At 70.0% G+C, this 115,343-nt stretch carries 77 protein-coding genes and 2 pseudogenes (2 of these 79 running past the window's edge); 39 read left to right on the forward strand and 40 right to left on the reverse strand.

The genetic code is table 11. The features are described 5' to 3' along the window. A protein-coding gene (locus L3Q67_RS31295; protein ID WP_499185026.1) for a hydroxysqualene dehydroxylase crosses the window boundary here: on the forward strand, nt 1–1,001 show its 3' portion. 523 nt of this gene lie to the left of the window's left edge; only the last 1,001 of its 1,524 coding nucleotides appear in the window; its start codon lies off the left edge, out of view; its stop codon occupies nt 999–1,001. 121 nt (nt 1,002–1,122) lie between these two features. On the opposite strand, the gene L3Q67_RS31300 is transcribed toward L3Q67_RS31295, so the two are convergent. Next, nucleotides 1,123–1,800: a YihY/virulence factor BrkB family protein gene (locus L3Q67_RS31300; protein ID WP_499185027.1), complete on the reverse strand. Its 678-nt coding sequence runs from the start codon at nt 1,798–1,800 to the stop codon at nt 1,123–1,125. A gap of 38 nt (nt 1,801–1,838) precedes the next feature. On the opposite strand from L3Q67_RS31300, the gene L3Q67_RS31305 reads away from it, so the two are divergent. Further along, a complete protein-coding gene (locus tag L3Q67_RS31305) occupies nt 1,839–2,540 on the forward strand; it encodes a CDP-alcohol phosphatidyltransferase family protein (RefSeq protein ID WP_499185028.1) in 702 nt (233 codons plus the stop codon). Here the strand turns inward: L3Q67_RS31305 and L3Q67_RS31310 are convergent. The 4 genes from L3Q67_RS31310 to L3Q67_RS31325 are packed head-to-tail and all read right to left on the reverse strand — an operon-like array spanning nt 2,502 to nt 6,077. Next, nucleotides 2,502–3,971: a phytoene desaturase family protein gene (locus L3Q67_RS31310; RefSeq protein ID WP_499185029.1), complete on the reverse strand. Its 1,470-nt coding sequence runs from the start codon at nt 3,969–3,971 to the stop codon at nt 2,502–2,504. The genes L3Q67_RS31305 and L3Q67_RS31310 overlap by 39 nt on opposite strands. Continuing rightward, entirely contained in the window at nt 3,971–5,086 is a 1,116-nt protein-coding gene (locus L3Q67_RS31315) for a glycosyltransferase family 2 protein (RefSeq protein ID WP_499185030.1), read from the reverse strand. The genes L3Q67_RS31310 and L3Q67_RS31315 overlap by 1 nt, the downstream gene beginning before the upstream one ends. Beyond that, on the reverse strand, nt 5,083–5,886 hold the full coding sequence (locus L3Q67_RS31320; protein WP_499185031.1) for a carotenoid biosynthesis protein: 804 nt from the start codon (nt 5,884–5,886) through the stop codon (nt 5,083–5,085). The genes L3Q67_RS31315 and L3Q67_RS31320 overlap by 4 nt, the downstream gene beginning before the upstream one ends. 11 nt (nt 5,887–5,897) lie before the next feature. Further along, nucleotides 5,898–6,077 carry a hypothetical protein gene (locus L3Q67_RS31325; RefSeq protein ID WP_499185032.1) on the reverse strand — a complete coding sequence of 60 codons (180 nt, stop codon included), beginning with the start codon at nt 6,075–6,077 and terminating at the stop codon, nt 5,898–5,900. 200 nt (nt 6,078–6,277) lie between these two features. Here L3Q67_RS31325 and L3Q67_RS31330 point away from each other — a divergent pair, with 200 nt between their 5' ends. Next, on the forward strand, nt 6,278–7,168 hold the full coding sequence (locus L3Q67_RS31330) for a MerR family transcriptional regulator (protein ID WP_499185033.1): 891 nt from the start codon (nt 6,278–6,280) through the stop codon (nt 7,166–7,168). 60 nt (nt 7,169–7,228) lie between these two features. Here the strand turns inward: L3Q67_RS31330 and L3Q67_RS31335 are convergent, their stop codons facing one another. The 4 genes from L3Q67_RS31335 to L3Q67_RS31350 form a co-directional block, all read right to left on the reverse strand. Further along, the gene (locus L3Q67_RS31335; protein WP_499185034.1) at nt 7,229–7,840 is read right to left on the reverse strand and encodes a DUF3618 domain-containing protein; all 612 of its coding nucleotides are present in this window, start codon (nt 7,838–7,840) and stop codon (nt 7,229–7,231) included. Beyond that, nucleotides 7,837–8,256, reverse strand: a complete 420-nt coding sequence (locus L3Q67_RS31340; RefSeq protein ID WP_499185035.1) for a phage holin family protein — start codon at nt 8,254–8,256, stop codon at nt 7,837–7,839. The genes L3Q67_RS31335 and L3Q67_RS31340 overlap by 4 nt, the downstream gene beginning before the upstream one ends. Then, nucleotides 8,256–9,029, reverse strand: coding sequence for a hypothetical protein (locus tag L3Q67_RS31345; RefSeq protein WP_499185036.1), 774 nt, complete (start codon nt 9,027–9,029; stop codon nt 8,256–8,258). The genes L3Q67_RS31340 and L3Q67_RS31345 overlap by 1 nt, the downstream gene beginning before the upstream one ends. A 123-nt stretch (nt 9,030–9,152) precedes the next feature. Next, on the reverse strand, nt 9,153–9,944 hold the full coding sequence (locus L3Q67_RS31350) for an inositol monophosphatase family protein (protein ID WP_499185037.1): 792 nt from the start codon (nt 9,942–9,944) through the stop codon (nt 9,153–9,155). Nucleotides 9,945–9,983: 39 nt separating this feature from the next. On the opposite strand from L3Q67_RS31350, the gene L3Q67_RS31355 reads away from it, so the two are divergent. Beyond that, the gene (locus L3Q67_RS31355) at nt 9,984–10,883 is read left to right on the forward strand and encodes a LysR family transcriptional regulator (RefSeq protein ID WP_499185038.1); all 900 of its coding nucleotides are present in this window, start codon (nt 9,984–9,986) and stop codon (nt 10,881–10,883) included. Here L3Q67_RS31355 and L3Q67_RS31360 read toward each other — a convergent pair. The 5 genes from L3Q67_RS31360 to L3Q67_RS31380 form a co-directional block, all read right to left on the reverse strand. After that, a complete protein-coding gene (locus L3Q67_RS31360) occupies nt 10,880–11,488 on the reverse strand; it encodes an NAD(P)-dependent oxidoreductase (protein WP_499185039.1) in 609 nt (202 codons plus the stop codon). The genes L3Q67_RS31355 and L3Q67_RS31360 overlap by 4 nt on opposite strands. A gap of 73 nt (nt 11,489–11,561) precedes the next feature. Continuing rightward, the gene (locus L3Q67_RS31365) at nt 11,562–12,776 is read right to left on the reverse strand and encodes an NAD(P)/FAD-dependent oxidoreductase (RefSeq protein ID WP_499185040.1); all 1,215 of its coding nucleotides are present in this window, start codon (nt 12,774–12,776) and stop codon (nt 11,562–11,564) included. A gap of 428 nt (nt 12,777–13,204) precedes the next feature. After that, entirely contained in the window at nt 13,205–14,554 is a 1,350-nt protein-coding gene (locus L3Q67_RS31370) for a DUF2867 domain-containing protein (RefSeq protein ID WP_499185041.1), read from the reverse strand. Next, nucleotides 14,551–15,189 carry a CPBP family intramembrane glutamic endopeptidase gene (locus tag L3Q67_RS31375; protein ID WP_499185042.1) on the reverse strand — a complete coding sequence of 213 codons (639 nt, stop codon included), beginning with the start codon at nt 15,187–15,189 and terminating at the stop codon, nt 14,551–14,553. The genes L3Q67_RS31370 and L3Q67_RS31375 overlap by 4 nt, the downstream gene beginning before the upstream one ends. 36 nt (nt 15,190–15,225) lie before the next feature. Further along, nucleotides 15,226–15,723, reverse strand: a complete 498-nt coding sequence (locus L3Q67_RS31380) for a MarR family winged helix-turn-helix transcriptional regulator (RefSeq protein ID WP_499185043.1) — start codon at nt 15,721–15,723, stop codon at nt 15,226–15,228. A gap of 55 nt (nt 15,724–15,778) precedes the next feature. On the opposite strand from L3Q67_RS31380, the gene L3Q67_RS31385 reads away from it, so the two are divergent. Further along, nucleotides 15,779–16,588, forward strand: coding sequence for a TspO-related membrane protein (locus tag L3Q67_RS31385; RefSeq protein ID WP_499185044.1), 810 nt, complete (start codon nt 15,779–15,781; stop codon nt 16,586–16,588). Here L3Q67_RS31385 and L3Q67_RS31390 read toward each other — a convergent pair whose 3' ends face one another. After that, complete coding sequence (locus L3Q67_RS31390) at nt 16,589–17,422, reverse strand: class I SAM-dependent methyltransferase (RefSeq protein ID WP_499185045.1); 834 nt, start codon at nt 17,420–17,422, stop codon at nt 16,589–16,591. 124 nt (nt 17,423–17,546) lie between these two features. Between L3Q67_RS31390 and L3Q67_RS31395 the strand changes: the two genes are divergently transcribed. The 7 genes from L3Q67_RS31395 to L3Q67_RS31425 all read left to right on the forward strand — a co-directional run bounded on the left by L3Q67_RS31395 (nt 17,547) and on the right by L3Q67_RS31425 (nt 27,444). After that, complete coding sequence (locus tag L3Q67_RS31395) at nt 17,547–18,470, forward strand: LysR family transcriptional regulator (RefSeq protein ID WP_499185046.1); 924 nt, start codon at nt 17,547–17,549, stop codon at nt 18,468–18,470. A 105-nt stretch (nt 18,471–18,575) separates the two neighbouring features. Then, on the forward strand, nt 18,576–19,727 hold the full coding sequence (locus L3Q67_RS31400; protein WP_499185047.1) for an NAD-dependent formate dehydrogenase: 1,152 nt from the start codon (nt 18,576–18,578) through the stop codon (nt 19,725–19,727). A gap of 415 nt (nt 19,728–20,142) precedes the next feature. Then, on the forward strand, nt 20,143–21,324 hold the full coding sequence (locus tag L3Q67_RS31405; protein WP_499185048.1) for an arginine deiminase: 1,182 nt from the start codon (nt 20,143–20,145) through the stop codon (nt 21,322–21,324). Between the two features lie 42 nt (nt 21,325–21,366). Continuing rightward, complete coding sequence (locus L3Q67_RS31410) at nt 21,367–22,191, forward strand: class I SAM-dependent methyltransferase (RefSeq protein ID WP_499185049.1); 825 nt, start codon at nt 21,367–21,369, stop codon at nt 22,189–22,191. 25 nt (nt 22,192–22,216) lie between these two features. Then, a complete protein-coding gene (locus tag L3Q67_RS31415) occupies nt 22,217–25,822 on the forward strand; it encodes an amino acid adenylation domain-containing protein (protein ID WP_499185050.1) in 3,606 nt (1,201 codons plus the stop codon). Beyond that, entirely contained in the window at nt 25,819–26,505 is a 687-nt protein-coding gene (locus L3Q67_RS31420) for a thioesterase II family protein (protein WP_499185051.1), read from the forward strand. Before L3Q67_RS31415 ends, L3Q67_RS31420 begins: the two co-directional genes overlap by 4 nt. Beyond that, nucleotides 26,506–27,444: a DMT family transporter gene (locus L3Q67_RS31425; RefSeq protein ID WP_499185052.1), complete on the forward strand. Its 939-nt coding sequence runs from the start codon at nt 26,506–26,508 to the stop codon at nt 27,442–27,444. A gap of 9 nt (nt 27,445–27,453) precedes the next feature. Here the strand turns inward: L3Q67_RS31425 and L3Q67_RS31430 are convergent, their stop codons facing one another. After that, nucleotides 27,454–27,783, reverse strand: a complete 330-nt coding sequence (locus tag L3Q67_RS31430; protein ID WP_499185053.1) for a DivIVA domain-containing protein — start codon at nt 27,781–27,783, stop codon at nt 27,454–27,456. Nucleotides 27,784–27,901: 118 nt separating this feature from the next. Here L3Q67_RS31430 and L3Q67_RS31435 point away from each other — a divergent pair, with 118 nt between their 5' ends. Together L3Q67_RS31435 and L3Q67_RS31440 are read left to right on the forward strand one after the other, a co-directional pair. Further along, complete coding sequence (locus tag L3Q67_RS31435) at nt 27,902–28,708, forward strand: SDR family oxidoreductase (RefSeq protein ID WP_499185054.1); 807 nt, start codon at nt 27,902–27,904, stop codon at nt 28,706–28,708. Further along, a pseudogene (locus L3Q67_RS31440) lies at nt 28,591–29,088 on the forward strand (MFS transporter); the annotation flags it as partial. The gene L3Q67_RS31435 and the pseudogene L3Q67_RS31440, both read left to right, overlap by 118 nt. A gap of 82 nt (nt 29,089–29,170) precedes the next feature. Here L3Q67_RS31440 and L3Q67_RS31445 read toward each other — a convergent pair. Both L3Q67_RS31445 and L3Q67_RS31450 read right to left on the reverse strand, forming a co-directional pair. Next, nucleotides 29,171–30,883: an IlvD/Edd family dehydratase gene (locus L3Q67_RS31445; RefSeq protein WP_499185055.1), complete on the reverse strand. Its 1,713-nt coding sequence runs from the start codon at nt 30,881–30,883 to the stop codon at nt 29,171–29,173. A gap of 131 nt (nt 30,884–31,014) precedes the next feature. Further along, entirely contained in the window at nt 31,015–32,391 is a 1,377-nt protein-coding gene (locus L3Q67_RS31450) for a pectate lyase family protein (protein ID WP_499185056.1), read from the reverse strand. Nucleotides 32,392–32,805: 414 nt separating this feature from the next. Between L3Q67_RS31450 and L3Q67_RS31455 the strand changes: the two genes are divergently transcribed. After that, the gene (locus L3Q67_RS31455) at nt 32,806–34,377 is read left to right on the forward strand and encodes a carbohydrate-binding protein (protein WP_499185057.1); all 1,572 of its coding nucleotides are present in this window, start codon (nt 32,806–32,808) and stop codon (nt 34,375–34,377) included. Between the two features lie 89 nt (nt 34,378–34,466). On the opposite strand, the gene L3Q67_RS31460 is transcribed toward L3Q67_RS31455, so the two are convergent. Further along, complete coding sequence (locus L3Q67_RS31460) at nt 34,467–34,802, reverse strand: DUF2079 domain-containing protein (RefSeq protein ID WP_499185058.1); 336 nt, start codon at nt 34,800–34,802, stop codon at nt 34,467–34,469. Between L3Q67_RS31460 and L3Q67_RS31465 the strand changes: the two genes are divergently transcribed. Then, nucleotides 34,797–35,000, forward strand: a complete 204-nt coding sequence (locus L3Q67_RS31465) for a hypothetical protein (RefSeq protein WP_499185059.1) — start codon at nt 34,797–34,799, stop codon at nt 34,998–35,000. The genes L3Q67_RS31460 and L3Q67_RS31465 overlap by 6 nt on opposite strands. A 20-nt stretch (nt 35,001–35,020) precedes the next feature. Here L3Q67_RS31465 and L3Q67_RS31470 read toward each other — a convergent pair whose 3' ends face one another. From L3Q67_RS31470 to L3Q67_RS31490, 5 genes are all read right to left on the reverse strand, one after another. After that, the gene (locus tag L3Q67_RS31470; protein ID WP_499185060.1) at nt 35,021–36,274 is read right to left on the reverse strand and encodes a serine hydrolase domain-containing protein; all 1,254 of its coding nucleotides are present in this window, start codon (nt 36,272–36,274) and stop codon (nt 35,021–35,023) included. Nucleotides 36,275–36,404: 130 nt separating this feature from the next. After that, nucleotides 36,405–36,713, reverse strand: coding sequence for a DUF6355 family natural product biosynthesis protein (locus L3Q67_RS31475; RefSeq protein WP_499185061.1), 309 nt, complete (start codon nt 36,711–36,713; stop codon nt 36,405–36,407). After that, nucleotides 36,707–37,012 (reverse strand): DUF6355 family natural product biosynthesis protein, encoded by a 306-nt coding sequence (locus tag L3Q67_RS31480; protein WP_499185062.1) that lies wholly within the window; start codon nt 37,010–37,012, stop codon nt 36,707–36,709. Before L3Q67_RS31480 ends, L3Q67_RS31475 begins: the two co-directional genes overlap by 7 nt. Before the next feature lie 35 nt (nt 37,013–37,047). Next, on the reverse strand, nt 37,048–37,389 hold the full coding sequence (locus L3Q67_RS31485) for a hypothetical protein (RefSeq protein WP_499185063.1): 342 nt from the start codon (nt 37,387–37,389) through the stop codon (nt 37,048–37,050). Between the two features lie 50 nt (nt 37,390–37,439). Beyond that, nucleotides 37,440–37,748, reverse strand: coding sequence for a DUF6355 family natural product biosynthesis protein (locus L3Q67_RS31490; RefSeq protein ID WP_499185064.1), 309 nt, complete (start codon nt 37,746–37,748; stop codon nt 37,440–37,442). 289 nt (nt 37,749–38,037) lie between these two features. On the opposite strand from L3Q67_RS31490, the gene L3Q67_RS31495 reads away from it, so the two are divergent. Together L3Q67_RS31495 and L3Q67_RS31500 are read left to right on the forward strand one after the other, a co-directional pair. Next, nucleotides 38,038–39,639 (forward strand): helix-turn-helix domain-containing protein, encoded by a 1,602-nt coding sequence (locus L3Q67_RS31495; RefSeq protein ID WP_499185065.1) that lies wholly within the window; start codon nt 38,038–38,040, stop codon nt 39,637–39,639. Nucleotides 39,640–39,814: 175 nt separating this feature from the next. Next, the gene (locus L3Q67_RS31500) at nt 39,815–41,929 is read left to right on the forward strand and encodes a N,N-dimethylformamidase beta subunit family domain-containing protein (protein WP_499185066.1); all 2,115 of its coding nucleotides are present in this window, start codon (nt 39,815–39,817) and stop codon (nt 41,927–41,929) included. A gap of 16 nt (nt 41,930–41,945) precedes the next feature. On the opposite strand, the gene L3Q67_RS31505 is transcribed toward L3Q67_RS31500, so the two are convergent. The 5 genes from L3Q67_RS31505 to L3Q67_RS31525 all read right to left on the reverse strand — a co-directional run bounded on the left by L3Q67_RS31505 (nt 41,946) and on the right by L3Q67_RS31525 (nt 46,282). After that, nucleotides 41,946–42,242, reverse strand: a complete 297-nt coding sequence (locus L3Q67_RS31505) for a hypothetical protein (protein ID WP_499185067.1) — start codon at nt 42,240–42,242, stop codon at nt 41,946–41,948. Nucleotides 42,243–42,249: 7 nt separating this feature from the next. Next, nucleotides 42,250–43,488, reverse strand: coding sequence for a cytochrome P450 family protein (locus L3Q67_RS31510; RefSeq protein WP_499185068.1), 1,239 nt, complete (start codon nt 43,486–43,488; stop codon nt 42,250–42,252). A 48-nt stretch (nt 43,489–43,536) separates the two neighbouring features. Beyond that, complete coding sequence (locus tag L3Q67_RS31515) at nt 43,537–43,935, reverse strand: DUF3040 domain-containing protein (protein WP_499185069.1); 399 nt, start codon at nt 43,933–43,935, stop codon at nt 43,537–43,539. Between the two features lie 38 nt (nt 43,936–43,973). Further along, a complete protein-coding gene (ctaD, locus tag L3Q67_RS31520) occupies nt 43,974–45,755 on the reverse strand; it encodes a cytochrome c oxidase subunit I (protein ID WP_499185070.1) in 1,782 nt (593 codons plus the stop codon). Between the two features lie 131 nt (nt 45,756–45,886). Further along, nucleotides 45,887–46,282, reverse strand: coding sequence for an ATP-binding protein (locus L3Q67_RS31525; protein WP_499185071.1), 396 nt, complete (start codon nt 46,280–46,282; stop codon nt 45,887–45,889). Between the two features lie 204 nt (nt 46,283–46,486). Between L3Q67_RS31525 and L3Q67_RS31530 the strand changes: the two genes are divergently transcribed. Together L3Q67_RS31530 and L3Q67_RS31535 are read left to right on the forward strand one after the other, a co-directional pair. Then, a complete protein-coding gene (locus L3Q67_RS31530) occupies nt 46,487–47,332 on the forward strand; it encodes an MEDS domain-containing protein (protein ID WP_499185072.1) in 846 nt (281 codons plus the stop codon). Between the two features lie 8 nt (nt 47,333–47,340). Then, nucleotides 47,341–48,261: a sensor histidine kinase family protein gene (locus L3Q67_RS31535; RefSeq protein WP_499191685.1), complete on the forward strand. Its 921-nt coding sequence runs from the start codon at nt 47,341–47,343 to the stop codon at nt 48,259–48,261. Between the two features lie 16 nt (nt 48,262–48,277). Here the strand turns inward: L3Q67_RS31535 and L3Q67_RS31540 are convergent, their stop codons facing one another. Both L3Q67_RS31540 and cmtR read right to left on the reverse strand, forming a co-directional pair. Then, entirely contained in the window at nt 48,278–48,952 is a 675-nt protein-coding gene (locus L3Q67_RS31540; protein ID WP_499185073.1) for a cation diffusion facilitator family transporter, read from the reverse strand. Continuing rightward, a complete protein-coding gene (gene cmtR / locus L3Q67_RS31545) occupies nt 48,949–49,284 on the reverse strand; it encodes an ArsR/SmtB family transcription factor (protein ID WP_499185074.1) in 336 nt (111 codons plus the stop codon). Before cmtR ends, L3Q67_RS31540 begins: the two co-directional genes overlap by 4 nt. Nucleotides 49,285–49,395: 111 nt before the next feature. On the opposite strand from cmtR, the gene L3Q67_RS31550 reads away from it, so the two are divergent. Next, nucleotides 49,396–49,617: a hypothetical protein gene (locus L3Q67_RS31550; RefSeq protein ID WP_499185075.1), complete on the forward strand. Its 222-nt coding sequence runs from the start codon at nt 49,396–49,398 to the stop codon at nt 49,615–49,617. Between the two features lie 3 nt (nt 49,618–49,620). Here the strand turns inward: L3Q67_RS31550 and L3Q67_RS31555 are convergent, their stop codons facing one another. Next, nucleotides 49,621–50,268, reverse strand: coding sequence for a hypothetical protein (locus tag L3Q67_RS31555; RefSeq protein WP_499185076.1), 648 nt, complete (start codon nt 50,266–50,268; stop codon nt 49,621–49,623). Nucleotides 50,269–50,572: 304 nt separating this feature from the next. Here L3Q67_RS31555 and L3Q67_RS31560 point away from each other — a divergent pair, with 304 nt between their 5' ends. Further along, on the forward strand, nt 50,573–51,265 hold the full coding sequence (locus L3Q67_RS31560; RefSeq protein ID WP_499185077.1) for a glycoside hydrolase family 12 protein: 693 nt from the start codon (nt 50,573–50,575) through the stop codon (nt 51,263–51,265). A 167-nt stretch (nt 51,266–51,432) separates the two neighbouring features. Then, on the forward strand, nt 51,433–51,912 hold the full coding sequence (locus L3Q67_RS31565) for a DinB family protein (protein WP_499185078.1): 480 nt from the start codon (nt 51,433–51,435) through the stop codon (nt 51,910–51,912). 61 nt (nt 51,913–51,973) lie between these two features. On the opposite strand, the gene L3Q67_RS31570 is transcribed toward L3Q67_RS31565, so the two are convergent. After that, entirely contained in the window at nt 51,974–52,564 is a 591-nt protein-coding gene (locus L3Q67_RS31570) for a DUF6596 domain-containing protein (protein ID WP_499185079.1), read from the reverse strand. Between the two features lie 244 nt (nt 52,565–52,808). Continuing rightward, nucleotides 52,809–53,474: a DUF4097 family beta strand repeat-containing protein gene (locus tag L3Q67_RS31575; protein WP_499185080.1), complete on the reverse strand. Its 666-nt coding sequence runs from the start codon at nt 53,472–53,474 to the stop codon at nt 52,809–52,811. 204 nt (nt 53,475–53,678) lie between these two features. Between L3Q67_RS31575 and L3Q67_RS31580 the strand changes: the two genes are divergently transcribed. The 9 genes from L3Q67_RS31580 to L3Q67_RS31620 all read left to right on the forward strand — a co-directional run bounded on the left by L3Q67_RS31580 (nt 53,679) and on the right by L3Q67_RS31620 (nt 62,133). Beyond that, nucleotides 53,679–54,041 carry a DUF2089 domain-containing protein gene (locus L3Q67_RS31580; protein ID WP_499185081.1) on the forward strand — a complete coding sequence of 121 codons (363 nt, stop codon included), beginning with the start codon at nt 53,679–53,681 and terminating at the stop codon, nt 54,039–54,041. Continuing rightward, a complete protein-coding gene (locus L3Q67_RS31585; RefSeq protein WP_499185082.1) occupies nt 54,038–54,298 on the forward strand; it encodes a hypothetical protein in 261 nt (86 codons plus the stop codon). The genes L3Q67_RS31580 and L3Q67_RS31585 overlap by 4 nt, the downstream gene beginning before the upstream one ends. A gap of 19 nt (nt 54,299–54,317) precedes the next feature. Further along, nucleotides 54,318–54,731 (forward strand): SHOCT-like domain-containing protein, encoded by a 414-nt coding sequence (locus tag L3Q67_RS31590; RefSeq protein WP_499185083.1) that lies wholly within the window; start codon nt 54,318–54,320, stop codon nt 54,729–54,731. A gap of 110 nt (nt 54,732–54,841) precedes the next feature. Continuing rightward, nucleotides 54,842–57,022, forward strand: coding sequence for an AfsR/SARP family transcriptional regulator (locus L3Q67_RS31595; RefSeq protein WP_499185084.1), 2,181 nt, complete (start codon nt 54,842–54,844; stop codon nt 57,020–57,022). 448 nt (nt 57,023–57,470) lie between these two features. Then, nucleotides 57,471–58,421 (forward strand): ParB/RepB/Spo0J family partition protein, encoded by a 951-nt coding sequence (locus tag L3Q67_RS31600; protein ID WP_499185085.1) that lies wholly within the window; start codon nt 57,471–57,473, stop codon nt 58,419–58,421. Between the two features lie 326 nt (nt 58,422–58,747). After that, the gene (locus L3Q67_RS31605) at nt 58,748–59,623 is read left to right on the forward strand and encodes a 3-hydroxyacyl-CoA dehydrogenase family protein (protein ID WP_499185086.1); all 876 of its coding nucleotides are present in this window, start codon (nt 58,748–58,750) and stop codon (nt 59,621–59,623) included. After that, entirely contained in the window at nt 59,620–59,913 is a 294-nt protein-coding gene (locus tag L3Q67_RS31610) for an acyl carrier protein (RefSeq protein ID WP_158888011.1), read from the forward strand. Before L3Q67_RS31605 ends, L3Q67_RS31610 begins: the two co-directional genes overlap by 4 nt. Then, entirely contained in the window at nt 59,906–61,030 is a 1,125-nt protein-coding gene (locus L3Q67_RS31615) for an acyl-CoA dehydrogenase family protein (protein ID WP_499185087.1), read from the forward strand. The genes L3Q67_RS31610 and L3Q67_RS31615 overlap by 8 nt, the downstream gene beginning before the upstream one ends. A 29-nt stretch (nt 61,031–61,059) precedes the next feature. After that, nucleotides 61,060–62,133: an HAD-IIIC family phosphatase gene (locus tag L3Q67_RS31620; protein ID WP_499191686.1), complete on the forward strand. Its 1,074-nt coding sequence runs from the start codon at nt 61,060–61,062 to the stop codon at nt 62,131–62,133. Between the two features lie 77 nt (nt 62,134–62,210). Here L3Q67_RS31620 and L3Q67_RS31625 read toward each other — a convergent pair whose 3' ends face one another. The 3 genes from L3Q67_RS31625 to L3Q67_RS31635 all read right to left on the reverse strand — a co-directional run bounded on the left by L3Q67_RS31625 (nt 62,211) and on the right by L3Q67_RS31635 (nt 67,193). Further along, entirely contained in the window at nt 62,211–62,879 is a 669-nt protein-coding gene (locus tag L3Q67_RS31625; RefSeq protein WP_499185088.1) for an O-methyltransferase, read from the reverse strand. A 299-nt stretch (nt 62,880–63,178) separates the two neighbouring features. Beyond that, complete coding sequence (locus L3Q67_RS31630; RefSeq protein WP_499185089.1) at nt 63,179–66,259, reverse strand: AfsR/SARP family transcriptional regulator; 3,081 nt, start codon at nt 66,257–66,259, stop codon at nt 63,179–63,181. Between the two features lie 181 nt (nt 66,260–66,440). Next, complete coding sequence (locus L3Q67_RS31635; protein WP_499185090.1) at nt 66,441–67,193, reverse strand: thioesterase II family protein; 753 nt, start codon at nt 67,191–67,193, stop codon at nt 66,441–66,443. Nucleotides 67,194–67,752: 559 nt separating this feature from the next. On the opposite strand from L3Q67_RS31635, the gene L3Q67_RS31640 reads away from it, so the two are divergent. Then, entirely contained in the window at nt 67,753–68,985 is a 1,233-nt protein-coding gene (locus L3Q67_RS31640) for a class I SAM-dependent methyltransferase (protein ID WP_499185091.1), read from the forward strand. An 18-nt stretch (nt 68,986–69,003) separates the two neighbouring features. On the opposite strand, the gene L3Q67_RS31645 is transcribed toward L3Q67_RS31640, so the two are convergent. Further along, nucleotides 69,004–70,011, reverse strand: a complete 1,008-nt coding sequence (locus L3Q67_RS31645; RefSeq protein ID WP_499185092.1) for an aldo-keto reductase family protein — start codon at nt 70,009–70,011, stop codon at nt 69,004–69,006. A 290-nt stretch (nt 70,012–70,301) separates the two neighbouring features. Between L3Q67_RS31645 and L3Q67_RS31650 the strand changes: the two genes are divergently transcribed. Beyond that, a complete protein-coding gene (locus tag L3Q67_RS31650) occupies nt 70,302–70,532 on the forward strand; it encodes a TylF/MycF/NovP-related O-methyltransferase (RefSeq protein WP_499185093.1) in 231 nt (76 codons plus the stop codon). 164 nt (nt 70,533–70,696) lie between these two features. Beyond that, nucleotides 70,697–71,935, forward strand: coding sequence for a glycosyltransferase family protein (locus L3Q67_RS31655; protein WP_499185094.1), 1,239 nt, complete (start codon nt 70,697–70,699; stop codon nt 71,933–71,935). 35 nt (nt 71,936–71,970) lie between these two features. On the opposite strand, the gene L3Q67_RS31660 is transcribed toward L3Q67_RS31655, so the two are convergent. Both L3Q67_RS31660 and L3Q67_RS31665 read right to left on the reverse strand, forming a co-directional pair. After that, the gene (locus L3Q67_RS31660; protein WP_499185095.1) at nt 71,971–72,741 is read right to left on the reverse strand and encodes an NAD-dependent epimerase/dehydratase family protein; all 771 of its coding nucleotides are present in this window, start codon (nt 72,739–72,741) and stop codon (nt 71,971–71,973) included. Nucleotides 72,742–72,927: 186 nt separating this feature from the next. Beyond that, the gene (locus tag L3Q67_RS31665) at nt 72,928–74,361 is read right to left on the reverse strand and encodes an NDP-hexose 2,3-dehydratase family protein (protein WP_499185096.1); all 1,434 of its coding nucleotides are present in this window, start codon (nt 74,359–74,361) and stop codon (nt 72,928–72,930) included. Nucleotides 74,362–75,350: 989 nt separating this feature from the next. Between L3Q67_RS31665 and L3Q67_RS31670 the strand changes: the two genes are divergently transcribed. From L3Q67_RS31670 to L3Q67_RS31685, 4 genes and pseudogenes are all read left to right on the forward strand, one after another. Further along, nucleotides 75,351–95,441: a type I polyketide synthase gene (locus tag L3Q67_RS31670; RefSeq protein ID WP_499185097.1), complete on the forward strand. Its 20,091-nt coding sequence runs from the start codon at nt 75,351–75,353 to the stop codon at nt 95,439–95,441. Nucleotides 95,442–95,518: 77 nt separating this feature from the next. Further along, a pseudogene (locus tag L3Q67_RS31675) lies at nt 95,519–100,849 on the forward strand (type I polyketide synthase); the annotation flags it as partial. 35 nt (nt 100,850–100,884) lie between these two features. Next, nucleotides 100,885–105,774: a type I polyketide synthase gene (locus L3Q67_RS31680; protein WP_499191687.1), complete on the forward strand. Its 4,890-nt coding sequence runs from the start codon at nt 100,885–100,887 to the stop codon at nt 105,772–105,774. Between the two features lie 48 nt (nt 105,775–105,822). After that, nucleotides 105,823–115,343, forward strand: the 5' portion of a protein-coding gene (locus L3Q67_RS31685) for a type I polyketide synthase (protein WP_499185098.1). 5,758 nt of this gene lie beyond the right edge of the window; the window shows 9,521 of its 15,279 coding nt (coding positions 1–9,521); it begins with the start codon at nt 105,823–105,825; the stop codon falls past the right edge of the window.

Genomic DNA, 115,343 nt, shown 5'->3' on the forward strand with positions numbered 1-115,343 from the left:
ACGACATCGACGCGGCGACCTTCCTCGACCAGCTCAACTTCCCGGCCAGCGCCCGGCACCTGGCGTTCGAGGTGTTCTCCCGCAGCTTCTTCGCCTCGCCCGCCGAGCTTTCCGCGGCCGAGCTGGTGACGATGTTCCACATGTACTTCCTCGGCTCCTCGGAGGGCTTGATCTTCGACGTTCCGGAGGACACCTACCCGGCGAGCCTGTGGAACCCGCTGGCCGGGCACCTCGAGGGCCTGGGCGTGCGAATCCACCTCGGTGCTCCGGTGGACGCGGTGCGTGCTGAAGGCCGTGGCGGCTTCCGGGTCGGTGATTCGCTGGTGGACGGCGTCGTCCTGGCCTTGGACGTGCCCGGGTTGCGCGAGGTGATCGGTGCGTCCCCGGACCTGGGAACGTCCGTATGGCGTGAGCGCGTCGACGGGCTGCGGACCGCGCCCGCGTTCTACGTCCGCCGCCTGTGGCTCGATCGTCCACTTCGGACTGATCGCCCGCCGTTCCTCGGCACCGGCAGCCTGCCGCCACTGGACAACATCAGCCTGCTCGACCGGTTCGAGGCGCAGGCCGCGGGCTGGGCCGGTGACACCGGGGGCTCGGTGGTGGAATTGCACGCCTACGCCGTCCACGAGCGGACGGACGACCTCCCGGAGCGGTTGCTGGCCCGGCTGCACGAGATCTACCCGGAGAGCCGGGATGCGCGGATCGTGGGGGAGTTGGAACAGTGGCGCGAGGACTGCCCGCTGTTCGGCCTCGGTGACTTCGCCCGCCGTCCCACGGTCGAGACGCCGGTGCCGGGGTTGGTGCTGGCCGGGGACGGGATCCGCGTGGACCTCCCGGTGGCCTTGATGGAGCGTGCCGCCACCACCGGCTGGCAGGCGGCGAACCGGCTCCTCGCCGGGTGGGGGCTGCGCGGCGAGCCGATCTGGTCGGTGCCCAACCAGGGCCGCCTCGGGCTCCTTCGGGCGGTGGAGGCCCGGCGGGCTACCGCGGACCGCCGGTGACGACCCGGTGCACGCTGAGCAGCACGCGGTAGCCGACGATCAGGATCAGGTGGAGCAGGTAGAGCCACAACGCCAGCGCCACGGTGGTGCCGACGGCCGCCAGCCCGGCGAACGGCAGGCTTCAGTCGATCGGGATGGCCAGGAACAGCAGGAACCCGTGCAGGAAACCGCTGAGCACGGTGCCGATGGCCAGCCCGCCGGCGACCGCCCACCGGTGGGGGACCACGGTGGACGCGGTCGAGCTGTACACCAGCGCCACCGCGACGGAGACCGCGATCCACAGCACGTGGAAGGAGATCGCGATCCCGGCGACCGTGTTCCAGCCGCCCTCGGCGTACCGGCGCGCGATGAGCGGGGCGAGCGCCAGCGCCGCGGCGATGAGCACCGGGCCCGCCACGATCACCGGCAGGAACCCGAGCCTGCCCTTCCAGCCGAGGAACCGGCCGGGCCGCCGGTCGGCCGCCTGGGTCAGGCTGCGCCGCAGTCCTTCGCCGTAGAAGCTCGCCGGGAACAGCATGGCGAGCAGCACGGGCCACGACGCGCCGAGCGCCGCGTCCGTGAGCGTGGTGACCGCCGCGCCCGCGTTGTGCTCGGGAGGCAGAGCCGCCGCCAGCGCCTCGGTTCCTTCGAGGATCACGCCGGAGCCGACCAGCTCGGCGGCTCCCCGCAGGGCGAGCAGGAGCGCGGGAACCAGGCCCAGCACGGCGAAGAAGGTGAGCCCGGCGGCCCACAGCGCTACGTCGCGCCCCCGCAGCGCGGAGATCGCGTGGCGCAGGGAGGCGCGGGCGAGGACGATCACGCGCACCGGGTACCCGCCGGGTGGGAGGGGGGTGTCACGTGAGCGCCGACGAGGATTCGGTGCGGGGCTGGGCTCGGCTGCATGGTGAGGACGTCTCCGGGAATCGGGTCGCGGTGGGCTGGATCCGGCTGATGCACCTGCTGGCGCGGCCGGTGGCGCGCGTGCCGCCGGACGTGTTGTCCGCGGCGGGGGTGCTGAGCACCGCGGGTGCGGTCGTGGCCGCCTCGCGGTGGCCGTGGGTGGCGCTGGTGCTGGTCGTGCTCGGGGGAGTGCTCGACGGGGTCGACGGCGCGGTCGCGTTGCGTGGCGGGCGGGCGCGGCCGCTGGGCGCGGTGGTCGACGCGGTGGCCGACCGGCTTTCCGACGTCGGCCTGGCCGCGGTGCTCGTCGCGCTCGGCGGGGATTTCCGCTGGGCGGCGGCGATCGTCGTCGCGATGTTCCTGCACGAGTACGCGAGGGCCCGGGCGCAGGGCGTGGGCATGTCCTCGGCGGGGGCGATCACCGTGGCGGAACGGCCGACCCGGGTGGTCATCGTCGCCGTGGCCTGTCTCGGCGCGGCCGTGTTCCCTTCGGGCACCCCGTGGACGCAGTGGCCGTGGGCGTCGGTGTGCCTGGTGCTCTGGTCGCTCTGCGCGCTCGCCGGCGGGGTGCAACTGGTGGCCGGGATCCGGCGGGCGCTGGCGGGGCGGGCCTGGCCGGGCTCAGGCATGGCCGACGAGCCCGGCGACGATCTTCGCTGACAGGGCCACCAGCGGCAGCCCGCCGCCGGGGTGGGCCGAGCCGCCGACCAGGTACAGCCCGGGCAGCGGGCTCCGGTTCGCCGGGCGCAGGAACGCCGCCCTGGTCCCGTTGGACGAAGTGCCGTACAGCGAACCGCCCGCGGCGCCGGTGTCGTGCTGCCAGTCGGCGGGCGTGCGCACCGCGCGGTGGACGATCCGGGCGCGCACGTCGTGGCCGCGGCGGGCCAGGACGGCCAGCACGTGATCGGCGTAGTCGTCGGCGACACCGGGCCGGGTCCAGTCCACCGGTCCCTGCCGCGGCGCGTTGACCAGGACGAACCACGACTCGTGCCCGTCGGGCGCGGTGGCCGGGTCGGCGGGGGAGCAGACGTAGACGGCCGGATCGGCGACCGGGCGCGGCCGGTCGCCGAAGATGTCGTCGAATTCGGCGTCGTAGTCGGCGGGGAACAACACGCGGTGGTGCCGGGGCGCCGGGGTGCGGCCTCGAAGGCCCAGCAGCAGCACGAAACCGGACAGCGACGGCGTGGCGGCGGCCAGCGCCCGGCGCGGACCGCGGGCGCGGCGATCGAGAAGCAGGTCCTCGTAGAGGTGGGTGGCGTCGGCGTTGGAGACCACGACGTCCGCGTCCAGCAGGCCGCCACCGGAGACGGCCACGCCACGCACACCGCCGCCCGTGGTCCGCACCGCGCTGACGGGCGTGTCGAAGCGGAAGTCGACCCCGAGTTCGGTGCACCGCGTGTGGAGGGCGTCCGCCAGGCGGCGCAGACCGCCGCGCACGTACCAGCCGCCGAAGCGCTGTTCGATGTAGGGCACCACGGACATCACCGCGGGCAGCCGCCGTGGGTCGGAGCCGCTGTAGGTCGCGTAGCGGTCCAGCAGCATCCGCAGCCGGGGGTCGGTCAGCCACTTGCGGCCCAGCGTCCGCAGCGTGCGCCAGGGCGCGATCCGGTGGAGGTGCCGGGGATGCGCGCTGTGGCGCAGCAGTTCGGGAAGGCGCAGGGGGCGCCGCAGCACGGGGTCTTCCACGAGCGCCCACGTCCGTGCCGCGTCGGTCATCAGGTTCGTCCACTGCGCCGCGGCGGCGGGCCCGAACACCCGGCTCATGGCCGGGCCCACCTCGGCCATGGCGTGCGGCATGTCGAAGGTGGTGCCGTCGGCGAACCGGTAGTGGCAGGCCGGTTCCGCGGGGACGATCTCGAGCAGCTCGTCGAGCGGCGCGCCGGTGTCGGCGAACAGGTCGCGGTACACCTGCGGCAGGGTCAGCAGCGACGGCCCGGTGTCGAAGGTGAACGGCCCCAGCCGCGTGGTCCCGAGCTTGCCGCCGTAGGTCGACGCCGCTTCCGCGACGGTCACCCGGTGTCCGGCGGCGGCCAGTCGCGCGGCCGCGGCCAGCCCGCCCATGCCCGCGCCGATCACGACCACGCGTGCCACTACCGCACCCCCCGCAGCCGCCGGCCCTTCCACACCAACTGCCCGCGGCGGCGCGCGAGCCAGGACCGTCCTAACAGGAGGATCAGCGTGGACACCGAAACCGGGTGCGCCAGCGCGTCCGGCCACGCCCGGCCACGGGTGCGGGCCGCGGTGAGCACCCGGCCCGCCACCGCCGCGGCGTACCCGGCGAGACCGGCTCGCGAGCCGGTGCAGGCGGCGATCGCCGGGACGACGTACAGCCACACCAGCGCGGCCGCCAGGGCCCCGGCTTTGGCCGGGCTCGCGGTGGCCGACCACAGCGACTTCTCGTAACCGCGGCGGAGTTCGTCCCAGCCCTCGTACATCCGGCAGGTGGCCAGCGCGCTGCCGTCGGCCACGACGCCCCGGCCCCCGGCCGCCTTGACCGCGCGCATCAGCGCGATGTCGTCGAGCACCGCGGTGGCCACGCCCTCGAAGCCACCGCACCGGCGCAGCATCGCCGCGGTGAGCACGAAGAACTGGCCGTTGGCCGCGGTCAGCGACGGCCGGGGCGACCGCTCGGCCCAGCGCAACGGCAGGAACGTCAGCCAGGACCACTGCAGCAGCGGCTGCAGCAACCGGGTCGCCGGGTCGTCGGCGGCCTGCCGGGGGAACGGGCACACCGCGTCCAGCCCCTGCCGCGACAGCAGTTCGACCGCCGACGCGACGGCGTGTGGAGCCAGTTCCACGTCCGCGTCGACGAAGACCAGGATCCGGCCGCGGGCGGCCTCGGCGAGCTGGGCGCAGGCATGCGGCTTGCCCAGCCAGCCCTCCGGCAGTGGCGCGCCGGTCAGCACGCGGACCCGCCGGTCGCCGCCCGCCGCGGCACGGGCCACGTCGGCGGTGCCGTCGGTGGATCCGTCGTCGAGCACCAGGATTTCCAGGTCGGGCACGCCGCGCTGGGCCAGCAACGAACGCACTGCGCCCGCGACCCGGCCCGCCTCGTCGCGCACGGGCAGCAGCACCGAAACCGGCTCATTGCACGGTTCGGGGTGCTCGCCGGGCACCCGCACCAGCCGCGTGTTGACGACCGTGTGGGCCGTGGCGAGGACGGCTGTGGCCGCGGCCGTACGCACCACCAGCGTGGACGGCCTCATCGGCGGCCACGCCAGAGCGCCCGGGCGAACGGCAGCGCCACGGCACCCATCACCAACCCGCCGACCAGGGACACCCAGGGACGGCCGAAGAACGCGGCGTGCGCCCACACCGAGGAGAAGTAGGTCCACAGGTACAGCACCGGCGCCGCGCCACCGCGGAGTCTCGGGATCGAGACCCGGTCGTCCGGCAGGAGGCGGTGCAGCAGGAGCACGAGCACGGTCGCCACCAGCAGCCAGCCCGCGAAGTTGGACAGCGGGATGCCGTCGACACCGGGCAGGGTCGCCGTGACGTCCAGCCACCGCCAATGCCCCTCGTCGACCATCTGCGGATCGAGGAACACGTCCCACGACGCCAGCGCCCAGCCGCCGACCGGCACCGCCCACCAGCCTGCCCCCAGTGCCCGGCCGACCAGGAACGCCGGCCACGCCATCATGATCCACGCCAGCGGCACCAGAACCGGTACCGCGAACAGCTCCACGCCCAGGGTGCCGGTGTAGGCGTAGTCACCGAACGGGAAGCCGGTGTGCACGCCGAGTGCCTCGGCGGTCAGCCCGCCACCTCCGGCGACCGCCACCAAGACCACGGCGGCCCGCGTCCCGAACCGGCTCACCGCGTCGAAGACCGACGACGCCGCGAAAGCCACGACGGAGATCGCCGTGGTCGCGAACCGCTGGCCGGGCTCGGACATCGAGTAGAGGATCTGCGCCAGCACCACCAGCGCACCGGCCGACCACGAGAGCCAGGCGGACGCGGTCACCCCGGCGACGTCCTCGCGGACCGCTCGCGCCCGTACCGCCACGGCCGAGGGGATCACCGCCGGCGATGCCCCGAGGCGATCGCCCGCAGCAGGTCCTCGCCCAGCATCCGCCGCCCGCGCCGGTGCTGGATCGCTTCCCGCCGGTCCGGCGCGGCGTGCCCGGCCTCGACCGGCTCGGCCTCTCGTACTCGTCCGGTCGCCGGTTCGGTGACTGGTCGTCCGCCGGTAAGCATGCCGCACCTCCTGTCACCCTGCCCACTTTGTCTCTTTCGCCGAATCCGAGCGGGAGGTACCCGTTGAGCGGCGGGCCAACCCGGGATTCCACGCGCAACCGGTCAAACGCTGCACAACCGATGCATGCCAGGAGCCTACGACATCACCCGGAAGCCCGCATTTCCTGCGCGCGGGCCGAGTTGTGCGATGATTGCCGGTCATGGGACCCCAGCCCGCGCCGAACCAGGTCGACGACCTGGCCCGCAGTGTGTGGACCTCCGGCCGGGTCGCGGAGTTGCTGGGGGTGTCCCCGGTGACCCTGCGGAGCTGGGACGCCCGCTACGGCATCGGGCCGTCCGTGCGCGAGTCCGGCCGCCAGCGCCGCTATTCGGCCGCGGACGTGGCCAGACTGCGGCGCATGCAGAGCCTGATGGAGCGCGGGGTCAAGACCAAGGAAGCCGCGGATCTCGTGCTGTCCGAGCGGACGGGCCGGCACGTGGCCCAGCACACCGACGGCACCATCGAGGCCCTGCACGCGGCCGCGAGCGGGCTGCGCTACGCGACCATGGCCGCCCTGCTCGACGACGCGCTCGCCGCCGCCGGCCCGGTCGAGACCTGGCTGAAGATCCTGGTACCGCTTCTGCATCGCCTCGAACGCGACTGGACCGCCGGTGAACCGTGCTTCGCCGCGGAATGGGCTCTGGCGGGGGAGATCTCCGCGGCGCTGGAACGCCACACCCGCCCCTTCGGCAACGAACCCGGCGGACCGCCGCTGCTGCTCGCCTGCTGTCCCACCGAACGGCACACCCTGCCGCTGGAAGTACTCCGCGCGGCACTGACCGAACGCAAGGTGCCCGCGGTGTTCCTGGGGCCGATGGTGCCGCCGGACACGATCGTGGACCTGACCAAGCAGCTCGCCCCGGAGCTCGTCGTGCTGTGGTCGATGACGCCGAGCACCGCCGATCTCGGCCTCCTGCGGCGTGTCCGGCGCGCGGGCGGGCGCCTGTGCCTGGCCGGGCCCGGGTGGGACCAGTTCCGGGGGCAGCGCGTGCTCCGGGTCAACGACCTCCCCGGCGCACTCACCAGCCTCACCCGGAGCGTCCGGAACTGAACTGAACTGACCGGAACCGGCCGGGCACGAGTTTTCCGTGCCCGGCCGGTGCCGGTTCGGTCAGCTCTGCGGCTGCACCTTTTCCTTTGCTTCCTGGGCGCGACCGGTGACGTCTTCGGCGGCCGAACGAGCCTCGCCGGAGACGTTCGACGCGGCCTCGCTCGCCGCGGATTTGACCGATTCGGCGGCCTGCTTCGCGGGTTCGCTCAGCTGGTCCTTGGCCTGCTCGGCCACCTGCTGCGCGACCGGCTGCACGTGCTCACGGGCGAAGTCCACCGCCTGCCCGGCGGCTTCGATCTCCCGTTTCGACGCGGGCAACAGGGAAGCGGCCAGCCACCCGGCGCCGAACGCGATCAATCCGGCGGCGAGCGGATTGCCCTGGGTTTCGCGCCGCACGGCCTCCGGTGCCTGGCTCACCGCCGACACCGCGGACGAGGCCACCGCCCCGGTCTTGTCCCCGGCGTTTTCCAGTTTGTCGCCCATGGCCCTGGTCCCGCTCTCTGCTGTGCCCATCACCTTGTCCTTCGTCGCGGTGACCGCGTCACGCAGCCGCCCGACCCGCCGCTCGACGATCCGGCCGGGCGTCACCTTTTCGGTGAGCGCGTCCACGTCCCTGCTCAGGTTCTGCTGCGTGTTCTCGATGTCGTGGCGGATTCGATCCGGCTCGGTCATGCTCGCTCACCCTTCAACGCGCCGGGGACCTGCTGGAGGGTTTCCACGGTCTGCTCCGGCTTCGGCTTGACTCGGCGGAGTTCCCGGCGGCCGGTGGCCAGCAGCACCCCGCCGGCCACGGTCCAGAGGCCCGCCACGATCAGGGCCGCCCAGCCCTGGTCCATCACGTTGGCCAGCCCCCACCACAGGGCCAGCGACAGGAAGAGCAGGACCATGTAGCCCGCGAACCCGGCGCCGCTGAGCAGGCCGGCGCCCTTGCCTGCCTTGGCCGCCTCGGTCTTGAGCTCCGCCTTCGCCAGCGTCACTTCCTGGCGCACCAGCGTGGAGAGATCACGCATGACGTTGGACATCAGCTCGCCGACGGACACGTCGGACACATCGGGCTTCGGCGGTGGGGTTCCGGTCGCCCCCGTCATCACGGCACCTGCCCCGGTGCGGGGAACCGCGGGTCCGCCGGCTCAGCGGGTTGCGGGGTGGTGAAGCCACCGGGTGCCGTGGGTGCGGCAGGAGAAACGGGCGGCGGCGGGGCGACGGGCGGTGTCGTAGCGGGTGGCGGGGGTGCGGTGGGCGGCACGGTCCCCGCGGTCGTCGGCGCCACGGGCGGGGGAGTCGCGGCCGCCGGCGGAGCGGAAGGCTGCGGTGGCGCGGAAGGTGCTTGCGCACCACCGGAACCGGCGGCCTGCTCCTCCTGCTTGCCCGCCACCACTCCGCGGGTCAGCCTGCCGACCAGCGCACCGGCGACCACCGCGCCGGCGAGGAAGACGCCGGGCTTGCGCCGGGCGAAGTCGCGGACCTCGCCGAGCAGATCACCCGGTTCACGGGATTCCAGCCAGCCCGCCACCGAGTGGGCCCGCTCGGCGACCTGGCGGGTGACGTCGGAGGCGGTGCCAGCCACCTCCGCCTTCTCCGACATCCGGCCGAGCTGGTCGGCCAGGTCGTGCAGTCCGCGTGCCGCTTTCTGCTGGCCCTCCCTGGCCTGCGCCACCAGGTGTTCCCGGCTTTCCCGCAGCAGGTCCTGGCCTTCGCGCTTGGCGTGCGCGGCGACGTGCTTGGCTTCCTCCGCGGCCGTCTGGGCGACCTCGCCGCCACGTTCGGCGGCGGCCGACCCGAGTTCGGCGGCTTCTTCCTTCGCGACCGCGGGCTTGCTCTGGTGCTGCGGTGGGGACTGGCCACCGACTCCCTGTGTCATGGGGACCTCCTCAGTCACGGTTGCTGTCCCCGCGCGGCTACCCCCGCGATCGGGGGGCAAACAGCGGTCGCGGAATCGGCGCAATCCCGGGTCCGGTGAAAGGGATCACGCGATCCCGATGTTTTACTGATCCACTGTGGACACCGCGCGCAGGACTTCGAGCGCGGCGGCGTGGACACCCGGCGCGGCCGCGAGGTAGTCCGCGCTGGCTGGCTCCCACGGCTTGCCATCGAGGTCGGTGACGACGCCCCCGGCCTCCCGCACCAGCAGCACACCGGCCACGTGCGAGCGCACGTTGTCGAACTGCCAGTGCAGGTCCATCCGGCCCGCGGCGACCAGGGCGAGCTGGTGGCTCACCGGCACGGAGACGCGCACGTAGAGGGCCGACTTCAGCATCGCGGTGAACGAGGCACCCAGGCGCCCGGCGAGTCCGCGGCCGGGTTGCGCCTGGCCGGTGCCCGCCAAGGCACCCTCCAGTGAATCCTTCGCGGAGACCCGCAGCCGCACACCATTGAGGAAAGCGCCGCCGCCGTCGATGGCCGTGTACATCTCGTCGGACAACGGGAAGTAGATCACCGCGAGCACCGGGCGGCCGTCACGGACGAGGCTCACGCCGATGTTCCAGTCGGTCATCCCGTGCACCGCGTTGACGTTGCCGCCGACCGGGTCGACGAGCCACCACTCGCCCGTGGCCAGCGGGCCCGACCCGTGCTCGTCGTCGAGCCACTCCCCGTTCGGGTGAAGTTCGGCCAGCGCCGGGCGCAGGACATCGACGACGGCCGCGTCGTTGTCCCGGAGGGCCGCGAGGAGTTCGGGAAGTCCGGGCCGGCGTGCTTCGGGGGAATAGCGCTCAAGCAGGCGGGCGCCTGCTTGGCGGACGGCGGTCGCGGTGGCGGTGAGCAGTTCCTGACTCATTGACTCTCCTGCATTTGTGGTCGAATAGGATTTACTGTCATGCAAGTGGACCTGAACCTGCTCACGGTGCTCGACGCGCTGCTCGAAGAAGGCAGCGTGATGGGCGCGGCCGAGCGGCTGCACCTGTCGTCACCCGCGGTCAGCCGCACGCTCGGCCGCCTCCGCGCCGTGACCGGCGACGACATCCTGGTGCGCACCGGGCACACGATGGTCCCCACGCCGTACGCGGTGGCGATCCGCGAGGACGTGCACCGGCTGCTCAGGCAGGCCCACGAAGTGCTTTCGCCGATCCGCGAACTGGACCTCGCCGCACTGGAACGCACCTTCACGATCCAGTGCCACGACGCGCTCGCCGCGTCCGTGGTGCCCGTGCTGGTCGGCCGGATCCAGGAGCAGGCCCCCGGCGTGCGGTTGCGGGTGCTGGCCGAGCACTCCGCCGACACCGACGACCTGCGCCAGGGTCGCGTCGATCTGGAACTCGGCGGTGGCAGGCCCACCCTGCCCGAATTCCGGTCCGAGGTGCTCGGGCACGATCCGCTCGTCGTGGCGATGCGCCCGGATCACCCGTGTGCCGAGGACCTCGATCCGCGGTCGTACGCGGCACACCCGCACGTGGTGATCTCCCGGCGTGGCCGCCTCACCGCGCCGATCGACGATGTCCTGGCCGCCGAGGGGCTGCACCGCCGGGTGGTCGCGGCGGTGGCGACCGTGCCCGTCGCCCTGCAGACAGCCCGCCGCGGCGACGTGCTGGTGACCTGCACGGCGATCCTCGGCCGCCCCCTCATCGAGGCGTTCGGGTTGATCACCCGGCCACTGCCGATCGAGTCCCCGGCCGCGGCGATCGTCTGCAACTGGCACCAGCGCTTCGACTCCGACCCCGCGCACGCCTGGCTCCGTGAGCAGGTACGGGCTTCGCTGGCGGAGATCACCGAGGCTTAGGCAGGCAGCGGCAGGGCGACCGTGCCGGGGAAGCGGGGTTCTTCGGCTTCGTCGAGCATGGCCGCGGCGACGGTTTCCCGGCTGACCGTCGCGGTGAGGTCGAACGGGGGCGCGGCTTCCAGGCCGACCGTGCGCCGCCGGGGGCTCACCGGCCCGTCGGCGAGCGCCCCGGCGTGGAAAACCGTGCCTCCGGCGGCGAGGACGGTGTTGTCGGCGTCGACCTTGTCCGCGAACCGGTCGCCCAGCGCCTTCACGAGAATGCCCGCGGCTTCTCCGGCCGCGCCGGCGGACTTGCCGGTGCCGTAGGCGCCGAGCCAGATGAGGCGTTCCGGTCCGGCGGCGACGACCGCCTTGGCTCCGGCCAGCAGCACGCCCGCCCGGTCCGTGCCGAGCGCCGAAAGCACGACGGAGTCCGCGTCGATGATCGCGGCGATGCTCGCCGGGTCGTCCACGTCGCCCGCCGCCTTGCGCAGGCCGGGGGAATCGGGGAGGGCGATGCGCCCGGGATCGCGGGCGATCGCGGTGACGGTGTGACCGCGCCGCAGCGCCTGGCGGGTGATCGCGAGCCCGGTCCGGCCGGACGCCGCGAGGACGGTGAGGTTCATGCCAGGAACGCTAGGGCGCCCGATAGTTAACATCAAATGCAAGTTCGTGAAGAGATGAGTTACTCAGACGCAATCAGCCGCGGAGGTCCGCCAGCACCGCTTTGGCGGCACGCCGCCCGGAGACGAGGGCACCCTGCAGGGAACTGGTGTCGCGGTGGTCGCCGCAGACGTAGAGCCCGGCGTCGAGCCGCACCGCCCGGGTCAGCGGGTGACCGGCCGCCATCACCGGCAGCGCGCGTCCGATCCGGTAGGTGGCGAGCGACGACCAGTCCCTTGTGGACGTTCCGTACAGCTTGGCGAGCTGCTCGCGCACTTCCTCCTCGGTGGTGTCGAGGCGTTCCGGCACGGAAGCCGCGACCAGTGCCCGGCCGGCGGGGGCGTAGGCGGGGGACACCTCGCTCATCACGGCGGTGTTCAGCAGCAGTCCGGAGGTGCCGTCGAGTACCAGGGTGGGTGCGCGCAGGGGTGGTTCGCCGGTGGTGAAGTAGAAGGTGCTCACCGCGTGCCAGCCGGGTGCGGTGACCCCGGGCAGCAACTGTGCCGCGGTGGTGCCGTCGGTGGCGACGACCACCGCCCGTGCCCGGATCTGCTCACCGTCGGCGAGCCGCACCAGGTTCGGTCCGGCGTGCGTCACCGCGCGTCCGAAGTGGACGGTCCCGGCGGGCAGCCCGGCCGCGAGTTGCCGGGGCAGCTCGCGCATCCCCAGTTCGGGCACCGCGCCGCCGCCGAGCAGGAAGCAGCGCCAGATCAGGTGGAACACCCTGGCATCGGTGCGCAGGTCGCGATCGAGGAACACCCCGGCGAGGAACGGCCGGAGCACCTGCTCGACGAGTGCGCCCGACACGCGGGCACGGCTCAGTTCGGCGGCGATCGTCCGGTTCAGCGGCCGCCGCAGCCGGCTGCTCGGCAGCAGCAGATCGCGGGCCGACAGGGCCAGCGTGCCGACGCCGCTCACCGGCGCCTTGGCCGCGAAGCGCGCGAGTCCGGCGAGTGCCTTCGGGTGCCACGGCGGAGCCAGCAATTCGCCCTCGGCCGTCAGCGCACCGCGGGTGAAGGAGCGGAGCCGCAGCGCGTCGAGGTCCACTGTGGACCGGAACGCCGGGTAGGCGGGCAGCAGCACCTGGAAACCGCGGTCGAGCCGGAACCCGTCGACCAGATCGGTGCGCACCCGGCCGCCCACCTCGTCGGAGGCCTCGAGCACGGTCGTGCTCACCCCGCGCCGGATCAGTTCGCCTGCCGCCGCGAGCCCGGCCAGCCCGGCACCGATCACCACCACATCCTGAGCCACGAGCGCCCCTCTGCCGATCGATCACTGCCGTACCAGCAGCGTAGGCGCCCCGGTCCGGCGCCGCAGCGCCGTGAATGTGGCTTTCACGGCGTATTCGGCCGTGAAAGCCACATTCACGGCACGTGTTTCCACCTTGGCGCGGGTCTCGCGCCTGGGCGTGCCCCCTCGGGCGGGAGCCCCTACCGGGGACACGAATGTGGCTTTCGGGGCGGATTCGGCCCCCAAAGCCACATTCGTGTCCCCGGTGGCTTCGGGGGCGGTTGCGGCGAGTGTGGGGGTCGGCTGCGCGAGTGGGGGACTCGGCTGCCTGAACGTGGGACTCGGCTGCCTGAACGTGGGACTCAGCTGCCTGAACGTGGGACTTGGGTGTCTGAACGTGGGACTCGGGTGCGCGAGTGTGGGGTTCGGGTGTCTGAACGAAAACCGGCTCAGCCGCGTTCGGCGGCGTGCACCAGATTGCGGGCCATCAGGCCGAAAACGAGGTCGTGCGCGGGTTTCTGCAGACGCCAGTAGGCGTGCCCGGCCGGTCCGCGGGGAACGAAGCTGATCTTCTGGCGGTAGGAGCCCACCGTCTCCGCGCTCATCTCCAGCAGGGTGCTGCCCGGCATCTTCATGTCGGCACGCAGCACCAGCCGCCGGCGGGCGTCGTCGCGGTGTTCGACGGTCCAGAAGTCGACCACGTCGCCGGAGGCGAGTTCGGCCTGCCGCCCGCGGTACAGGCCCGCGCCGCCCGCCAGGTGGTCGAGCAGGCCGCGCACCTCCCACAGGAGCGGAATGGTGAACCAGCCGCGACTGCCGCCGACAGAGGTGATGGTGCGCCACAACTGCGCGGCACCCGCCCTGGTCGCGCACACCCGCTCGTCGAGGTAGGGCTCGGCCGCCGACGCCGAGGCGGCGGGGGCGATGGCCGCGCGCAACGCGTTGTCCACGCTCGTCGGGCCGCCAGGGGGCGCGGGCAGCCGGTCCGGTGCCGTGTCGATGAGGTCGTGATCGAGCGATTCGAACAACTGCGCGGCGGCCTCGGCCGGCACCGTGGTGGTGAGTGCGGCGGCGCGGGCGGCCAGCCGGTGCGACCACAGCGGCGCCGGGACCGGGACGCGCACGGGCAACCCGGCCACGCGGGCGCAGCGCTGCACCAGGTCGAAGTAGCTCAGCCGCTCCGGACCGGAAAGGGCGAACCGGCCGCTCACCGGGGTCGGCGGGGTGGCCGCGGTGCTCAGGTGGTGCAGCACGTCGTCGATGCCCACCGGACGGCTGGTCCGGCTCATCCACGCCGGGCGCGGCAGCACGGGAGAGGCGTGGGCGAACTGGCGCAGCAGCTCGAAACCGGCCGAACCGCGGCCGATGATCAGGGCGGCTTGCAGGAGCAGCGCGGGGGTCCGTGCGGTGGCCAGCACGTCACCGACCTCGGCACGCGAGGCGAGGTGCTCGGACAACTCGCCCTCCGGCCGCGGGCCGCCGAGGTAGACGATCTGCCGCACGCCCGCGCGGTCGGCCTCGGTGGCGACGATCCGCGCGGCTTCACGGTCCACCTCGGCGAAATCGGGGCGTCCGAGCGAATGCACGAGGTGGTAGACGACGTCGACGCCGTCCAGGGCGGCACGTACCCGGCCGGCGTCGGTGACGTCACCGAAACGGATGTCCGCCAGCCGGGGGACCCGTGCCGCCGACCCCGTCGTGCGGACGAGCGCGCGCACATCGTGTCCCGCTTCGGCCAGCACGGGCACCAGCCGCGAGCCGACACAACCCGAGGCACCCAGGATCAGGCAGCGGCTCATCGGCCCGGCTCCGGAACGCGGCGGGCGCCGTGGACGTGCGGCAGCACCTGGACCATCAGCATCGACCAGAACAGGTGGGTGAGCAGCGGTTCGAGCACCCCGCCGGTGCGGTGGCGCCGCACCCCGAACAGCGTCCCCATCACCACGGCCGCGAGCACCAGCGCCGGATTGCCGGTGGCGGCGGTGGTGGCCACGTAGAGCACCGTCGTGCCGGTCACCGCCTGACCGGGGTGAAACCGCTCGAACCAGGTGCCGCGGAAGAAGACCTCCTCGGCGGCGCCGTTGGCCAAGGCGACCACGAGTACCGCCGGGCTCGACGCGGTGGTGGCGAAGGTGAGTACGCCACCCACCGCGCGGTCGAGTGCGGGGACGCGCCGGATGACCAGCGCGCCGGTGGCGAAGAGGGCGAAGGCACCGGACGCGATCACCGCTGACCTGACCACCCCGCGACCGCTGTAACCCAGGCGGGGGCGGGCGCCGAGCAGGCTGCCGCCGAGCCAGACCGCGGCGACGGCGGTGGTGCGGTGGTAGAACGCGGGGGAGGCGGGCGGGCTGGACAGCGCTCGCCGCAGCAGGGCGCCACCGACCGCGGTGACGCCGGCCAGCAAGGCGTTCTTCGCCTTTCCGGACAGCACCGGCACACCACCTCGCCTCGTTCGTCGAGGCTGACGCTAATCGCGCGGTGGCCGGGCCGCAGGCTGAGGCTGAGGCGGGGTGGCGAGGTGTTCGCCGGTCAGTTCGATGACGGCTTCGAGGAAACGCCGTACGGTGGTGAGGTCGTCATCGCTGAAGTCGGTGGCCACGTCGTGGAGGCGGCCGGCGAGGCCGCCGAAGTACTGGCGGCCGGCGTTGCGGCCGTCGGCGGTGAGGACCAGGCGCACGGCTCGCCGGTCGCGGGCGTCACGGACGCGCTGGACGTGCCCAGCCCGTTCCAGCCGGTCGAGCACCAGGGTGGTGCCGCCGGCGGAAAGGCCGAGCTGGTGACGCAGGCCGCTGACCGTCTGCGGGGTGCCCGCGCGGTCGGCTTGCCCGATCAGGGTCAGCGCCCGCAGATCGACGTGTTCCATGCCGAGCCGCTCGGCGAAGGCTTCGCCCATTCTCAGGCCGAGCAGGCCGTAGTCCCGGAGGAGTTCGCCTATCCGGGCGGTGGTCGAGTTGCGGGCAGCCATGCGCCGATCTTACCCTCAGCGGATGAATAGCTCACCGAATGAACTATCGGGGACGGTGACCGCGGGAGACCGGATCCGGCAGGGCGTGGTGCTGCTCGCGGCGCTGGCGCAGGTCGCCTCGTCGGCGTTGCTCGGCCGGTCGGTGGGTGGTGTGGCCAGGGAGAACGCCTCGGCGATCCTCCCGGCGGGGTACGCCTTCGCGATCTGGGGGCCGATCTTCGCCCTGTCACTGGCCGTGGCGATCGCCGGGTTCGCGCCGTCGTTCACCACGCACCCCGCGGTACGCAGATCGGGGTGGTCCATCGCGATCGCGTTCACCGCCGACGCGGTGTGGGCGGCGGTGTTCCCGAAGGGGCAGTTCGTCCTCGCCCAGTTCGTGATCATCATCGGGGCGGTGGCCGCGATCCGCGCCACGGTCCGGTTCCAGCGCGCCGCCGACGGCAACCGCGTGGTCGCGGTGCTCTTCGGCGGGACGTTCGGGTTGCTGGCGGGCTGGCTCACCGCGGCGATGTTCGTGGGCCTGGCGAACACGCTGGTCTCGGCCGGGATGTCGGGGACCAGCGGCTGGCCCGGCGTGGTCGGGGTGGTGCTTTTGCTGGTGGCCACCGGGGTGGCGGTGGCCGTGGTCCGGGCGTGCGCGACCGGCCCGCTTCCGGGCTCGCTCGCCTACGCCGCCGCGGTCGCCTGGGGCCTGCTCGCGATCACCGTCGAACAGTGGAGCGTGGTGCCCATGACCGCGTACACCGCGCTCGGCCTGGCGGTGGTCCTGCTCGCCTACCTCGCGGTGATCCATCACCTGCGGCACCGGCCCGTCCCCATCCGACGACGGCGGCGGCGACCCCAGCGCGTACCCGAACCCGGCTGATCAGGGCTTGCGGCCGACCGTCGCCACGATGCAGTTGCCGGCGTCGGGGCGGGGGGTGGTGCGCGGGCCGGTGGGGTACCACTCGTCGTTGACGACCAGGCCGGGCGGCAGCAGTTCCAGGCCGGTGAGCATGCCCTCGATCTCCGCCCGCGTGCGGAAGTAACCGCGGCTGATGCTGGCGTTGAGGATTTCCTGGACCCGGTGGGCGCTGGGGCTGTACTCGTTCTCCGGGTCGAAGAAGTGCGAGAAGACCACGTACGAACCCGAAGGCAGCGCGTCGATGTACTGCCGCATGATCTCGGCCGGGGGGAGGCCCTCGTCCGGGTTGTGGTGGTGCAGCGTCGCGACCTGCAGCAGCGCGAGCGGCCGGGTGAAGTCCAGATGCCGGTGCACCGTGTCGTTCTTCAGCACCGCGGGCGGGTCGAAGATGTTCGCGCCGACGAGGAACGTCTTGTCGTTGTCTTCGAGCAGGGCGCGCCCGTGTGCCAGGACGACGGGGTCGTTGTCCACGTAGACCACGCGGGAGTCGCGATTTTCGCGCTGCGCGATCTGGTGGGTGTTTTCCGCGGTGGGCAGGCCGGACCCGCAGTCGAGGAACTGGTCGATGCCCGCCTTGCGCGCCAGGAACTCCACCGCCCGGATGAGGAACTTGCGGTTGGTGACGGCGATCTCGTTGACCTCGGGCACGGCCGCGTTGAGCTGGGCCAGCAGTTGCCGGTCGACCTCGTAGTTGTCCTTGCCGCCCAGCGCCGCGTCGTACGCCCTGGCCACGCTCGGCGTGGTGGTGTCGATCCCGGCCGAGGGCAGTTCGGGCTCGGCGCGTTCGTCGGCCATGGAGAACCTCGCAATGAATTAGATCGTGGGCCAGCCGCCGTGTGGCGCGGTTCACGTACCCTACCGGGCACGGGAAACGCGGGAACGCCCCGTGTCGCCGCGGAGGGTGCGTCGATACTGCGTCGTGTTGTTGCGTCAGCTGGAGTACCTGGTCGCGTTGGCCCGCGAGCGGCATTTCGCCCGTGCGGCCGCCGCTTGTCACGTGTCGCAGCCGTCGTTGTCCGCCGGGATCCGGAAGCTGGAGCGCGACCTCGGCGTCCCGATCGTCTCACGGGGGAGGCGGTTCGAAGGGCTGACGCCGGAGGGTGAGCGGGTGCTGCGGTGGGCGCACCGGATCCTCGCCGAACGCGACGCGCTGCGGCAGGACCTGTCGATCATGCACGAGAGCCTTTCGGGGGTGCTGCGGATCGGCGCGATCCCGACGGCGCTGACGGCGGCGTCGCTGCTGACGGCCCCGTTCTGCGAGCGCTACCCGCGGGTCCGGATTTCGCTGGAGTCGTTGTCGTCACGGGAGATCACCCGGCGGCTGGCGGAGTTCGAACTGGACGTCGCGATGACCTATGTGGACGATGAAGAACTCGGGAACGTGCGGGTGCGGCCACTCTACGAAGAGCGTTATCTGTTGCTGACACCCGAAGACGGCGAGCTGGCGGGACGGGATTCGGTGGGGTGGGCCGAAGTCGCGTCGCTGCCGCTGTGCCTGCTCACCCCGCGGATGCGCAACCGCCGCATCCTCGACGGGCTGTTCGCGGCGGCGGGCGCGGTCGCGGTGCCCACCATCGAAACCGACACCGTCTCGGCGCTCTACGCGCACGTCGCGACCCACCGGTGGTCGACCGTGATCGCGCACGCGTGGCTGCACATGTTCGGCACCCCGGCGGGCATGCGGGTCGTCGGACTGGAAACCCGCGGGCCGGCGCCGCAGATCGGGCTGGTCACCGCCGACCACGATCCCGAGCCGATCCTGGCCGGCGCGCTGCTGGACCTGGCGGCCGAACTCGACGTGCGCGGCGAGCTGGACCGGATCCTGCGGGAGCACGCGGGATAGCGGCGGGCTATGCCGGGATAGGAACTTTCGCTTTGACCGGGCGGTGCCGGGCGGACGATGGTCGGGGCATCCCATCCGAGGTACACGAATCCCCAGGAGTCAGCCATGGCGAAGGTGCTGTGCGTGCTCTACGACGACCCGTCCGGCGGCCGCCCGGAAACCTACGCACGAGATGATCTCCCGCGGCTCGACGGCTATCCCGGCGGGCAGACGCTGCCGTCACCGAGTGGCATCGACTTCACCCCCGGCGAACTGCTCGGCAGCGTGTCCGGTGAGCTGGGGCTGCGCCCGTTCCTCGAGGCCGCCGGGCACACCCTGGTGGTGATCTCGGACAAGGGCTCGGAGTTCGACCGCGAGCTGGCCGACGCCGACGTGGTGATCTCCCAGCCGTTCTGGCCCGCCTACCTCACCGCGGATCGGATGGCCAAGGCACGCAACCTCAAGCTGGCGATCACCGCGGGCATCGGCTCCGACCACGTCGACCTGGACGCGGCGATCGAACACGGCGTCACGGTCGCCGAGGTGACCTACTGCAACAGCATCAGCGTCGCCGAGCACGTGGTGATGTCGATCCTCGCGCTGGTGCGCAACTACCTGCCGTCGCACCAGGTGGTGCTCGACGGCGGCTGGGGCATCGCCGACTGCGTCGCCCGGTCCTACGACGTCGAGGGCATGCACATCGGCACCGTGGCGGCCGGTCGCATCGGCACGGCGGTGCTGCGGCGGCTCGCGCCGTTCGGCGTGCACCTGCACTACACCGACCGGCACCGCCTGCCCGCCGAGGTGGAGCGCGAACTCGGCCTGACCTACCACCCGAGCGCCGCGGACATGGTGCCCTCCTGTGACGTGGTCACGATCAACGCGCCCCTGCACCCGGAAACCGAAGGCCTCTTCGGCGACGAGCTGATCGCGACCATGAAACGCGGGGCGTACCTGATCAACACCGCGCGGGCGCGCATCGCCGACCGCGACGCCGTCGTGCGGGCGCTGGAAAGCGGGCAGCTGGCCGGATACGCCGGTGACGTGTGGTTCCCGCAGCCCGCCCCGGCCGACCACCCGTGGCGGACGATGCCGCACCACGGCATGACCCCGCACATCTCGGGCAGTTCGCTCTCGGCGCAGGCCCGCTATGCCGCCGGTACCCGGGAAATCCTGGAATCGTGGCTCACCGGCACCCCCATCCGCGACGAATACCTCATCGTCGACGGCGGTGCCCTGGCCGGAACCGGCGCCCATTCCTACTCGGTCACCCGCTGAGGCTCCGAAGACTCAGGGGGCCGGTGGGAAGCGGTCGAGTTCGACACCCGTGTGCCGCACTGGTTTGGCACGCGGGTGTCGAAGGCCGTCGAGTTCCTCAGCGTGCTCAGCACCTCCCCATTCCGCCGGACGTTGCCGGTTGCCCACGCCATTCGGCCTACGTCTCGGGTGCCCGGTGCCCGGGATCGCCATTTTGATCATTTCACCCCCGATCCAACCAGCGGTTTCGCGGAGCGGCCCGGAACTGGCCTTGGCCAATCACGGATAGTGTTTTACTTACAACAAACGGGTAATTCACGGTATTTCTTCGACGGCCGTGTTTGCCCGGCCGGTTGGGGGTCTATCCGCGCCACGAGGCCCAGACACCGGGGAGGAAGTCGGCGTGAGATCGAGGCCGTTGCTGAATGCGCGAAGCGTGGAATCCGAAACGGGGGCATTGCGTGCGGTGCTGGTGCACAGTCCGGACGGTGAGCTCAATACCCTGACCCCGGACGATCACGCCGAGTTCCTGTTCGACGAATTGGTCTGGCCGCAACGGGCCAGGGAGGAACACGAGGCTTTCACCACGGTATTGCGGTCTCGCGGAGTCGCGGTCCTGGATTTGCGCGAGGGGCTCGCCGAAGTGTGCCGGGACAAAGAAGTCGGCAGGCAACTGGCCGCGCAAGCCATGGCCGGTGCGCGGGTCCCACCACGGGCACGTGACGAGGTGATTTCCTGGCTGGCGGAATTGCCCGCGGAAATGCTGGTGCGGAGTTTGCTGGGCGGGATTTCCAGCGACGAGGTCCCGCGATCGGTGCCGGGGACCGGCTCGCTGTGGCGCCATCGGCCGTGGCGGTTGCTGGATCCCCTGCCCAACCAGATGTTCACCAGGGACAGCTCCGCCTGGTTCCGCGACGGCTACTTGCTGGGGCGGATGCGCACCGGGGCCCGGGCGCGTGAGGTCGACCTGGTCGCGGCCCTGTACCGGCACCACCCCTGGTTCGCCGGTCGCGCCGAGCGGTGCTGGAACCAGGCGCTGCCACCGTCGATGCCCATCGAGGGTGGCGACCTGCTCGTGTTGTCCGGTCGCGCGCTGGCCGTCGGCGTCGGCGACCGGACCTGCGCCGCGGCGGTGGAGGCACTGGCGGAGGAACTGTTCGCCCGTGAACTCTGCGATCGGCTCGTGGTGGTGGACCTGCCCCGGACCAGGGCGACCATCCACCTCGACACCCTGGTGTCCTTTGTGGACGAGGACGCGGTGGTGATGTCCCCCGAGCTCGGCGGGCGGCCGGTGTGCACGCTGCGGCCCGGCCGCGGTGGCCCGGTGCTGCGCCACCAGCCGGACTTCGCCACCGCGGCCGGGGAAGCGCTCGGCGTAGCACTGCGGGTGCTCGATCCCGGGCGGGACGGCGGGAACCACCGCCGTGAACAGTGGGACGACGGCTGCAACGTGCTGGCCGTCGCGCCGGGCGAGGTGATCGCCTACGAAAGCAACGAACTGACCAACGACTACCTGGAACGGCACGGGATCGGGGTGCACCGGATACCCGGTTCCGAACTGCGCCGGGCGCGCGGCGGCCCCCGCTGCCTGTCGTGCCCACTGCACCGGGACTCCTAGCCATTCCGGCTGGGCGGGAACAACCGAGGAGAAAGGAACAACGTGAAGGCGAACACGGGTCAGCAGAAGGAATTGATCGCCGGGATCTACGATCGGATCGCCGGTGAATACGACGAACGGATCCCGGGATTCACCGCACTCGATGCCACTTTTTCCGACACCGAGATCTCGTTCGTGCTGGATCGGGTCACCGCCGACGACGAAGTGCTCGACATCGGCTGCGGCACCGGAAGGATCACCATTCCCGTGGCCCACCGGGCCAAAGCGGTCACCGGCTTCGACCTGACCGAAGCGATGCTCGAGCAGGCCGCGCGCAAGGCCGCCGAGGCGAACCTCGAGGTGCGCTTCGAGCAGGGCGACATGGCCGCGCTCCCGTTCCCGGACAATTCGTTCGACGCGGTGGTGTCGATGCTGGCGCTGATGCACGTGCCGCCTGCCGACCACCCGAGGGTCTTCAGCGAAGTCCGGCGGGTGCTGCGGCCGGGCGGACGGCTGATCCTCGGGGTGAAGAACTCCGTGTTCGAGCGGTTCAGCTCGGCCGACCGGTTCGCCACCGTGGACATCACCGACGTGGAGAACAAGGAACTGGTGTTCACCGAAACCCGCGAGGGTGACGAACTGCGGGCGCCGTGGCACAGCTTCTCGCCCGACGACCTCAAGCGGCTGACCGCCGTGGCCGGCCTGGTCCCGGTCTCCCTGCGCGGCAACATCCCGCTCTCGGCCTGGCTGGCCGACTCCGTGCTGGAGACCGCCGAGGTGGCCGGTGCGGTCCGGACGCTGGAGACCCTGCTCGGCGATCTGCCGCCGCTGAACCACCTGGGGTACCACCTGCTGATGGAAGCGGTGAAGCCGGCGGTGCACAGCTGAGTTCCGGGCACGGGGAGGTGGATCGATGATGGTGGGCTCGACGGCGGGACTGCGGGAAGAGGTCCGGGAGATCCTGCGGCTACCCGAGCACCGGGCGGAGGCCGAGGACTGTGCCGGGCAGGGTCTGCCCTGGGCGCCTCGCACCTACCGCGCACTGGGACGAGCGCGGCTGCTGGCGCCGGACTGGCCGCGCGAGTACGGCGGGCGCGGTGGTGGCATCGCCGACGCGGCCGCGGTGGCGGAGGAACTCGCGCTGGCCGGTGTCCCCGACACCGCACGGGTGAACACCATCGAAAACGCGGGAACGACCCTGCTGGCCGCCGGAACCGACCGGCAGAAGGCGCGGCACCTGCCGCCGATGGCCGCGGGCGAGGTCTTCTTCTCCGTGCTCTACAGCGAACCCTCGGCCGGTTCCGACCTGAGTTCCCTGCGGACGACGGCGGTACCGGCCGGGGACGGCTGGGTGCTCGACGGCACCAAGATCTGGAACGTGCGCACCGATCTCGCGGGCCACGGCATCTGCGCGGCCCGCACCGGCCCCGCCGAGCCGGGTGGCGCCGGGCGCTTCACCTCGATCACGTTGTTCCTGGTGCCGATGGACGCGCCGGGCGTGACTGTCGAGCGGGTCGGCTCGCTCAACCCGGAAGCTTTCACGAAGGTCACCTTCGACCGGGTCGCCCTGGCCGCCGATGCGGTGATCGGCGAGCCCGGCGGTGGCTGGCCGCTGATCGGCGGGGCGCTCGGCGCGGAACGGACCGGGATCTGCTTCTACGGCCGGGCGCGGCGCTGGCTGGACTCACTGGCCGCGCGGCTGCGCCACGACACCGCGCACCGGCACCGGCTCCTCGAACTGGACACCGATCTGGAAGCCGCCCGTGCGTTGTCGGACCGCGCGGTCGCGTTGCTGGCTGCCCAGCACTGCACCGACGCGGATCTCGCGGCGGCCAAATGGCGCGCCAGTGAACTCGCGCAGGAGGTGGCGCTGCTGCACTGGCAACTCGCCGAGCCCGATCCCGCCCTCACCGCCGCGGTGCACGAGGCCCCGGGGCTGACCCTGGCCGCGGGCACCTCGGAAATCCTGCTCGGCACGGTCGCCACCGCGGTGCTCGATCCGGTCACCGGTGGCGGAGGAAGCGGCCCTGCCGTGGATTGGCGGCGGGAGCTCCGCCGCCGTTTCGCCGACGCGGCCACCGAAGCGGCGCACTCGGCGCACCCCGCGGACGCACTGCGTGCGCGCGGCACCGAGGAGGGCTGGTTGCCGCCGACCCGACCGGCAAGAGACGGCGGAATCGGGGCAGGAGAAGCGGAAACGGTGGCACTGGCCGAAGAACTCGGCCGAGCGGGACTGCCACCGGAAACCCTCGCCGCCGATCCGGCACTGGGCACCTCGCTGAGCCACACCGGTTACCTGCTGGGTTTGGCGCGCCGGTCCACCGGACTGGCCGCGGCCAGGGCGGGGGAGCGGGTGCAGTTCGGCGAGCGCATCGCCGACTACCAAGGGGTGAGCCTGCCGCTCGCCGCGGACGTGGTGCGCCTCGACGCCCTTTCCGCCCGGCTGGCCGAATTGTGCGAGACCGCCGACAACGAGGTCGGCGCGGACGCGACGATGCTGCTCGCCGCCGCGGCCCGCGACAGCGTGCGTGCTTGCCTCCGGGCCATCCAGGTGCACGGTGCGTTCGGGCTGACCGAGGAGTCCGGGACGGCGGATTGCTACCGCCACGCCGTGGCGATATCGGGCTTGCTCGGCCCGCCCGGCCGGTTGGCTGGGCCGGAGGTCACGGTTCCCGCCGGACCACGGCGTGCGACCGCGGCCGGTCCGTCCCCGAGGGAGCTGGCCGCGCGCCGGACACGACGGGAGTGGAACGACACCGCGGCCGACTTCCCCGACAACCGGTGCGTGCACGAACTCTTCGAAGAAGCCGTGCGTGCTCACCCGGATGCCCCCGCGCTGGCGGCCTCCGGTGAGACCGTGAGTTATCGAGAGCTGAACCACCGGGCCAACCGGCTCGCGAAACTGCTCCGGGAGCACGGCGCCGGCCCCGGCGACCTCGTCGGTGTCTGCCTGGAGCGCTCGGTCGAGATGATCGTGTCGGTGCTGGGGGTGCTCAAGAGCGGCGCCGCCTACCTGCCGCTGGACCCGGACTACCCGGCCGAGCGGCTGGCCTACATGATCGAGGACAGCGGCACCCGGATCGTGTGCACGCAGGACTGGATGCGGGAATGGCTGCCGGGCCGGGACCGGCTGCTGCTCGCGCTGGACGAACTCGACCTCGGCGGCGAACCCGAGGCCGATCCGCCGAGCCGGGCCACCGCGCGGGACCTCGCCTACGTCATCTACACCTCCGGTTCCACCGGGCGGCCCAAGGGCGTCGAAGTCGAACACGCCGGGGTGGTCAACCGGGTGTGCTGGGACCAGCGCACCTTCGGCCTCGGCCCGGCCGACACGGTGCTGCAGCAGACCTCGCTGAGCTTCGACATCTCGGTCTGGGAGATCTTCGCCCCGCTGCTGGCCGGCAGCAGGCTGCTGCTGGCCAAACCCGGCGGGCACCGCGACCCGGCCTATCTGATGCAGGTGCTCGCCGAGGAACACGTCACCGCGCTCGGCCTGGTGCCGAGCCTGCTCGACGTGCTGCTCGACTTCGAGCCGGGTTTCGCGGACTGCCCTCAGCTGCGTTACGTGTTCTCCGGCGGCGAGGAACTCACTTCCGCGCTGTGCGTCCGGTTCTTCGAGCGGACCAAGGCGGAACTGCACAATTTTTACGGGCCCAGCGAAGCCACCGTCGATGTGACCTCCTGGCACGTCACCACCGAGGACGTCGCGCGCGGCATCCCCATCGGCCGCCCGCTGAGCAACGTCCGCGTGCACGTGCTCGACGGCGAGGGACTGCCGGTGCCCGCCGGGATGCCCGGCGAACTGCACGTGGCCGGGGCCGGCGTGGCCCGCGGTTACCTCGGCAGGCCCGAGTTGACGGCCGAACGGTTCGTCCCGGACCCGTTCGACCCCGGCGGCGGCCGGATGTACCGCACCGGCGATCTGGTCCGGCAGCGCGCGGACGGCGCGCTGGAGTTCCTCGGCCGCCTCGACGAGCAGGTCAAGATCCGCGGTTTCCGCGTCGAACCGGGCGAGGTCGAAGACGCCCTGCGCGACCACCGGGATGTGCGGCAGGCGGTCGTCTGCGCGGTCGGCACCCCGGCCAGGCTGGAAGCCTTCGTCGTGGCCGAGAACGGCGCCGATCTGGACGGCGGCCACCTGCGTGCCTGGCTGGGCGAACGGCTGCCGGCGCACCTGGTGCCCGCCGGTGTGCACCCGCGCCCGTCGCTGCCGCAGGCGCCCAGCGGGAAGGTCGATCGAGCCGCACTGCTGGCCGAGCACGCCACCGCCACCCCGGCCGCGGGCGGGGAGCTTCCGCCCGAGCAGCGGTCCCTGGGTGAGCTGGTGGCCAGGGTGCTCGGCGTGCCCGGCGTCGGCCCGGACGAGGACTTCTTCGACCTCGGCGGCACCTCACTGCAGGCGGGCCGCCTGATCAACCGCATCGGCCAGGAACTGGGCTCGACCGTGCCGCTGGGCACCTTCCTGCGGCGGCCCACCGTGCGCGGCCTCGCGGCCGCGCTGGAGGGGGAGGCCTCATGACGCCGGTGACGTTGTACTGCCTGCCGCACGCCGGTGGCGGGATTTCGGCGTACGCGGGGTGGCGCGAGGACGCGCCGGCGAATCTCGACGTGCGACCGGTGCGGCTACCCGGCCGCGACGGCAACGACGCCGAGCCCCGCCACCGGATGGCCGAGCTCGTCGACACCCTGGCGGGTGAACCGGCCGCGTTGCCGTACGCCCTGTTCGGTCATAGCGTCGGAGCGGTGGTCGCCTTCGAACTGGCCCGAACCAGGTCCGCCGCCGGGAACGCGCCCACGAGGCTGTTCGTCTCCGGCAGCGTGCCCCCGTCGCGCGCGGCGAAGCAGCACGACGAGCAGCGGCACCTCTCCGACGACGAATTCGTCGCCAGGGTCGAGCAACTGGGCGGTGTCCCGCCGGACCTGCTCGCCGACCCGGGCAGCCGCGAGGTCCTGCTGCCCCGGTTGCGTGCCGACTACGCGCTCGCGGAAACCTACGACTACCAGCCGGGACCGCCGCTCGACTGCCCCATTTCGGCGTTCGCCGGGCGCGACGACCACACCGTCGCGGCGGCCGACCTCGACGACTGGGCCGGGCACACCACCGCCGGGTTCCGGCGGCGCCTGCTGCCCGGTGACCACTTCTACCTGAGCACCGCCCGCCCCCTGCTGCTGCGCGCGATCGCCCGCGACCTGGAGGTGTGAGTGACCGGCCACGCCCGCCCTTCCGGTCCCGGCTGGCTGATCGGGGCCAACCTGCTGGTGCTCTACGTGGTGTGGGGTTCGACCTACCTGGCCATCCGGGTGATGGTGGAGACGATCCCGCCGCTCTCGGGCGCAGGGATCCGGTTCCTGGTCGCCGGGGTGCTGCTCCACGGGTGGTGCGTGGCGCGCACCCGCCGCTGGTTCCCGGTGAGCCGCCAGGAGTTGCGCGGTGCCGCGGTGATCGGAGTGCTGATCATCGGCGGCGGGCTCGGCCTGCTCACGCTGGGGGAGCGCACCGTGCCCTCCGGCGTGGCCGCGCTCGTGATCGCCTCGATGCCGTTGTGGGTGGCGGTGTTCCGGCTGCTCGCCGGGGAACGCCCTCGGCCGGTCGTGCTTGGGGGCCTGCTCGCCGGGTTCAGCGGCGTGGCGATCCTGCTCGCGCCGTCCGGGTGGGGCGGGCCGGTGGCGTTCACCGGCCTGGTGATCGTGCTGGCGGCCGCGATCGCCGAAGCGATCGGCTCCTTCTACACGCCGCGTGTGCGACTGCCCGAGAACGCGCTGCTGTCCGCCGGGGTGCAGATGCTGGTGGCCGGCCCCCTGCTGATCGTCGTCGGCCTGCTCGCCGGTGAGGACCCGAACCCGGCGAGCTGGTCCGGTGCCTCCTGGTGGGCGCTGCTCTACCTGATCGGCCCCGGCTCGATCCTCGCGTTCGGCTCGCTGATCTGGCTGCTGACCCACGCCACGGTCTCGGTGGCCACGACCTACGCCTACGTCAACCCGGCCATCGCACTGGTGCTCGGCTGGCTGATCCTCGACGAGCACCTCACACCCGGCATCCTGGGCGGTGGCGCACTCATCATCGTCGCCGTCATCCTCGTCCTGTGGGGCGAACGCCGCCCCGCCGACTCGGACACCAGAGCGAGCGCGCGCCAGTCCTGACGAGCGCTTTCAGCCTCGACGCCACCAGCGGCCGCGTGACCCTTCGAGCGGAGGGGCGAACTGGGGCGATGCGGCGCGGTGGGCGGATCCTTCGCGTCGGCGGAGTTCGGCTTCGGCTGCGTCGAGGAAGGCGTCCACGTCGTCTTCGCGGTAGCCGCGTTGTCCGGCAGGCGCCCTGCCGAACGAGAATTCACGCACCTCGGCGGCGGTCAGGCGGTCGGTTCCGCGCAGGGTCTGCTCGATGCGCGTCACCAGCGCGTCGACCGCACCCGAGTCGTAGCCGCGTTTCCCGAAGGAGGGTTTCGAGAACCTGGCATCGCGTGCGTCGTCAGGCGTCATGCCACTCACCTTGTCATGGCCCGGGCCCACGCCGGGCGAACTCGCAGACCTTGCCGATGCCGAGGGCGTCGGGGAATCCGGTTGAGGCCAGGCGCGCTCGGTGTTTACCGTGCAGGGCGTGGTGAGCGGTGGTGGGGCCGGTGGGTCTCTGGAGGGCCGGGTCGCGGTGGTGACCGGCGTCAGCCGGCGGGCCGGGATCGGTTTCGCGGTGGCGGAGGAACTGCTGGCGGCCGGGGCGTCGGTGCTGGTGCACTCGTGGTCTCCCCATGATGCCGCCCAGCCATGGGGCGCCGACCCCGTCGGAGACGCCGGGATCGTGGAGGCGCTGGGTGGCGAGAGCCGGCGGTTGCGGCACGTCGCCGCCGATTTCGCGGAACCCCAGGCGCCCGGCCAGGTGATCGCCCGTGCCTTGGAGGCGTTCGGCGCGGTCGATGTGGTGGTCGCCAACCACGCGCGCAGTTCGACCCAGAGCCTCGCGGAGGTCACGGCAGCCGAGCTGGACCTGACCTGGGCGGTGAACGCCCGGGCGAGTGTGTTGCTGGCTCAGGCGTTCGCCGCCGCGCACGACGACGAGCGCCCCGCCGGGCGGCTCATCTTGTTCACCTCGGGCCAGCACCTGGCACCGATGAGCCAGGAGGTGCCGTACGCGGTCAGCAAGGGCGCGATCCAGCAGATGACGCTCACCCTGTCCGACGCGCTGATCGATCGGGGGATCACCGTCAACACGGTCAATCCCGGCCCGGTCGACACCGGCTGGGCCACCCCGGAACTCACCGAGCGGGTCGGCCGCGCCCTGCCAGCCGGCCGATGGGGCCGCCCGGGCGATGTCGCCGGCCTGATCCGCTGGCTCGCCTCCGACGACAGCCAGTGGATCACCGGCCAGACCCTCAACGCCGAAGGCGGCTTCCGCCGCTGGGTCATGTGACCACGCTGCTGTTCTGGGTCGCCTCGTTCGCCGGTCTGCTGCTCGTCCACGGCGTGAACACCTGGCTGCCGACCATGATGCGCGCCAGCGGGTACAACCTGGGCTCGGCGATCAGCTTCCTGCTCGTCATCAACCTCGGCGGCATCGCGGGCATGCTGGTCGCCGGGCGCCTCGCCGACCGGTTCGGCTGGTTCACCCTCACCGGCCTGGGAGTCGGCCTGCTGGCGATCCCGATGCCGCTGCCGGTGACCTACGTGGTCGTCTTCCTCACCGGCAGCTGGCTGTTCAGCGCCAAACCCCTGGTCTACGCCGCCGTCGGCGGCCACTACCCGGCGAAGAGCCGTGCCACCGCGCTGGGCTGGGTCGCCGGAATCGGCCGCTTCGCTGGGCGCCGCGATGATCGCCTTGATCAGGCGCCGCGCGGCCGGCTGACGCCTCCATCGAAGGGGAACTCAGGCGGGCTCAGTGGGATTCGCGGCTCACCGCCGATCCGCTGGAGCCGATGAGGAAGTCGAGGTCGGCGCCGGTGTCGGCCTGCTGTACGTGGTCGACGTAGAGCCGTTCCCAGCCGCGCCGGGGCGCCGCGAAGCCGGCGAGGGTGGCGGCGTTCGGGGTGCGGCCGGCGAGTTCGCCGGCCGGGACGTCGATGTCTATGCGCCGCGCCGGGACGTCGAGCACGATCGGGTCGCCGGTCCGCACCAGGGCGAGCGGGCCGCCGGCCGCGGCCTCCGGCGTGACGTGCAGGACGACGGTGCCGTAGGCGGTGCCGCTCATCCGGCCGTCGCAGATCCGGACCATGTCCCGGACGCCCTGTTCGAGCAGCTTCGTCGGCAATGGCATGTTCGACACCTCGGGCATGCCGGGATAGCCTTTCGGGCCGCAGCCGCGCAACACCAGCACGGAGCCGGCGTCGACGTCGAGGTCCGGGTCGTCGATGCGCGCGTGGAAGTCCTCGATCGAGTCGAAGACCACGGCGCGGCCGCGGTGGCGCAACAGTTCGGGTGACGCGGCGGCGGGTTTGATGAGCGCGCCTCCGGGCGCGAGGTTCCCGCGAAGGACAGCGATTCCGCCTTCGGCCACCATCGGCGCGGTCCGCGGCCGGATGACCTCGGCGTCCCAGATCGGGGCGTCTTCGAGCGCGTCGACCAGTGGTGCGCCGGTCACCGTCAAGGCCGACGGGTCGAGCAGGTCCCGCACCTCGCGCAGCACGGCGAGCAGGCCACCGGCCCGGTGGAAGTCCTCCATCAGGAACCGGCCCGCGGGCTGCAGGTCCACGAGCACCGGCACCCGGGACCCGATCCGGTCGAAGTCGTCGATGGTGAGGTCGACGCCGAGGCGCCCGGCGATGGCGAGCAGGTGGACCACGGCGTTGGTGGATCCGCCGACGGCGGCCAGCGCCACGATCGCGTTGTGGAAGGAGGCTTTGGTGAGGAAGGTGCTCGGGCGGCGGTCCGCGGCGATCATCTCCACGGCGAGGCGCCCGGTGCCGTGAGCGGCCTCCAGCAGCCGGCTGTCCGGCGCGGGGGTGCCTGCCACGCCGGGGACGACGGTGCCCAGCGCTTCGGCGACCAGTGCCATCGTCGAGGCGGTGCCCATCGTGTTGCAGTGCCCGCGGCTGCGGATCATCGCCGACTCGGAGCGGAGGAACTGCTCCTGCGAGAGCGTGCCGGCGCGGACCTCCTCCGAGAGCCGCCAGACGTCGGTGCCGCAGCCCAGCGGTGTGCCGCGGAAGGTGCCGGTCAGCATGGGGCCGCCGGGCACGACCACGGCGGGCAGGTCGACCGAGGCGGCGCCCATCAGCAGGGACGGGATCGTCTTGTCGCAGCCGCCCAGCAGGACGACGGCGTCGATCGGGTTCGCCCGCAGCAACTCTTCGATGGCCATCGCGGCCATGTTGCGCCAGAGCATCGCGGTCGGCCGCACGTTCGTCTCACCGAGGGACACCACCGGCAGTTCGAGCGGGATGCCACCGGCTTCGAGGACACCGTCCCGGACGGACCTGGCCACCTCGGTGAGGTGGGCGTTGCACGGGGTGAGGTCGGAGGCGGTGTTCGCGATGGCGATCTGCGGCCGGCCGGTGAACGCGTCCGCCGGGGTGCCGCGGCGCATCCAGGCGCGGTGGAGGTAGGCGTTGCGGTCTTCTCCCGCGTACCACTGGTCACTGCGAAGCTGCACGCTCAACCTCCGGTTCCGGCACCGACGTGATCGGCATGACCCGACACTACGTGCCAGATCGTCCGCGTCAACGGCGCAGCCTTCGTGAGTGGCGATCCGGGTTGACCCCGGATCGCCACTCACAGCACGGATCAGAGCTTGCCCGCGCCCGCACCCGTGGTGACGGACGACTTGACCGTCGTCGCGTTGTCGGCGGTGTAGCCGTACGGAATCGGGGCCACGGTGCCGCCGGTTTCGCACGGGCCGGAGTCGGTGAGCAGGTTGTCGCGCGCCACCAGCCGTCCGGGGTCGGACTCCGCGTACCCGCTCGCTGACCAGCACGCCTGCTGCACGTTCTCGAAGACGTTGCCTTCCACGAGCAGTCCGGCGTCCATCAGCGACGCGATGGCGTAGGAGTCGGCGTTGTTGTCCACATTGGAGTAGTAGTTGTTGAACACGTGGACCGTCTCGCCGAAGCGCACCCGCGGACTGCGCTCGAAGGTCCGGTCGAACCAGTTGTGGTGGTAGGTCACCCGCAGGTGGCCGCGGTCCTCACTGGCGTTGCCGTCGGAGTGGCCGACCAGCGAGGTCTTCCAGTGATCGCGGACGACGTTCCAGGACACGGTGATGTAGTCGGCGGCGTGGGTGATGTCCAGCATGCCGTCGTAGAAGTCGGGGTCGTTCTCGATGGTGCTGGACATGGTGTTGTGATCGATCCAGATGTGCGTGGCGTTCTCGATCTGGATCGCGTCGTTGCCGGGGACGCCGCGGATGTTCATGTTCTGGATGATCACGTTGGCGGGCCGCATGTCCTCGATGTTGAGCGTGGTCCCGGAGACACCGGAGCCGGCCCCGACGCCCCGGATCGTCTTGTCGGCGCTGATCTCGACGGTGCCCGAGCCGCTGAGCATGCCGTTGACCAGGATGGTCCTGGCGCCGGCGGCCTGCGCCTGGGTCCGGAAATCGGCGAAGCTGCTCACGGTGACCGTGGCACCGCCCGCGCCCCCGGTGGTGCCACCGGCCTGTGTGGCCCAGCCGACGATCCCGCCCGGCGGCTGAGGCGTGTCGCCCGTTTCGACGTCGAGGTAGTCGATGTTGGGCAGGCCGCCGACGGTGCTCGGGTTCAGCCGGATGGTGTTGCTGCCCGCGTTCACCGGCACGCTCAGCGTTTTGGTCGTCCAGGTCGCCCACGCTCCGGTGCCCTCGAACGACGGCGTCTGCACGGTGGACCCGTTCACGACCAGGTTGGCGGGCCGGGCCGTGGTGGTCCCGTTGGCGAACCGCACCCCCAGCGTCGCCGTGCCCGAAGCCGCCGCGTTCACGGTGAACTGGAGGTAGCCGCTGGTGGAGTTGGTGCCGTTGCAGAAGCCACTGCTGGAGTAACCCGACCAATTGGAATCGATGGAGCCGGAACAGACCGTCGGCGTGTTTTCCGCCTCGTACCGCGTTGGCGCGGCCTGTGCGGCGGAGGAGGCCACCGCCACCAGTGCGCCGGCGAACAGGCTGACGCACGCAATCATGGGTCTCATGCGCATGATACGTCTCCGTTGGGTCGATTTCGCTGATTCGACAGGGGGCACGGAAAGCGCTTTCTGGAAAAGGTGATCCTAGGACGGCCGACGCTGCCGGGTCAAGCGTCCGGCGGTGCCGGTGATCGTGATTCCGCAGGTGAGAGGCGGGTGGCGGGCTGTACCGCCGGGTGATCACTGCAGAAAAGTCCACGCGTAGTACCTGATTGTCCACACGGGGTTCGCTAGTCTGCGTGGCGCGCTCGCTCCTTTGTTCATGACGGTGAATGGTCACGGATGGTGGTCGGCATTGCGTGCCGAAAGGGGGCTGGGTTAATGTTCTGGAATTGTCGGGGAAAGCTCAGTTGTTTTTGGGACGTTTCCTTGACCGGTACCCGCCGCCGCCGGTCCCTTGATCAACGCAGGAGGTCCACGATGAGGTTGACACTGCTCGCGGCGGGCGCCGCCATGGCGGTGGGTGCCGCACTGGTGCTGCCACTCGCCACGGCGAGCGCCGCGACCACGCACCACGAGGCCGAGTCCGCGCCCACCGTCTGCACCGGAACGGTCGACACCGACTGGCCCGGCTACTCCGGTTCCGGGTTCTGCAACGCCACCAACGCGACCGGCGCCTACGTCCAGTTCGCCGCTTCGGCGCCGAGTGCGGGCACCGCGACGGTCGCCGTCCGGTTCGCCAACGGCACCACGGCCGGTCGTGCCGCCGACCTCCTGGTCAACGGCACGAGGGTGCAGTCGGTGTCGTTCGAGCCGACCGGCGCGTGGTCGACCTGGGTGACCAAGACCCTGACGGTCGCGCTCCCGGCGGGCGCCAGCACCATCCGGCTCGACCCGACCACCTCGGGCGGCCTGCCCAACATCGACTACGCCGACGTCACCACCAGCGGCACCGATCCGCAGCCCGCCGACGCGTTGTACGTCTCGCCGACCGGCCAGGACGGCGCGACCGGGACGATCGGGGACCCGACGACGCTCACTTCGGCCCTCACCCGGGTCACCGCGGGCGGAACGATCCACCTGCGCGGCGGGACCTACAACTTCTCGCAGACGGTCACCATCCCGCCGGGCAACAGCGGTAGCTCGGGCGCGCCCAAGAAGCTGGCCGCCTACCAGGCCGAGAAGCCGGTGCTGAACTTCTCCGCGCAGAGCGAGGACCCCGCCAACCGCGGTCTGGCCGTGAACGGCTCGTACTGGCACGTCTACGGCGTCACCGTGGAACGCGCCGGTGACAACGGCATCTTCGTCGGTGGCAGCAACAACACCTTCGAGCGCACGGTGACGCGGTTCAACCGGGACACCGGGCTCCAGCTCTCGCGGATGACCTCGGACACCCCGAAGGCCCAGTGGCCGGCCAACAACCTCGTGCTGAGCGCGGAATCGCACGACAACGCCGATTCCGACGGCGAGGACGCCGACGGTTTCGCCGCGAAGCTCACCTCCGGCCCGGGCAACGTCTTCCGCTACGCCGTGGCGCACAACAACATCGACGACGGCTGGGACCTCTACACCAAGTCCGACACCGGTGCCATCGGCGCGGTGACCATCGAGGACTCCCTCGCCTACAAGAACGGCACGCTCAGCAACGGCGGCCAGGCCGGGAACGGCGACCGCAACGGGTTCAAGCTCGGTGGCGAGGACATCGCGGTCAGCCACACGGTCCGGCGCAGCATCGCCTTCGACAACGGCAAGCACGGGTTCACCTACAACCGCAACCCGGGGCCGATGACGGTGTCGAACAACCTCAGCGTCGACAACGACGAGCGCAACTTCACCTTCGAAACCGGTTCGACCGTGTTCCGGGACAACACCTCGTGCCGCAGCGGCAGCGGGACGAACGACAAGGTGGTGGGCAGCACCGACAGTTCGAACCAGTTCTGGACGGGGTCGAACGGGTCCCGGTGTGCTTCCTACAGCGGTGCGCTGGGCTGGTCCTTCGGCGCGGACGGCCGCCTCGCGGTGACCCTCGGCGGCAAGCCCGTCGTCCTGTAGCCGGACCCTGCGAGCCCTGGGCCGGTACGTCGTCGTACTGGCCCCGGCTTTCCGCTCCTGGTCCGCCTCGTGCTCCGGCTACGACAGCTTCAGATCCGGTGAAGCAGGAGGATTCCGCCGGTGCGCACCACGGTGGTGTAGGTCGTGGCGGACAGTTCCGTGAGGCGGTCCAGTTGGACAGCCGGATCGGCGGGCCAGGAAGCGGGCGGCAGTTCCGCCACGATCCATTCCGGCCGCACGACCTCGTCGGGCTGGCTGGGGAACAACAGCACCCGGCAGCGCGAGGTGAGGTGCGGGGCCAGCCCGTTGGTCGCGGAAACCGTGGCCCCGTCGGGAATCCGCGCCAGTACCGGTGAACTCCTGCCGCTGCTCGGGGTTCCGGCCCCGCTCCGCTCACCTGCGGCGGCAGCAGGATCAGCGTGCACACCCCGGCGACCGTGGCGCAGAGCGGGGCCAGGCGCCGCAGGTGGTCTCCGCGCACCCGGCGCAGGCCGTCCACCGCGGCCAGCACCAACGACGCGCTGGGCACCGGGAACACGCTCCACACCCCGGCCGGAGCGATCCTCGGTGACTGGGACGAGGTGCGCGAGAACCCGGTGCTCTCGATATGGACCGCGCACTGACTCCGGCTTGCCGGGACTTGTCAGTCCGCGGTCCGCTCGTCGCAGAACACCACGTCGACGAGCTTTTGCAGTCCTGTCCGGAAGGGGCCCGCCATGGACTGCGCGGCGTCGTCGACGTAGTTCAGCGAACCGGTCAGGGTCTTGCTGCCGTCGGGCGTGCTGTACATCAGCGTCGCGTACCCCTGCACGCTGCCGTTGTGGGTGAGCACGGTGACGCCGCAGCTCGGCGGGGGGAAGGGGGACGGTGTGGTGCCGTCCTGCACGAACACACCCAGGCCGTAGCCGACCGTGGGGTCCGGCTCGCGCATCTCGGCCAGCAGCGGGGCCGGTAGCAGCCTGCCGCCCTGCAGCGCGGCGAAGAAGGTGTGCAGATCCCGGGTAGTGGAGATCATGTCACCGCCGGCCGACACCCAGGAGGGGTTCTGGCGGGTGACGTCGACCGTCTTCGGCTGACCGGCGTCCTCGTAACGGTAGTAGGCGTGGGCGTGCGGCCCGGGGATCTCCGGAGAGGTGCCCGGCATCGTGGTGCTCCGCATCCCCAGTGGCTGCAGGATCCGCCGCTGCGTCTCCTCGACGTAGGAGCGACCGGTCACCTTCTCGATCAGGAACCTGGCCAGCACGTAGTTGGTGTTCGAGTAGTCCCAGGCCGTTCCCGGCTCGAACGGTGCCGGCTTGGACAGCGCCAGCCGCACCAGGTCTTCCGGCCGGTGGGTGCGGAACCGGTCGTCCACCCACTGCTTGCCCGACCAGGTGACCCCGGGCAGGTAGGTCCCGTCCGGGTAGTACTGGCCGGTGTGGTTGAACACCCCGCTGGTGTGCTGCAGCAGCATCCGCACCGTGATGCGCCGGTCCAGCCCGAACTCGGGCAGGTAGTCGGCGGCGGGCGAGTCCAGCCCGACCTTGCCTTCGGCCACCAGTTGCAGCACCAGGGTCGCGGTGAAGGTCTTGGTGACGCTACCCACCCGGAATCGCCCGTCCGTCGACGGCTTCGCGGCCTTGCCCAGCTCGCGCCGCCCGGAGCTGCCGGCCCACTCGCCCCGTTCGTCGTGCACTCGCAGCTGCACCCCGGTGACACCGAGATCGATGAACGCCTGCATGGCGTCGCGCAGTTCCGGGCGATCCGGTCCGGCGGCGGCCCGCGGCGGGGGAGTGCTGTCCGCCGTGGCCGGTGTGGGCGCGGCCAGCAGGGTGGCCGCCAGCACCGTGACCACCGTTCGCCGGAAACCCTTCGGTATCCGGGCGCTCTTGCTCGTGGTGCTCGCTGTCGTGTTCACGGTTTCCATCCCTGGTGTCGGGCTCAGGCGTAAGAGCTGGACTGATCGTTGCGGCAACGATCGCCAACCGCCCTGACACCCAGCGGCCACCGCACTGACACCACCCCTGACACCGGCCGGGTGTCAGCCGCTACGAGGACACGACTGAGGGGCATGCCCGGCCGGTGTACCAGGCGAACTTGATCTGTGAGGCGAAGCCCAGGTAATTGCGGTTCGGGTAGGCGCAGTCGTAGTACCCGGGCAGGCCGTTTTCCCGCTCGACGCGTATCTGGATGTGCGAGCCGTCTGAGGTGCAATGGGTGTAGAACGCGGACGGCCCACCCTCCCAGAAGCCGCATTGCTCGGCCTGGGCCTCTGCCGGTCCGGCCACGCCGATCGCGAGAACGGCGAAGACCGCGGCGGCCGTCCCGATGAGTGAGCGCTTCCCGGGCGTCAGCACAGCGCCCCCTTGTACCAGGCGAACGCCACCCATGCGGTGTAGCCGAGCCGGTTGTCGCCGGGGTGAGCGCAAACGTCCTTGCCCTTGATCCCGTGGTGCATTTCGACACGGATCCAGACACTGGAGCCGTCATTGGTGCAGTGGTTGTAGAAACTCTCCTCGACCGTCTCGTGATAACCGCAGGTCAGCACCGAGGCGCTCGCGGGCAGCGGTCCGGCGCTCACGGGCGCTGCCACGCTGATCGTCAAGGCGACCGCCCCGGCGAAGGCGGCGCCTGTTCTTGTCCTGGCCGATCTCATCCTTGTCCTCCTCTGTCGATCACCGTCTGACCCTTTCAGTGACAGTCGCGCCCCCAGAGCTTGCTCGGTGGCGTCCAGATCTCGCCGCAGGTCGCGCCGTCGATCCTGAACTTGTAGGGGAAATTGAAGAAGTGATTCGGCTTGAGCTCGGCAACCCCGGGACTGCGCTTGTCGAAGCTGCCGTTGAAGACGTGGCTGTCGACGTTGAACAATGAATAACTGCAGGTGTTCGCGACCGTGACCCGCTGTACCCACCCGCCTGGTTCGTAGGTGACCTTGGTGGTCACGCAACCGTCCGTGGCCGACGCGGTTGTCGCGCCGAGCGGCACGAGCCCGGCGGTCAGCAGCAGCGCGGCCGTCAACTTGAAGACCTTCATGACCTTGTCCCCCCTTGAAAGCGTCCCCCCTTGAAAGCGAAGCGATGCGCTCACGGTCGCCGCCCCGCCGAAGCGCAGTCGGTTCCCAGATAGGCGACACGCACGACGTCATCCCTGTTCCCCAGCTCGACCACCGCACCCGGTTGCACACAAAGCCTGCTGTCCGGAGAAGGCGGGGTCCGGTCGACCGAGAGCACGACGGTGGTGGTGCCGCAGTGGTGGAAGTACAGTTGCGCCCCCGACTCGAAGAGACCACACGGAACGTTTCGAGGTGTGGCTGCCGCTGAAGCCCCGGACGTGGCCGTGACGGCCGCGAGGAACGCCGCGGCCAGCCCGAGTTTGGCGGCGTGTTCGACCATGGAACTCCTCTTTCCGGTAGCCCGGCGTCGACCGGACCGATTGTTGTTGTGTCATCTGAATTCCTGGCAGGACGCTGCCTCCCCAGCGGACCGAACCGCTCACCTGGCCGGGTGCTGGACGTGGTCATCAGCGCCTTGGACAATGGCCGCCGGAGTGATGGGGGAGACGGGGCAACCATGCGGTGTGAAGAGCGGGCCCGGCAAGCGGCTGCCGTCCCGGCATGCTCGAACTGTGGTTGAGCAGGCATTTCTTCTCCGTCGTGGGACGCCCCGGGAACGGGGGACGGCGATGTCCGGGCCGGGTGAAGCGGGGGAACTGGCGGATCTGCTGTCGGCTCTCAAGACCCGCAGCGGGATGAGTTACGCGGAACTGGGCAGGCGGACGCACACGAGCGGCTCCACGCTCCACCGGTACTGCACCGGCAAAACCACGCCCGCTGACTACCGGACGGCCATCCGGATCGCGACGGCCTGCCACGCCACGGACGAGGACCTCACCGAGCTGCTGCGGTGCTGGCGTCGTGCGCAGGACCCGGCCGCCGAGCAACCGGCACCGACCCCCGCGGACGTCCCACCTGGGCCCCCGGCGACCCGTCGGCGGCAGCGGGTTGCCTCACGCGCCACCACGGCGTTGCTGGGCATCACGCTGTTGCTCCTGAGCGCGGCCAGCGCCCCCGAACCCGTATCGGCGCCGGTGGTCCAGCAGGTCGAGGGCCCTGCCTGGCAGCGGGAACGTGCGGTGAAACCGGCTTTGTTCGGGATGACGGCGGCCTCTTCCAGCGGTACGATGCCGGGGTTCCGCGTGGGCAGCCTGCGGTTCTGGGACAGTCGTACCCGGTGGGCGAATATCCAGCCGCGGCCGCACGAATACGACTGGAGCACCCTGGACAGGTTGGTGGAAGGTGCCCAACGCGCCGACCTCCCGGCCCTGCTGGTACTGGGCGGGACGCCGGCGTGGGCCGCTCCCCACGGTGCGAAAGCGCCCTATGACGACGGTTCCCGCAGCTCACCGCCGGACGACCTCACCCATTGGGAGCAGTTCCTCGACTCCTTGGTCACCCGGTACCGGGGGCGTCTCGAAGCCTACGAACTCTGGGTGTTCGCCAACGAGCCGCGGTTCTACTCCGGTCCGACCGAGACGCTCGTCGACATGACTCGCAGAGCTCAGCGGATCATCAAGTCCGTCGATCCGGGAGCGATTCTCGTCTGCCCGTCGATGGGCAGACTGTGGACGGAGGAAGGACAAGCGGTGTTGCGCCGCTTCGCCGAACTCGGTGGGTACGACCACTGCGATGTCGCGGGCATCAAATTGCACCAGCGCCGGGCGGCGGACCCGCCGGAAACAATGATTTCCCTGCTCAGCTGGATCGACGACGCCTTGCACGTGGCCGGGGTCCACCCACCGCTGTGGAACACCGGAACGACCTATGATCTGCCGACCGAGGAACCGCTGGGTGAACAACGCTCCGTCGATTACGCGGTCCGTTTCTACCTCGTCGCGATCTACGGCACCAACCTCAGCCTCGAGCGCACCTACTTCTACAATTGGGGAGGAAACCACCTGCCCATCGTGATGCAGGCCGTCGGCGGACCACCGACCCGAGCCGCACTGGCCGTGGAGGAACTGCAACGCTGGCTCGCCCGCACCACGACCCGTGCCTGCGGCCACGGGCAGGCGATCAATCTGCCCGGCAACGTCTGGCAGTGCGAGTTCGCCACCGAGGACGATCGCCGGCTGACCATTCGCTGGACGGACACAGGCGCCGCTCTGACCGGGGTCGGCCCGCACGCCGAAGAGCTACGCCAACTCGACGGCACTTCGGCACCACTACGCGCTGACGACACCATCGAAGTGACGGAAACCCCGCAGCTGATCGTCCACCGGCAGTGAGCCTCGGCCACGGCCCTTGTCTTGACGTCCGCGGTGACGGGAATCCGTTGCCGGCCAAGCGAAGTAAGCCACCGCTGTACTGGGCTCATCGGGTGATGGGCACCCGATCTCGTAACTCCGGCAGGTGCAGTGCCGTTCCTTGATGAGCGGGGTATGCACGGAAGCCAGGTGTGCTATGGGAATGCTCAGCGGCCGCGAACCACTTCCGATCATCGAGGCGGAGCCGCCGGCGCGACCGGCGGGTGCGCTCGCCGGGGCCGGGACCTTCGATCCGCACCAGCGGTGGAGCCGGCTGGTCGGCGGGGGTGACGGGATCATCTACGGCGTGCAGGCCGACGGGCTGCTGTACTGGTATCGGCACCGTGGCTGGGCCACGGCGACCTCCGACTGGGCCAACCAGGGGATCGGTGTGCCGATCGGCTCCGGGTGGCAGGACTTCGTCACCGTGCTCGGGGATGTCGGTGGCGTGCTCTACGGCGTGCGCGGCGACGGGACCGTGCTCGCCCACCAGCGCGTCGTCACCGACATGGACACCGGCGCGGGCTACTGGACCGACAATGGCACCGGCGTCGTCGTCGGGACCGGGTTCACCGCCTTCCCGCGGATCTTCGGCGGGCCCGGCGGCGTCATCTGGTGTGTCGACGCGGAGGGCGTCCTGTACCGCTCACAACGGCTGAACGGCGGGAACTTCGCAACGCCGGTGCCACTGGGGGAAGGATTCAACGTCCCCCGCTACCTGATGTCGGACGTCGGGAACGTCGTCTACGCCGTCAGCGGCACCGGCGGGCTCACCTGGTCCCGCTACCGGGACGGCGTCGGCTGGGCGAACGACGGGCAGCCCATCCAGATCGGGGACAACGACTGGTTCGAGCTGTTCCGCCGGGACCTGTTCGCCGGCTGCGGGAACGGCGGCCTCTACTTCGTCCGGATCGACCTGGCGACGGTGCCCGGCTACGACGAGACGCTCGTCGAGTTGCGGCTCACCAACCACCAGACCGTCGACGCCGACGGCGGGCCACAGTGGATCAACAACGCGACCGGCGTCGTCGTCGGGCACGGGTTCACCGTCGAGCGCAGCGCCGGGTTGCAGGGGTACCCGCGACGGCAGAGCGTTCCCGCCGGGGGACGGGCCTCCTTCGCGTTGTCCACCGCGTTCAGTTCGGTCAGCGCCCAACTCGTGCGCGTCACGCCCGGGGGAGACAGCCCCGAGCCGGTCACCGCGACGACCACCGTCACCGGCGGGCTCCAGATGCTCGCCGCGGACTACCGGTCGGCCGGGTGCGGCTGGGACGAGCGTTACGGCGCCGAGATACCCGCGAACTGGCCGTCCGGCGTCTACGCCGCGCGCTTCACCGGCGACTTCGGCCGGGTGCAGCACATCCCGTTCGTGGTCCGCCCGGCCGAGCCCGTGCAGAGGATCGCCGTGGTGCTGCCGAGCAACACCTACCACTCCTACAACGGCTGGGGTGGGCACGACCAGTACTCCGTGGGCGAGCACGGCGTGCGGCGCGTGCTTTCCTTCCTACGGCCCAGTTACAACTGGCTTATCGCGTCGAAGGGGCAGTACGACGTCGATCTGTACAGCGACCTGGAGCTGTTGCGCTGGCTCAGCGCCGAGGAAATCGGCGTCGACTGCTACACCGACCACGACCTGCACACCGGCGGCTGGCTTCCCGCTTACAGCGCGATCGTGCTGGGCGGGCACCCGGAATACTGGTCGATGGCCATGCGCACCCACCTCGCCGGCTACCTCGCGGCCGGCGGCAGCGTGATCGGCACCGGCGGCAACCAGCTCTACGAACGCGCGGAATTCGACGCCGACGGCACGACGCTGACCTTCCGCGCCGCGGACGGGAGCCGCGATCTCTTCCTCGACCACTACGACCTTCCGGCGTCGCAGCTGCTCGGGGTGAACTACGAGCACCAGGGCTGGATGACGTTCGCGCCGTACCGGGTGCTGCGCGATCACCCGTTCCTCGCGGGGACGGGCCTCGGCGTCGGTGAGACCTTCGGTGCGAGCGGCCGCAACGGCGCGGCGAGCGCATGGGAATTCGATACGCTGCAGGGCTTCGACGGTGAGGCGTCGCCGGAGGAGGTCTTGGCGCAGGGCACGAACCCGACCGACAGCGGCGGCGCGGCGATGGTGTGCAAGGAACTGCCGGGTGGCGGATTCGTTTTCAGCGCGTCGTCGCTGACGTTCAACGGGGCGATCCGGGTCGATGCGGTGGTACAACGGTTGCTCCGCAACGTGTTCGAGCGGGCGCTGGGGCGTCCCGCCCCGGGCGCGTGATCCCCATGGCAAGTGCTCAGGGCCGGGGATTGGTTCTGGTCCACCTTTGCCGATCGCTGCGGCCGCCGGCGGCGGCGGTGCACCGGCGGCACGGTGACATCCGCTCCTCGGTGGTGTCCGCCAGCCAGAGCGCGTCGACCCAGAGCACGTGCGGGAAGCGCGCCAGGCGAGCCTTGTGCAGCGGGATCCCGCACAGGGTCTGATTGGTGCCACGCAACCAGGCGTGCACATCGCCGCCGGGTTCACGGACTCCCTCGGCGTCGATCCACTGCGTGGAAGCGGCTACAGCCGTACGGTTAACCGGACTGATCATCCGCGGTTCACCGGCTCGCGGGTTCCAGGACGAACCCGCTCCTGGGTCGGGCGGGGACCCGCCGCAGCGAGATGGTCAGGTCCTGGTCGGGCACCCGGTAGTCGAGCTGGGCCAGGCGCATGGCCAGGGTTTGCAGGATCGACACCGTGAAGGGCTCGCCGGGGCAGCGGTGGTTGGTGTGCGGATCGCCCGCGCCCTGAGGGACCAGTTCGAACGCGCCGATGTCGTGGCGGCCGAGGAAGCGTTCCGGCCGGAAGACGTAGGGATCGGTCCACAGTTGCCGGTCGTGGTTGTGGCCCCACAGGTCCAGCAGCACCAGCGCGTGCTTCGGGATGCGCTCGCCGCGCCAGGTCAGGTCCCGGACCGCCCGGCCGCCGATGAACGGGGCGAACGGGTAGAAGCGGCGCAGTTCGTGCGCGAAGGCTTCGGCGAACGCGGTGTCCCCGTCGCGCAGCCGTTGCCGGTGCTCGGGCCAGCGGTGCAGGGCGTGCCCGGCGTAGGCGGTGAACCAGCAGACCGCCACCGTCGGCCGGATGATGTTGAGCAACTCGACCGCGGCCAGTCGCGGCGACAGCTCTTCGCCGTCGACCTCCCGGTGACGGCTGACCGCTTCGAGGGCCGAACCAGGGGCCGCGGCGGTGTCACCCTCGCGGACCTCGGTCACCAACTGCCCGAGCCACGCCTCCCGGCGGCCGCGAGCTGCCCGTGCCTTCCAGTGCCGGGGACCCGGGGTCGCGAAGCCGTCCACCATCGCCACGAGGTCCCGCGCCACCACGGGCACGTCCACGTCGGTGAGCGGGACGCCCGCCCATCGGCACACGGCCCGCGTGATGATCCGGGCGGCCTCGTCGAACAGCACCACCGGCTCGCCCGGACGCCACGAGGTGACGGCCTTGTCCCACGCGGCCGCGACTTCCTCGGCCAGCTCCCGCGTGCTGGTGGGCGTCACCACACCCAGGAAGATGCTTTTGCGGGTCCGGTGCCGGTCACCGTCGAGCGTGTGCACCGCACGGCGGCCGAACAGCGTGTTCTGCACCGGCCACGGGATCGCGGTGTGCCGGCGTACGTGGTCCTCGTCGTAGAAGAAGCGCGCGGCCTCGGGACCGCACAGCCCGACCGCGCGCTGTCCCAGCACCCGGGTGTGCACCACCCCCGACGCCGACCGCGCCCGCCGGGCGGGCAGCCAGCTGTAGCCCTCGGCCAGCACGGACACCGAACTGTCGACCACACCTCGCGGACGTTCCATGGGGGTCGGTGTGCCCAGTCCTCGGCTTGATAAACGACGGACGCCCGGTCACGGCCTGCTGCGAGCACGCCTGGCACGCCGCCGGGTCGCCGATCGCGGTGGTGCGATCAGGACGTCGGGAATCGTCATGCGGTGCTGTGCCTGGCGTGACGGTGGTGCCGGGGTGACCGATCGTGTTCGGGCCTGGGCGCGGCTGTGGTGGGTGCAGTGCATACACGCGCCGGCCATCAACGCGAAGCAGCCTGCTCCGGCCCAGTGGATGTTGACCAGCAGGCCGGCGACCAGGCAGATCGTGCCGAGGAGGTCCAGTCCGGCGGCCAGGAACGGGTGGTTGCGGGCGGTCCAGGAGATCCGGCCGGTACCGATCCGCCGCGCGAGGGTGGGATCGCTTTGTTCCAGTCCGCGTTCGATGACTCGCAGGCGCCGTTGTTCTCGGTTGAAGCGCATGGCGTCTCTCCTCGTCCGAAGTAGACGGTGGGGAAGGGTTATCGGCCGCGGGGGTCTTCGCTGGGGCCTTGGTTGTCGGGTTGGGTGGCGGCGGCGGCGAGTTCACCGGGGTCGGCGGAGCGTTGGTGGCCTTGTGGTGTGCGGTGTCCTTCGTCGCGCATGCGCTGGATCATGTGGGGGTAGTGCAGTTCGAACGCGGGTCGTTCGGAGCGGATGCGGGGTAGGTCGAGGAAGTTGTGTCGTGGGGGTGGTGAGGTGGTGGCCCATTCGAGGGAGTTGCCGTAGCCCCAGGGGTCGTCCACTTCGGCGGGGTCGCCGTAGCGGTAGCTGCGCATGACGTTGTAGATGAACGGCAGCACCGAAAGCCCGAGGACGAAGGAGGCGACGGTGGAAATCAGGTGGAGGGTGGTGAATTGGTCGGTGGCCAGGTAGTCGGCGTAGCGGCGGGGCATGCCGGCGCTGCCGAGCCAGTGGTGGATGAGGAAGGTGCCGTGGAAGCCGAGGAAGGTGAGCCAGAAGTGCAGCTTTCCCAGCGGCTCGTCGAGCATGCGGCCGGTCATCTTCGGGAACCAGTAGTAGATGCCGGCGAAGGTGGCGAAGACGATGGTGCCGAAGAGGACGTAGTGGAAGTGGGCGACGACGAAGTAGGTGTCGTGGACGTGGAAGTCGATGGCGGGTGCGCCGAGTAGGACGCCGGTGAGGCCGCCGAAGAGGAAGGTGATCATGAATCCGACGGCCCAGAGCATGGGGGTTTCGAAGGTGAGTTGTCCGCGCCACATGGTGCCGATCCAGTTGAAGAATTTGATGCCGGTGGGGACGGCGATGAGGAAGGTGAGGAAGGAGAAGAAGGGGAGTAGGACGGCACCGGTGGCGAACATGTGGTGGGCCCAGACGGAGAAGGAGAGTGCGGTGATGGCGACGGTGGCCCAGACCATGAGTTTGTAGCCGAAGAGGGGTTTGCGGCTGAAGACGGGGATGATTTCGGTGATGATGCCGAAGTAGGGCAGGGCGACGATGTAGACCTCGGGGTGGCCGAAGAACCAGAAGAGGTGTTGCCAGAGGATGGAGCCGCCGGTGGCGGGGTCGAAGACGTGGGCGCCGAGGTGGCGGTCGGCGAGCAGGCCGAAGAGGGCGGCGGTGAAGACGGGGAAGGCGGCGAGGATGAGGATGCTGGTGAACAGGATGTTCCAGGTGAAGATGGGCATGCGCCACATGGTCATGCCGGGGGCGCGCAGGCAGAGGACGGTGGTGATCATGTTGACGGCGCCGAGGATGGTGCCGAGGCCGGTGATGATGAGTCCGGTGACCCAGAGGTCGCCGCCGACGCCGGGGGAGTAGGTGGCGGTGGACAGGGGGGTGTAGGCGAACCAGCCGAAGTCGGCGGCGCCGCCGGGGGTGAGGAAGCCGGAGATGGTGATGAGGGCGCCGAAGAGGTAGAGCCAGTAGGAGAAGGCGTTGAGGCGGGGGAAGGCGACGTCGGGTGAGCCGATCTGGAGGGGGAGGATGAAGTTGGCGAAGCCGAAGACGTTGGGGGTGGCGTAGAGCAGCATCATCACGGTGCCGTGCATGGTGAAGAGCTGGTTGTATTGTTCGTTGGAGAGGAACTGCAGGCCGGGGACGGCGAGTTCGCCGCGCATGAGCAGGGCCATGAGTCCGCCGATGAGGAAGAACGCGAACGAGGTCGCCAGGTAGAGGATGCCGATCTGTTTGTGGTCGGTGGTTTTGAGCAGCCGGAGCAGCATGTTGCCTTTGGGGCCGGCCTGGCGGGGTGTGCGTCGCGCGACCGGGGTGAGCACCGGCCGCGAATTCGTCTGAGTCATGTGCGGTCCCGTTCGTCGACGCCGTGAGGACGCCTGGCGCGGTGTGGCGCGTCGGCCAGGACCGGCTACCCCGCCGTCGGGGCGGTAACCCCACGAATTCGGGCGAGCGCCACCTGCCTTCGCGCGACCTGTTACGGGAGACCGACCCGCGACCACGTCATGCGCAGCGCGGTGCCGCGCTCACCTGCCTGGACCGCGACCTCGTCGGCGAGGGTCTTGATCAACCTCAGCCCGCGTCCCCGGGTGGCGTAGCCCTCGGCGTGCGGGGTCGGGGTCCGCCAGGTGCCGTGGTCGGACACCACCACGATCACGCTGCCCTGGTGCGGCCAGGCGCAGACCTCCATCGGCCCGTCGTCGCCGCGGTAGGCGTGGTCCACCACGTTGGCCATCGCTTCGTGCACGGCCAGCGCGAGGTCCTGCACCTTGTCGTCGTCCAGCCCGAGCGCGCGTGCCCACGAGGTGATCGCGCGGCGCAGGGCGGTGACCTCGGCGGCACAAGCTGAGACGACCCGGTGCAGCACGGTCACCGGCGGGACTCCGGCCAAGTTCCGGCGCGCACTTCTCCCTCACGTTGCGACATGGTTCTCGGTCACCTGCCTCAGCCCATTACCCCGGGTGGGGGAACGCACACCCCGTTCAGCTCACCACAGCGGGCGGATCCGCGCCACCGCTGGGGGAAGTTTCGAGGGGTCTTCGTTGTCCGCGTCGCGTGTGCGAGCTAGCCTCGGGCGGTGCGATCGTCAGGCTGGGTTGAACACGCGCGGGATCTGGGCCCGCAGGGCCACTTGTGCTGGCGGTACGAGGGACCGGCGCAGTTGCGTCCCCGGGTCGGGGAGTTCCTGGCCGAGGGGCTCGAACTGGGCCAACGCGTGCGCTACGTCGGGTCCGCCTCGGTCGAGGACCTCCTCGCCGACTTGCACGAGTTCGACGGCATGGACGAGGCGCTGGCGCGGGGGGCGGCGCAGGTCGTCTCACTGGGCGACGTCTATTCGGCGGACGTCCCGGTCGAGCCCGCCGTCCAGGTGCGGACCTACGCCACGGCCACCGACGAGGCGCTCGCGGCCGGGTTCACCGGATTGCGGGTCGCCGCCGAAGCCACTCCGCTGGTGCGCACCCCGGCGCAGCTGAGCGCGTTCGCCCGGTACGAGCACCTCATCGACCAGTACATGGCCGGTCACCCGTTCTCGGCGATGTGCGCCTACGACGTGGGTGAGCTGGGCGAGGACGTGGTCGAGCAGCTCGCCTGCCTGCACCCGAACACCAATCAGGGCACCGTCGGTTTCCGGCTGCACGCGTCCCCCGGCGCGGCGTTCAGCGCCAGCCTGAAGGGGGAGCTGGACCTGTCCACCGAGGAGCTGCTGAGCACCGCACTCGGCCACGCCGAACTGCCACTGCGCGGCGGAGAGCTGGTCCTCGACGTGGGAGACCTGGACTTCATCGACCACCGCAGCCTGCTCCAACTGGCCGAACACGCCCGTCGCCGCGCCGCCGGCCTGGTGCTGCACGCTCCGCGTCCCGGCCTGACGCGGCTGGCCACCCTGCTCGCGCTCACCGATGTCCGGATGGCCCACGCGTGAGCGCCACGATGTCCCCGAAGCCGGAACCGTTCGTCCACCCCGCGTTGTTCTACCGCTCCGACGCGGAGTACCTGGACGGGCTGCTCCCGTTCGTCACCGACGGCCTGGAAGCCGGGCAGCCGGTCGCCATTTCGGTGCCCGGCCCCCAGGTGCGGCTGCTCACCGCCGCGCTGGGCCCCGCGGCCGAGCGGGTGCACATGCTCGACATGACCGTGGCCGGGCGCAATCCGGGCCGGATCATCGCCGGGGTGCTGCGCCGCTTCGCCGACCGCCACCGCGACCGGCACGTCCGGATCATCGGTGAGCCGATCTGGCCGGGCCGCTCCGCCACCGAGTACCCGGCCTGCGCTCAGCACGAAGCGTTGATCAACGCGGCGTTCACCGGGCGCGACGTCACGATCGTCTGCCCGTACGACGTGGCCGGGCTGGAGGCGAGCGTGCTCGCCGACGCCAGGCAGACCCATCCGCTGCTGTGGGAGGGCGAGCAGCGCTACCCCAGCGCGGACTACGCCCCGGACGACGTGGTCGCCCGCTACAACGAACCGCTCCGGCACGCCGAGGACGCGCGAGCCCACCTCGTGGCCGCCGCCGCGGACCTGTCCCCGGCCCGGCGGCGGATCGCGGACCGGGCCCGGACGCTCGGCCTGCCCCCGGCCCGGATCGCGGACCTGGAACTCGTCGCCACCGAACTCGCGGCCAACAGCCTCCGCCACGCCGGTGCGCCGTGCGAACTGCGGCTCTGGCGCGAGAACGGCGAGGTCGTCTGCGAAGCCCGTGACCCCGGGCAGCTCACCGACCCGCTGGCCGGCCGCCGCCCCGCCGAGGGCCACTCCGGCCGCGGCCTGCTCCTGGTCAACGATCTGGCCGACCTGGTGCGCACCCACACCAGCGCGCGGGGCACGACCATCCGCGCCTACTTCCGCCCCTGACTCGCCGTCGAGCGCCTCAGCAGCAGTGCTCTCCGCGCCAGGCTTCGCGGCCTTCCCGCACCGCGACGGCGGCGATGACCAGCGCGACGAGCGGATCGGCCCAGTACCAGCCGAAGAGGCTGTTGAGGAGCAGGCCGACGAGCAGCACGCCGGAGAGGTAGGTGCAGAGCAGGGTCTGCTTGGAGTCGGCGACGGCGCTGGCCGAGCCGAGTTCACGCCCGGCGCGGCGTTGGGCGTGGGACAGGAACGGCATGACCGCGAGGGAAACCGCCGCCAGCACGATACCGACGGTGGAGTGCTCGGCGGGGTCGGCGCCGAAGAGCGTGCGAACGGCTTCCACGGTGACGTAGGCGGCGAGGGCGAAGAAGGACACCGCGATGACCCTGAGCGCGGTGCGCTCGCGGGCTTCCGGGTCGCTGCCCGAGAACTGCCAGGCGACCGCGGTGGCGGAGGCGACTTCGATGACGGAGTCCAGGCCGAAGCCGATCAGCGCGGTGGAGGAAGCGATCGTTCCCGCGGAGATGGCGACGATCGCCTCGATGACGTTGTAGGTGATCGTCGCGACGACCAGCAGCCGGACCCGGCGCGTGAGCACGGCCCGGCGGTCGTCGTCCACAGTGGACTCGGAGGCACAACACCCGTCGCCGCAGTGGTCCGTGCTGACTGCCGAGGGAAGTTCGCGGTCGTTCATCGCGGCGTCCGGCTGGGCTCGTCGACGCAGGGCTCGTCGGTGTCGACCGCGAGCACGACCTGCACCAGTTCGCGGAGCGCGCGGGCGAGGTGTTCGTCGGCCAGCGCGTAGCGGACCTGCCTGCCTTCGTAGGTGGCCACGACCAGGCCGCAGCCACGCAGGCAGGCCAGGTGGTTGGACACGTTGGACCGGCTGAGACCCAGCTGGTCGGCCAGCTTGCCGGGATAGCTCACGCCGTCGAGCAGGGCGATGAGGATCTTGCAGCGGGTGGGGTCGGCCAGCGCGCGGCCCAGCCGGGCGAGCGCGGCACCCCGTGTCTCACACGTCAGCACCCGTCGAACAGTACACCAGAGGCTGAACTGAGTCGGTGTCACTCGGTCGAACAGCCACACCGCCGGTCCGCTAGATTCGGGCGGAAAGCGGTTCGATGGGGGAGTGGCGGCATGAGCGGCATGGGCAAGTGGAGTCTGGGGATCGGCGCCGTCCTGTTCGGCGCGGCCGTGTTGTGCTCGGTGCTGGACCTGATCCCGGCCGCGGTGATCCTCGGTGTCCTGGGCCTGGTCGGGCTCGGCGTCGCGGGCTACGACGTGATCGAGAACTGGGCGGAGCGGTCGGAACTGCGTCGCCGTGGGGCGCGGGCCCGCCGGGAGAGCCAGGGCCGCTGACGGTCACTCCGGCCTCGGGCCACCCCGGCCGGTCCGGCTGCCCGCGTAGGCGGACTCCCGCAGGTGGGCGAGCCACCGCGGAGCCATCTCGATACCGTCCGGATGGTTCAGCATCGGGTCGAAGGCCGGGGCCGGGCCGTCCGCGGCGACGCGGTGGAGGGTCAACCTCGCCGCCGTCCGCCAGGCGCCGGTTCCGCGCGCGGTATAGAGGATGTACTGCAGCGGGCCGTCTTCGAGCAGTCGCCGCACCGAGTCCAGCGAGGCGCCGCCGGGATTGTCCCGCCGATCGGCCCTGGCACCCAGCCAGATCGACTCGCCGTCGCTCAGGTACGGCGTCAGGCTGCTGAACCGCGCGCCGGTCCACGAACCGGACGGCCACGGCAGGAAGCGCGGGCGGGAACTGGTCAGCGTGAGGTCCCACACCGGCTCGCCGTGCAACCGGAGCGCGAGCCCCAGCGCGTCGGGCACGTCACCGGGGGTGCCGATCCCCTTCGACAACCGCGCGGTGACCGCCCGCGTACCGGCGGGCAGTGGCAGTTCGCCCCCGTCGAACGGGGTCAGCTCACCGGTGAGCAGCAGGCCTCGAGGGTGGAAGGCACGCGCGTGCCGGGCCGAAGCCAGCACGCGGAACAGCTTCGCGGTGATCGCCATGCGAGTGGGATGCCCCGCCGGGGCCCGGGATATTCATCCGAGCCGGTCCACCCCGCGGAAGGCCCAGCCACCGCTCGCCGGTGATGTCCGGCTGGCCGGACATCGGTACTACGCCGAACGACGGGTTGCCGGCCGGCCGGGCGCAGGTCGAAAAGGGGAATGGGGCGACGCGCATTGCCCGGTGGAACAATCGCGCCCTATCGTGGTCCGACCCCCGTGGTGAACAGTCGGCCGGGGCGTCGAAATGGTCGTCGAAGCGCTTCGACAGTCACTTCGACCGGCCGCAGCGACAAAGGAGTCGTCCGTGTTCAAAATCGTGCGTGCAGCGATCCCCGCACTCGTGCTGGCCCTGACTTTGGGCGGTATGCCGTCACCGGCACTGGCGGCCGCCTGGAGTTCCTCGGACCGGTGGGGCACCTGGGAAAACGGCGGTTACACGCTCTACAACAACATCTGGGGCGAAGGCGGTGGCCCGCAGACCATCTGGGCCGACTCGTACCGCAATTGGGGTGTCTGGGCGAATCACCCCGATACCGGCGGGGTCAAGTCCTATCCGAACGCCACCCGGCAGGTGAACCGGCGGCTCAGTTCGCTGAACAGCGTTTCGAGCACCTTCGACGTCACTGTGCCGAACTCCGGCGCCTACACCAGCACCTACGACATCTGGGCCGACGACCACGCCTACGAGATCATGCTGTGGGTCAACCAGACCGGCCCCATCGGGCCGATCGGCTCGTTCCAGGGTGACGTTTCCGTCGGCGGGCACGACTGGTCGGTCTACCGCGGTTCCAACGGCTCGGCCCAGGTCTTCTCCTTCCTCCGCCGCTCGGACACCAACGCAGGCACGATCGACATCCTGGCCGTGATGAACTGGATCCGCGCCCGCGGCTGGTTCGGCGACGTCATCCTGAGCCGGGCGCAGTTCGGGTACGAGATCACCTCGTCCAACGGCGGCCTGGACTTCCGCACGAACAACTTTTCGGTGAACTATTCCTGACCCCCGTGTCGAGATGGCGGCGCGCCGGACGTCCTTGGAGGGCAACTGGACCACGACGGAAGACAGAGGTACCTAATGGACACGATGCAGGCGTACCGGCGGGCACAGGACGAGTTCGACGCCGTGCCGGCCGCTGGGACGAGCCCTCGGCGTGCGCGGAGTGGACGGTGCGGGACATCGCCGGGCACGTCATCTGGGGACAGCGCCAGATGCGGGCGTGGGCGACTGGGGAGGAGTACACCGAGCGAGCGGGAGCGCCGGGCGCACCGCACCCGGCGGACCTGGCGGGGGACGACCCGCTGGAGACCTGGCGGGAGGCCAGGGAAGCCACGGTGGCGGCGCTGACCGAGGCCGCGCTGGAGCGGACGACCTCGATCTCGGGGCTCGGCGAGGTGCCGCTGCGAGCGGTGGTCACGCTCCTGCTCACCGATCACCTCGTGCACACCTGGGACATCGGGCACCCGCTCGGCATGGACGTGCGGCTCGACCCGGCGCTGGTGCGGGTGGCGTTCGACTGGACGAAGGCCAACGTGGTGCGGCGGCCGGGCTTCTTCGGCCCGGAAGTCACCCCGCCCGCCGACGCCGCCGAGCAGACCCGGATGCTGGCCTTCCTCGGGCGGACGGCTCGGCAAGCGCTGACCGCCTGAGCACGGCGACGGGTGGGCCGCCGGTCACCGGCGGCCCACCCGCGCAGTCCGAAGAGGACAGTCAGGTGGCCTCCGGGGTGTCGAGGGCGAGCAGGCGACCGGCGAGGAACCGGCGGTCGGCGGGATCGCGCGCGAGCGCGTGTGCCCGCCGGTACGCCGTGGCGGCTTCGGCGGTGCGCCCGAGGCGCCGCAGGAGGCCAGCGCGGGCGGCGTGCCTGAGGTGGCAGTGATCGAGTCCGTCGATCCGGTCGATCAGGGCCAGCCCCCGAGCCGGTTCGGTGGCCATGACCACGGCGACCGCGTAATTCAGCGCGACCACGGGAGTGGGCGCCACCGCGAGCAGTTCGCCGTAGAGCGCCGCGACGCGATCCCAGTCGGTCCGGTCGCCGGACGGGGCTTGGGCGTGCATGGCGGCGATCGTGGCCTGCAACTGGTAGGGGGCGTACCTGGCGGTGTCGCGGGCGTCGTGCAGCAGCAGCGCCACCAGCCCGAACGCTTCGGGCTCGTCGGGCATCAGCGTGGCTATCAGCCGGGCGAGCCGGATCGCTTTCGCGCGCAGCAGTCGGTGCTCGGAACCGCCACGCTCGGGGGTGTAGCCCTGGGCGAAGATCAGGTAGACGACGGCGAGGACGCCGGAGAGCCGTTCGGGCAAAAGGTGGTCGGCGGGGTTTCGCCCGGACCAGCCGCTGCGCCAAAGGCCGTCTCGCTGACCAGGAACGCGCGGGCGATCTGCCCGGCGGCCAGCCCGACAACCGCCTGCAGCGTCAGCGCCACCCCAACGGCCAGGTAGGTGCCGCGCGTTCTCAGGCTGCCACGCGACAGGCGTCCTTCCCACTGACCGCAAGGGCGTCCATGGCTATTCAAGACCGTGCCGTCGGCCCACCCGCGGAATCGGGTCAGAGGCTGCCGGTGGTGATGGTGCCTTCGGTGGTGGTGGCGTGGATGTCGAGTTCGGCGGCGGTGCCATCGTTCCTGAGGGAGTTCTTGATGCGGCCCCCGCCGCCGGCGTCGAGGGAGGCCATGACACCGGCGGCGGTGCCGACGGAGATGTCGCCGGACAGGGCGCTCAGCACTACCTTGCCGCGCACGGCTTCGCCGATCCGGATGTTGCCCTGTACGGTGCTGATCTCCGCGGGCCCGCCCAGCCTGCCGACCTCGACGTCGCCGTCCACCACGGTGATGTGGACGCTCGCGGCTTCGTCGACGGTGACCGGGGCTTGCACGCCCTCGAACTTGACGTCGCCGAGCCGTCCTACGGTTCGGAACTCGGTACTGGCCGCCTGCGCGTCGACCTGGGAACCGACGGGCAACTGGACCGTCACCGCGACGGAGCCGGAATCGGAACCGCCGAGGAGTCCGGTCGTCTGCCAGCGAATCCGCAGGACGCCGTCGCCGTAGTCGACCTCGGTCTGCTCTGCCACCTTCACATCGCCGCTCTTCGAGGCGTCCGCGGGCAGGATCTCGACCGCGGTGTCGGCCCGGTCGGCGGCGACGAACTCGATCCGCCCCGCGACGATTTCGACGACGGCGGAGATCGGGGCCGGGGTATCGAACTTCTGCATGGTGCTCCTTGTCCGGACGGGAACGGTTCGTGCCATTCGAGCGTCACGCTGGTTCGTGATCGGCGGCCCTGGCCTGAGCGGGACACCGTAGGGGGTTCATAATATTGCAGATCAAGTGAGAAAACTCAAGAAGTCGTCGTTGACAGATTAACAAAATCAAGTAACCATGGTGCCGTACCACGGCAGAGAGTCGAGGGGGTCGAGGTGGACTGGCAGGAACTGACGGACCTGACGCGCGGACAGCCGTTCGTGGTCGAGCGGGTCCGCCTCGCCGGCAGCGGTGTGGCGATCGAGGGGCGGTTCGAGCCGCCACAACTGGCTCAGCTCAGCGTCGACGACCAGGTATTCGTCACCGCGTTCGTCCGCTCGCACGGTTCGATCAAGGAGATGGAGCGGGTCTTCGGGGTGAGCTACCCGACGGTCAAGGCTCGGCTGAACCGGATCGCCGAGCAACTCGACTTCGTCGACACGGACCCGGCGCCGACCGGCGCCGACGTCGTCGACCGTTTGCGGCGGGGGGAGATCAGTGTCCAGGAGGCGCTGGCCGAGCTGGAGCGGTCCCGATGATCCCGCAGCTGGTGACCTACCGGCAACGCCGTCCCAATGGCCGCTGGCTGCGGCTGTACATCCCCGTCGTACCGGTCGTTCTGGTGCTGTCGCCACTGCTGCTGCTCGGCGTGCTGGCCGGACTGGTCGCCTGCCTCGTCACCGGGGTGAACCCGATGGGCGCGCTGCGCGGTCTCGGGCAGTTCGTGTGTGCGCTGCCCGGAACCCGGTTCGAGATCGAGGATGGCCACACGGCTGTGCTGGTCAGCGTCAGATGAGTCGCGAAGGAGGGCAATGATGAACGAGCAGCGCCGCCAGGTCCTGCAGATGCTGGCCGATGGCAAGCTCGCCGCCGACGAGGCCGAGCGGCTGATCGACGCCCTCGAACGAGAACGGCCGGAGTCGACGCCGAGGGGCGCCACCCGGCCCAAGTACCTGCGCGTGGTGGCGGTGGACACCTCCGGTGACAGCGGGCCGAGCCGGGTCAACATCCGGGTCCCGCTCCAGCTGTTGCGCGCCGGGGTCCGCCTCGCGAGCCTCATCCCGCCGGAGGCGCTGATCAGGATCAACAAGGCATTGGACAGGTCAGGGGTACCGATTGACCTGACCGAACTCAAGCCGCAGAACATCGAGGAGCTCATAGAGCAACTCGGCGAGGTCAACATCGACGTCGACGACCCCGACAGCAGGGTGCAAGTGTTCTGCGAGTGACCCACGGGCGATACGCCCCCGGGGGTGGACGTCGACGTAAGCGGGTTTTCGGTTGACCCGGCTTCCGGTAACGTCGCCAGACGATCAGCATCGATGCCTGGGGGCGGGTCATGCGGAAATCTCACCTGCGTTTCGGCGTTCTCGGGCCGCTCGAAGCGCGCGCGGGTGACCAGACCGTGCCGATCAGTTCGGCGAGACACCGGGTGGTTCTGGCGTCGCTGTTGTTGCGCGCGAACCGCGAGGTCCCGCTCCGAACTCTCGTCCGGCACGCGTGGGGTGACCAGCCACCCGACGAGGTGGTTCCGGCGTTGCGGGTCTACGTGATGCGGCTGCGGCGCTCGCTCGGCGAGCCGGGGCTGATCCGGACCACGTCCAGCGGCTACCTGATCGAAGTGGACAGCGAGGAACTCGACCTGCTGCGCTTTCGAGGGCTGGCCGAACGCGCCAAGGCTGCCCGCACGGCCGGCGAGCTCGACCGCGCGGCGGACCTGCTGGACCGCGCGCTCGCCGAATGGCGTGGACCGGCGTTGGCGGACGTGCCGTCGGAGTCGCTTCAGCAGGTCGAGGTGCCGCTCCTGCTCGAGGACCGCTTGCGCGCCGCCGCCGAGCGGGTCGACCTGAACCTCCAGCGCGGGCGGCACCACGAAGTCATCGGAGAACTCCGCCACCTCACCGGGGAGTATCCGCTGCGAGAGCAGTTCTGGGCACAGCTCATGCTCGCCCTGTACCGCTCGAACCGGCAGGCGGACGCGCTCGCCGCGTACCGCGAAGTGCGCTGTCGCCTCGCCGAAGAGGTGGGTGTCGACCCCGGTGCCGAGGTGCGGGCGGTCTACCGGGCCGTGGTCGGGGAAAGCCCGCAGCCCGTGGCTGCCCCACTCCCGGTCGCCCCCCGCCAGCTGCCGGCGGTCGTGGCCAGTTTCTTCGGCCGCGAAGTCGAAGCCGGGCAGATCCGCGAACTGCTCGAACCGGCCCCGGACCGGATCTCGGTGCCGATCGTCACCGTGTGCGGCCCTCCTGGCGCCGGTAAGACCGCGCTCGCCGCCCGGGTCGCGCACGAGCTCCGCGCGGTCTACCCCGACGGTCAGCTGTCGGTGGACCTGCGTGGCCACGCAGGTCCACCGCTGGGCACCACCGCCGTGCTGACCGGTTTCCTCCGCGCGCTCGGTGTTCCGGCCGGTGAGATCCCGGACGACGAGGACGAGCTCGTGATCGCCTACCGCACGGTGCTGGCCGGTCGCCGGATGCTGGTCATGCTGGACAACGCGGCCGGCGCCGGGCAGGTGCACCCCTTGCTGCCCGGCGGTCCGGGTTGCGCGGTCCTGGTCACGAGCCGGGACGAACTGCGCGGGCTCACCGTGTTGAACGGCGCGGACCGGGTCCAGCTCGACGTACTCCCGCTCGGCGCGGCGACCGGTTTGCTGAGCTCCGCTCTCGGCGACGACCCGGCGCTTTCGGCGGAGACCGTCGGCGAACTGGCCGATCTCTGTGGCCGGCTTCCGCTGGCGTTGCGGATCGCGGCGAGCGATCTCGTGGGCAGGTCGCAACCCGATCTCGAGTCGTACGCGGCGAAGTTGCGCACCGGCAACCGCGTCCGCGTGCTGTCGACCGGCGACGACGACGTGGCCACCCTCCGCACCGCGTTCGACCACTCCTACCGAACGTTGGGACCTCCGGCCAAGCGGGTGTTCCGCCTGCTCGGGCTGCTGCCCGCGGCGGACTTCAGCGTGGACGCGGTCGCCGCGGCCACGGGCTGGGCGGTCACCGAGGCCGGCCGCGCGCTGGAGCGGCTCGCCGGCGCGAGTCTCGTGCATCGCCGGCAGCACGACCGGTATCGGGTGCAGGGGCTGCTCGCGGACTACGCGGCGATGCTGCCGGAATCCGAGGTGGCGGAACGGGGCCGGGATCGGCAGCGCCTCTTCGAGTGGTACCGCCTCGCCACGGACCGGGCGACCGGGCTCCTGTACCCCGACGCTTCGAGGGCTGTGCCCTCCTGCCCGGCCGCCGACGTGCTCGCTCCCGAGATCGTCGACCGCGTGGCGGCCCGCACCTGGCTGGAAACCGAGCGGGCGACCCTCGTCGCGGTGGCTCGGCAGTGGACCGAGAGCGCTCCGCAGGAAGCCGCGTGCCGGCAGTTCGTCGACAGGTTCTGCGTCTACCTCGGCATGAACCAGTGCGACGCGGAACTGGCGTTGGTGACCGAAGCCGCGCGGCCCGTGGGCGGGAAGCAGTGGACAGCGCCGGCGACGTGGTTACCGCGTGCCCGGCTGGCCGGCTGCGGTGGAACCAGGTGATCGACGCGATGGGCTCCGGCGGCTGAATCAGGCGCCGGGACGATCGCCTGACGACCGCTGGTCGCGCGACGAGGTTTCTCGTCGGTGAAGACCATGTGATCTGAATCTCGCCCAATTGGTCGTCCCCATGGAGTGGCATTGGTGGTAAATGCGCCCGAACCCGACAATGCGTCACTTCGGTCTACCGGTTATCCAGCTGTAATCGCAGCCGCCGACGGTCGCGTCGACCGTCGGAACGGCCGCTACGCTGCTACTTTCACGGTTTTGCGGTACGTGGGGTCGTAGCTGACTGCGTAAGGTTGTTAGTGGGCTGTAATTGGCTGCTGATAGCTTTCCTTCGTACTCGTTGCACCGCTAGGCCTCTGGGGTGCCGGAACGTCGGCAATAGCGGTGAATGTGGGTTGACAAATGCTGTAGCCACACACCGAATTCGCTGGGGAGTGGTCACATGACGGTGCTGGTGTCGGTCGACGCGCTGTTGCCCGCGGACTCGCCGCGCCTTTCCGGGGAGGACAGCGCCCACACCCGTGCGCTGGCCGAGACCGATGCGATCCTGCCGCCGATCCTGGTGCACCGTCCGACGATGCGCGTGATCGACGGGATGCACCGCCTGTGGGCGGCGAAGCGGCGCAAGCTCGACAAGATCGAGGTCCAGTTCTTCGAAGGGACGCCGGAAGAGGCGTTCGTGCTCGCCGTCGAGTCGAACATCGGCCGTGGCTTGCCGCTCTCCCTCGCCGACAGGGAGGCCGCGGCCGCGCGGGTCATCGAGTCCTACCCGCACTGGTCGGACCGCGCGATCGCGGCGCGGACCGGTCTCGCCGCGCGGACGGTCAGCGTGATCCGGACGAGTTCAACCGCTGGAAATGCACAGTTGAACGCCAGGGTCGGATTGGACGGTCGCATCCGTCCGCTGAACAGCGTCGTGGGCAGGCTGCGCGCCAGCGAGGTGATCGAGGCGCGGCCGGACGCCTCGTTGCGGGCAGTCGCACGGGAGGCCGGGATCTCGGTCGGCACCGCGCGGGACGTGCGCCAGCGGCTCAGCCGAGGTGAAAGCCCCATCCCCGCGGGTCTGCGGCCGGCCGGGACGACGAACATGCCCGCACCCACGCAGCGGCCCGAGCCACCCGAGAAGAAGGCCGCGGACGGCGTCAACGAGGCCGATCTGCTGCTGCAGTGGCAGAAGCTGACCAAGGATCCGTCCCTGCGGTTCACCGAAACCGGGCGAGCGCTGTTGCGGTGGCTCAGCTTCCAGTCGATCCTGCCGGACGAGTTCGACCGGCTGATGGACGCGGTCCCCGATCACGGCGTGGAGTCGGTACGCGGGCTCGCGCTGCGCTGCGCGGGTACCTGGCAGCGATTCGCCGATGAACTGGAGGAGCGGAGCCGGGCCAGCGCCTAGTACTCCGGTCGTGGTTCGCGACGGTCGTGGTTCGTGGGTCGATTGTCGCTGGTAGTGGCCTCGTCGGACGCGGTGATCGAGCCCACGGTCGCCGCGTTCCGGGAATGTCTCGAATGATTGCCAGGGGAGAAAGGAGGTTCACCGCGATGCCGGGCGAACAAGCGCGTTGTTCGACCGCCCGGCCACAACTGAGTATCGTCGAGCCGCGCGCACGTGGCCGGCGAATGGATTCCGCGACGGAGATTTCCCGCGAACCGGGGTGGACAACGGCGTTGCCCGAAAACGGGTATTCCGAATCCCGAGCAAGAGCTGAAGGGTGATTTTCGATGGAGGTCGTGTCGGAGGACCGGACAGCCCACCGGCTGATGATTCTGGGCGCGGGCGTGATGGGCGTGGGTATCACCACGCTCGCACTGGGGTTCGGGTTGCCGGTCACCCTGGTCGACGTCGACGAGGACACGCTGGCGCTGGCCCGCAAGAAGATCCGCCAGCAGCTGAAGCTGGCGCAGATCATGGGCACGCTGCCCGCCGGTACCGCCCACGGCGAACTCGTCACGACGGTGTCGGTCGAAGAGGGCGCGGAAGCGACCGTGGTCATCGAGGCCGTGACCGAACTGGCTGACGTCAAGGCCGCCGCGCTGGCCAAGGTTTCCGCGCTGGTCAGCCCCGGGACCCCGGTGGTGACCAACACCTCGTCGATCCCGGTCGACGAGCTGGCGGACTCGGTGGCCCGGCCAGGGGACTTCATCGGAACCCATTTCATGAACCCGCCGTACCTGATCCCGATGGTGGAGGTGATCCGCGGCCGGCGCACCGGGACCGCCGTGGAGGAGACCCTCAAGTCCGCGCTGGAGCGGCTCGGGCGCGAGGTCTTGGTGGTGCGGGACAACCCGGGCTTCGTGACCAGCCGGGTGCTGCACCCGATGATCAACGACGCGGTGCGGGTCGTGCAGGAGGGCACCGCGCCGCCGGAGACCGTCGACGCGCTGTTCGAGGGCTGCCTGGGCCACCGCACCGGCCCGCTGCGCACCGCGGACCTGATCGGCCTGGACAACCTCGCCGACTCGCTCCGGGTGCTCCACGAGCGGACCGGCGACGAGGGCTGCAAACCGAACGAGCTACTGCTGGAAAAAATCCGTGAAGGCCACCTCGGTCAGAAGAGCGGCCGGGGATTCTACGAATACGGGGGGCAGCAGTCATGACCACGACACCGGAACAGAGCATCGAACTCACCTCCGCGGTGATCGAGGAGAAGATCCTCGACTTCCTCGAGGAGCGCACCAAGGTCCGCTGGGAGCCCGAGGTGGACCTCTTCGACTCGGGCACGGTGTCCTCGCTGTTCGCGATGGAACTGGTCGTCTTCCTGGAGGGTGCCTTCGACATCGAGATCGCCGGCCCCGACCTGAAACTGGCCAACTTCCGCACCGCGCGGATCATGGTGGGCCTGGTCGAACGCCTGCGGGCGGAGGACGCCGAGGACGGCCGTGGCTGACCAGCTGCCCGGGCTCATCGCCCTCGCCGACGACCTGATCGGCGACCGGGCCGACGCGTGGGACCGGGCCGGGGTGATCCCGGAGGATCTGGTTCGCAAGCTCGCCGGTGCCGGCGCGCTGTGCGCCGAGGTCCCGGCCCGGTACGGCGGCCTCGGCCTGACCAGCTCGGACAGCGGCGAGCTCACCGCTTCGGTGGGCAGCCGGTGCAGCTCGCTGCGCAGCCTGATGACCTCGCAGGGCATGGCCGCGTGGACGATCCAGAGACTCGGGGACCGGGCGCAGCGCAAGGAGTTCCTTCCCCGGCTCGCCGGTGGCGAACTGGCCGCCGTCGGGTTCAGCGAGCCGGGCGCGGGCAGCGATCTGTCCACCATGGCTACCCGAATCCGGCCCGACGGCGACTCGGTGGTCGTCGACGGGCACAAGGTCTGGGTGACCGCCGCGGACTACGCCGACCTGCTCGTGGTGTTCGGTCAGTACGAGGGCGGCGCCGCGGCGGTCGTGGTGCCCGCCACGGCCCCCGGGGTGCGGGTGGAGCGCGTTCCGGAACCCATGGGCTGCCGGGCCGCCGGGCACGCGAACATCCGGCTCGACGGCGTCCGGCTCCCGGCCGAGCACGTGCTCGGCGGCGTCGGCCAGTCCACCGCCATGCTGGTCACCACCGCGCTGGCCTACGGCCGCATCTCGGTCGCCTGGGGGTGTGTGGGGATCCTGCGCGCGTGCCTGGCCGAGGTCACCCGGCACGCGGGCGCCCGTGAGCAGTTCGGGAAACCGCTGGGGCAGCACCAACTCGTCGCGCGGCACGTGGCGGACCTGCTGGTGGCCGAGCAGACCGCGACCCGCGCGTGCGAACACGCCAGCCGCCGCTGGGACGAACGGTCACCGGAAATGGTGGTGGCCACGGTCATGGCGAAGTACGTCAGTTCCCGGCACGCGGCCGACGGCGCGGCCTCGGCGGTCCAGGTGCTGGCGTCGCGGGGCGCCCGCGACAGCCACCCGGTCGCGCGCGCCTACCGGGACGCGAAACTGATGGAAATCATCGAAGGCAGCAACGAGATCTGCCAGCTGATCCTTTCCGAGCACGTGCTCGCTGGGGCGAAACGGGAGGAAGACCGGTGAGCGACGAGAGTTCCGCGGACCAGCCGACGATGGTCAAGTGCCTGGTCTGGGACCTGGACAACACGCTGTGGCAGGGCACCCTGATCGAGGACGGCGAAGTGCGGCTGTCCGACGAGATCCGCCAGGTGATCGTCGAACTGGATGCGCGCGGCATCCTGCAGGCCGTGTCGAGCAAGAACGACCACGAGCCGACCTGGCAGCGCCTGGAGGAGCTGGGGGTGGCCGAATACTTCGTGCTCGCCCGGATCGGCTGGGGTCCCAAATCGGCTTCGGTGCGCGATATCGCGGACAAGCTCAACTTCGCGCACCAGACCATCGCCTTCATCGACGACCAGCCCGCCGAGCGGGCCGAGGTGGAATTCCACCTGCCCGAGGTGCGGTGCTATGAGGCGGAGCAGGCGAGCGGCCTGCTCGACCTTCCGGAGTTCACCCCGCGTGCGCGGACGGTCGATTCGGTCAAACGGCGCGAGATGTACCAGGCGGGTTTCCGCCGCGACACCGAACGCGCCGAGTTCACCGGACCGGACGAGGAGTTCCTGCGTTCGCTCGAGCTGGAGATGCGGATCTTCCGCGCCACCGAGGTGGAGCTGAGCCGGGTCGAGGAACTCACGCTGCGCACCAGCCAGATGAACGCGACCGGGGTGCACTACTCCGACGAGACGCTGCGCGGCCTGCTGGCCGATCCTGCGCACGAGGTGCTGGTGACCACCTTGCAGGACCGGTTCGGCACGCATGGTGCGGTCGGCGTGCTGCTGGTGGAGAAGCTCGCCCGGGTGTGGCACCTGAAGCTGCTCGCCACCTCGTGCCGCGTGGTGTCCTTCGGCGCGGGCGCGGTGATCCTGGACTGGCTGGCCGACCAGGCCGCGCGGGCGAACGCGCACCTGGTCGCCGATTTCCGGCGGACCGACCGGAACCGGATGATGGAGATCGCCTACCGGTTCGCCGGATTCGACGACCAGGACTGCGCGTGCCGCGGCGACCTCACCGGCGCCGAGGTGGACGGCGTCCAGCGGCTCCACCTGGAAGCCGCCCGGCGCAACCCGCCCACCACCATGCGGCTGATCGCGCCGGAACTCGGCGCCGGGGTGGCCAGCCCGGCGTGAGCCCCCGGGGGCCTGCCTTCGGGGGTCGTGAGTGCTTCCACCGGTTCTGACCGGTCTGTCCACTCACGACCCCTCTGTCAGGCGTCCTTGCGGCGGGCGAGGGTGACGCCGTCGGAGAGCGGCAGCACGCAGATCTCCACCCTATCGTCCTTGCGGATGAGCTGGTTGACCTCGCGGATGCCGTTGGTGTCCGGATCGTCGGAAGCCGGATCGATCACCCGGCCGAGGAACAGCGTGTTGTCCAGGACGAGCAAGCCGCCGGGCTTGACCAGCCCGATGGATTTCTCGTAGTACTTCGGATAGTTCGCCTTGTCCGCGTCGATGAAGACGAGGTCGAAACCACCCGCGCCCGATTCGTCGGCCAGCGTGTCCAGGCTGGCGCCCGCGTCACCGATCCGCGGTTCGATGCGGTCGGCGACGCCGGCCCGTTCCCAGTAGGGTTTCGCGAATTTGACCCATTTCGGATTGAGGTCGCAGGTGATCACCCGCCCGCCGGCGGGGAGCGCGCGGGCCATGGACAGCGTGCTGTACCCGGTGAAAGTGCCGATTTCGAGAATTCTGGTGGCGCCGGTCAACCGCACCAGCAGCGCCAGCAATCGTGCTTCCTCCGGAAGCACCTGCATGGCCGTTCCGCCGGGCAATCCGGCTGTCTCAGTGCGGAGTTCGGCCAGCACTTCGTCCTCGGATCCGGAAATTTCCCGGACGTAGTCGAGCAGTTCTTCGGTAACGGTGATCTGAGTGGCCATGCGCCCAATCTATCGCCTCAACGGCTATTCCGGCCGGTGGGATCGACTGGAAAACATCGCGTTCTTGTGACTCGAGAACCGTCTGGTTAGTCTATTCGCGAGAATGGCGGGAGTCTTCCGCCCGTCCTGATCTGTCCGTAATGGACGGTCCCGTGAACCCCCGCCCGGCGCGGCCGGTGAAAGGAAGGCACCCGGAATGTACGAGGTACTGATGTATCTGTCGGTCGTTTCGGCCCTCACTGCTCATGGGCCTGATGACCACCCCGGCTCAACCGCTCACGACGGTCCGTCCCGCGCCCTCAGCGGAGCGGCTGCGGCACGGCGTGGGGCGGGAGTTCCAAGAGGATCCGATTCGCCTCGCCTTCGTGGTAGCGGTAGCCGCTGTCGCGAGCGCCGGTGAGGGCGGAGGACGCGTGGCCGAACGCGTCCTCGTGGCGCGCGGCTTCGGTGTGTGCCCGGGCGAGCCCGAGGAGCGCTTCGAGCATGCCGTAGTGGTGCGCCGCGCTCTGGGTCGAGTGCTCCAGCGCGTTCTCGTGCGCGTGCACGGCTTCGTCGATCTCACCCATCCGGCGGCGGACGGTCCCGAGGACGTTCCAGGCGTTGGCCGTGGTGCGCGGATTGCCCAGTCGCACGGCGGACGCGAGGGCCCGTTCGCCGGTGGCGGCGGCGTCGGCGGAATCGCCTGCCTCCAGCAGTGCGATCGCGAGCAGGCCGAGACCTTCCGTACGGTGGTAGTGCGTTCCGGAGGCCTTCGCCCGGTACGACGCCTCACGGAGGTACTCGGCCGCGAGCCCGGGATTGCCCAGTGCCAGCTGGCAGCGCCCGATCAGGAGCAGGGTCTCCACCAGTTGGATCGTCGCCCCGGTCTGCTCGGCCAGTTCCCGCGCGGGCTCCAGGAGCGGCAGGACGGTGGCGAACTCGCCGCGCAGCACGTGCACGTAACCCAGTCCCAGCAGCGCGTTCAGGCGCACGGTCGGCACCCGCGGCCGGGTCTCGGCCAGCTCGATGACCTGACGAAAGCGTGCGTGCGCGGCGTCCAGTTCGCCGAGGTCGAGCCGGACGCTTCCGTCCAGGACCAGCACCATCGGCCACCCGGAGGTGCTCGTCTTGGCCTCGTCCAGCGCTTCGGCGAGGTAGCGCTGCGCCGCCGCCAGATCGCCGGTCACCTGGCATTCGCGGATCAGCGGGAGCAGCATGGCGACCTCGGCGGCGGCATCGCCCGCCCGGCGAGCGGCACGCAGGCCGGCCGCCGCCGTGGCCACCAGGTCGACGTGATGACCGGTGACGCTCAGGTAAGCGGCCAGCGTCTCGGCGAGCTGCCAGGCCACTTCGGCGGGGCCGTTCTCGGCGCAGTGCTCCACCATCGCCACCAGGTTGGCCCGCTCGGCATCGAGCCAGCGCAGCGCGTCCGCACGCCGCCGGGAAGTCGGTGCTCCCGGGGCGGCGGCCGGGCGTGGCCGGGTGAACAGGGGGAGTTCGCGGTAGAGCGTCCGGACCGCCCGGTCCGCGGTGCGCAGGTGCCAGCCGTACAACCGAGCCTGCGCCCGCGCCCGGAAGTCCGGATCGTCGCCGGGCTCCGCGCACCGAGCCGCGTAGTCCCTGAGCAGGTCATGCATCTGGTACCGGCCACCGGGCACGCGCTTCAGGAGGCTCGCCCCGGCCAGCTGTTCCAGGGTGCGCGCCGTGTCGGCGAGCGTGAAGTCGGCGAGGGTGGCGGCGACCTCGGCGGTGAAATCGGCGCCCGGCACCAGCGAGAGCAGCCGGAACATCGTCCGGGCTTCGGGTTCCAGCCCGGCGTAGGAAAGGTCGAACGCCCGGTCGACCGCGATGTCCTCGTCGTTCTCCACGGTCAGCGCCTGGGCCAGGAACCCGCCCGCGAAGGACCGGTTGTAGGCGCTGATGTCGGGCCGGGGCCGGCCCACCAGGTTGCCGCCCGCGATCCGCAGCGCCAGCGGCAGGTGACCGCAGAGATCGGCCAGCCGGGCGGCGGCTTCCGGCTGGTCCCGGATGGTCTGCTCGCCGAGGAGCGTGCCGAGCAGGGCCACCGAAGCCTTCGGATCGAGTACGTCGAGCCGGACCAGGTGGGCGCCGTCCAGTGCGACGAGGGGGCGGAGCTCGCGCCGGCTGGTGATCAGCACGGCACATCCCGGCTCGCCCGGGATCAACGGCCGGACCTGGTCGGCCGACGCGGCGTTGTCCAGGGTGACCAGAACCCGCTTACCGGCGAGCACTGCGCGGTATGCGGCGATCTGCTCCTCTTCTCCCACCGGGATCTTTTCGGCAGGCATGCCGAGCGCACGCAGCAGGCGGGCGAGCACGGTGGCGGTCGCGAGCGCCGGTTTGGCCGAGTAGCCGCGCAGATCGACGTAGAGCTGGCCGTCCGGAAAGCGGGAACGCAGCTTGTGCGCCGTCCGCACGGCCAGCGCGGTCTTGCCGACGCCGGGCGGGCCGGACACGGTGACCACCGGCACCGCCCTGTTCCCGCTGGTCTCCAGCAACTCGCTGATCTGCGAGATTTCGGCGGATCGCCCGACGAGACGGCCGAGGGCGTGGGGCAGCTGGGACACGGCCGGGGCGGGTTCGGGACGCCGGGGGATCGGAATGGCTCCCGCCGCCGGCGCCGTGAGGTCCGGATCGCCGTTGAGGATGGCGTGGAACAGCTCCTGCAGTTCCCGGCCCGGCTCGACCCCCAGCTTCTCGGCGAGCGCGTCGGCGATCGTGCGGTACGCGGAGAGCGCCTCCGCTTGCCGGTTGGCGCGGTGCAGGGCGAGCATGAGCTGGTGCCAGAACTGTTCGCGCAACGGGTATTCGGAGGTCAGCGTGCGGAGATGGCTGATCACCTCGTGGTGCTCGCCCAAGCGCAGTTTCGCGTCGATCCGCTCACGCTCGGCCCGGAGCCGGATCTCCACCAGTTGCGGGATCTCCGACCGGCGCAGGGCATCCGAGGGCACGTCCAACAGGGGCTCGGCCCGCCACAGCGCCAGGGCCTCGTCCCACAGCCGGACGGCGCGTTCGAGTTCGCCGGACGCCGCTTTCCGCCCGGCGCGGCCGGTGAGGTCGCGGAAGCGGTGCAGGTCCAGCGCCTGGTCCGGGACCTCCAGCAGGTACCCGGTCGGCGTGGTCCGGATGATCTCGGGACGCCCGAGCAGGCGGCGCAGCCGCATGATGTAGACGCGCAACGCGGTCGTCGGCTGGGCGGGCGTGCCGCCATCCCACACCACTTCGGTGAGTTCGCCCAGGGTCACGACCCGGTTCGTGCGCAGCAGCAACAGCGCCGCGAGCACGACCCGCTGCTTCGGCGCGTTGACCGGCACCGGCGCACCTTGGGCACGCAACTCCAGCGGCCCCAGTACGCCGAACTCGAAAGGTGGGTGAATCACCGACGCCCCCTAGCGGTTTGGCTAGAGAAACTCTAGAACAAAACGCACCCGGCCTGCGTGTGAACTAAACAAGGTCGTGATTTTCCGACAATCAGCTGCCGGAAAGAAGAGGGGCCGGGTACAATCCGGACGTCCAGCGGGAGCGCTGTGCAACTGCTCGATTTCCGCGGTTGCACAGCGACTAGCCGCCCGCCACCCGGTCCCGGATGAGCGCGTTGATCTCCTGTTGGTGGTGTGCCAGGAAGAAGTGGCCGCCGGTGAACACCCGGAGGTCGAAGCCGCCGGTCGTGTGTTCCTGCCAGGCCCGTGCCTCGTCCACGGTGGTCTTCGGATCGTCGTCGCCCACCAGGACGTCGATCGGGCAGTTCACCACCGAATCCGGCTGCGCCCGGTAGGTCTCGATCGCCCGGTAGTCGCCCCGGATGGCCGGCATGATCATCCGGAGGACCTCGTCGTCGCCGAGGAGGCGGGCGTCGGTCCCGCTCATCAGCTTCATCTCGGCCAGAACGCCCTCGTCGTCACGCTGGTGCACGGTTTCGTCCCGGTGGGTCGACGGCGCCCGCCGACCGGAGGCGAACAGGCGCACCGGCCGGGGGCCGGCTTCGCGTTCCAGGCGCAGGGCCACCTCGAACGCGAGGATCGCGCCCATGCTGTGCCCGAAGAAGGCCACCGGTCGGTCCAGCCAGGGACGCAGGACACCGGTCAGCTCGTCGGCCAGTTCGGCGATGTCGTCGATCAAGGGTTCGTGCCGCCGGTCCTGGCGGCCGGGGTATTGGAGGTTCAGCACGTCCAGGCTGCCCGACAGCGCCTGCGACACCGGGAAGTAGAAGCTGGCCGAACCACCGGCGTGGGGGAAGCAGACCAGTCGCGCGGGCGCGTCCGGAGCCGGGTGGAAACGCCGGATCCAGGAACTGCTCTCGGTGATTCTTGACATCTGGGACGGGATCCTCTCCGGCCGGGTTTGCGGCGCGTCGGCCACGTTAACCAGATCCGCGGGCACGGCCAACCCGATCAAAAGGCGAACCGCCCGTCGCGGTGGTGCTCCAGCGCACCACCAGCCGGCGGCTCCCGGTCCACAGTGGAAGCCGAGGCGGCCGACGAGCTGGCGTGCACGGCGGCACCCGTGCCCGCCGGCCGCCGCCGAGCTCGCGGGCCAGTCCGACGGCTTCCGCGTTCTCCCCGTACCGCGTATTCTCGCCAATACTCCGGTAACCCGTCGGCTCTGGCCCCGATTAGTACATTGTGGACGAATAATTCGTCCGGCATCGAGGGAGTTCGAGTGCGGATTCTGATCGCGCTGTACCCCGCTCCCGCGTGGGTCGGAGCACCACCGGCCGCACGGTCGCGTCGTACGGCGAGGCGGTTCCTTCCGGCCGCCGGCCGAGCGGTGCTGGAGCACGGCGTTCCGACCCCGCGGAGGTCGTCCCGGCCGTGGAACGACTGACCGAGTGCTATCGAGGGCGCTGAGCTCAACTCACGAATCTGGAGTCCTGGTGGAAATCAATGGATGCCGCATCTGCGGGAACCGCGAACTCGTTTCCGTGCTCGAGCTGGGTGAGCAGGCGCTTACCGGAGTTTTCCCGCGCAGTCGGGACGAGGTGGTGCCCTCGTTCCCGCTCGAACTCGTGCGGTGCTCGCCGCCCGGGTGCGGGCTGGTGCAGCTGCGCCATGAGCCGCCGCTCGAGCTGATGTACCACGACGGTTACGGCTACCGGTCGGGGATCCGCCCGTTCATGGTGCGGCACCTGGCGCGCAAGGTGGAGACGGTGACCGGCATCGTGGAGCTCGGACCGCGAGACGTGGTGGTCGACATCGGCAGCAACGACTCGACGCTGTTGCGCGCGTATCCGCCGGACGGGCCGCTGCTGGTCGGGTTCGACCCGGTCGGCGAGAAGTTCCGGGAGTACTACCCACCCAAGGTCGAGCTGGTCGCCGACTTCTTCTCCAGGGAAGCGTTCGAGCAGCGACTCGGCGACCGCCGGGCGAAGGTGGTCACCTCGGTCGCCATGTTCTACGACCTGCCGGATCCCATGCGGTTCATGCGGGAGGTGCGGGACATCCTCGCCGATGACGGCGTCTGGCTGCTGGAGATGAGCTACCTGTCGTCGATGCTGAGCAGCGGCGCCTACGACATCGTGTGTCACGAGCACCTCGAATACTACGCGCTGCGCCAGATCGAGTGGATGGCCGAGCGGACCGGGCTGCGGGTCATCTCGGCCGAGGTCACCGACGTCTACGGTGGCAGCCTCTGCGTGGTGCTGGCCAAGGACACCGGTCCGCACCGCCCGGACGAAGCCGCGCTGGCGGGGTTCCGCGCCAAGGAGGCGGCCGCGGGCCTGGCTTCGTCGGAACCGTTCGAGGAATTCGCGCGGCGTGCGCGGCGACAGCGCGAGCAGCTGTGCGAGTTCCTCGACCTGTCGGCCGCCGAGGGCAGGCTGACCCTGGGCTACGGTGCGTCGACCAAGGGGAACGTCATCCTGCAGTACTGCGGGCTCACCGAGGAACACCTGCCCTGCATCGGGGAGGTCAGCCCGGAGAAGACCGGTACCTTCACCCCCGGTACGGGCATTCCGATCGTCTCGGAGGAGGAGGCGCGCTCGCGCCGTCCCGACCAGCTCCTGGTGCTGCCGTGGATCTACCGGGACGGGTTCGTCGAACGGGAACGCGAGTTCCTGGCAGGCGGTGGCAGGCTGGTCTTCCCGCTGCCGGACCTCGAAGTGGTCTGAGCAGCCGGCGGCGCCGGGTCAGCCCGACCAGGCCTCGGGCGCCGGACCGCCGCGGCCCACCGGCGGGAAGATGGCGTCGAGCTCGGCCAGTTCCTCCTCGCCGAGCACGGTCGCGGCCGCTCGCAGCGCCGAGTCGACGTGCTCCGGGGTGCGCGGCCCGATGACGGCTCCGCTGATGCCCGGCCGGGAAAGTACCCAGGACAGGCCGACTTCCGCGGGCGGAACGCCTATCCTCCGGCAGAACTCCTCGTACGCGCCGACGGAGGACCGGAGGTCGGGCAGCGATCTCTGCGCCCTGCCCTGTGCCGATTTCACCGCGGTGCCTGCCTCGATCTTCTCCAGCGCGCCGCTGAGGAGGCCGCCGTGCAGCGGTGACCACGCCAGTACCGCGGCTCCGTAGGCCTGTGCGGCGGGCAGCACCTCGAGTTCGGCGTGCCGGACCGCCAGGTTGTACAGGCACTGCTGCGAAACCAGGCCCAGCGCGTTCCGGCGCAGCGCGTGCTCCTGGCAGGCGGCGAGGTGCCAGCCGGCGAAGTTGGAACAGCCGACGTAGCACACCTTCCCGCTGGAGATCAGCAGGTCCATGGCCTGCCACACCTCGTCCCACGCGGCCGCGCGGTCGATGTGGTGCATCTGGTAGAGGTCGATGCAATCGACCTTCAGCCGGCGCAGCGAGGCTTCGCACGCCGCGACTATGTGCCGGGCGGACAGGCCGCGGTCGTTGGGCCCGTCGCTCATCGGCTCACCGACCTTCGTGGCGATCACCGTCTCCTCGCGACGTCCGCCGCCCTGCGCCAGCCAGGCCCCGACGAGTTCTTCGGTGTGTCCCTTGTGGATCCGCCAGCCGTAGATGTCGGCGGTGTCGACGCAGTTGATCCCCCGATCGCGGCAGTGGTCCAGCAGGCGCATCGCGTCGGCGTCCGCCACGCGCCCGCTGAAGTTCACCGTGCCCAGCCAAAGCCTTCCAGTGCGCAGCGCGGACCGGCCGAGCTTCACCTGGGGTGCTTGATCGGGCAATGCGGTCATTTTCGCGGTCTCCCGTTCGGCCGGGTCGTGGTGCACTCACCCAATCTCGTTGAAGACGGGCCCGGTTGTGACAATGCGACGGGCACTCGGCACCTGGCCGAAGAACGAGGAAGCTGAGCGGTATGCCGTTGGAGTTCGGTATCCACCATTTCGGGCAGAGCTTACCCACCGGACCGGCCCCTGGTAAAGGCAGGCTGTTCGGGCGTTCCCACACCCGGGCACCGGCGGTATCGTGCACGCCATCGGGTTCGCGATCGTTGCGGTCGAGCTGTCGGAAGAAGGGGGCGGAGATGGAATCGAGCGGTCAGCTGTACCCCGGCCTCCTGGAGCAGGTGGTCACCAACACGGTCTACGGCGACGACCCGATACCGAAAACCTGGCTCCCCAAGCTCTCCACCGGTGGATTAGTCATCATCGGCGACTACTACATCCCGGCCTGCCGGAAGGCGGTCGAGGAATTCCGCGAAACCGAACGAATCGACGACCCGCTGGAAGCGATCGACGAACACAGCGTTTTCTGACGACGCAGCGCGTGGTCGTCATTTTGGTGCTTCCGGTTCCGCAGTGGGCGTTCCTGTCCCTTGCCGTACAAGTGTTCATTTCAAGCGGTTGAACGGTAGAATTCGAGCCTGCCGCGGTGTCGATCACTGAGGATGCGCGGCATCACACGAAACGGAGAAAGCGCATGCGCGTGTTGTTCGTGGTGTCCTCGTGGCCGGGGCACTACTTCCCGATGGTCCCGCTCGGCTGGGCGCTGCGCGCGGCCGGGCACGACGTGCAGGTGCTGTGCAGCGGGACCGATGTGGACCCGCTGACCCGGGCGGGGATGACCCCGGTGCCGGTGTTCGTGTCCACGGCGCTGATGCGCGGCGCACGGCTGGTCAACCTGCTCCTGGCGATGCACGGCGCCTGGCCCTATCCGGATCCGCCGCTGCACCCGGACACCGCGGAACCGGTGGACTTCGAGACGTTCGACTTCGCCGCCTGGTACGAGAAATTCTCGCCCGAAATGCTGGAGAACGCCACCCACAACACCGACGCCGCCGTGGCGTATGCGCGCTCGTGGAGGCCGGACCTGGTGGTGCACGACATCGCGAGCCTGGAAGGGTCACTCGCCGCGAAGGTCACCGGCGTGCCGGACGTGCTGCAGCTGTGGGGACCGTGGAGCACGGGAGACCAGTACAACCCGGTCAGCGGGAACCCGGGGAAACCCGAGAAGCCGACGCTGGACTTCAGCGCGGCCTTCGAGCGCTACGGCGTCGGCGAGCTGAGCTCCCACGGCGTCGACTACGTGCTGGACCCGTGTCCGGAGGCCATCCGCCCGCTCAGCGAGGCGAAGCGGATGCCCAGCCGGTTCATTCCCTACAACGGTCCGGGCGCGGTGCCGCTGGACCTTCCCGAGCGCACTGACCGCCCGCGTGTGTGCGTGGTGTGGGGACGTTCGGCCTCGCAGATCTTCGGTCCCTCGGTGAACAAGATGTCGCAGGTCGTGGCAGCGGCGACCGCGCTGGGAGCCGAGGTGCTGCTGTTGGCCACCCCCAGCGATGCCGCCGAGGCCGGCCCGCTGCCGGACACCGTGCACGTGCGGGAAAACCTGCCGCTGAGCCTGGTGCTCCTCGGCTGTGACGCGGTGGTGCACTACGGCGGCGGAGGGGTGACGATGACCTCGGTGGTCTCCGGCGTGCCGCAGCTCCTGCTGCCCTGCGGCTTCGACCAGTCGACCGTGGCGAGCCGGATCGCCGATTCCGGGGCGGGCCTGGAGATCCCCAACCACGAGGCCGATGTCGACCGGATCAAATCGGCGTTGAGCAGGCTGCTCGGCGAGTCGTCGTTCACCACGTCGGCTCGCGAGCTCGCGGAGTCGGCCAACGCGCTGCAACCACCGTCCGATGTGGTCGGTGAGCTGCGGGATCTGGTGAGTTGAAGCGGAACCCGGCCCGGGTGCCCGGCACCTCGGATTCAGACGTTGAGCGCGCGGGCGTCCTGCACGAACGAGCTCAAGTAGCGGTCCAGCAGCTCGTCGAGGTAGCCGGGGCCGAAGTCGTGCGCGGCGAACTCCGGCACCAGGCGGCGCAGCTTCTCCGTGCTGACCACGGTCCGCCCCGGCTGGCCCGCGACGACGCGCCGCTCCGCCCGGATGCCCAACTTGGCCTCCAGCGCGTCGACGATGTCCTGCACCAGGATCGGCGCCCCCGAGGCGATGTTCACCACTTCGTTGCCCACCTCCCGCCGTAGCAACGCGTCCAGCGTGGGCGCGACGTGCCGCACATCCAGCAGGTCCCGGTACACGTCGGGCTGCACCGTGACCACACCGGAGAGGACGCTTCGGGTGAGCGCGGGCAGCAGCTGGTTCGGCTGCTGCCCGGGTCCGATGACGTGGGTCAACCGGATGATCAGATGCGGCGTTCCGGAGAGGGCGCACACCCGTTCCAGCGCCAGCTTGTGCCGTCCGTAGGCGGTGCGCGGGAACACCGGCCCGTCCTCGGTTCCGGGCGAGCCCTTCGCACCGTAGATGCCGGCTGAGGCGGTGGAGAGGAACACCACCGTGCGCCTCGTGAGACGGCAGCGGCGCAGCACATCGGTGACCAGTTCGTTCTCACGATCGAAGGCGGCGAGGTCGGTGCTGGTGGCGCTGGACACCCCGGCGGCGATCACCGTGACGTCCGGGTGCGTGTCGTGGAAGTGCGCGGACAGGTGCCGCGCCAGGAAGCCGTTGCCTATGATCTCCATCCGGCTCCCGTCCTGGCAGGGCGCACGATTCGGGCTTCGCCGCGGTGTGGCTGGTGCGATCCGCGCCTTCTTGGTGGGAGCCCTTCGTGGGCACCCAGATCTCCTTGTACTGCACGGAGAGCGCCGCGTCCACTCATCGGGCAGCGCGTGCGGCACCAGGCATGGCCGAGCAGGAGCGCACCGTACTCATGACAACCCCCGCAGGCAGGCGATCAGGCTGCGGGCCTGCACGTTGACGTAGTTGCGGTGCTGGAGGAGTTCGATGAGCTGATACAAGGCCAGCCACCGGTAATCCGGCAGGTCGGCCTCCAGTGCGTCCGGTGCGACCTCGATGATCTGGTACCGGTTGCGGGCCTGGTAGAACCGGCCGCCTTCCTCGGAGAGCTCGGTGTCGAACAGCACCTGCTCCGGTGCGCGGTCGAGCACCACATCCAGGAACGGCGGGCGGTAATCCACCTCCAGTCGTTCGTAGTTCTCCGGGGTGCACTGCACTGTCGGCGCGAGTTCCACGACGTCGAAGTACCCCGGTTCGACCCGAGCGTTGATCAGCGCGTGCAGCACGCCGTCGACCCGCTTCACCAGCAGCGCGACTATGCCGGTGCCGTGCGGCCGCAGCAGTGGCTGGGTCCAGCGGCCGACCTCGCGGCTGTTGCCGCGCACATCGACAGCGATGATGCTGAAGAAGTTGTGCTGCTCCTGGTGGATTTCCTCCGGCGCGCACCGCCACCGGTGCACCTCGTTGAGCGGCATCAGCTCGGCGCGCACCAGGTGCTCGGACTGCTGCGCGACGATCCAGCTCCGCACCTCCAAGGTGGTGTGCAAGCTGCCGGGGAGCGGATCGCAGGACCGGGCCAGTGCGGCGGCCAGCTCCGAATCGTCCGATGCGGATCCCTCGAAACCGCCGGGGATGCAGGACAGCACCGTGCGTGCGTCCATGTTCACCAGGTTGTCTTCGGCCAGCAGCTCGTGCAGCTGGCCCAGGGTGACCCAGCGGAAGTCCTCGTGCTCGGGGACCGGTTCACGCACCTCCACTATCATGTTCCGATTCCGTTTGCGGTAGAACCAGGAACCCTGCTCGGATTGCAGCACGTCACAGAGCACGAGCCGTTCCTCGGCACGGCGGAAGTAATCGAGGTACGGCACCGGATTGCCCTTGTGCACACGGGTGTAGTTGCTGCGGGTCGCCTGCACGGTGGGGGAGAGTTGCACGCCGTTGACGTTGCCCGGTTCGGTCTTGGCCTGTATCAGGAAGTGCAGCACGTCGTCGATTTCCCGGGCCAGGATGCCCAGGATGCCGATCTCGGGCTGGTTGAGGATCGGCTGTGTCCAGGACGGCACCGGCCCGTAGTCGCTGTGCACCCGCAGTCCTTGCACGCTGAAGAACTTGCCGCTGTCGTGGGTGAGGTTTCCGGTGGTCTCGTCGAACTGCCACTTGTGCAGCTCGTCGAACGGGATCCGCTCGACGTGGTGCAACTGCGCGGCGTTGCGCTCGGCGATCCAGTCGCGCAGCTGCGGGGTCGGGATCAGCGCGTCCTGCACGGTGCGCGCCGAGCGCGCCAGCCGGTACGGCAACGTCGTGTCCGGCTTGCGCAGCAAGCCGGTTCCGAACGGGGGTGCCATGGGGGTCTCCTCACCACGGTGTGGATCTCCGCGTGCTGACCGTGCTGCGACAGGGCGGGTGATACCCCCGCTCGCTCCGGCGAAGATCGCTGAACCACGTTGTTTTCCGGTTCCAACGACCACTTCGTGCCAATCATTGCCTGCCGGATCGATTGTGGCAATACGCCGGGGAGCGGTGCGGCCCGGAGCCAGCTGCGGCTCTTCGGCACCACAAATTGGAGTGTTATCGGGGTGAAATCCGTCATTGCTAACCTGCTCGTCGAGCCGCGACGGCACGGCGGTGGCGAAGGTTCTGCCGCTGCTGCTGGTCCACCGGCTCCACGATGCGTGTGGTCGACGGCATGCACGGTCGGTGCCATCCGAAGCCGTTCAACTGGGCAAAATGAACATTTGAACAGGGTGGGTCCGGACGGGCGGACCCGGCCGGTGAGGTGCTCTCCGAGCAGCCCGGCGCCGGTCGCCAGGGCGGCGGGGATTTCCGTACTGGTCGAGGAAAGCGCTGACCTGGCCGAACTGATGGTCGTCGACCTGGCCGACGACCCATTCCTGCGGAAGAGCCAGTCCGGCCGCACCCGGCTGCGCTGGCGGAGAAGGGCCGGACCACCGCCTGGCTGCCGTGACCAGTGCGGTTCAGGTCGATGGTTTTCTCGCGATATGCCGAGCAGTTCTTTTCCTTTTTGGTGCGGCGAGTGGGCGCACGATACATTTTATCCAAGCCCGCCAGAACGTTCAACTGCCGTCGGTGAATCCTTCCCGGTCATGGTGCTTTACGGGTGACATGCTGACACGTAAGCTTCCCTTGGTGCCGGCGCGGGGGACGGTGGTTCTCTTGTGGATTTCCGGGCTGGACTGAAAGTGCTCGTCGCGTCGCGGCGTTCGGACTCGTTGTTGACAAAGTCGGCCAAGGCTGTCATGCGGGCGTCGTATTGTCCGGTCACGGCGGCGCCGCGATGTGTCGACCAGGCACGGATTGTAGAGGTTGTGCTGTCGTGGCTGATCTGGATCGTGCAGGACGATTCGCGCAGGACGATGAGGTCGCGGTGGTCGGCATTGCGTGCCGCATGCCGAAGGCCCCCAGTCCGGCGATCTTCTGGCGTTTGCTGGAACAGGGTCTGGACGGCATCGCAGAACCTCCGGTGAACCGGTGGGACGCCGGAGATCCGTCCGGGGTGGGGAGTCCCCGATCCGGCCAGGGCGGTTTCCTGGACGAGATCGATCGCTTCGATCCGGATTTCTTCGGTATATCGCCGGGGGAAGCCGTCGCGATGGACCCGCAGCAACGGTTGATGCTCGAGTTGAGCTGGGAGGCGCTCGAGGACGCCGGCGTCGTCCCCGCCACCCTCCGCGGGAGCCAGACCGGTGTTTTCACGGGTGCTAGCTCCGGGGACTACGAGAAGCTCCTTTTTCGAAATGGTTCGGCTGACGTCGCCGCGCACACCGCCACCGGAACCAACCGCGGCATCATCTCCAACCGCGTCTCGTACACGCTGGGCCTGCACGGCCCCAGCCTCACCGTGGACTCGGCGCAGTCTTCTTCGCTGGTCGCGGTGCACATGGCGTGCGAGAGCCTGCGTCGCGGGGAAGTCACGCTGGCCATCGCGGGCGGGGTGAACCTGGCAGCTACCCCGGAGTACAGCGTCGCGCTCGAGAAGCTCGGTGCCCTTTCCCCGGACGGCCGGTGCTTCACCTTCGACGCGAGGGCGAATGGCATCGTGCTGGGTGAGGGTGGCGGTGCGGTCTTGCTCAAACCGCTGTCCCGCGCGATCGCCGACGGAGACCGGATCTACTGCGTGATACGCGGCAGCGCGATGAACAACGACGGTGCGGGTGACGACCTGACCGTGCCGAATCCCGCTGCCCAGGCGGAAAACCTGCGGATGGCGTACCGAAGAGCCGGCGTGGCCCCTTCGGACGTGCAGTACGTCGAGCTGCACGGCACCGGAACCAGGGTCGGGGATCCGGTCGAGGCGGCCGCGCTCGGAGAGGTGGTCGGCATCGGCCGAGCGGCCGATGCCCCGCTGCTGGTCGGCTCGGTCAAGACCAACATCGGTCACCTCGCCGCCGCCGCGGGGATCGCGGGCCTGCTCAAGACGGTTCTCGCCATCAAACACCGCAAGATACCGGCGAGCCTCAACTACGAAACCCCCAATCCGCGTATTCCGCTGCAGGAAATGAACCTGCGTGTCCAGCGGGAACTGGGCGAATGGCCGCGCGCGGACCGGCCGCTGCTGGCAGGTGTGAGCGCTTTCGGGATGGGCGGCACCAACTGCCACGTCGTGCTCGCCGAACCGCCGCAGCCATTCGATACGTCCACAGTGGATCCCTCGGTCGGAGCCGGTCCGGTGCCGTGGATGATTTCCGGGCGATCCGAGGTGGCGTTGCGTGCGCAGGCGACGGCATTGGCCGAACATGTCCGCGAACGACCGGAACTGGCCGCGGTGGACGTGGCGCGTTCGCTGGCCACCGCGAGGTCGATGTTCGAGCACCGGGCGGTGGTCATCGGCGGCGGTGCGGAGCTGCTGGCCGGACTGGACGCGGTGGCCACGGGTGGGGCGCACGCGGGTGTGGTGCGCGGTGTGGCACAGGATGAGACAGCCGTACGTCGCCGGATCGCCATGGTGTTCTCGGGCGCCGGTGGACAGTGGCGTGGGATGGGCGCGAGCCTGTGGGACTCGTCGCCGGTGTTCGCGGAATCGGTGGCGGAGTGCGCGGAAGCGTTCGAGCCCTACCTGGATTGGTCGCTCGTGGACGTGGTGCGGGGGCGACGTGGTGCGGCCTCGTTGGGGCGGGTGGATGTGGTGCAGCCCGCGCTGTTCACGATGATGGTGTCGCTGGCGGCGGTGTGGCGGTCGTGGGGCGTGGTGCCCTCGGCTGTGGTCGGCCACTCGCAGGGTGAGATCGCCGCGGCGTACGTCGCCGGGGGTTTGTCCCTTGCGGACGCGGCGCGGTTGGTGGCCTCGCGCAGCCAGCTCATCGCCGCGAGGCTGTCCGGTCGGGGTGCGATGCTTTCGGTGTCCCGCCCGGTGGCCGAGGTCGAACAGTGGCTGGCGGAAGCGGACGGTCGGCTGGCTGTCGCCGGGGTGAACGGCCCGCGCGCGGTGACCGTCGCGGGCGACCCGGATGCGATCGGCGAGCTGGCGCAGCGGTTGGCCGGGGCCGGTGTGCCTGCGGCCCGGATCCAGTCCGATTTCGCCTCGCATTCGCCCCAGATCGAGTCGGTTCGCGATGAACTGCGCGCCGCGGTCGAGGGGTTGCGTCCACAGAGCTCGCAGACGCTGTTCTGTTCGACCGTGACCGGCGGAGTCCTGGACACCCGTGAACTGGACGCCGAGTACTGGTATCGGAACCTGCGCCAGACCGTACGGTTCGACCAGGCCGTGCGTACCCTGCTGGACCAGGGATTCGAGGTGTTCGTCGAACCCAGCCCGCACCCCATGCTGACGGTTCCGGTCGAGGAGATCGCCGACGACCACGGCAAGCCGGTCGCGGCGGTGCACACCCTTCGCCTGGGTGAAGGAGACAACCAGCGTTTGCTGTCCTCGGTCGCCGCCGCTCACGTCAGCGGCGTCCGGATCGACTGGACCGCCGTCCTGCCGGAAGCCCGGCGCGTCGAGCTGCCCACGTATGCGTTCCAACGCGGCCGGTACTGGCCGGCGCCGGTGGCACCGAAGGCGGGGCCGGGCCAGCAGCCGTTCGAGGCCGAGTTCTGGGACGCGGTGGATCGCGGCGAGCTGGCCTCGGTCCTGGGTGTGGACGCCACTGTGCCGCTGAGCGAGGCGTTGCCGGCGTTGTCGTCGTGGCGGCACCGGAACCAGGAGCTGTCCGCGCTGGATTCCTGGCGGTACCGGGTCGGCTGGCGGGAGGTCACCGCCCGGCCCGTCGCCCGCCCGACCGGGATGTGGCTCGTGCTCGTACCGCGAGGGCAGGCCGGCGATCCCCGGGTGGCCGGATGCATGCGAGCGCTGACCGAACGCGGCGCGCGCCCCCGGGTCGTCGAGGTCACCGAGGCCGACACCAGCCGCGAGGCGCTGGCCGTGCTGCTCGAGCAGGTGCCGGAACCGGTCGCCGGGGTGCTGTCCCTGTGGGCGTTGGACGAGCGGGCGCACCACGACCATCCGGCCCTCAGCGTGGGCTTGGCCGGCACGATCGCGCTGATACAGGCGGAGGTGCTGCTCGAGGCACCGGCACGGATCTGGGTGGCGACCGGTGGCGCGGTCTCGGTGGCGGAGTCCGACCCGGTGACCAGTCCCGCACAGGCCATGCTGTGGGGACTCGGCACGGTTGCCGCTCTGGAACATCCCGCCCGCTGGGGCGGGCTGATCGATCTGCCGGAAACCCTCGACGACCGGACCCGGACCCGGCTGGGCGACGCGCTCGGCGGTATCGAGGGCGAGGCCGAGCTCGCGCTACGCCCGTCCGCGCTGTTCGGCCGTCGCCTCGAACCCGCCCCGCTCCGCGAAGATCGGCAGTCGGGGTGGACTCCGCGGGGCACGGTGCTGGTCACCGGCGCGTCGGGTGAGCTCGGTCCGCTGGTGGCACGGTGGCTGGCCGGTCACGGAGCCGAACACGTGATGCTGGCGAGCCGCCGCGGCGAGGCCGCGGACGGCGTGCCCGCGCTACGTGCGGAGCTGACCGAGCTGGGTACCCGGGTCACGGTCGTCGCGTGCGATGTGAACGACCGCGCCGCGCTGGAGGCGCTGCTGTCCGGACTGGCCGCCGGCGGCGACACCCTGCGGGCCGTGGTGCACGCCGCGGCGGTGATGCGGCCGGCCCCGCTGGCCGAGACCAGTCTCGCGGAGTTCGCGGAGGTCGTCTCGGCCAAGGCCCGCGGAGCCGCCAACCTGGACGCCCTCCTGCGTGACCACGATCTGGACGCGTTCGTGCTGTTCTCCTCGATCGCCGGGGTGTGGGGCAGCGCGGAACACGGCGCCTACGCGGCGGCGAACAGCTATCTCGACGCGCTGGCGCGGCACCGCCGCGACCGTGGACGCACCGCGATCTCGGTGGCCTGGGGCATGTGGGACTCGCCGAGCCCGCGCGAGAAGACCCGGGTGGCCGCCGCCGATCTGGTGCGCCGCCGCGGGCTGCGGTTCATGGACCCCGACACCGCGTTCGCCGGGCTGGCCCAGGCGATCGGTCATCGCGACACCACCGTCGCCATCGCCGACGTCGACTGGACACGGCTGGTTCCCGCCTTCGTCTCGACCCGCCCCAGCACCCTGTTCAACCGCATACCGCAAGCCGCCCGCGTCCTGCACCACCTCGCCCAGGACACCCCGGAGCCCGCCCCGACCGGCACCGAGTTCGTCGGCCGGCTCTCGACGATGTCCCCGGTGGAGCAGGACCACGCACTGCTGGAACTCGTCCGGTCCCGGTCCGCCGCGATCCTCGGGCACCGGACCGACCTGGCGATCAGGCCGAACCTGACTTTCCGCGAGATCGGCTTCGACTCGCTCAACGCTGTCGAACTGCGCAACCAGCTGGCCGCCACCACCGGCCTGCGACTGCCCACCACACTGCAGTTCGACCACCCGACCCCCTCGGCGGTCGCCGCGTTCCTGCGCGCCGCACTGTTCGGCACCGACACCCGGCCGACCACACCGGTCCCGGCGGGCGCTGTGCTGGACGAACCGGTCGCCATCGTGGGAATGGCCTGTCGCTTCCCCGGGACGGCGGTGTCGCCGGAAGCGTTCTGGGATTTGCTCAAGGACGGTCGTGACGCGGTTTCTGCTTTTCCCGCCGATCGAGGGTGGGAGGCGGCGGATTCCGACAATGGCTACACCCGTGTGGGTGGGTTCTTGTACGACGCCGCGGAGTTTGATCCGGGATTTTTCGGGATTTCGCCGCGTGAGGCGTTGGCGATGGATCCGCAGCAGCGGTTGTTGCTGGAGACCGCGTGGGAGGTGTTCGAGCGCGCCGGGATCGATCCGCATTCGTTGCGTGGCAGTGCGACCGGCGTCTTCGCGGGCGTGATGTACCACGACTACGGCGCGAATGCCGGTGTGGTGCCGGAGGGCGTCGAGGCGTATCTCGGGAACGGGAACGCCGGGAGTGTCGCGTCGGGCCGGGTGTCGTATGTGTTCGGTTTCGAGGGTCCTGCGGTGACGGTGGATACGGCGTGTTCGTCGTCGTTGGTGGCGTTGCACTTGGCGGTGCAGTCGTTGCGGTCGGGGGAGTGTTCGCTGGCGTTGGCGGGCGGGGTGACCGTGCTGTCCAACCCGGGGGTTTACGAAGACTTCTCGCGTCAGGGTGGGTTGGCGTCGGATGGTCGGTGTAAGTCGTTCGCGGAGTCGGCGGATGGTGCCAGCTTTTCTGAGGGTGTTGGGCTGTTGTTGTTGGAGCGGTTGTCGGATGCCCGGCGCAATGGCCACCAGGTGTTGGCGGTGGTGCGGGGTAGTGCGGTCAACCAGGATGGGGCGTCGAATGGGTTGACGGCGCCGAATGGTCCGTCGCAGCAGCGGGTGATCCGCCAAGCCTTGGCCAATGCGGGGGTGTCGGCCGATCAGGTCGATGCCGTGGAGGCGCACGGGACTGGCACGACTCTCGGTGATCCGATCGAGGCGCAGGCGTTGTTGGCGACCTATGGTCAGGATCGGCCTGCGGATCGTCCTTTGTGGTTGGGTTCGGTGAAGTCGAATATCGGTCATACGCAGGCGGCTGCTGGTGTGGCTGGGGTGATGAAGATGGTGCAGGCGATGCGGCACGGGGTGTTGCCGCGAAGTTTGCACATCGATGCGCCGTCGTCGCATGTGGACTGGTCGGCGGGCGCGGTGGAGTTGCTGACCGAGGAGAGGCCGTGGCCGCAGGTGTCACGTCCGCTCCGGGCTGGGGTGTCCTCGTTCGGCATCAGTGGCACCAACGCGCACGTCATCCTGGAACAAGCGCTGGAGCCGGAGGCGGCTGACGAGGAAGAGGTGCCGCGTCGTTCGCTGGAGGTGATTCCGTGGGTGCTGTCGGCCAGGACACCGGACGCGTTGCGGGCACAGGCCGGCGAATTGATGTCCCTTGTGGACGCCGAGCCTGAACTTTCACCGGTGGACGTGGCGTACTCGCTGGCCACCGGTCGCGCCGGGTTGGAGCATCGGGCCGTCGTCGTGGGTGCGGACAGCGCGGAGTTGTTGTCGGGCTTGGGCGCGGTGGCGGCGGACGGCGGCTTCGGTGAGGAGGCCCAGGACGGGGGGAAGACGGCGTTCTTGTTCGCCGGTCAGGGTTCGCAGCGTCCGGGCATGGGCCGGGAGCTGTACGACCGGTTTCCCGAGTTCGCGCAGGCTTTCGACGAGGTGTGCGGGGAACTCGACAAGCATCTGGACCGTCCGGTACGGGACATGGTGTTCGCCGCCGTCGGATCGGCGGATGCGGATCTGCTGAATCAGACGGTGTGGACCCAGGCCGGGTTGTTCGCGGTCGAGGTCGCGCTGTTCCGGTTGCTGGAGTCGTGGGGTGTGACGCCGGAATTCGTCGGCGGTCATTCGATCGGGGAACTCACCGCGGCGCATGTGGCCGGTGTGCTGTCGCTGGGCGATGCGGCTCGGTTGGTGGCAGCACGGGGCCGGTTGATGCAGGCATTGCCTTCGGGCGGAGCGATGGTGGCGATCCAGGCAGGCGCGGCCGAAGTCGCGCCGTTGCTGTCCGGTGGGCGGGCGAACCTCGCGGCGGTCAACGCGCCCGGCTCGGTGGTGGTGTCCGGTGACGAGGACCGGGTGCTGGAAGTCGCGGGGCATTGGGAAGCCAGGGGGAGGCGGGTCAAGCGGCTGCGGGTCAGCCATGCGTTTCATTCGCACCGGATGGACGACATGCTCGAGGACTTCCGGCGGGTGGCGGAGAGTGTCGAGCACGGTAAACCCCGGATGCCGGTGCTGTCCAACGTGTCCGGTGAAGTGATCGCGGAGTTCTCGGCCGAGTACTGGGTGCGGCATGTGCGGGAAGCGGTCCAGTTCTGCGCCGGTGTCCGTGCGCTGGAGGCGCAGGGCGTGACCCGGTTCGTGGAGATCGGGCCCGGCAGTGTGCTGACCGCGATGATCGGCGACTCGATCACCACCGACGCGGTACTGGTCCCCGTGTTGCGCAACGACCGCGGTGAATCGCGGGCGTTGGTCGACGCCCTCGGCCGGTTGTTCGCCCACGGGACGGCAGTGGACTGGACCGCGTTCTTCGCGGGTACTGGTGCGTGCCGGGTGGACCTGCCGACGTATCCGTTCCAACGGCAGCGGTACTGGCTGATGCCGGGGGCGAAGGGCGACGCCCGCAGCGTGGGCCTGGTATCGGCCGAGCACCCGTTGCTGGGGGCGGCCGTGCCGTCGCCGGATTCGGATGGCGTGGTGCTGACCGGCAGGTTGTCGGTGGAAACCCAGCGGTGGTTGGCCGATCACGTGGTGCTGGGGTCGGTGTTGTTTCCCGGCACCGGTTTCGTGGAGCTGGCGGCGCGTGCCGGCATCGAGCTCGGTTGCGAGGTGCTGGACGAGCTGACCTTGCGGGTCCCCTTGGTGCTGCCCGAGCGGGGTGGGGTCCAGGTCCAGGTCAAGGTCGGCGAGCCCGATGAGGCCGGAGCCCGGCCGCTGGACATCTACGCCCGGCCGGACGACCCGGCGGCACTGGACACCGTGGACCGGCCATGGACCCGGCACGCCACCGGTGTGGTCTCGGCCGGTGGGCGGGCACCGGAGTTCGATCTGGCCCAGTGGCCACCGCAAGGCGCTTCCGCACTGCCGGTCGAGGACCTCTATCCCCGGCTGGCGGCCGGGGGATTGGCCTACGGTCCGGCCTTCCAGGGGGTGACCGCGGCATGGAAGAAGGGCGACACGGTGTTCGCGGAGGTCGCCCTGCCCGACGCGACCGAAGCCGCGGATTTCGGGCTGCACCCGGCTTTGCTGGACGCCGCGCTGCACGCGGTCGGCTTCACCGCCGACCAGGCAGACCGGACACGGTTGCCGTTCACCTGGACCGGCGTCACCGTTTTCGCCACGGGAGCTTCGGCACTGCGCGTGAAGTTTTCTCCCACCGGCTCGGACGAGGCGTCCCTCCACCTCGCCGATGACACCGGCGCGCCGGTCGCCGCGGTGGATTCGCTGGTGTTGCGGCCGGTCTCCGGAGACCAGCTGGACAAGACGGTCCGGGTCGGCAGTTCGTTCTTCGGGGTGGAATGGGTCGAAGCGAGTGCGCCCTCGGCGGCCGGCCTGTCCGACTGGGCGGTGCTGGGGGAGCTAGGCGTCGAGGCCGACCGGTACCGGGACCTGGCGGCGCTGGTGGACAGCGGTGCGACCCCGGAGACGGTGCTCGTCGAGTGTGTTCCGCGGGATGAACCCGCTGTCGAGGCCGCGCACGCGGTGGCCAACGAGGTCTTGGGTGTGGTGCGGGCGTGGTTGGCGGCGGACCGGTTCGCCGGCTCGCGGTTGGTGGTGGTGACGCGGGGCGCGGTGGCGGTCGAGCCGCAAGAGGATGTGCGGGACGTGGCGGCAGGCGGGGTATGGGGTTTGGTGCGGTCGGCGCAGTCGGAGAACCCCGGCCGGTTCGTGTTGCTGGACCTTGATGACAGCGCGGCCTCGCTCGACCGGATGCCCGCCGCGTTGGGCCTCGACGAGCCGCAGATCGCGGTGCGCGACGGTGTGGTGCGGCTGCCGCGGCTGGCGCGGGTGCCGGGCGGGGACGGCCTGGTGCCACCCGCCGGCGCGGACGCGTGGCGGTTGGCGGTGTCGGATCAGCGCACGCTGGAGAGCCTGCGGTTGGTGGAGTACCCGGAGGCGTTGGCTCCGCTGGGAGCGGGCCAGGTGCGGATCGCGGTACGTGCGGCCGGGGTGAACTTCCGGGATGTGCTCAACGCTTTGGGCATGTATCCCGGTGACGCGGGTCTGCCGGGACTCGAGGGTGCGGGCGTGGTGACCGAGGTCGGTCCCGGGGCGTCCGGGTTCTCCGTGGGGGACCGGGTGATGGGCCTGCTTTCCGGTGCCTTCGGCCCGGTCGCGGTCGCTGACGAGCGGCTGATCACGCGCGTGCCGTCCGGGTGGTCGTTCGCGGAGGCGGCCGGGGTGCCGCTGGTGTTCTTGACGGCGTTCTACGCCTTGCGGGATCTGGCTGACGTGCGGCCGGGTGAGTCGGTGTTGGTGCAGGCCGCCGCCGGTGGGGTGGGAATGGCCGCCGTGCAGTTGGCGCGGCACTGGGGCGCCGAGGTCTTCGGTACCGCCAGCTCCGGTAAGTGGGGCGTGCTGCGGGCACACGATTTCGACGACGAGCACCTCGCCTCCTCGCGCACCCTCGAATTCGAGGAGAAGTTCCTCTCGGTCACCGGCGGCCGCGGTGTGGACGTGGTGCTGGACTCGCTGGCGGGGGAGTTCGTGGACGCGGGGTTGCGCCTGCTGCCGCGGGGCGGCCGGTTCGTGGAGATGGGCAAGACCGATGTCCGGGTCGGCGAGCAGGTCGCGGCCGAGCACCCCGGCGTGGCCTATCAGGCGTTCGATCTGCTGGAGGCGGGACCGGAGCGGATCCAGCGGATGCTGGCCGAGCTGGTCGGGTTGTTCGACGCCGGGGCGTTGCGACCGCTCCCGGTGACGACATGGGACGTGCGGCGCGCTGATGAGGCGTTCCGGTTCGTGAGCCGGGCGCGGCATGTGGGCAAGGTGGTGCTCACCCTGCCGAGGGAACTCGACCCCCGGGGCACGGTGTTGATCACCGGCGGAACCGGTGCGCTGGGTGCTCTGGTGGCCAGGCACGTGGTGGTCGAGCACGGGGTGCGGCGTCTGGTGCTGACCAGCCGTCGCGGTCCGGAAGCCCCCGGCGCCCCAGAGCTGGACGCCGAGTTGACCGCCCTCGGCGCCGAGGTGACCATCGCCGCCTGCGACGTGGCCGACGGTGCCGAGTTGGCGAGCCTGCTGCGGAGTATTCCGGCCGAGCACCCGTTGACCGGGGTGGTGCATGCGGCGGGTGTGCTCGATGACGGGGTCATCGAGTCGTTGACGCCGGAGCGGATCGACGCGGTGTTCCGTCCGAAGGTGGACGCGGCAGCGAACTTGCACGAGCTCACCCGAGACCAGGACTTGGCCGCCTTCGTCCTGTTCTCCTCGAGCTCGGGCGTGCTGGGTGCCGCCGGTCAGGGCAACTATGCCGCCGCGAACACCTTCCTCGACACGCTGGCGCGGCACCGGCGCCACATCGGCCTCCCCGCGGTGTCGGTGGCGTGGGGTGCGTGGGCGCGTTCGGGCGGAATGGCCGGAGAACTGGGTGAGGCTGATGTGGCCCGACTGGCGCGGGCCGGAATCCGGCCACTGTCCGATTCGGATGGTCTCGCGCTGTTCGATGCCGCGCTCGCCGGCGATCGTGGTGTGGTCGTGGCCATGTCCGTCGACATGGCCACGATCGGTGGCCAGCCGGCGGTTCCCCCGATCTTCCGCGGACTGGTGCGGTCGCCGGCACGGCGGGCCGCCGCGGCCAGTCGCTCCACCGCGGAGGCTGCCTCGCTGCGGCAACGCCTGACCGGACACGCGCCGGACGAACAGAACCGCGTGCTATTGGGTCTCGTGCGCGAGGAGACGGCGCGCGTTCTCGGCCACCCCTCGGCCGAGTCCGTCGAGGTGACCAAGACGTTCCGCGAACTGGGTTCCGATTCGCTGACCGCGGTGGAACTGCGCAACCGGCTGAACGTGGTGACTGGGGTCCGCCTTCCCACCACCGTCGTGTTCGACCACCCGACACCACTGGTGCTCGCCGAGTTCCTGCGTACCGAGCTGGTCGGCTCGGAACCGGAAGCCGCCGCGGTCACGCCGGTGGGCACGGCTTCGGGAGAACCGATCGCGATCGTGGCGATGGGCTGTCGCTACCCGGGCGGCGTCACCTCGCCGGACCTGCTGTGGGAGCTGGTCGCCTCGGGGACGGACGCGGTCACGGGTTTCCCCGACGGCCGTGGCTGGGACCTCGGCCGGTTGTTCGACCAGGATCCGGAACGCCGAGGCACCAGCTACGCCCGCGAGGGTGGTTTCCTCTTCGACGCGGCGGACTTCGATGCGCGGTTCTTCGGTATCGCACCGCGTGAAGCGCTGGCGATGGACCCGCAGCAGCGCCTGCTCCTGGAAACGTCATGGGAGGTCTTCGAGAACGCGGGCATCGACCCGCAGACCTTGCGGACCAGCGCGACGGGCGTGTTCGTCGGTTCCGGTGGTTCCGGATACGGCAACCACGACCAGGTCGAGGACGAGGTCGACGGCTATCTGCTGACCGGGCACGCGTCCAGCGTGCTGTCCGGGCGACTGTCCTATGTGTTCGGTTTCGAGGGTCCTGCGGTGACGGTGGATACGGCGTGTTCGTCGTCGTTGGTTGCTTTGCACTTGGCGGTGCAGTCGTTGCGGTCGGGGGAGTGTTCGCTGGCGTTGGCGGGCGGGGTGACGGTGATGTCGACGCCCGAGATCTTCACGGAGTTTTCGCGTCAGGGTGGGTTGGCTTCGGACGGGCGGTGCAAGCCGTTCGCGGAGGCGGCGGACGGCACCGGTTGGAGCGAAGGCGCCGGATTGCTGTTGTTGGAGCGGTTGTCGGATGCTCGGCGGAATGGTCACCAGGTTCTGGCGGTGGTGCGGGGTAGTGCGGTCAACCAGGATGGGGCGTCGAATGGGTTGACGGCGCCGAATGGTCCGTCGCAGCAGCGGGTGATCCGCCAAGCCTTGGCCAATGCGGGGGTGTCGGCGGATCAGGTCGACGCTGTGGAGGCGCACGGGACTGGCACGACTCTGGGTGATCCGATTGAGGCGCAGGCGTTGCTGGCCACTTACGGTCAGGATCGGCCTGAGGATCGTCCTTTGTGGTTGGGATCGCTCAAGTCGAATATCGGTCATACGCAGGCTGCTGCCGGGGTCGCGGGTGTGATCAAGATGGTGCAGGCGATGCGGCATGGGGTGTTGCCGAAGAGCCTGCATATTGACGCGCCGTCGTCGCATGTGGACTGGGCGGCGGGTGCGGTGGAGTTGCTGGCTGAGCAGCGGCCGTGGGTGGAGGGGGAGTGGCCCCGGCGGGCTGGGGTGTCTTCGTTCGGGATCAGTGGCACCAATGCGCATGTGGTCTTGGAGCAGGTGCCGGAGCTTCCGGTTGAGCAGGCACCGGGTCGTCCGCTGGGTGTGGTGCCGTGGGTGTTGTCGGCCAGGACGCCGGATGCGGTGCGTGAGCAGGCTGGGCGTTTGGCTGCGCGGGTGCGGGGTGATGGTGTGTCGCCGGTGGATGTGGCGTTTTCGTTGGCTACTGGTCGTGCTGGGTTGGAGCATCGTGCGGTGGTGGTGGCTGGTGATCGAGACGGGTTGTTGCGCGGTGTGGACGCGGTTGCTGCGGGTGACTGGCCGGTAGCGGCGGCTGCCGGTTCTGGGGATGTGGTGTTCGTGTTCCCGGGTCAGGGTTCGCAGTGGGTGGGAATGGCGGCGGGGTTGCTGGAGTCGAGTCCGGTGTTCGCGGAGCGACTCGGCGAATGCGCGGCGGCGTTGTCGTTGTTCGTGGATTGGTCACTGCTGGATGTGGTGCGCGGCGTAGCGGGCGCGCCGTCCTGGGAGCGGGTCGACGTGGTGCAACCCGTGTTGTGGGCGGTGATGGTGTCGCTGGCCGAGGTGTGGCGCTCGTATGGGGTGGTGCCTGCGGCGGTGGTGGGCCATTCGCAGGGTGAGATCGCCGCCGCCTGTGTGGCTGGTGGGTTGTCGCTGGAGGATGGTGCCCGGATTTCCGCGCTGCGTAGTCGTGCGCTGACCGTTTTGGCTGGTCGTGGCGGCATGGTGTCGGTGGCGGAGTCGGTCGAGCGGGTGCGGGAGCGGATCGAGCCGTTCGCGGGGCGAGTGTCGGTGGCGGCGGTGAATGGTCCGGCTTCGGTGGTGGTGTCGGGTGATCCGGTCGCGTTGGACGAGTTGATCACGGCATGCGAAACGGAGGGTGTGCGGGCTCGTCGGATCTCGGTGGACTACGCCTCGCATTCGGTGCAGGTGGAGCGAATCCATGAGGAGCTGCTGGAGGTCCTGGCTCCGGTGTCGCCGGTGTCGGCGTCCATCCCGATGTATTCGACGGTGATCGGTGCGCCGATCGACACCGCGAGCCTGGATGCGGAGTACTGGTTCCGCAATGTGCGGCAGACCGTCGAGTTGGAGTCCGCCACTCGTGCGTTGCTTGCTGATGGGTATCGGGTGTTCGTGGAGGTCAGTCCGCATCCGGTGCTGACGTTGGGGATCGAGGAGACCATCGAGGACACCGGGATCACGGCGGCGGCCGTGGGCACGTTGCGTCGTGACGATGGTGGGTTGGACCGGTTCGTGACCTCGTTGGGTGAGGCCCACGCCCACGGCGCCGCAGTGGACTGGGAGACGTTCTTCGCCGGGACCGGTGCCCGCCGGGTTGACCTGCCTACTTATCCGTTCCAGCGGCAGCGGTTCTGGTTGGAGACCGGTACTCCGGCTGATGGGGTGGAGAGGGAGTTCTGGCGGGCGGTGGAGCGGGCGGATGTCGATGCGGTGGCTGCGGAGTTGGCGGTGGACGGTGCTGAGGTGCGTTCGTCGCTGGATGTGGTGCTTCCGGTGTTGTCCTCGTGGCGGCAGCAGAAGTCTGCCGCGGGTGGTTGGCGGTATCGGGTGCGGTGGAAGCGGTTGCCCCACCCCGTGCCCGTGACGCCGTCGGGGACCTGGCTGGTGGTCGTTCCGGACCACCACCCCGACGACGAATGGATGTCCGACCTGGTGGCCGGGATGGCGGGCCGCAGGGTCGCGGTGTCGGCCCTCGACGATCCGGAGACGGTCACCCGACGGTTGCGGGAAGCGCTGACCGACGGCGCGGTGGCCGGTGTGCTGTCGTTGCTGGCGCTGGATGAGCAGCCGCTGGCGGAGTTCGGCGCCGTGCCTCGCGGACTGGCCGCGACCGTGAGTTTGTTCCGCGCGTGGATCGAGATCGACGAGGACGCACCGATGTGGGTGGCGACCAGAGGCGCGATGCCGGTGGAGCACTCGGCGAACACGGCCGGGCCCGCGCAGGCCCTGGTGTGGGGGCTGGGCCGGGTCGCGGCGCTGGAGCACCCCGGCCGATGGGGTGGGTTGGTCGATCTGCCCGAGGAACTGGACGAGCACGCGCTGACCCGGCTGGCCGCGGTGCTGGCCGGTGCCGAGGACCAGGTGGCGGTGCGCGCGTCCGGAGTGTTCGGGCGCCGGCTGGTGCGTGCCGAGCCCGCCCGCAACGGCGACTGGTCGGCGCCCGCCACCGTGCTGGTGACCGGCGGCACGGGGGCGCTGGGTGCCCGGGTCGCGCGCTGGTTGGCCGGCAACGGCACCGAGCACCTGGTGCTGACCAGCCGCCGCGGTCGTGAGGCGCCGGGCGCGGCGGACCTCGAAGCGGAGCTGACTGCGCGCGGAGTCCGGGTCAGCACCGTGACCTGTGATGTCGCCGACCGGGAGGCGGTGGCCGAACTGCTCACCCGGTTCCCGGTCACCGGGATCGTGCACGCCGCGGGGGTGCTGGACGACGGCGCGGTGGCATCGCTGACGCCGGCCCGCATGGACGCGGTGCTGCGGGCGAAGGCGGTCTCCGCGGTGAACCTGCACGAGCTCACCCGGGAACACGACCTGGACATGTTCGTCCTGTTCTCTTCGACCTCGGCCGTCATCGGCACACCGGGGCTCGGCAACTACGCACCGGGCAACGCGTTCCTGGACGCCCTGGCGGAGCGTCGGCGGGCAGCCGGGTTGGCCGCGACGTCGATCGCCTGGGGGCCGTGGGCGGACGGTGGCATGGCCGCCGGTGCGGTCGGCGAGGTGTTCCGCAGGCACGGTGTGCCCGAGATGGCTCCCGACCTGGCCCTCGCCGCGCTGCGACAGGCGTTGGCCGACGACGAGACGACCCTCGTCGTCGCGGACATCGAGTGGGAGCGGTTCTTCGTCGCGTTCACCGCGACCCGTCCCAGCCCGCTGCTCGCCGAGCTGCCTGAGGCCCGGCAGTTGACGCGAGCCACCGCGCGGACGGCGGAGACCACAGCGGACGAGGACTCCCTCGCCCGTCGACTCGGCGGCCTGGCCGAAGCGGAGCAGAGCCGGGTGCTGCTCGACATCGTCCGCACCCAGGCGGCGGTCGTGCTCGGTCATTCCGGGCCGGAGGAGGTCGAGCCGCGCCGGTCCCTCAAGGACCTCGGCTTCGACTCGGTGACCGCCGTCGAATTCCGCAACCGGCTGGCCGCGGCGACCGGCTTGCGTCTCCCGGTCACCCTGGCATTCGACTACCCGACACCGGTGGCGGCGGCACAGCACCTGCGCGCCGAGCTGCTCGGTGCCCGATCCCCGGTCGACGCCCCGGCCGCGGCGGGGACGGTGACCGAAGAGCCGCTGGCGATCGTCGGCATGGCCTGCCGCTTTCCCGGCGGCGTGCGTTCGCCGGAAGACCTGTGGAAGGTCGTCAGCGAGGGGGCCGACACGATTTCCGCGTTCGCCGCCGACCGCGGCTGGGATCTCGCTGCGCTGCTCGACCAGGAGCGGGAGGGTGCCAGTCGCACCCGCGAGGGCGGTTTCCTGTACGACGCGGCGGATTTCGACGCGCGCTTCTTCGGTATTTCGCCGCGTGAGGCGCTGGCGATGGACCCGCAGCAGCGGTTGTTGCTGGAGACCGCGTGGGAAGTGTTCGAGCGGGCTGGAATCGACCCCGGAAACTGGCATGACGTCGGAGTCTTCGCCGGGAGCAGCGGTCAGGACTACCTCAACCTGCTGGCGGCGAGCGCGGCGGAGTCCACCGGGCACGCGGGTATCGGGAACGCGGCGAGTGTGCTTTCCGGGCGGCTGTCCTATGTGTTCGGTTTCGAGGGTCCTGCGGTGACGGTGGATACGGCGTGTTCGTCGTCGTTGGTGGCGTTGCACCTCGCGGCGCAGTCATTGCGGTCGGGGGAGTGTTCCCTGGCGTTGGCCGGTGGCGTGACGGTGATGTCGACGCCCGAGATCTTCACGGAGTTTTCCCGGCGGGGCGGGTTGGCGCCGGATGGGCGGTGCAAGCCTTTCGCGGAGTCGGCGGATGGTGCTGGGTTCTCCGAGGGCGTGGGGCTGTTGCTGGTGGAGCGGCTGTCGGATGCTCGGCGCAACGGCCACGAAGTCCTCGCGGTGGTGCGGGGTTCGGCGGTGAATCAGGATGGTGCGTCGAATGGGTTGACGGCGCCGAACGGGCCGTCGCAGCAGCGGGTGATCCGCCAAGCCTTGGCCAACGCCGGTGTGCCGGCTGATCAGGTCGACGTGGTGGAGGCGCACGGGACGGGCACGGCCCTGGGTGATCCAATCGAGGCGCAAGCGTTGCTGGCAACCTACGGTCAGGATCGGCCCGAGGATCGTCCACTGTGGTTGGGATCGATCAAGTCGAATATCGGTCATACGCAGGCGGCTGCTGGTGTGGCTGGGGTGATGAAGATGGTGCAGGCGTTGCGGCACGGGGTGTTGCCGCGGAGTTTGCATATCGACGAGCCGTCGTCGCATGTGGACTGGTCGGCGGGTGCGGTGGAGTTGCTGAACGAGGAGAGGCCGTGGCTGGCGGAGGCGCATCCGCGGCGGGCTGGGGTGTCCTCGTTCGGGATCAGTGGCACCAACGCGCACGTGATCCTGGAACAAGCACCGGAGCCGGAGGAGACTCCCGCTCTGGACTCGCCCAGTGCCGAACCGGATGTCGTGCCGTGGGTGCTGTCCGCGAAGAACGCGGAAGCACTGCGTGATCAAGCTCGTGCGTTGCATTCGCGGGTGCGGGGCGATGAGGACGTGTCGTTGGTGGATGTGGCGTTCTCGCTGGCGACGACCCGGACGGCGTTGGAGCATCGCGCGGCGGTGGTGGCCGGTGATCGGGACGGGTTCCTCCGTGGCTTGGACGCGGTTGCCGCGGGTGAGTTGCCTCAGGGCGTGGTGCAGGGCTCGGCTCAGGGGTCCGGCGATGTGGTGTTCGTGTTCCCGGGGCAGGGTTCGCAGTGGGCCGCGATGGCGCTCGGACTGCTGGAGTCCAGTCCGGTGTTCGCGGAACGGCTGGGTGAATGTGCCGCGGCGTTGTCGTCGTTTGTGGACTGGTCCCTGCTGGACGTGCTGCGTGGCGTTGAGGGTGCGCCGTCTCTGGAGCGGGTGGATGTAGTCCAGCCGGTGTTGTGGGCGGTGATGGTGTCACTGGCCCAGGTGTGGCATGCGCACGGCGTAGTGCCGTCGGCGGTGGTGGGGCATTCGCAGGGTGAGATCGCTGCGGCGTGTGTGGCTGGTGCGCTGTCGCTGGAGGATGGGGCCCGGATTTCCGCGTTGCGCAGTCGAGCCCTGCTGGCCCTGGCGGGCCACGGTGAGATGTTGTCGATCGTGGCGTCGGCGGAGTGGGTGCGTGAGCGGATCGAGCCGTTCGGCGAGCGTATTTCGGTGGCGGCGGTCAACGGCCCGAAGTCGGTGGCGGTCACCGGTGATCCGGATGCACTGCGCGAACTGGGACGGGTACTGAGGAAGGCGGGGGTGATGCGGTGGACGGTTCCCGGGGTGGACTTCTCGGCGCATTCGGCCCAGGTCGATCAGATACGCGACGAGGTGTTCGAGGCGCTGGCGCCGATCACCCCGATGTCCGGTGCTGTTCCGTTCTATTCGACGCTCGCCGGTGAGCTGGTCGACACCGCGACCCTGGACGCCGAGTACTGGTACCGCAACGTGCGGCACACCGTGGAGTTCGAACAGGTGACGCGCACGCTGCTGGCCGACGGTCACCGGGTGTTCGTCGAGGTCAGTCCGCACCCGGTGCTGACGCTCGGGTTGCAGGAGACGATCGAGGACACCGGTACCGCCGCGGCGGCCGTCGGAACCCTGCGCCGCGACGAAGGGGGATTCGACCGGTTCCTGCTCTCACTGGCCGAGGCGCACGCCCACGGCGCGAGCGTGGACTGGAACGCTTTCTTCGCCGGAACCGGCGCGCACCGGGTGGACCTGCCCACCTACCCCTTCCAACGCCGACGCTACTGGCCGGAGACCGAGGGCGGCACCGGACCGGTCGCGCGCCCCTGGGCGGACGATCGGTTCTGGCAGGCGGTCCAGCGGCAGGACCACGAGGCTCTCGGAGCCGTCCTGGGCGTCGACGACGAGGATTCGTTGAAGGCCGTGCTACCCGCGTTGCTCTCCTGGCGCGACCGCGGCCAGGAACTATCGATCGTCGACAGGTGGCGATACCGGGTGGTGTGGCGTCCGGTCGCCGAGCCCACCGCGGGTGCCCTGGCCACTGCGTGGCTGGTGCTGGTACCCGCAGGACTCGAAGACAGCGAACCCGTGGTGAAGACGCTCGCCGCGCTGTCCGAACACGGCGCCAAGACCACGCCGATGGTCATCGACGCGGCGGCCGTCGACCGTGGGGTGCTCGCCGAACGCCTCAGCGGTGTGCTCGACGCCGACCCGGCTGCCGGGGTGCTGTCCCTGCTGGCGTTCGCCGAGGGGCAGCACCCGCTGCACCGGGTGGAAGTCGGCCTCGCGGCGACGGTGGTCGCGGCGCAGGCGCTCACCGACGCCAGGGTGAAGGCGCGGCTGTGGTGCCTCACGCGCGGCGCGGTGTCCACCGGCACCGGCGACCCACTGTCCAACCCGGTGCAGGCACAGGTCCTGGGGCTCGGCAGGGTGGTCGCGCTCGAGCACCCGGACACCTGGGGCGGGCTGATCGACCTGCCCGCCGTGCTCGAGGACCGCGCTCTGGCACGGCTCGTCGGCCTGCTCGCCGGTGAGCTCGACGAGGACGAACTCGCGGTGCGTCCCTCCGGCGTGTTCGCCCGCAGGCTGGTGCGCGCGCCCTGCCAGGAATCCGGCACGACGGCGCGTTGGCGGCCGAGGGGGACCGTGCTGATCACCGGCGGCACCGGAGCGCTCGGCTCGCACGTGGCGCGGTGGCTGGCCCGTGACGGTGCGGAGCACCTGGTGCTGACCAGCCGAAGTGGCGAGGACGCGCCGGGAGCGAACGAGCTGCGCGCCGAACTGGAAGCGTGCGGAGCCACCGTGACGATCGCCGCGTGCGACGTGGCCGATCGTGCGGCGCTCGCGGCGCTCCTCGATGGCCTCGCGGACGTGCGCGCCGTCGTGCACGCGGCCGGCGTGGTGGATGTGACTCCGCTGCTCGAAACCGGGCTCGCCGACTTCGCCGAGGTCATGGCCGCCAAGGTGGGTGGCGCGATCAACCTCGACGAGCTGCTTGGCGAACGGGAGCTCGACGCGTTCGTGCTCTTCTCCTCGAACGCGGGCGTGTGGGGCAGCGGCGGCCAAAGTGCCTACGCGGCGGCCAACACGTTCCTGGACGCACTCGCTCAGCAGCGGCGTGACCGTGGCCGGGTCGCGACCTCCGTCGCGTGGGGCGCGTGGGGCGAATCCGGGATGGCGGCGGAAAGCTCGACCGTGGAGTACCTGAACAAGCGCGGTGTCCTGCCGATGCGGCCCGAACTGGCGATAACGGCGCTGCGGCAGGCGGTGGCGCAGGACGAGACGTTCCTCGCGGTCGCCGAGGTGGACTGGGAACGCTTCGTGCCCACCTTCACCGTGGCGCGGCAGCGGCCGTTGCTCAAGGAACTGGGGGAGGTGCGGCAAATCCTCGCGGCCACCCGGTCCATCCAGGCCACCCAGGACGAGGTGTCCGGTGACGGCGGTGCCTTCGCGCGCCGGCTGGCCGGCCTGCCGCCCGAGGAGCAGGAGGAGCTGTTGCTCGGCCTGGTGCGCTCGACCGTGGCGACCGTTCTCCGGCATCGCGGGGAAGATTCGGTCGCGGCCGAACTGGCTTTCAAGGACCAGGGTTTCGACTCGTTGACCTCGATCGACCTGCGCAACCGGCTGAACTCGGCAACCGGGCTCACGCTCCCGGTGACCGTCGTTTTCGACCACCCGACGCCGATGGCGCTCATCCGGCACCTGCGCGCCGAGCTCGTCGGTCACGGGGAACCCGCGATCGAGTCGGAGCTGGACCGGCTGGAGAACGCGATCGCCGCGATGGACCGGCACCGCGACCGGCGCAGCGCGGTCAGGACACGCCTCGAGGTGTTGCTGCGCAAGTTGGACGACGACCAGGAGACGGTTTCCGCGGCCGAGTTACTGGAATCCGCCTCGGACGAGGAGGTGTTCGATTTCATCGACAACGAACTCGCTTGATCCTCGGTCCCGGACGAGCCCGAACAAGGCAGGGTTGCATGGCGAATGACGGAAAGCTCCGTGATTACCTCAAGCGGGTGGCTGCCGATCTGCACGACACCCGCAGACAACTGCGAGAGCTGGAGGACCGCGATCGCGAGCCGATCGCCATCATCGGCATGGGCTGCCGCTTTCCCGGTTCGGTGGGGTCACCGGACGAGTTCTGGGAGGTCCTCCGCGACGGCAGGGACGCGATCACCGACTTCCCCGACGATCGCGGGTGGGACGTCGAGCGCCTCTACGACCCGAACCCGGAACGGTCCGGGAAGTCCTACGCGCGCCAGGGCGGCTTCATCGACGCCGCGACCGACTTCGATGCCGGTTTCTTCGGCATCTCGCCGCGTGAGGCGCTCGCGATGGATCCGGAACAGCGGTTGTTGCTGGAGACCTCGTGGGAGGTGTTCGAACGCGCCGGGATCGATCCGCGCTCGATGCGCGGCACCGCGACCGGAGTGTTCGTCGGTGCCGGTGAATCCGGCTACGATGATTTCTTCGCCGGGGATTCCGAGGGGGTCGACGGCCACCTGATCGTCGGCCGTGCCGCTGCGGTCGCTTCGGGCCGGTTGTCGTATGTGTACGGACTCGAAGGGCCTGCGGTAACCCTGAACACCGCGTGCTCGTCGTCGATGGTCGCGCTGCACCTGGCCATGCGGTCGCTGCGGTCCGGCGAATGCTCGCTCGCACTGGCCGGTGGGGTGACCGTGACCTCCACCCCCATCGCGTTCGTGGAGTTCTCCCGGCAGCGCGGGCTCGCCGCGGACGGGCGGTGCAAGCCGTTCGCCGCGGCCGCCGACGGCACCGGGTTCTCCGACGGTGCCGGTCTGGTGCTACTGGAGCGACTCTCGGACGCGCGGCGCAACGGGCACGAAATCCTCGCGGTGGTTCGGGGCAGCGCGGTGAATCAGGACGGTGCGTCCAACGGGTTGACGGCGCCGAACGGTCCGTCACAGCAGCGGGTGATCCGCCAGGCGCTCGCCGACGCGGGGCTGTCGGCCGGTGAGGTCGACGCGGTCGAGGCGCACGGCACGGGTACGACCTTGGGCGATCCGATAGAAGCCCAGGCATTGCTCGCCACCTACGGCCAGGACCATTCGGACGACCGTCCATTGTGGCTTGGCTCGGTGAAGTCCAACATCGGGCACACCCAGGCCGCCGCCGGGATGGCCGGGGTGATCAAGATGGTACTGGCGATGCGGCACGGCGAGCTCCCGAAGACCCTGCACATCGATGCGCCATCGCCGCACGTGGACTGGTCCGCCGGCGCGGTTCGTCTGCTGACCGAGCCGGTCCCGTGGCCGCAGACGCAACGACCGCGCCGGGCCGCGGCGTCCGCATTCGGCGTCGGCGGCACCAACGCGCACGTGATCCTCGAACAGGCCCCGGAACCCGAGGACGAGATCGGGGAGGCGACCGCGCGGATTCCGGTGTTGCCGTGGGTGCTGTCCGCGACCAGCGGCGATGCACTCCGGGCGCAAGCGGAGCGGCTTGCCGGGCACGTCCGGTCCCACACCGGACTCGAAGCGCTGGATGTCGCGTTCTCGCTGGCGACCGGCCGTACCGGGCTCGACCACCGGGCAGCGGTAGTGGCCGGGGACCGCACCGGATTCCTCCGCGGGCTGGACGTGCTCGCCGGCGGTGCGGCACCGGCCGGAGCGATCCGGGACGTGGTCGCGGAAGGCAAGCTGGCCTTCGTGTTCCCCGGTCAGGGTTCGCAGCGGCCGGGTATGGGCCGGGAACTCTTCGAGCAGTACCCGGTTTACGCACGGGCCTTCGACGCGGTGTGCGAGGAACTCGACAAGCACCTTGACCGGTCGGTGCGGGAGGTCGTGTTCGCCGGTGGCGAGTTGCTGGACCAGGCGGTGTGGGCGCAGACCGGTCTGTTCGCCGTCGAGGTCGCCCTGTTCCACCTCCTTGAGTCGTGGGGCGTGAAGCCTGATTTCGTCGGTGGACATTCGATCGGCGAGCTGGCGGCAGCGCACGTGGCCGGGGTGCTGTCGCTGTCCGACGCAGCCGCGTTGGTGGCGGCGCGCAGCCGGTTGATGCAGGAGCTTCCGAGCAGCGGGGCCATGGTCGCGGTGCAGGCCCCCGAGGACGAGGTGCGATCTTCGCTGGCAGGCAGGGAGTCCGAGGCGAGCATCGCGGCGGTGAACGGCCTGCGGGACTTTCGACGAGCGGCGGAAGGCGTTGCCTACCAAGAGCCCAGCATCCCAGTCGTGTCCACTGTGTCTGGTCAGATCGGGACGGTGGCCGAGCTGTGCTCGGCCGAGTACTGGGTGCGGCAGGTGCACGAAACCGTCCGGTTCCGCGACGGTGTTCGCGCCCTGGCTGCCGAAGGTGCGTCCACGTTCCTCGAAGTGGGCCCGAGCGGGGTGCTGACCGCGCTGATCTCGGAATGCCTGACCGATCAGGACGTGGCACCGGTTCCGGCGCTGCGCGAGGAGCTGACCGAAGCCGTGGCGCTGACCGAAGCCGTCGCCACACTGCATACGCGGGGCGTTGCCGTGGATTGGCACCACTTCTTCGCGGATTCGGGCGCTCGCCGGGTGGCCTTGCCGACGTATGCGTTCCAACGGCGCCGTTACTGGCCCCGGGCGTCCTGGGGGGCCGGCGATGTGAGCACGCTCGGTCTCCTCCCGACGGAGCACCCGTTGCTGGGCGCGGCCGTACCGCTGCCGGAATCGGACGGGATGCTGTTCACCGGCCGGCTGTCCCTGGAAACCCATCCCTGGCTGTCCGACCACGTGGTGCTCGGCACCGTTCTGGTGCCCGCGACGGTGTTCGTCGAGCTGGCGGTCTGCGCCGGTGACCGCATCGGGTGCGAGCTGCTGGAGGAACTCACCCTCGAAGCGCCGCTGGTGCTGCCCGAGCACGGCGGCGTCCGGTTCCAAGTCGTGGTCGGCGCCGAGGAATCGGGCCGTTGGTCGTTCAGCGTGCATTCGGAAGCAGGGAACCGTGACGAGTCCGACACGATCTGGACCCGGCACGCCACCGGTACGCTGACCACCGCTGCCGGGGAGCTGACGGTCGACCTCGGCGAGTGGCCGCCTGCGGACGCCACTCCGATCGAGATCCCAGCTGTGTACGAACAGCTGTCCACCGTGGGGATCGACTACGGTCCCGCCTTCCGGGGGCTGACCGCGGGCTGGCGGCGAGGGCAAGAGCTGTTCGCCGAGATCCGGGTTCCCGAAGACGCCGGTGTTGACCCGGACCCGTTCGCGATGCACCCGGCGCTGCTGGACGCCGCCCTGCACGTCACTGGGATCATGGGCGCTGATTCGCCCGCGCAGACCAGGGTTCTGTTCGCCTGGAACGGCTTCCGCTGGCGCGCTTCGGCAGCTTCCGCGCTCCGGGTGAAGATCGCTGCCAGCACGCCGGACGAGTTGTCCCTCGAGATCACCGACGACCGCGGTGCCCCGGTTGCCGCGGCGCGGTCCTTGGTCTCCCGGCCGGTTTCCGCGGAGGCGCTCCGGGCCGCCCGCCCGGACGGTGCGGGCACCCTGTTCCGCCTGACGTGGAGCGGGGCAGGGACCGATTCCGCCGCCCCCGATGTGTGCCGGTGGGCGGTACTCGGCGACGGACCGGACCTGCTCGAAGGCATTTTCGGGCTGGAAGGGGTCAAGGCCGCAAGGTACGGCGACCTGGCCTCGATCGCCGAGGCAGGCGTGCCGGACGTGGTGTTCGCCGAATCCGGTCCGGGTGACGAGGCCGGCTCGGCGTACGCGGTCACCAAGTCCGTTCTCGCGTTGATCCGATCGTGGCTGGCCGATGAGCGGTTCGCGGAGTCCCACCTGGCCGTGGTGACAAGGGGTGCGGTCGCCACCGAATTGGGCGAGACCATCGGGGACCTGCCGGGGGCCGCGGCCTGGGGTTTGGTGCGTTCGGCGCAGACCGAGCACCCGGGGCGGTTCACCTTGATCGACCTGGACGGCAGCGAGAGCTCCTTCCGCACCCTGCCGGCCGCGCTGACCGTCGACGAACCGCAACTCGCGCTGCGCGAGGGTGTCGCACTGGTACCACGGCTCGAACCTGCGTCGTCCGGAACCGGCGGCGTCGCCTTCGCCCCGGGCGGCACCGTGCTCATCGCCGGCGGCACGGGCGCCTCGGGTGGTGTGGTGGCGCGGCACCTGGTGGTCGAGCACGGGGTGCGGCACCTGGTACTGATCGGCCGGCGGGGTAGCGAGGCCCCTGGTGCCGCGGAACTGGAGGCGGAACTCACCGCGCTCGGTGCTGACGTCACGATCGCCGCGTGCGACGCCACCGACCGCCGCGCGCTCGCGGACGTGCTGGCGCGGATTCCGGCGAAGCACCCGCTGACCGGTGTGGTGCACGCTGCCGGCGTACTCGACGACGGGGTGATCGGTTCACTGACCCCGGAACGCGTCGACGCCGTGTTGCGGCCGAAGATCGACACGGCGCTGAACTTGCACGAACTCACCAAGGACCGGGAACTGGGCGGTCTCGTGTTCTTCTCGTCGGTCGCCGGCGTGCTCGGCGGGCACGGTCAGGGCAGCCACGCGGCGGCGGCCGCCTTCCTCGATGCGCTGGCCCAGTCCCGCCGGGCGGTGGGACTTCCCTCGGTGTCGCTGGCCTGGGGACCGTGGAACCGGTCCGGCGGTGCCGGCGAATCCGCGCCGGCCGCACCCGGCGGGGTCGAGCCGCTGTCCCGGGCGGACGGACTCGCGCTGTTCGACACCGGGCTCGCCGCTGGCGACGCGCTGCTGATCCCGATCAGCCTGGACACCCCGAAGCTGGCGTCGCTGGCGGCGTCGGGCGCGCTCCCCGCCTTGCTGCGGGGGCACATCCGTGTCCCGCCTGGGACCGCCCCGAGTGGTGAGGCGGCCACGGGGACCGATCTGCGGCAAAGTCTGGCGGGCCTGTCCGAACAAGCACAGGAAGAACTACTCGCTGAACTGGTGGCGACGCACACGGCGGCGGTTCTGCGTTACGACGTCGCGGACGCGATCGATGAGACCAGGGCGTTCCGGGATCTCGGGCTGGACTCGCTGACCGGCGTCCAGCTCCGCAGCCGGCTGAGCTCCGCTACCGGCCTCCGGTTACCGCTGACGTTGGTATTCGACTACCCGAAGCCGACCGTGCTGGCCCGTTACCTGCGTGCGGAGCTGGCGGCCCCGACCGGGGAATCGGGTCTCGTCACCGCACTCGAGGAACTGGACCGGCTGGAAACGGTCCTCGCGGCGGTCGCCGAGGACGAGCAGGCGCGGGAACGGGTGGCGACCCGGTTGACCGACGTGCTGTCCCGGCTGTCGGGGAAGAACGCTCAGCCCCGCACGGGTTCGGTGGCGGAAAGGCTGAGGGAGGCATCGGACGATGAACTCTTCGCCCTCATCGACGACAAACCCGGGAACTAGATGTCCACAGTAGATCTGCTGGTCAAGGGGGATGCCTGATGTCGAACGAAGAGAAGCTCCGCGACTACCTGAAGCGGGCCGTCGCCGACCTGCACGAGACCCGCGATCGGCTGCAGAAGGTCCAAGAAAAGGATCGGGAGCCCATCGCGATCGTGGGCATGGCTTGCCGGTTCCCGGGCGGTGTGAGTTCCCCGGAGGAATTGTGGGACCTGGTCGCCGCGGGCGGCGACGCCATTTCCGGATTCCCGCTCGACCGGGGATGGGACATGGAAGCGTTGTACGACCCCGCTGGCCGCCCCGGCACCAGTTACACGTGCAAGGGTGGCTTCCTGCACGAGGCCGCCCAGTTCGACGCGGGCTTCTTCGGCATTTCGCCACGCGAAGCGCTGGCGATGGACCCCCAGCAGCGGCTGCTGCTGGAAACCGGGTGGGAGGCCATCGAACGGGCGGAGATCGACCCGAGTTCCCTCGCGGGCAGCGAGACCGGCGTGTTCGTCGGCGCCACCTACTACGGCTACGAGACGGTGGGCGGACAGCAGCAGGACGACGTCGCGGGGCATGTGCTGACCGGCAACTCCCCGAGCGTCCTTTCTGGTCGCATCGCGTACGTGTTCGGCCTCAAAGGCCCCACGGTGACGGTGGACACGGCTTGCTCCTCGTCGTTGGTGGCGTTGCATTGGGCGGCGCAGGCGTTGCGGCGGGGCGAGTGTTCGCTGGCGTTGGCCGGTGGCGCGACGGTGATGTCGAGGCCCACCAGCTTCGTGGATTTCTCCCGCCAGGGCCTCCTTTCCCCGGACGGCCGGTGCAAGGCCTTCGCCGCCGCGGCGGACGGCACCGGTTTGGGCGAGGGCGTCGGGTTGCTGCTGGTCGAGCGACTGTCCGACGCGGTGCGCAACGGCAGGCCGGTGCTGGCCGTGCTGCGTGGTTCCGCGGTGAATCACGATGGCGCGTCCAACGGGTTGACCGCGCCCAACGGGCTGTCGCAGCAGCGGGTGATCAAACACGCTCTTGCCAGCGGCCGGTTGTCGGCCGATGAGGTCGACGTGGTCGAGGCGCACGGGACCGGCACCAATCTCGGTGACCCGATCGAGGCGCAGGCACTGCTGGCGGCCTACGGCCAGGATCGGCCGCGGAACCGGCCGCTGCGAATCGGTTCGATCAAGTCGAACATCGGTCACTCGCAGACGGCTGCCGGGGTGGCAGGCGTGATCAAGATGGTGATGGCGATGCGGCACGGCGTTCTGCCGAAAAGCCTGTACAGCGACGAGCCGAACTCCGATGTGGACTGGTCGGCCGGTGCGGCGGAGCTGCTGACCGAAGCCATGCCGTGGCCGGAAAACGGTGAACGGCGCCGGGCAGGCGTGTCCTCGTTCGGCATCGGCGGCACCAACGCACATGTGATCCTGGAGCAGGCTCCCGAGATCGAGACGGAGGCATCCGGCGGCACCGGTGCGTCGGTTCCCGTCACGCCCTGGCCGCTTTCCGCGAAGAACGTCCCGGCGTTGCGAGCACAGGCGGAACGTCTTGTGTCTCATGTGGGTGAGTGGTCACCCGCGGACGTGGGATTCTCCCTGGCGACGACTCGTGCCGGTATGAACCACCGTGCTGTCGTCGTCGGTGAAAGCCGGGAGCCGTTGCACCGGGGGTTGGAGGCGCTGGCTCGGGGGCATGGTGCCCCCGAGGTGATCCAGGGCGTGGCGACCAAAGGGAAGACGGCGTTCGTGTTCGCCGGCCAGGGTTCGCAGCGCCCGGGTATGGGCCGGGAGTTGTACGACCGGTTCCCGGTGTTGGCTGATGCCTTCGACGCGGCGTGCGAGCAGTTGGACAAGCATCTGGACCGTTCGGTGCGGGAGGTGGTGTTCGCCGCCGAAGGCTCGGCGGGCGCCGAGCTGCTGGACCAGACGATGTTCACCCAGGCGGCCTTGTTCGCGATCGAGGTGGCGTTGTTCCGGCTACTGGAGTCGTGGGGAGTGACTCCCGACTTCGTGGGCGGGCATTCGATCGGTGAGCTGTCCGCGGCGCACGTCGCCGGTGTGCTGTCGCTGGAGGACGCGGCGGTGTTGGTGGCGGCGCGCGGCCGGTTGATGCAGGAACTGCCGGCCGGTGGTGCCATGGCATCTGTTCGGGCTACCGAGGCCGAGGTGTTGCCGCTGTTGTCCGGCCGGGAGGCCCAGGTCGCGATCGCGGCGATCAACGCACCGGATTCCGTTGTGGTGTCCGGTGATGAGGACGTCGTCGAGGAGATCGTGGCGTACTGGCAGGAGCGGGGCCGTCAGGTGAAACGGCTGCGGGTGAGTCATGCGTTCCACTCTCCCCGGATGGAGGGAATGCTGGAGGAGTTCCGCGGGGTCGCGGAGGGGATCGAGTATGGGCGGCCGCGAATTCCGATCGTGTCCACTGTGTCCGGTGAGCTGATCGCGGAGTTCTCGGCCGAGTACTGGGTTCGGCAGGTGCGGGAGACAGTGCGGTTCTGTGCTGGTGTCCGTGCGCTGGAGGCGCAGGGTGTTTCGAGGTTTGTGGAGATCGGTCCAGCCGGCACGTTGATCTCGATGATGAGTGATTCCTGCGGCGGGGATGGCGCGGTGCTGGTTCCTGTGCTGCGTGCGGATCGCGGTGAGTCGCGGGCGCTTGTCGAGGCTGTGGCCACGGTTTACGTGAATGGTTGCGCGGTGGACTGGGCCGCGTTTTTCGGTCCTTCCGGTGCTCACCGGGTGCAGTTGCCGACGTACGCTTTTCAACGCCAGCGCTACTGGCTGGAACCGGCCATGGGGGAGGGCGAGCAGGCCGATCGGGTGGGCTCGGCGGAGAGCGGCTTCTGGCAAGCCGTCGAGCGCCGAGACGGCGACGCGGTGTGCGAGGTGCTGGCGCTCGACGGCGCCCAGGAACGGGCTTCGCTCACCGCGTTGTTGCCCGCGCTGTCGTCCTGGCACCAGCAGCACCGCACACGGTCGACCCTGGATCAGTGGCGGTACCGGGTGATCTGGAAGCCGCCGAACGAGGCTTCGGCGAAGAACGTGTCAGGGACCTGGCTTGTCGTCCGGCCGTCGAACTTGCCCGCCGACGGGTGGACCGACTTCCTCGTCCGGGAGCTGACCGAACGCGGCGCGCTGGTCCGCACGTTGACGCTGACCGAAGGTGCGGATCGCGAGGCGATTTCCACCTGCTTGAGCGAACTGACGGCCGAAGAGCCGGTCTCCCGCATCGTGTCCTTGCTGGCCCTCGACGAGACGCCGCATCCAGCGTTGTCTTCGGTGCCCGGTGGTCTCGCCGCGACCATGGGGCTGGTTCAGGCGCTGGGGGACGTGGCAGCCGAACTCAAGGTGTGGTGTGTCACCCAGGGCTCCGTGTCCGTGGGGCCCTCGGACGCCATGCGCAATCCGACACAGGCGCAGGTGTGGGGACTGGGCCGTGTGGTGGCGTTGGAACACGCGGAGCGCTGGGGCGGGCTCATCGACCTCCCGGAGGTCGTGGATGCCCGTTCGATTTCCCACCTCATCGACGCCTTGAGCGGGATGGGCGACGAGGACCATTTGGCCGTACGTGACTCCGGGGTTCTCGTGCGCAGGCTCATCCGCGCGCAACCGGATGATGATCTTGTCGGCGGCTGGGCTCCCGGTTCCGGGACCGTCATCATCACCGGTGGTACTGGTGCGCTCGGCGCGCACATCGCCCGCTGGCTCGCACGCAAGGGCGCCGAACACCTGGTACTCACCAGTCGCCGGGGGCGCGCTGCCCCCGGCGTGGCCGAACTCGAAGCGGAACTCAGCGACCTCGGGACCACGGTCACGGTGGCCGCATGCGACGCCGCCGACCGGGATGCGCTGGCGGAGCTGCTGGCCAGGATTCCCTCGGAGTTCCCACTGAGCGGCATCGTGCACGCGGCCGGGGTGCTTGACGACGGGGTATTGGAATCCTTGACGCCCGACCGACTCGACACGGTGCTGCGCCCGAAGGTGGACGCTGCGGTGAACCTGCATGAACTCACCAAGGACACCGACATCGGCATGTTCGTGCTGTTCTCCTCGATCGTCGGCGTCGCGGGAAGCGCCGGTCAGGCCAACTACGCTGCGGCGAATGCCTTCCTGGACGCGCTGGCCGAGCAGCGGAGGGGGCTGGGGCTGGCCGCGACCGCGGTCGCATGGGGCCCGTGGGCGGACAGCGGCATGGCCGCCGGAAGCGCCGCGGTCACCGACCGGTTGCGGCGGGGTGGCACGACACCGATGTCGCCGGAGCTGGCGATCACGGCCCTCGAGCACGCGGTGGCCCACGCCACGACGACGGTCACGGTCGCGGATATCGATTGGGAACTGCTCACGCCTTCGCTGATCGCGGCCGGACCCAACCCGCAGTTCGCCGACCTGCCGGAGTTCCGCCAGGTGCGGGACGTGGCGCGGACCGGCTCCGGCGATGCCGGCTCGTTGCGGGAAGGGCTCACCGGGCTGTCCGAAGACGATCAACTCGAAGTCCTGCTGACCTTGGTCCAGGAGGAAGTCGCGAAGGTGCTCGGCTATCCGTCGACGGAGAGCATCGAACCAGAGCGGGCGTTCGACGAGCTCGGGTTCGACTCGTTGACGGCGGTGGAATTCCGCAACGGGCTCGGTTCGGCAAGCGGCATCCGGGTGCCCGCCACGGTGGTGTTCGACTACCCCACCCCGGTCGCCGTGGCGAAGTACCTGTTCGGCGAACTCGCGGCGGACGGGCCGGCGGAAGAGGACGGCCTTGACGCCGAGCTGGACCGGTTCGAGGCGAGCTTGTTCACCGCGACCGTCAGCGAAAGCGAGAGCACCGCGATCACCGTCCGCCTGCAAAACCTGCTCACGCGCTGGAAGGAAAGCCAGGATCAGGCTTCTGCCGGGCACGACATCGCATCGGCGACGGAGGACGAGCTCTACGAAATCTTGCAAAAAGAGTTCGGTCGATCTTGACCACCGCGAGCGTGAATCCTTCTTCGGTCTCGAACGGGAGTCTTACCAATGGCGGATAACCAGGAACTACTTGACCACCTCAAGTGGGCGATGGGCGAGCTCAGGCAGGCTCGGGGACAACTGCGCGAGGTCGAGGACAGTGCACGGGAGCCGATCGCGATCGTCGGGATGGCATGCCGCTTTCCGGGCCGGGTGAGTTCGCCGGAGGGGTTGTGGCAGCTGGTCGCCAATGGCGCCGACGGGATCTCGGCCTTCCCGGACGACCGCGGCTGGGATTCAGCGGATTCCTTGGCGCAGTTCTCCCTTCGCGAGGGTGGGTTCCTGTCCGGCGCGGGTGAGTTCGATCCCGGTTTCTTCGGGATCTCGCCGCGTGAGGCGTTGACGATGGATCCGCAGCAGCGGTTGTTGCTGGAGATGTCGTGGGAGGTGTTCGAGCGGGCTCGCATCGACCCGCAGTCGTTGCGTGGCGAAGACGTCGGGGTCTTCGTCGGCACCAACGGGCAGGACTACCTCTTCCGGCTGGGTGGCGAACCCGGGGGAGAAAGCCAGGCACACTGGAGTACCGGTAATGCGGCGAGTGTGCTGTCGGGCCGGGTTTCGTACACCTTGGGCTTCGAGGGTCCGGCGGTGACAGTGGACACGGCCTGTTCGTCGTCACTGGTGGCGCTGCACTTGGCGGTGCAATCCCTCCGCCAGGGAGAGTGTTCGCTGGCGGTGGCCGGTGGGGTGAGCGTGTTGTCGACCCCCTTGGCCTTCGCCGAGTTCTCCCGGCAGGGTGCACTGGCGTCGGATGGGCGGTGCAAGTCGTTCGCCGAGTCCGCCGATGGCACTGGTTGGGGTGAGGGTGTCGGACTCCTGCTGGTGGAGCGGTTGTCGGACGCCCGGCGGAACGGGCACCAGATCTTGGCTGTGGTGCGGGGTTCGGCGGTGAATCAGGACGGTGCGTCGAATGGTTTGACGGCGCCGAACGGTCCGTCGCAGCAGCGGGTGATCCGGGAGGCGCTGGCCAACGCGCGAGTTCCCGCTGATCAGGTCGATGTCGTGGAGGCGCACGGCACCGGCACCACGTTGGGTGATCCGATCGAGGCGCAGGCGTTGCTGGCGACGTATGGGCAGGATCGGCCGGATGACCGTCCATTGTGGCTGGGGTCGATCAAGTCGAACATCGGCCATACGCAGGCGGCTGCGGGTGTCGCCGGGGTGATAAAGATGGTGCAGGCGATTCGGCACGGGATGCTGCCGGAAAGCCTGCACATCGACGAGCCTTCGTCGCATGTGGATTGGTCGGCGGGCGCGGTCGAGTTGCTGACCGAATCGAAACGGTGGCCGGCGGCGGAATGGCCGCGGCGCGCCGGGGTGTCCTCGTTCGGGATCAGCGGCACCAACGCTCACGTGATCCTGGAGCAGGCGCCGGTGCCGGAGGAGGCTCCTGCCGAGGAGGAGACGCCGGGCCGCGACCTGGGCGTGGTGCCGTGGGTCATCTCGGCAAGGACCTCGCAGGCATTGCGGGCGCAAGCTGAGCGCTTGGTGTCCTTGGTGAACCGTGAGGTCGGGCTTTCGCCGGTGGATGTGGGGTATTCGCTGGCGACGACGCGTGCGGGGTTGGAGCGCCGTGCGGCAGTGGTGGGCGGCGACCGGGACGACCTGCTGGCGGGGTTGCGGGCCGTCGCGGAGGGCCGCGGCGTCGCAGGGGTGGTTGAAGGCTCGGCGGCCAGGGGGAAGACCGCGTTCTTGTTCGCCGGTCAGGGTTCGCAACGTCCGGGGATGGGCCGGGAGTTGTACGGGGTCTATCCGGTGTTCGCGGCGGCGTTCGATGCCGTCTGCTCGGAGCTGGATCAGCACCTGGATCACCCGGTGAAGGAGGTTGTCTTCGCCGGTGGTGACCTGCTGGAGCAGACGCTGTGGGCCCAGGCGGGTTTGTTCGCCTTCGAGGTGGGGTTGTTCCGCCAGTTGGAGTCCTGGGGCGTGGCACCGGATGTGGTGGGCGGGCATTCGATTGGTGAGCTGGCGGCCGCGCATGTCGCCGGAGTGTTGACGCTCGAGGACGCAAGCCGGCTGGTAGCCGCGCGGGGTCGGTTGATGCAGGCGTTGCCTGGAGTCGATCCAGCGTCGCGCAGCGACTCCGTCGAGGGTGGTGGTGGGCGACGCTGGATTGAGGCTGGCGCGGAGCGCTCCGTTGAGGGTGGTGGTGGGCGACGCTGGATTGAGGCTGGCGCGGAGCGCTCCGTTGAGGGTGGTGGTGGGCGACGGGCGGGCGGGGCGATGGTGGCGGTCCAGGCGACCGAGGCCGAGGTGCGGCCGTCGCTGGCGGGCAAGGAGTCCCAGGTCGGTATCGCGGCGGTCAACGCACCGGATTCGGTGGTGGTCTCCGGTGACGAAGGTGCGGTGCTGGAGGTCGCGGCGCGGTGGGAGGCCAAGGGGCGCCGGACCAAGCGGTTGCGGGTGAGCCACGCGTTCCATTCACCACACATGGAACCCATGCTCGACGAGTTCCGCAGCCTGGCCGAGGGTATCGAATACAGTGCCCCGCGAATTCCGATCGTGTCCAACGTGTCCGGTGAACTCGCTGTGGGGTATTCGGCGGACTACTGGGTTCGGCATGTGCGGGAAGCGGTGCGGTTCAGCGACGGGGTGCGCGCTCTGGAGGCGCACGGTGTCACCAGGTTCGTGGAGATCGGCCCGAGCAGCAGGCTGACCTCGATGATCAGCGCATCGCTCACCACCGACGCGGTGCTCGTCTCCGCGCAGCGGAAGAACCGCGGCGAAGCACAAGCACTCGGCGAAACTCTGGCCACGCTCCACGTCCACGGCAGCCCGGTGGACTGGGCGGCGTTCTTCGACGGAACCGGCGCACACAAGGTCGATCTGCCGACCTACCCCTTCCAGCGGCAGAGCTACTGGCTGGAACTGACCAGCCGGGCGCGGCACAACGACGCCACAGCGGACCTCTGGCGGTATCGGGTCACCTGGAAACCGCTCACCACCACGCCGTCCGCGGGTGCGGGCAGCTGGCTGGTCGTGGTTCCCGGCAGCCATGCCGAGGACGCGGGAGCGTGCGCTGTCCTGCAGCGTTTGACGGGGCGCCGAGTGGTGGTTTCTGGCTCGGATGCTCCCGAAGTGATCACCGACCGCCTGCGCCACGCTTTGGCTGAGGGACCGGTGACGGGCGTGCTGTCCTTGCTGGCCCTCGACGAACAGCCGTTGGCGGGATTCCCGGCGGTGCCTTCCGGGTTGGCGAAGACGGTCGACCTGGTGCAGGCGTTGAACACGGTCGGCTGTGCTGCGCGCATGTGGGCGGTGACCCGGCGTGCGGTGTCGGTGGACCGTGCGGAGGGCGTGGCGAGCGCCGCTCAGGCCGCGGTCTGGGGTTTGGGCCGGGTGGTGGCACTGGAACACCCGGATCGCTGGGGTGGATTGGTCGATCTGCCCGAGCGGTGGGACGAGCCGGCGATCACTCGTCTGGTCGAGGTGCTGTCGGGTGCCGAGGACCAGGTGGCGGTACGCGAGGCCGGGGTGTTCGGCCGGCGGTTGGCGCACGCCGAACCTCCGGCTGCCGGCGGTGGGTGGGCGCCGAGGGGCACGGTCTTGGTGACCGGTGGTACCGGTGCGTTGGGCGCGAGGGCGGCGCGGTGGCTGGCCGGCCAGGGCGTGGAGCACCTCGTGCTCACCAGCCGCCGAGGCCGGGAGGCGCCGGGCGCTGACGAGCTGGAGGCGGAGCTGACCGCGCTGGGAGCTCGGGTGACGATCGTGGCGTGCGATGTCGCCGACCGCGACTCGGCGGCGGAGCTGGTTGCCGGTTTCGGAATAACCGGAGTGGTCCATGCGGCAGGATCACCGGACTCGGCCCCGGTCGTCGCCGGCACTCCGGCCCACCTCCAGGAGGCGCTGGCGGCGAAGGCCCTCGGTGCGGCGAATCTGGACGAACTGCTGGGCGATCGGCCGCTGGATGCCTTTGTGCTGTTCTCGTCGATCGCCGGGGTGTGGGGCAGCGCCAACCAGGCGGCCTATGCCGCGGCGAACGCGTTCCTGGACGCGTTGGTCGAGCAGCGCCGTTCCAGGGGCCTCGCGGCGACCGCGATCGCGTGGGGCCCGTGGGCCGGAGGCGGGATGGTCACCGCGGAAGGGGCCGGTCTGCTGCGCCGCCGCGGGGTGGTGCCGATGGCGCCCGGACTCACCATTACCGCGTTGCAGCAGGCGCTCGAAGCGGACGAGACGAACGTGGTCGTCGCGGACGTGAACTGGGAGCTGTTCGCGCCGGCCTTCAACGCGGCCCGCCCGAGCCCGCTGCTCGGTGACCTGCCCGAAGTGCGACAGGCGCTCGACGAACCGAACACCGGCGACGGTGGCTCGCTGCTCGACGACCGCCTCGCCGGGCTGCCCCCTGGCGAGCAAAACCGCGTGCTGCTGGAACTGGTCCGCACAGAAACCGCGAAGGTGCTGGGACATCCCGGCCCGGAAAGCGTCGAACCCGACCGGGCGTTCCGCGACCTCGGCTTCGACTCCCTGATGGCGGTCGAGTTCCGCAACGGTCTCGGCGCGAGCACCGGGACCCAGGTACCTGCCACCGTGGTCTTCGACCACCCGACCCCCAACGCGGTCGTCGAATACCTGCGCACGGAACTGCTCGGCCTGACCGAACAGGCCGCGGCACCGGTGACGGTGGCGGCCGACCCGGGCGAGCCGATCGCGATCATCGGAATGGGCTGCCGCCTGCCGGGTGGGGTGGCCACCCCCGAAGAGTTCTGGCGTTTGGTGTCCGATGGCATCGACGCCATTACCGAGTTCCCCACCGACCGGGGCTGGGATCTCGACGCGCTCCACCACCCGGATCCGCGGCACAAGGGCACCAGTGACACGCGCTCAGGCGGATTCCTCACCGACGCGGCCGATTTCGACCCCGGCTTCTTCGCTATTTCGCCACGCGAGGCCCTCGCGATGGACCCCCAGCAGCGCCTGCTCCTCGAGGTGGCGTGGGCAACCTTCGAACAGGCCGGCATCAACGCGCATTCCCTGCGCGGAAGCCGAGCCGGGGTCTTCGTCGGCTCCGGCTATTCCGGTTACGGCACCGACTTCAGTGGGACCGCGGAGGAGTTCGCCGGCCACCTGATGACCGGGAACGCGAGCTCCGTGCTGTCCGGTCGCCTCTCCTATGTCTTCGGGTTCGAGGGTGCTGCGGTGACGGTGGACACGGCCTGCTCGTCGTCGCTGGTCGCTCTCCACATGGCCGCCCAATCCCTGCGGGCAGGCGAATGCACGGTCGCGTTGGCCGGTGGGGTGACGGTGATGGCGAATTCTGGTGCGTTCGTGGAGTTCTCGCGGCAGGGCGGGTTGGCGGTGGATGGGCGGTGCAAGTCGTTCGCCGAGGCCGCGGATGGCACGGGCTGGGGTGAAGGTGCTGGGCTTCTCCTGCTCGAGCGGTTGTCGGATGCACAGGCCAATGGGCATGAGGTTCTGGCTGTGGTGCGTGGTTCTGCGGTGAACCAGGATGGTGCGTCGAATGGGTTGACGGCGCCCAATGGCCCGTCGCAGCAGCGGGTGATCCGGGCGGCGTTGGCCAGCGCGGGGATTGACCCGTCCGATGTGGACGCTGTGGAGGCGCACGGAACCGGGACGACTCTCGGTGATCCGATCGAGGCGCAAGCACTGTTGGCGACGTATGGCCAGGATCGGCCGGTGGATCGTCCGTTGTGGCTTGGTTCGGTGAAGTCGAACATCGGTCACGTGCAGGCGGCCGCGGGTGTGGCGGGTGTGGTGAAGATGGTGCAGGCGATGCGGTATGGGGTGTTGCCGAAGAGCCTGCACATCGACGAGCCGTCGTCGCACGTGGATTGGTCGGCGGGTGCGGTGGAGTTGTTGACGGAGTCGAGGTCGTGGCCGGTCGTGGGGCGGCCGTGGCGTGCTGGGGTGTCGTCGTTCGGGATCAGTGGCACCAACGCGCATGTGATTCTGGAACAAGCACCGCGGCCGGTGGCTGCCCCTGTCGAGGGGCCGGGCCGTGAGCTGGGTGTGGTGCCGTGGGTGCTCTCGGCCAAGACGCCGGAAGCCTTGCAGGAGCAGGCTCGGCGGTTGGCCGTGTCGGTGCGTTCCGATGAGGACCTTTCGCCGGTGGATGTGGCGTTTTCGTTGGCGACGACGCGGGCGTCGTTGGAGTATCGCGCTGCGGTGACCGCTGCTGATCGGGATGGGTTCCTGCGTGGTCTGGAGGGGGTTGCCGCCGGTGAGGTGCCGGTGGTGTCGGCGGAGGGTTCTGGGGGTGTGGTGTGGGTGTTCCCAGGCCAGGGCTCGCAGTGGACCGGCATGGCCGTGGACCTGCTGGAGTCCAGTCCGGTGTTCGCGCAGTGCCTGGGCGAGTGCGCGGCGGCGTTGGATCCGTTCGTGGACTGGTCACTGTTGGACGTGCTGCGTGGGGTGGAGGGCTCGCCGGATGTGGCGCGGGTGGATGTGGTGCAGCCGGTGTTGTGGGCGGTGATGGTGTCGTTGGCCGAGCTGTGGCGGGCGCATGGTGTGCGGCCGGCGGCGGTGGTGGGGCATTCGCAGGGTGAGATCGCGGCGGCGTGTGTGGCGGGGGCGTTGTCGTTGGAGGATGGGGCGCGGGTGGTGGCGTTACGCAGTCAGGCGTTGGTGGCGTTGGCTGGTGGTGGGGGCATGGTGTCGGTGGCCGAACCGACAGAACAGGTGCGCCGTCGCCTTGAGGCGTGGGGCGGCCGGGTGTCGGTGGCGGCGGTGAATGGTCCGGGTTCGGTGGTGGTGTCGGGTGATGTGGATGCGCTGGATGAGTTGGTCGCCGCGTGTCTGGACGAGGGGGTGCGGGTTCGTCCGGTGCCGGTGGATTATGCGTCGCATTCGCCGCATGTGGAGGCCCTCCACGACGACATCGTCGAGGCCCTTTCGCCGATCACCCCGGTGGCCGGTGATGTTCCGTTCTATTCCACGGTCACCGGTGGGTTGATCGACACGGCGACAGTGGACGGAGAGTATTGGTTCCGCAATTTGCGGCACACCGTGGAATTCGAGGGCACCACCCGCGCCTTGTTGGCCGATGGGTATCGGGTCTTCGTGGAATCGAGTCCGCATCCGGTGCTGACCGTGGGGATCCAGGAGACCATTGAGGACGCCGGTTTCGCTGCGGCGGCGGTGGGGACTTTGCGTCGTGATGATGGTGGGTTGGACCGGTTCCTGACCTCGCTGGGCGAGGCACACGCCCACGGCGCGGCGGTCGATTGGGAGATGTTCTTCGCCGGCACCGGCGCACGCAGGGTGGAGTTGCCGACGTATGCGTTCCAGCGGCAACGCTACTGGCTGGATACGCGCGCCCCAGCCGGAGATGCGCGCGACTTCGGTCTCATCGCGACTGACCATCCGTTGCTGTCTGCTGCGGTGGGGCTTGCCGATTCGGATCGTGTGGTGTTCACGGGCAGTCTGTCCCTGGAAACACAACCCTGGTTGGCGGACCACGCCGTCATGGACACGGTGCTGTTCCCCGGGACCGGGTTCGTCGAGCTCGCCTTCCAGGCCGGTGCTCAGGTTGGTTGCGAGGTGCTCGAGGAGCTCACCCTGGAAGCTCCGCTGGTGTTGCCGGATCAGGGCGGGGTTCAGGTCCAGGTCGTGGTCGGTGGCACCGATGAGTCCGGTAGCCGGTCGGTGAGTGTGCACACTCGGTCGAACGACTTCGTGGCTGAGGACGGGCTGGAGCGGCCGTGGACCCGGCACGCCACGGGTGTCCTGGGAATGGGAGCCGAGACACCGTCGTTCGACCTGACGGTCTGGCCGCCTGCGGGGGCCGTGTCGTTGGAGACCACCGATCTCTACGATCGTTTTTCCGAGGCTGGGCTTGATTACGGGCCTGCTTTCCAGGGTTTGACGGCGGCGTGGCAACACGGAGGCGAGGTTTTCGCCGAGGTGGCGCTGGGTGAGGACGGGGCCGGCGAGGCCGGTTCGTTCGGGATTCACCCGGCGTTGCTGGATGCGGTTCTGCACGCCATGGGTCTCGCTGGGGATCGGCAGCAGGGTGGAACGCGGTTGCCGTTCGCGTGGACCGGGGTGTCGTTGTTCACGCGTGGTGCCTCGGTGTTGCGTGCTCGGTTGACTCCGGTGGGTTCGGGTGGTGTGTCGGTGGAGTTCGCCGACGGCGACGGGGTTCCGGTGGGGGTGGTCGAGTCGTTGGTGACGCGCCCGGTGTCGGCGGAGCAGTTGCGGGCGGCGCGCCGCGGTGATGACGGTTCGTTGTTCCGTCTTGAGTGGGTAGAGCCGTCGGATGCCGGTAGTGGTGTCGTGCCGGCGCGGTGGGGGGTGTTGGGTGATCAGCTCGCCGAGTTGTCCGATGTGGATGGGTTGGCGGTGGTCCGGCACGGTGACGTGGCTTCGTTGGCCGAGGCTGGGGATGTGCCGGGTGTGGTGTTGGTTGAGTGCGTGCCTGGCGGTATAGGTGCGGATGTGGTGCGGGGTGTGGTGGGTTCTGTGCTGGGCATGCTCCGGTCGTGGCTTGCGGATGAGCGGTTGGTGGATGTTCGGTTGGTGGTGGTGACGCGGGGCGCGGTGGATGGTGGGAACCCGGCGGCCGGCGCGGTGTGGGGTTTGGTGCGGTCGGCGCAGTCGGAGCACCCGGGTCGGTTCGTGTTGGCCGATGTCGATCGCAGCCGGGAGTCGTTCGAGGCGTTGCCGGCGGCGCTCGCGTTGGATGAGCCGCAGGTGGCGATCAGTGGTGGTGTGGTGCGGGTGCCGCGGTTGCAACGTGCATCGGCCCGGTCCGATCGGAATCTCAACGAGGGCGGTATTCCCGGTTTTGATTCACAGGGCACTGTGTTGATCACCGGGGGTACTGGGACTCTGGGTGGTTTGGTGGCCCGGCATCTCGTGGGAGCGCACGGTGTGGGGCATGTGGTGTTGACCAGTCGGCGTGGGAACGAGGCGCCGGGTGCGGGTGAGTTGGTCGCTGAGCTCAGCGAGTTGGGTGCTGAGGTGACGGTCGCGGCGTGTGATGCGGCTGATCGGGAAGCGTTGGCGCATCTCCTGGCCCAGATCCCTGCGGAGCATCCGTTGACCGGTGTGGTGCATGCCGCCGGAGTGCTCGACGACGGGGTGATCGAATCGCTCACCCCGGAGCGTGTCGACGCCGTGTTGCGTCCGAAGGTGGACGCGGCGGTGAACCTTCACGAGTTGACCAGCGACCTCGACCTGAAGGCGTTCATCCTGTTCTCGGCGTTGGCCGGGGTATCCGGCAGTGCGGGTCAGGGCAGTTATGCGGCGGCGAATACGTTCTTGGACGGGTTGGCGCAGTATCGGCGGGCGCAGGGGCTTGCGGCCGTGTCATTGGCGTGGGGTTTGTGGGAACAGTCCAGCGAGATGACCGGCGACGTGGATGTCGATCGAGCGGCCGCGCAGGGTGTCGTCCCGTTGACCACCGAGGCAGGGCTTGCGTTGTTCGACGCAGCCCTCGGCGCGGGGGACGGAGTACTGGTTCCAGCGGGTGTGGACACGAGAGCGCTGCGGGCTGCTGGGCAGGTTCCGCATTTGTTTCGTGGTGTGGTGCAAGGGCCGGCGCGGCGCGCGAGCAGGTCCGGTTCCGGTTC

Source organism: Saccharothrix sp. AJ9571, assembly GCF_021725495.1.
GTDB classification, from domain to species: domain Bacteria; phylum Actinomycetota; class Actinomycetes; order Mycobacteriales; family Pseudonocardiaceae; genus Amycolatopsis; species Amycolatopsis magusensis.

Bases quoted from the DNA above. Each gene is read 5' to 3' on its own strand.
- L3Q67_RS31315 (WP_499185030.1), bottom strand. From the start codon at position 5,086: ATGAGGCCGTCCACGCTGGTGGTGCGTACGGCCGCGGCCACAGCCGTC.
- L3Q67_RS31325 (WP_499185032.1), bottom strand. From the start codon at position 6,077: ATGCTTACCGGCGGACGACCAGTCACCGAACCGGCGACCGGACGAGTA.
- L3Q67_RS31330 (WP_499185033.1), top strand. From the start codon at position 6,278: ATGGGACCCCAGCCCGCGCCGAACCAGGTCGACGACCTGGCCCGCAGT.
- L3Q67_RS31335 (WP_499185034.1), bottom strand. From the start codon at position 7,840: ATGACCGAGCCGGATCGAATCCGCCACGACATCGAGAACACGCAGCAG.
- L3Q67_RS31340 (WP_499185035.1), bottom strand. From the start codon at position 8,256: ATGACGGGGGCGACCGGAACCCCACCGCCGAAGCCCGATGTGTCCGAC.
- L3Q67_RS31345 (WP_499185036.1), bottom strand. From the start codon at position 9,029: ATGACACAGGGAGTCGGTGGCCAGTCCCCACCGCAGCACCAGAGCAAG.
- L3Q67_RS31350 (WP_499185037.1), bottom strand. From the start codon at position 9,944: ATGAGTCAGGAACTGCTCACCGCCACCGCGACCGCCGTCCGCCAAGCA.
- L3Q67_RS31355 (WP_499185038.1), top strand. From the start codon at position 9,984: ATGCAAGTGGACCTGAACCTGCTCACGGTGCTCGACGCGCTGCTCGAA.
- L3Q67_RS31360 (WP_499185039.1), bottom strand. From the start codon at position 11,488: ATGAACCTCACCGTCCTCGCGGCGTCCGGCCGGACCGGGCTCGCGATC.
- L3Q67_RS31370 (WP_499185041.1), bottom strand. From the start codon at position 14,554: ATGAGCCGCTGCCTGATCCTGGGTGCCTCGGGTTGTGTCGGCTCGCGG.
- L3Q67_RS31380 (WP_499185043.1), bottom strand. From the start codon at position 15,723: ATGGCTGCCCGCAACTCGACCACCGCCCGGATAGGCGAACTCCTCCGG.
- L3Q67_RS31390 (WP_499185045.1), bottom strand. From the start codon at position 17,422: ATGGCCGACGAACGCGCCGAGCCCGAACTGCCCTCGGCCGGGATCGAC.
- L3Q67_RS31400 (WP_499185047.1), top strand. From the start codon at position 18,576: ATGGCGAAGGTGCTGTGCGTGCTCTACGACGACCCGTCCGGCGGCCGC.
- L3Q67_RS31415 (WP_499185050.1), top strand. From the start codon at position 22,217: ATGATGGTGGGCTCGACGGCGGGACTGCGGGAAGAGGTCCGGGAGATC.
- L3Q67_RS31420 (WP_499185051.1), top strand. From the start codon at position 25,819: ATGACGCCGGTGACGTTGTACTGCCTGCCGCACGCCGGTGGCGGGATT.
- L3Q67_RS31430 (WP_499185053.1), bottom strand. From the start codon at position 27,783: ATGACGCCTGACGACGCACGCGATGCCAGGTTCTCGAAACCCTCCTTC.
- L3Q67_RS31450 (WP_499185056.1), bottom strand. From the start codon at position 32,391: ATGAGACCCATGATTGCGTGCGTCAGCCTGTTCGCCGGCGCACTGGTG.
- L3Q67_RS31455 (WP_499185057.1), top strand. From the start codon at position 32,806: ATGAGGTTGACACTGCTCGCGGCGGGCGCCGCCATGGCGGTGGGTGCC.
- L3Q67_RS31480 (WP_499185062.1), bottom strand. From the start codon at position 37,012: ATGAGATCGGCCAGGACAAGAACAGGCGCCGCCTTCGCCGGGGCGGTC.
- L3Q67_RS31485 (WP_499185063.1), bottom strand. From the start codon at position 37,389: ATGAAGGTCTTCAAGTTGACGGCCGCGCTGCTGCTGACCGCCGGGCTC.
- L3Q67_RS31490 (WP_499185064.1), bottom strand. From the start codon at position 37,748: ATGGTCGAACACGCCGCCAAACTCGGGCTGGCCGCGGCGTTCCTCGCG.
- L3Q67_RS31495 (WP_499185065.1), top strand. From the start codon at position 38,038: ATGTCCGGGCCGGGTGAAGCGGGGGAACTGGCGGATCTGCTGTCGGCT.
- L3Q67_RS31500 (WP_499185066.1), top strand. From the start codon at position 39,815: ATGGGAATGCTCAGCGGCCGCGAACCACTTCCGATCATCGAGGCGGAG.
- L3Q67_RS31505 (WP_499185067.1), bottom strand. From the start codon at position 42,242: ATGATCAGTCCGGTTAACCGTACGGCTGTAGCCGCTTCCACGCAGTGG.
- L3Q67_RS31510 (WP_499185068.1), bottom strand. From the start codon at position 43,488: ATGGAACGTCCGCGAGGTGTGGTCGACAGTTCGGTGTCCGTGCTGGCC.
- L3Q67_RS31515 (WP_499185069.1), bottom strand. From the start codon at position 43,935: ATGCGCTTCAACCGAGAACAACGGCGCCTGCGAGTCATCGAACGCGGA.
- ctaD (WP_499185070.1), bottom strand. From the start codon at position 45,755: ATGACTCAGACGAATTCGCGGCCGGTGCTCACCCCGGTCGCGCGACGC.
- L3Q67_RS31535 (WP_499191685.1), top strand. From the start codon at position 47,341: ATGTCCCCGAAGCCGGAACCGTTCGTCCACCCCGCGTTGTTCTACCGC.
- L3Q67_RS31540 (WP_499185073.1), bottom strand. From the start codon at position 48,952: ATGAACGACCGCGAACTTCCCTCGGCAGTCAGCACGGACCACTGCGGC.
- L3Q67_RS31550 (WP_499185075.1), top strand. From the start codon at position 49,396: ATGAGCGGCATGGGCAAGTGGAGTCTGGGGATCGGCGCCGTCCTGTTC.
- L3Q67_RS31555 (WP_499185076.1), bottom strand. From the start codon at position 50,268: ATGGCGATCACCGCGAAGCTGTTCCGCGTGCTGGCTTCGGCCCGGCAC.
- L3Q67_RS31575 (WP_499185080.1), bottom strand. From the start codon at position 53,474: ATGCAGAAGTTCGATACCCCGGCCCCGATCTCCGCCGTCGTCGAAATC.
- L3Q67_RS31585 (WP_499185082.1), top strand. From the start codon at position 54,038: ATGATCCCGCAGCTGGTGACCTACCGGCAACGCCGTCCCAATGGCCGC.
- L3Q67_RS31590 (WP_499185083.1), top strand. From the start codon at position 54,318: ATGAACGAGCAGCGCCGCCAGGTCCTGCAGATGCTGGCCGATGGCAAG.
- L3Q67_RS31595 (WP_499185084.1), top strand. From the start codon at position 54,842: ATGCGGAAATCTCACCTGCGTTTCGGCGTTCTCGGGCCGCTCGAAGCG.
- L3Q67_RS31600 (WP_499185085.1), top strand. From the start codon at position 57,471: ATGACGGTGCTGGTGTCGGTCGACGCGCTGTTGCCCGCGGACTCGCCG.
- L3Q67_RS31605 (WP_499185086.1), top strand. From the start codon at position 58,748: ATGGAGGTCGTGTCGGAGGACCGGACAGCCCACCGGCTGATGATTCTG.
- L3Q67_RS31610 (WP_158888011.1), top strand. From the start codon at position 59,620: ATGACCACGACACCGGAACAGAGCATCGAACTCACCTCCGCGGTGATC.
- L3Q67_RS31620 (WP_499191686.1), top strand. From the start codon at position 61,060: ATGGTCAAGTGCCTGGTCTGGGACCTGGACAACACGCTGTGGCAGGGC.
- L3Q67_RS31625 (WP_499185088.1), bottom strand. From the start codon at position 62,879: ATGGCCACTCAGATCACCGTTACCGAAGAACTGCTCGACTACGTCCGG.
- L3Q67_RS31635 (WP_499185090.1), bottom strand. From the start codon at position 67,193: ATGTCAAGAATCACCGAGAGCAGTTCCTGGATCCGGCGTTTCCACCCG.
- L3Q67_RS31645 (WP_499185092.1), bottom strand. From the start codon at position 70,011: ATGACCGCATTGCCCGATCAAGCACCCCAGGTGAAGCTCGGCCGGTCC.
- L3Q67_RS31650 (WP_499185093.1), top strand. From the start codon at position 70,302: ATGGAATCGAGCGGTCAGCTGTACCCCGGCCTCCTGGAGCAGGTGGTC.
- L3Q67_RS31655 (WP_499185094.1), top strand. From the start codon at position 70,697: ATGCGCGTGTTGTTCGTGGTGTCCTCGTGGCCGGGGCACTACTTCCCG.
- L3Q67_RS31660 (WP_499185095.1), bottom strand. From the start codon at position 72,741: ATGGAGATCATAGGCAACGGCTTCCTGGCGCGGCACCTGTCCGCGCAC.
- L3Q67_RS31665 (WP_499185096.1), bottom strand. From the start codon at position 74,361: ATGGCACCCCCGTTCGGAACCGGCTTGCTGCGCAAGCCGGACACGACG.